This is a genomic window from Rhizobium sp. 01T444, from assembly GCF_056398305.1.
In genome coordinates, this window is the sequence record NZ_JBFTPD010000009.1 from 1 (window position 1) to 111,447 (window position 111,447).

At 59.6% G+C, this 111,447-nt stretch carries 112 protein-coding genes, 6 tRNA genes and 1 pseudogene; 77 read left to right on the forward strand and 42 right to left on the reverse strand.

All coding sequences use genetic code 11. The features are described from left to right. The first annotated feature begins 358 nt into the window (after positions 1–358). The 6 genes from AC1DTN_RS14515 to AC1DTN_RS14540 all read left to right on the forward strand — a co-directional run bounded on the left by AC1DTN_RS14515 (position 359) and on the right by AC1DTN_RS14540 (position 4,548). Positions 359–868 (forward strand): GNAT family N-acetyltransferase, encoded by a 510-nt coding sequence (locus AC1DTN_RS14515; protein ID WP_439014852.1) that lies wholly within the window; start codon positions 359–361, stop codon positions 866–868. 77 nt (positions 869–945) lie between these two features. Next, a complete protein-coding gene (gene gatB / locus AC1DTN_RS14520; protein ID WP_439014853.1) occupies positions 946–2,451 on the forward strand; it encodes an Asp-tRNA(Asn)/Glu-tRNA(Gln) amidotransferase subunit GatB in 1,506 nt (501 codons plus the stop codon). A 65-nt stretch (positions 2,452–2,516) separates the two neighbouring features. Next, on the forward strand, positions 2,517–3,023 hold the full coding sequence (locus AC1DTN_RS14525; RefSeq protein ID WP_439014854.1) for a GNAT family N-acetyltransferase: 507 nt from the start codon (positions 2,517–2,519) through the stop codon (positions 3,021–3,023). Between the two features lies 1 nt (position 3,024). Further along, on the forward strand, positions 3,025–3,492 hold the full coding sequence (locus tag AC1DTN_RS14530; RefSeq protein WP_477921513.1) for an N-acetyltransferase family protein: 468 nt from the start codon (positions 3,025–3,027) through the stop codon (positions 3,490–3,492). Positions 3,493–3,594: 102 nt separating this feature from the next. Beyond that, positions 3,595–3,990 carry an NADH:ubiquinone oxidoreductase subunit NDUFA12 gene (locus AC1DTN_RS14535; protein ID WP_113322402.1) on the forward strand — a complete coding sequence of 132 codons (396 nt, stop codon included), beginning with the start codon at positions 3,595–3,597 and terminating at the stop codon, positions 3,988–3,990. A 117-nt stretch (positions 3,991–4,107) separates the two neighbouring features. Continuing rightward, positions 4,108–4,548, forward strand: coding sequence for a DUF2155 domain-containing protein (locus AC1DTN_RS14540; RefSeq protein ID WP_037106339.1), 441 nt, complete (start codon positions 4,108–4,110; stop codon positions 4,546–4,548). A gap of 26 nt (positions 4,549–4,574) precedes the next feature. Here the strand turns inward: AC1DTN_RS14540 and aat are convergent, their stop codons facing one another. From aat to AC1DTN_RS14565, 5 genes are all read right to left on the reverse strand, one after another. After that, complete coding sequence (gene aat, locus AC1DTN_RS14545; RefSeq protein WP_310383232.1) at positions 4,575–5,192, reverse strand: leucyl/phenylalanyl-tRNA--protein transferase; 618 nt, start codon at positions 5,190–5,192, stop codon at positions 4,575–4,577. Between the two features lie 7 nt (positions 5,193–5,199). Next, complete coding sequence (accC, locus tag AC1DTN_RS14550; protein WP_310383234.1) at positions 5,200–6,552, reverse strand: acetyl-CoA carboxylase biotin carboxylase subunit; 1,353 nt, start codon at positions 6,550–6,552, stop codon at positions 5,200–5,202. A gap of 10 nt (positions 6,553–6,562) precedes the next feature. Continuing rightward, positions 6,563–7,033 carry an acetyl-CoA carboxylase biotin carboxyl carrier protein gene (gene accB, locus AC1DTN_RS14555; protein ID WP_439014855.1) on the reverse strand — a complete coding sequence of 157 codons (471 nt, stop codon included), beginning with the start codon at positions 7,031–7,033 and terminating at the stop codon, positions 6,563–6,565. Between the two features lie 21 nt (positions 7,034–7,054). Beyond that, positions 7,055–7,492: a type II 3-dehydroquinate dehydratase gene (gene aroQ / locus AC1DTN_RS14560; protein WP_113322398.1), complete on the reverse strand. Its 438-nt coding sequence runs from the start codon at positions 7,490–7,492 to the stop codon at positions 7,055–7,057. A gap of 244 nt (positions 7,493–7,736) precedes the next feature. After that, a complete protein-coding gene (locus AC1DTN_RS14565) occupies positions 7,737–8,495 on the reverse strand; it encodes a DsbA family protein (RefSeq protein WP_113322397.1) in 759 nt (252 codons plus the stop codon). Positions 8,496–8,701: 206 nt separating this feature from the next. On the opposite strand from AC1DTN_RS14565, the gene AC1DTN_RS14570 reads away from it, so the two are divergent. Next, positions 8,702–9,859, forward strand: coding sequence for a pyridoxal phosphate-dependent aminotransferase (locus AC1DTN_RS14570; RefSeq protein ID WP_113322396.1), 1,158 nt, complete (start codon positions 8,702–8,704; stop codon positions 9,857–9,859). A 7-nt stretch (positions 9,860–9,866) separates the two neighbouring features. Here the strand turns inward: AC1DTN_RS14570 and AC1DTN_RS14575 are convergent, their stop codons facing one another. Both AC1DTN_RS14575 and AC1DTN_RS14580 read right to left on the reverse strand, forming a co-directional pair. Then, the gene (locus AC1DTN_RS14575; RefSeq protein WP_113322395.1) at positions 9,867–10,658 is read right to left on the reverse strand and encodes an aldolase; all 792 of its coding nucleotides are present in this window, start codon (positions 10,656–10,658) and stop codon (positions 9,867–9,869) included. Between the two features lie 22 nt (positions 10,659–10,680). After that, on the reverse strand, positions 10,681–11,382 hold the full coding sequence (locus tag AC1DTN_RS14580; protein ID WP_477921517.1) for a haloacid dehalogenase type II: 702 nt from the start codon (positions 11,380–11,382) through the stop codon (positions 10,681–10,683). Positions 11,383–11,469: 87 nt separating this feature from the next. Here AC1DTN_RS14580 and AC1DTN_RS14585 point away from each other — a divergent pair, with 87 nt between their 5' ends. Further along, on the forward strand, positions 11,470–12,321 hold the full coding sequence (locus AC1DTN_RS14585) for a LysR substrate-binding domain-containing protein (RefSeq protein WP_477921518.1): 852 nt from the start codon (positions 11,470–11,472) through the stop codon (positions 12,319–12,321). A 12-nt stretch (positions 12,322–12,333) separates the two neighbouring features. Here AC1DTN_RS14585 and AC1DTN_RS14590 read toward each other — a convergent pair whose 3' ends face one another. From AC1DTN_RS14590 to phaC, 3 genes and pseudogenes are all read right to left on the reverse strand, one after another. Next, entirely contained in the window at positions 12,334–12,561 is a 228-nt protein-coding gene (locus AC1DTN_RS14590) for a hypothetical protein (protein WP_439014857.1), read from the reverse strand. 49 nt (positions 12,562–12,610) lie between these two features. Further along, positions 12,611–13,954, reverse strand: a complete 1,344-nt coding sequence (locus tag AC1DTN_RS14595) for a DUF2778 domain-containing protein (protein ID WP_439014858.1) — start codon at positions 13,952–13,954, stop codon at positions 12,611–12,613. Positions 13,955–14,246: 292 nt separating this feature from the next. Continuing rightward, positions 14,247–16,101 (reverse strand): annotated as a pseudogene (gene phaC / locus AC1DTN_RS14600) (class I poly(R)-hydroxyalkanoic acid synthase). A 126-nt stretch (positions 16,102–16,227) separates the two neighbouring features. Here phaC and AC1DTN_RS14605 point away from each other — a divergent pair. The 4 genes from AC1DTN_RS14605 (at position 16,228) to recJ (ending at position 21,720) form a co-directional block, all read left to right on the forward strand. Next, the gene (locus tag AC1DTN_RS14605; protein WP_113322389.1) at positions 16,228–16,650 is read left to right on the forward strand and encodes a hypothetical protein; all 423 of its coding nucleotides are present in this window, start codon (positions 16,228–16,230) and stop codon (positions 16,648–16,650) included. 224 nt (positions 16,651–16,874) lie between these two features. After that, positions 16,875–18,092 (forward strand): LL-diaminopimelate aminotransferase, encoded by a 1,218-nt coding sequence (locus AC1DTN_RS14610; RefSeq protein WP_007825161.1) that lies wholly within the window; start codon positions 16,875–16,877, stop codon positions 18,090–18,092. A 64-nt stretch (positions 18,093–18,156) separates the two neighbouring features. Next, positions 18,157–19,482, forward strand: coding sequence for a homoserine dehydrogenase (locus tag AC1DTN_RS14615; protein ID WP_007825159.1), 1,326 nt, complete (start codon positions 18,157–18,159; stop codon positions 19,480–19,482). A gap of 435 nt (positions 19,483–19,917) precedes the next feature. Continuing rightward, positions 19,918–21,720: a single-stranded-DNA-specific exonuclease RecJ gene (gene recJ / locus AC1DTN_RS14620; protein ID WP_310383255.1), complete on the forward strand. Its 1,803-nt coding sequence runs from the start codon at positions 19,918–19,920 to the stop codon at positions 21,718–21,720. 29 nt (positions 21,721–21,749) lie between these two features. On the opposite strand, the gene AC1DTN_RS14625 is transcribed toward recJ, so the two are convergent. The 6 genes from AC1DTN_RS14625 to gloA form a co-directional block, all read right to left on the reverse strand. Further along, the gene (locus tag AC1DTN_RS14625) at positions 21,750–22,919 is read right to left on the reverse strand and encodes a TMEM43 family protein (protein ID WP_439014859.1); all 1,170 of its coding nucleotides are present in this window, start codon (positions 22,917–22,919) and stop codon (positions 21,750–21,752) included. Between the two features lie 305 nt (positions 22,920–23,224). Continuing rightward, positions 23,225–23,299 (reverse strand) — tRNA-Glu (locus AC1DTN_RS14630). 232 nt (positions 23,300–23,531) lie between these two features. Beyond that, positions 23,532–23,606, reverse strand: a tRNA-Glu gene (locus AC1DTN_RS14635). Positions 23,607–23,680: 74 nt separating this feature from the next. Continuing rightward, positions 23,681–23,755 (reverse strand) — tRNA-Glu (locus tag AC1DTN_RS14640). A gap of 194 nt (positions 23,756–23,949) precedes the next feature. Next, positions 23,950–25,047, reverse strand: a complete 1,098-nt coding sequence (locus AC1DTN_RS14645; protein WP_439014860.1) for a YcbK family protein — start codon at positions 25,045–25,047, stop codon at positions 23,950–23,952. A gap of 96 nt (positions 25,048–25,143) precedes the next feature. Next, positions 25,144–25,584 (reverse strand): lactoylglutathione lyase, encoded by a 441-nt coding sequence (gene gloA / locus AC1DTN_RS14650; RefSeq protein ID WP_112545722.1) that lies wholly within the window; start codon positions 25,582–25,584, stop codon positions 25,144–25,146. A gap of 194 nt (positions 25,585–25,778) precedes the next feature. Here gloA and AC1DTN_RS14655 point away from each other — a divergent pair, with 194 nt between their 5' ends. From AC1DTN_RS14655 to AC1DTN_RS14675, 5 genes are all read left to right on the forward strand, one after another. After that, entirely contained in the window at positions 25,779–26,357 is a 579-nt protein-coding gene (locus AC1DTN_RS14655) for a cold-shock protein (RefSeq protein ID WP_007827433.1), read from the forward strand. Beyond that, the gene (locus AC1DTN_RS14660; protein ID WP_439014861.1) at positions 26,357–26,845 is read left to right on the forward strand and encodes a DUF192 domain-containing protein; all 489 of its coding nucleotides are present in this window, start codon (positions 26,357–26,359) and stop codon (positions 26,843–26,845) included. The genes AC1DTN_RS14655 and AC1DTN_RS14660 overlap by 1 nt, the downstream gene beginning before the upstream one ends. 83 nt (positions 26,846–26,928) lie before the next feature. Then, a tRNA-Pro gene (locus AC1DTN_RS14665) sits at positions 26,929–27,005 on the forward strand. Between the two features lie 618 nt (positions 27,006–27,623). After that, positions 27,624–27,929 carry an ETC complex I subunit gene (locus AC1DTN_RS14670; RefSeq protein WP_310383286.1) on the forward strand — a complete coding sequence of 102 codons (306 nt, stop codon included), beginning with the start codon at positions 27,624–27,626 and terminating at the stop codon, positions 27,927–27,929. Positions 27,930–27,986: 57 nt separating this feature from the next. Beyond that, positions 27,987–28,063 (forward strand) — tRNA-Arg (locus AC1DTN_RS14675). A gap of 148 nt (positions 28,064–28,211) precedes the next feature. Here AC1DTN_RS14675 and AC1DTN_RS14680 read toward each other — a convergent pair. Beyond that, the gene (locus AC1DTN_RS14680; RefSeq protein ID WP_439014862.1) at positions 28,212–28,736 is read right to left on the reverse strand and encodes a DUF992 domain-containing protein; all 525 of its coding nucleotides are present in this window, start codon (positions 28,734–28,736) and stop codon (positions 28,212–28,214) included. A gap of 188 nt (positions 28,737–28,924) precedes the next feature. Between AC1DTN_RS14680 and AC1DTN_RS14685 the strand changes: the two genes are divergently transcribed. After that, positions 28,925–29,098 (forward strand): hypothetical protein, encoded by a 174-nt coding sequence (locus AC1DTN_RS14685; protein WP_439014863.1) that lies wholly within the window; start codon positions 28,925–28,927, stop codon positions 29,096–29,098. A gap of 191 nt (positions 29,099–29,289) precedes the next feature. Continuing rightward, a complete protein-coding gene (locus AC1DTN_RS14690) occupies positions 29,290–29,628 on the forward strand; it encodes a hypothetical protein (protein ID WP_439014864.1) in 339 nt (112 codons plus the stop codon). A 59-nt stretch (positions 29,629–29,687) separates the two neighbouring features. Here the strand turns inward: AC1DTN_RS14690 and AC1DTN_RS14695 are convergent, their stop codons facing one another. The 4 genes from AC1DTN_RS14695 to AC1DTN_RS14710 all read right to left on the reverse strand — a co-directional run bounded on the left by AC1DTN_RS14695 (position 29,688) and on the right by AC1DTN_RS14710 (position 33,954). Continuing rightward, a complete protein-coding gene (locus AC1DTN_RS14695) occupies positions 29,688–30,461 on the reverse strand; it encodes an amino acid ABC transporter ATP-binding protein (RefSeq protein ID WP_007827421.1) in 774 nt (257 codons plus the stop codon). A gap of 15 nt (positions 30,462–30,476) precedes the next feature. Then, a complete protein-coding gene (locus AC1DTN_RS14700) occupies positions 30,477–31,622 on the reverse strand; it encodes an amino acid ABC transporter permease (protein ID WP_113322781.1) in 1,146 nt (381 codons plus the stop codon). Between the two features lies 1 nt (position 31,623). Beyond that, positions 31,624–32,826 (reverse strand): amino acid ABC transporter permease, encoded by a 1,203-nt coding sequence (locus AC1DTN_RS14705; protein ID WP_113322783.1) that lies wholly within the window; start codon positions 32,824–32,826, stop codon positions 31,624–31,626. 102 nt (positions 32,827–32,928) lie between these two features. Beyond that, positions 32,929–33,954: an amino acid ABC transporter substrate-binding protein gene (locus tag AC1DTN_RS14710; RefSeq protein WP_113322785.1), complete on the reverse strand. Its 1,026-nt coding sequence runs from the start codon at positions 33,952–33,954 to the stop codon at positions 32,929–32,931. Positions 33,955–34,332: 378 nt separating this feature from the next. Here AC1DTN_RS14710 and AC1DTN_RS14715 point away from each other — a divergent pair, with 378 nt between their 5' ends. Beyond that, the gene (locus AC1DTN_RS14715; RefSeq protein ID WP_439014865.1) at positions 34,333–35,523 is read left to right on the forward strand and encodes a cystathionine beta-lyase; all 1,191 of its coding nucleotides are present in this window, start codon (positions 34,333–34,335) and stop codon (positions 35,521–35,523) included. A gap of 15 nt (positions 35,524–35,538) precedes the next feature. On the opposite strand, the gene AC1DTN_RS14720 is transcribed toward AC1DTN_RS14715, so the two are convergent. Further along, positions 35,539–36,687: an FAD-dependent monooxygenase gene (locus tag AC1DTN_RS14720; RefSeq protein WP_439014866.1), complete on the reverse strand. Its 1,149-nt coding sequence runs from the start codon at positions 36,685–36,687 to the stop codon at positions 35,539–35,541. A 28-nt stretch (positions 36,688–36,715) separates the two neighbouring features. Then, positions 36,716–36,961, reverse strand: coding sequence for a zinc-finger domain-containing protein (locus tag AC1DTN_RS14725; protein ID WP_113322789.1), 246 nt, complete (start codon positions 36,959–36,961; stop codon positions 36,716–36,718). Between the two features lie 147 nt (positions 36,962–37,108). Here AC1DTN_RS14725 and AC1DTN_RS14730 point away from each other — a divergent pair, with 147 nt between their 5' ends. The 6 genes from AC1DTN_RS14730 to clpA all read left to right on the forward strand — a co-directional run bounded on the left by AC1DTN_RS14730 (position 37,109) and on the right by clpA (position 42,972). Further along, the gene (locus AC1DTN_RS14730; protein WP_439014867.1) at positions 37,109–37,894 is read left to right on the forward strand and encodes an alpha/beta fold hydrolase; all 786 of its coding nucleotides are present in this window, start codon (positions 37,109–37,111) and stop codon (positions 37,892–37,894) included. Positions 37,895–38,026: 132 nt separating this feature from the next. Next, a complete protein-coding gene (gene cysE, locus AC1DTN_RS14735; protein ID WP_007827405.1) occupies positions 38,027–38,860 on the forward strand; it encodes a serine O-acetyltransferase in 834 nt (277 codons plus the stop codon). A 138-nt stretch (positions 38,861–38,998) separates the two neighbouring features. Beyond that, positions 38,999–39,202: a DUF3126 family protein gene (locus AC1DTN_RS14740; RefSeq protein WP_007827403.1), complete on the forward strand. Its 204-nt coding sequence runs from the start codon at positions 38,999–39,001 to the stop codon at positions 39,200–39,202. A 284-nt stretch (positions 39,203–39,486) separates the two neighbouring features. Then, positions 39,487–39,855: a phasin family protein gene (locus AC1DTN_RS14745; protein ID WP_007827401.1), complete on the forward strand. Its 369-nt coding sequence runs from the start codon at positions 39,487–39,489 to the stop codon at positions 39,853–39,855. 263 nt (positions 39,856–40,118) lie between these two features. Continuing rightward, positions 40,119–40,469, forward strand: coding sequence for an ATP-dependent Clp protease adapter ClpS (clpS, locus tag AC1DTN_RS14750; protein ID WP_037072724.1), 351 nt, complete (start codon positions 40,119–40,121; stop codon positions 40,467–40,469). 10 nt (positions 40,470–40,479) lie between these two features. Then, positions 40,480–42,972 (forward strand): ATP-dependent Clp protease ATP-binding subunit ClpA, encoded by a 2,493-nt coding sequence (gene clpA / locus AC1DTN_RS14755; RefSeq protein WP_439014868.1) that lies wholly within the window; start codon positions 40,480–40,482, stop codon positions 42,970–42,972. Positions 42,973–43,118: 146 nt separating this feature from the next. Here the strand turns inward: clpA and AC1DTN_RS14760 are convergent, their stop codons facing one another. The 5 genes from AC1DTN_RS14760 to AC1DTN_RS14780 form a co-directional block, all read right to left on the reverse strand. Further along, positions 43,119–43,409 (reverse strand): Dabb family protein, encoded by a 291-nt coding sequence (locus tag AC1DTN_RS14760; RefSeq protein ID WP_439014869.1) that lies wholly within the window; start codon positions 43,407–43,409, stop codon positions 43,119–43,121. Positions 43,410–43,468: 59 nt separating this feature from the next. Continuing rightward, positions 43,469–43,897, reverse strand: a complete 429-nt coding sequence (locus tag AC1DTN_RS14765; protein ID WP_439014870.1) for an HIT family protein — start codon at positions 43,895–43,897, stop codon at positions 43,469–43,471. Positions 43,898–43,951: 54 nt separating this feature from the next. Next, the gene (locus AC1DTN_RS14770) at positions 43,952–45,154 is read right to left on the reverse strand and encodes a GNAT family N-acetyltransferase (RefSeq protein ID WP_113322795.1); all 1,203 of its coding nucleotides are present in this window, start codon (positions 45,152–45,154) and stop codon (positions 43,952–43,954) included. A gap of 77 nt (positions 45,155–45,231) precedes the next feature. Continuing rightward, complete coding sequence (locus AC1DTN_RS14775) at positions 45,232–45,951, reverse strand: glycerophosphodiester phosphodiesterase (protein ID WP_439014872.1); 720 nt, start codon at positions 45,949–45,951, stop codon at positions 45,232–45,234. Further along, the gene (locus tag AC1DTN_RS14780) at positions 45,951–46,418 is read right to left on the reverse strand and encodes a RidA family protein (protein WP_113322799.1); all 468 of its coding nucleotides are present in this window, start codon (positions 46,416–46,418) and stop codon (positions 45,951–45,953) included. The genes AC1DTN_RS14775 and AC1DTN_RS14780 overlap by 1 nt, the downstream gene beginning before the upstream one ends. Before the next feature lie 136 nt (positions 46,419–46,554). Here AC1DTN_RS14780 and AC1DTN_RS14785 point away from each other — a divergent pair, with 136 nt between their 5' ends. From AC1DTN_RS14785 to lpxB, 18 genes are all read left to right on the forward strand, one after another. Continuing rightward, the gene (locus tag AC1DTN_RS14785; RefSeq protein ID WP_310389484.1) at positions 46,555–47,394 is read left to right on the forward strand and encodes a cell envelope integrity EipB family protein; all 840 of its coding nucleotides are present in this window, start codon (positions 46,555–46,557) and stop codon (positions 47,392–47,394) included. A 207-nt stretch (positions 47,395–47,601) separates the two neighbouring features. Further along, positions 47,602–48,678, forward strand: coding sequence for a toxic anion resistance protein (locus tag AC1DTN_RS14790; protein WP_439014873.1), 1,077 nt, complete (start codon positions 47,602–47,604; stop codon positions 48,676–48,678). Positions 48,679–48,689: 11 nt separating this feature from the next. Beyond that, positions 48,690–50,261 carry a VWA domain-containing protein gene (locus AC1DTN_RS14795; RefSeq protein WP_477921604.1) on the forward strand — a complete coding sequence of 524 codons (1,572 nt, stop codon included), beginning with the start codon at positions 48,690–48,692 and terminating at the stop codon, positions 50,259–50,261. A gap of 7 nt (positions 50,262–50,268) precedes the next feature. Beyond that, complete coding sequence (locus AC1DTN_RS14800) at positions 50,269–50,886, forward strand: 5-bromo-4-chloroindolyl phosphate hydrolysis family protein (RefSeq protein WP_477921523.1); 618 nt, start codon at positions 50,269–50,271, stop codon at positions 50,884–50,886. Then, the gene (locus tag AC1DTN_RS14805; protein WP_439014875.1) at positions 50,886–51,989 is read left to right on the forward strand and encodes a type 2 periplasmic-binding domain-containing protein; all 1,104 of its coding nucleotides are present in this window, start codon (positions 50,886–50,888) and stop codon (positions 51,987–51,989) included. Before AC1DTN_RS14800 ends, AC1DTN_RS14805 begins: the two co-directional genes overlap by 1 nt. Positions 51,990–52,212: 223 nt before the next feature. Further along, the gene (gene rpsB / locus AC1DTN_RS14810) at positions 52,213–52,980 is read left to right on the forward strand and encodes a 30S ribosomal protein S2 (RefSeq protein ID WP_439014876.1); all 768 of its coding nucleotides are present in this window, start codon (positions 52,213–52,215) and stop codon (positions 52,978–52,980) included. A 239-nt stretch (positions 52,981–53,219) separates the two neighbouring features. Further along, positions 53,220–54,146 carry a translation elongation factor Ts gene (gene tsf, locus AC1DTN_RS14815; RefSeq protein ID WP_113322811.1) on the forward strand — a complete coding sequence of 309 codons (927 nt, stop codon included), beginning with the start codon at positions 53,220–53,222 and terminating at the stop codon, positions 54,144–54,146. Between the two features lie 95 nt (positions 54,147–54,241). After that, positions 54,242–54,964, forward strand: coding sequence for a UMP kinase (gene pyrH, locus AC1DTN_RS14820; RefSeq protein ID WP_007822401.1), 723 nt, complete (start codon positions 54,242–54,244; stop codon positions 54,962–54,964). 51 nt (positions 54,965–55,015) lie between these two features. Then, positions 55,016–55,576, forward strand: coding sequence for a ribosome recycling factor (gene frr / locus AC1DTN_RS14825; protein WP_113322813.1), 561 nt, complete (start codon positions 55,016–55,018; stop codon positions 55,574–55,576). Between the two features lie 37 nt (positions 55,577–55,613). Continuing rightward, positions 55,614–56,357: an isoprenyl transferase gene (locus AC1DTN_RS14830; RefSeq protein ID WP_029869054.1), complete on the forward strand. Its 744-nt coding sequence runs from the start codon at positions 55,614–55,616 to the stop codon at positions 56,355–56,357. Continuing rightward, entirely contained in the window at positions 56,357–57,187 is an 831-nt protein-coding gene (locus AC1DTN_RS14835; protein WP_439014877.1) for a phosphatidate cytidylyltransferase, read from the forward strand. Before AC1DTN_RS14830 ends, AC1DTN_RS14835 begins: the two co-directional genes overlap by 1 nt. 29 nt (positions 57,188–57,216) lie before the next feature. Next, positions 57,217–58,350 carry an RIP metalloprotease RseP gene (gene rseP, locus AC1DTN_RS14840; protein WP_439014878.1) on the forward strand — a complete coding sequence of 378 codons (1,134 nt, stop codon included), beginning with the start codon at positions 57,217–57,219 and terminating at the stop codon, positions 58,348–58,350. Positions 58,351–58,551: 201 nt separating this feature from the next. Then, positions 58,552–60,891, forward strand: a complete 2,340-nt coding sequence (bamA, locus tag AC1DTN_RS14845; protein WP_439017199.1) for an outer membrane protein assembly factor BamA — start codon at positions 58,552–58,554, stop codon at positions 60,889–60,891. Between the two features lie 50 nt (positions 60,892–60,941). Next, positions 60,942–62,003 carry a UDP-3-O-(3-hydroxymyristoyl)glucosamine N-acyltransferase gene (gene lpxD, locus AC1DTN_RS14850; protein WP_439014879.1) on the forward strand — a complete coding sequence of 354 codons (1,062 nt, stop codon included), beginning with the start codon at positions 60,942–60,944 and terminating at the stop codon, positions 62,001–62,003. Further along, positions 61,996–62,463: a 3-hydroxyacyl-ACP dehydratase FabZ gene (gene fabZ, locus AC1DTN_RS14855; protein ID WP_113322821.1), complete on the forward strand. Its 468-nt coding sequence runs from the start codon at positions 61,996–61,998 to the stop codon at positions 62,461–62,463. Before lpxD ends, fabZ begins: the two co-directional genes overlap by 8 nt. Further along, positions 62,460–63,278, forward strand: a complete 819-nt coding sequence (gene lpxA, locus AC1DTN_RS14860) for an acyl-ACP--UDP-N-acetylglucosamine O-acyltransferase (RefSeq protein WP_162748012.1) — start codon at positions 62,460–62,462, stop codon at positions 63,276–63,278. The genes fabZ and lpxA overlap by 4 nt, the downstream gene beginning before the upstream one ends. A gap of 3 nt (positions 63,279–63,281) precedes the next feature. Beyond that, a complete protein-coding gene (locus AC1DTN_RS14865) occupies positions 63,282–64,163 on the forward strand; it encodes an LpxI family protein (protein WP_113183093.1) in 882 nt (293 codons plus the stop codon). Further along, positions 64,160–65,329 carry a lipid-A-disaccharide synthase gene (gene lpxB, locus AC1DTN_RS14870; RefSeq protein ID WP_477921526.1) on the forward strand — a complete coding sequence of 390 codons (1,170 nt, stop codon included), beginning with the start codon at positions 64,160–64,162 and terminating at the stop codon, positions 65,327–65,329. Before AC1DTN_RS14865 ends, lpxB begins: the two co-directional genes overlap by 4 nt. Before the next feature lie 31 nt (positions 65,330–65,360). Here lpxB and gltA read toward each other — a convergent pair whose 3' ends face one another. After that, positions 65,361–66,650, reverse strand: a complete 1,290-nt coding sequence (gltA, locus tag AC1DTN_RS14875) for a citrate synthase (RefSeq protein WP_007822430.1) — start codon at positions 66,648–66,650, stop codon at positions 65,361–65,363. Positions 66,651–66,940: 290 nt separating this feature from the next. Between gltA and AC1DTN_RS14880 the strand changes: the two genes are divergently transcribed. After that, positions 66,941–69,367, forward strand: coding sequence for a ComEC/Rec2 family competence protein (locus tag AC1DTN_RS14880; protein ID WP_477921527.1), 2,427 nt, complete (start codon positions 66,941–66,943; stop codon positions 69,365–69,367). Here AC1DTN_RS14880 and lexA read toward each other — a convergent pair. Then, positions 69,348–70,073, reverse strand: a complete 726-nt coding sequence (gene lexA, locus AC1DTN_RS14885) for a transcriptional repressor LexA (protein WP_007822432.1) — start codon at positions 70,071–70,073, stop codon at positions 69,348–69,350. The genes AC1DTN_RS14880 and lexA overlap by 20 nt on opposite strands. A 195-nt stretch (positions 70,074–70,268) precedes the next feature. Between lexA and AC1DTN_RS14890 the strand changes: the two genes are divergently transcribed. Both AC1DTN_RS14890 and kdsA read left to right on the forward strand, forming a co-directional pair. Continuing rightward, positions 70,269–71,156, forward strand: coding sequence for a VOC family protein (locus AC1DTN_RS14890; RefSeq protein WP_477921528.1), 888 nt, complete (start codon positions 70,269–70,271; stop codon positions 71,154–71,156). Further along, entirely contained in the window at positions 71,153–72,001 is an 849-nt protein-coding gene (gene kdsA / locus AC1DTN_RS14895) for a 3-deoxy-8-phosphooctulonate synthase (RefSeq protein ID WP_477921530.1), read from the forward strand. The genes AC1DTN_RS14890 and kdsA overlap by 4 nt, the downstream gene beginning before the upstream one ends. 13 nt (positions 72,002–72,014) lie before the next feature. Here kdsA and AC1DTN_RS14900 read toward each other — a convergent pair whose 3' ends face one another. Continuing rightward, a complete protein-coding gene (locus AC1DTN_RS14900) occupies positions 72,015–73,826 on the reverse strand; it encodes a methyl-accepting chemotaxis protein (RefSeq protein ID WP_477921531.1) in 1,812 nt (603 codons plus the stop codon). Between the two features lie 473 nt (positions 73,827–74,299). On the opposite strand from AC1DTN_RS14900, the gene eno reads away from it, so the two are divergent. The 14 genes from eno to AC1DTN_RS14970 all read left to right on the forward strand — a co-directional run bounded on the left by eno (position 74,300) and on the right by AC1DTN_RS14970 (position 86,198). Then, entirely contained in the window at positions 74,300–75,574 is a 1,275-nt protein-coding gene (gene eno, locus AC1DTN_RS14905) for a phosphopyruvate hydratase (RefSeq protein WP_037106212.1), read from the forward strand. A gap of 145 nt (positions 75,575–75,719) precedes the next feature. After that, positions 75,720–76,040, forward strand: coding sequence for an FtsB family cell division protein (locus tag AC1DTN_RS14910; protein WP_007822443.1), 321 nt, complete (start codon positions 75,720–75,722; stop codon positions 76,038–76,040). A 146-nt stretch (positions 76,041–76,186) separates the two neighbouring features. Next, positions 76,187–77,233: a pyruvate dehydrogenase (acetyl-transferring) E1 component subunit alpha gene (gene pdhA / locus AC1DTN_RS14915; RefSeq protein ID WP_477921533.1), complete on the forward strand. Its 1,047-nt coding sequence runs from the start codon at positions 76,187–76,189 to the stop codon at positions 77,231–77,233. A 15-nt stretch (positions 77,234–77,248) separates the two neighbouring features. Further along, positions 77,249–78,637, forward strand: coding sequence for a pyruvate dehydrogenase complex E1 component subunit beta (locus AC1DTN_RS14920; protein ID WP_477921534.1), 1,389 nt, complete (start codon positions 77,249–77,251; stop codon positions 78,635–78,637). Between the two features lie 33 nt (positions 78,638–78,670). Beyond that, entirely contained in the window at positions 78,671–79,996 is a 1,326-nt protein-coding gene (locus tag AC1DTN_RS14925) for a pyruvate dehydrogenase complex dihydrolipoamide acetyltransferase (RefSeq protein ID WP_477921605.1), read from the forward strand. Positions 79,997–80,017: 21 nt separating this feature from the next. Continuing rightward, entirely contained in the window at positions 80,018–80,659 is a 642-nt protein-coding gene (locus AC1DTN_RS14930) for an SGNH/GDSL hydrolase family protein (protein ID WP_310389523.1), read from the forward strand. A gap of 2 nt (positions 80,660–80,661) precedes the next feature. Further along, positions 80,662–81,240, forward strand: a complete 579-nt coding sequence (locus AC1DTN_RS14935; protein WP_113325303.1) for a GNAT family N-acetyltransferase — start codon at positions 80,662–80,664, stop codon at positions 81,238–81,240. A gap of 16 nt (positions 81,241–81,256) precedes the next feature. Further along, positions 81,257–82,702 carry a dihydrolipoyl dehydrogenase gene (gene lpdA, locus AC1DTN_RS14940; RefSeq protein WP_477921535.1) on the forward strand — a complete coding sequence of 482 codons (1,446 nt, stop codon included), beginning with the start codon at positions 81,257–81,259 and terminating at the stop codon, positions 82,700–82,702. Positions 82,703–82,801: 99 nt separating this feature from the next. Further along, complete coding sequence (locus AC1DTN_RS14945) at positions 82,802–83,056, forward strand: GlsB/YeaQ/YmgE family stress response membrane protein (RefSeq protein ID WP_113325300.1); 255 nt, start codon at positions 82,802–82,804, stop codon at positions 83,054–83,056. Positions 83,057–83,070: 14 nt separating this feature from the next. Next, entirely contained in the window at positions 83,071–83,319 is a 249-nt protein-coding gene (locus tag AC1DTN_RS14950; protein ID WP_113325299.1) for a GlsB/YeaQ/YmgE family stress response membrane protein, read from the forward strand. A 92-nt stretch (positions 83,320–83,411) separates the two neighbouring features. Beyond that, positions 83,412–84,383, forward strand: a complete 972-nt coding sequence (gene lipA, locus AC1DTN_RS14955) for a lipoyl synthase (RefSeq protein WP_113325298.1) — start codon at positions 83,412–83,414, stop codon at positions 84,381–84,383. 161 nt (positions 84,384–84,544) lie between these two features. Next, a complete protein-coding gene (locus AC1DTN_RS14960) occupies positions 84,545–85,141 on the forward strand; it encodes an AAA family ATPase (protein WP_477921537.1) in 597 nt (198 codons plus the stop codon). Positions 85,142–85,154: 13 nt separating this feature from the next. After that, positions 85,155–85,742: a P-loop NTPase family protein gene (locus AC1DTN_RS14965; RefSeq protein ID WP_477921539.1), complete on the forward strand. Its 588-nt coding sequence runs from the start codon at positions 85,155–85,157 to the stop codon at positions 85,740–85,742. A 9-nt stretch (positions 85,743–85,751) separates the two neighbouring features. Next, positions 85,752–86,198, forward strand: coding sequence for a type II toxin-antitoxin system RatA family toxin (locus AC1DTN_RS14970; protein ID WP_439014892.1), 447 nt, complete (start codon positions 85,752–85,754; stop codon positions 86,196–86,198). Positions 86,199–86,201: 3 nt separating this feature from the next. On the opposite strand, the gene AC1DTN_RS14975 is transcribed toward AC1DTN_RS14970, so the two are convergent. From AC1DTN_RS14975 to AC1DTN_RS14985, 3 genes are all read right to left on the reverse strand, one after another. Then, a complete protein-coding gene (locus AC1DTN_RS14975; RefSeq protein WP_113325294.1) occupies positions 86,202–86,507 on the reverse strand; it encodes a hypothetical protein in 306 nt (101 codons plus the stop codon). A gap of 79 nt (positions 86,508–86,586) precedes the next feature. Beyond that, a complete protein-coding gene (locus AC1DTN_RS14980; protein WP_477921541.1) occupies positions 86,587–87,081 on the reverse strand; it encodes a CinA family protein in 495 nt (164 codons plus the stop codon). Next, positions 87,078–88,298: a bifunctional 2-C-methyl-D-erythritol 4-phosphate cytidylyltransferase/2-C-methyl-D-erythritol 2,4-cyclodiphosphate synthase gene (locus AC1DTN_RS14985; RefSeq protein WP_477921542.1), complete on the reverse strand. Its 1,221-nt coding sequence runs from the start codon at positions 88,296–88,298 to the stop codon at positions 87,078–87,080. The genes AC1DTN_RS14980 and AC1DTN_RS14985 overlap by 4 nt, the downstream gene beginning before the upstream one ends. 141 nt (positions 88,299–88,439) lie before the next feature. Here AC1DTN_RS14985 and dusB point away from each other — a divergent pair, with 141 nt between their 5' ends. The 8 genes from dusB to hflX all read left to right on the forward strand — a co-directional run bounded on the left by dusB (position 88,440) and on the right by hflX (position 98,546). After that, positions 88,440–89,459 (forward strand): tRNA dihydrouridine synthase DusB, encoded by a 1,020-nt coding sequence (dusB, locus tag AC1DTN_RS14990; protein WP_477921544.1) that lies wholly within the window; start codon positions 88,440–88,442, stop codon positions 89,457–89,459. Then, positions 89,456–90,610 carry a two-component system sensor histidine kinase NtrB gene (locus AC1DTN_RS14995; protein WP_113325290.1) on the forward strand — a complete coding sequence of 385 codons (1,155 nt, stop codon included), beginning with the start codon at positions 89,456–89,458 and terminating at the stop codon, positions 90,608–90,610. Before dusB ends, AC1DTN_RS14995 begins: the two co-directional genes overlap by 4 nt. Further along, entirely contained in the window at positions 90,607–92,058 is a 1,452-nt protein-coding gene (gene ntrC / locus AC1DTN_RS15000) for a nitrogen regulation protein NR(I) (RefSeq protein WP_007822475.1), read from the forward strand. The genes AC1DTN_RS14995 and ntrC overlap by 4 nt, the downstream gene beginning before the upstream one ends. Positions 92,059–92,241: 183 nt before the next feature. Next, a complete protein-coding gene (locus AC1DTN_RS15005) occupies positions 92,242–94,509 on the forward strand; it encodes a sensor histidine kinase NtrY-like (protein WP_477921546.1) in 2,268 nt (755 codons plus the stop codon). Further along, positions 94,499–95,863 carry a nitrogen assimilation response regulator NtrX gene (ntrX, locus tag AC1DTN_RS15010; protein WP_007822479.1) on the forward strand — a complete coding sequence of 455 codons (1,365 nt, stop codon included), beginning with the start codon at positions 94,499–94,501 and terminating at the stop codon, positions 95,861–95,863. The genes AC1DTN_RS15005 and ntrX overlap by 11 nt, the downstream gene beginning before the upstream one ends. Positions 95,864–95,925: 62 nt before the next feature. Continuing rightward, positions 95,926–96,789 (forward strand): D-amino-acid transaminase, encoded by an 864-nt coding sequence (locus tag AC1DTN_RS15015; protein ID WP_477921548.1) that lies wholly within the window; start codon positions 95,926–95,928, stop codon positions 96,787–96,789. Positions 96,790–96,899: 110 nt separating this feature from the next. Next, the gene (gene hfq / locus AC1DTN_RS15020) at positions 96,900–97,142 is read left to right on the forward strand and encodes an RNA chaperone Hfq (RefSeq protein WP_003539403.1); all 243 of its coding nucleotides are present in this window, start codon (positions 96,900–96,902) and stop codon (positions 97,140–97,142) included. Between the two features lie 78 nt (positions 97,143–97,220). Further along, complete coding sequence (gene hflX, locus AC1DTN_RS15025; RefSeq protein ID WP_113325287.1) at positions 97,221–98,546, forward strand: GTPase HflX; 1,326 nt, start codon at positions 97,221–97,223, stop codon at positions 98,544–98,546. Between the two features lie 18 nt (positions 98,547–98,564). On the opposite strand, the gene mazG is transcribed toward hflX, so the two are convergent. The 3 genes from mazG to AC1DTN_RS15040 all read right to left on the reverse strand — a co-directional run bounded on the left by mazG (position 98,565) and on the right by AC1DTN_RS15040 (position 100,235). Continuing rightward, positions 98,565–99,410 (reverse strand): nucleoside triphosphate pyrophosphohydrolase, encoded by an 846-nt coding sequence (gene mazG, locus AC1DTN_RS15030; protein ID WP_477921549.1) that lies wholly within the window; start codon positions 99,408–99,410, stop codon positions 98,565–98,567. Between the two features lie 6 nt (positions 99,411–99,416). Continuing rightward, entirely contained in the window at positions 99,417–100,004 is a 588-nt protein-coding gene (locus tag AC1DTN_RS15035) for a nucleoside deaminase (RefSeq protein WP_113325285.1), read from the reverse strand. A 93-nt stretch (positions 100,005–100,097) separates the two neighbouring features. Next, positions 100,098–100,235 carry a hypothetical protein gene (locus AC1DTN_RS15040; protein ID WP_162748161.1) on the reverse strand — a complete coding sequence of 46 codons (138 nt, stop codon included), beginning with the start codon at positions 100,233–100,235 and terminating at the stop codon, positions 100,098–100,100. A 49-nt stretch (positions 100,236–100,284) separates the two neighbouring features. Between AC1DTN_RS15040 and cysG the strand changes: the two genes are divergently transcribed. The 5 genes from cysG to AC1DTN_RS15065 are packed head-to-tail and all read left to right on the forward strand — an operon-like array spanning position 100,285 to position 105,492. Continuing rightward, entirely contained in the window at positions 100,285–101,721 is a 1,437-nt protein-coding gene (gene cysG, locus AC1DTN_RS15045; protein WP_477921551.1) for a siroheme synthase CysG, read from the forward strand. Between the two features lies 1 nt (position 101,722). After that, on the forward strand, positions 101,723–102,037 hold the full coding sequence (locus AC1DTN_RS15050; protein WP_477921552.1) for a DUF2849 domain-containing protein: 315 nt from the start codon (positions 101,723–101,725) through the stop codon (positions 102,035–102,037). Between the two features lie 8 nt (positions 102,038–102,045). Further along, positions 102,046–103,716 (forward strand): nitrite/sulfite reductase, encoded by a 1,671-nt coding sequence (locus tag AC1DTN_RS15055; protein WP_037106157.1) that lies wholly within the window; start codon positions 102,046–102,048, stop codon positions 103,714–103,716. Positions 103,717–103,726: 10 nt separating this feature from the next. Beyond that, on the forward strand, positions 103,727–104,239 hold the full coding sequence (locus tag AC1DTN_RS15060) for a DUF934 domain-containing protein (protein WP_007822494.1): 513 nt from the start codon (positions 103,727–103,729) through the stop codon (positions 104,237–104,239). 41 nt (positions 104,240–104,280) lie between these two features. Further along, positions 104,281–105,492 (forward strand): UbiH/UbiF family hydroxylase, encoded by a 1,212-nt coding sequence (locus AC1DTN_RS15065; protein WP_477921554.1) that lies wholly within the window; start codon positions 104,281–104,283, stop codon positions 105,490–105,492. A gap of 31 nt (positions 105,493–105,523) precedes the next feature. On the opposite strand, the gene AC1DTN_RS15070 is transcribed toward AC1DTN_RS15065, so the two are convergent. Next, complete coding sequence (locus AC1DTN_RS15070) at positions 105,524–106,273, reverse strand: cytochrome c biogenesis CcdA family protein (protein ID WP_007822496.1); 750 nt, start codon at positions 106,271–106,273, stop codon at positions 105,524–105,526. 538 nt (positions 106,274–106,811) lie between these two features. Here AC1DTN_RS15070 and AC1DTN_RS15075 point away from each other — a divergent pair. Further along, positions 106,812–106,991, forward strand: a complete 180-nt coding sequence (locus AC1DTN_RS15075; RefSeq protein WP_113183065.1) for a hypothetical protein — start codon at positions 106,812–106,814, stop codon at positions 106,989–106,991. Positions 106,992–107,122: 131 nt separating this feature from the next. Here AC1DTN_RS15075 and AC1DTN_RS15080 read toward each other — a convergent pair whose 3' ends face one another. From AC1DTN_RS15080 to AC1DTN_RS15095, 4 genes are all read right to left on the reverse strand, one after another. Beyond that, entirely contained in the window at positions 107,123–107,392 is a 270-nt protein-coding gene (locus tag AC1DTN_RS15080; RefSeq protein ID WP_007826745.1) for a hypothetical protein, read from the reverse strand. A 1-nt stretch (position 107,393) separates the two neighbouring features. Continuing rightward, positions 107,394–107,840, reverse strand: a complete 447-nt coding sequence (locus tag AC1DTN_RS15085; RefSeq protein WP_439014901.1) for a helix-turn-helix domain-containing protein — start codon at positions 107,838–107,840, stop codon at positions 107,394–107,396. Between the two features lie 80 nt (positions 107,841–107,920). Then, complete coding sequence (locus tag AC1DTN_RS15090; RefSeq protein ID WP_007826740.1) at positions 107,921–108,175, reverse strand: hypothetical protein; 255 nt, start codon at positions 108,173–108,175, stop codon at positions 107,921–107,923. Positions 108,176–108,594: 419 nt separating this feature from the next. After that, positions 108,595–108,670, reverse strand: a tRNA-Lys gene (locus AC1DTN_RS15095). Between the two features lie 306 nt (positions 108,671–108,976). On the opposite strand from AC1DTN_RS15095, the gene AC1DTN_RS15100 reads away from it, so the two are divergent. Continuing rightward, complete coding sequence (locus AC1DTN_RS15100; RefSeq protein WP_439014902.1) at positions 108,977–109,804, forward strand: DeoR/GlpR family DNA-binding transcription regulator; 828 nt, start codon at positions 108,977–108,979, stop codon at positions 109,802–109,804. Further along, the gene (locus AC1DTN_RS15105) at positions 109,791–111,338 is read left to right on the forward strand and encodes an alkaline phosphatase family protein (RefSeq protein ID WP_439014903.1); all 1,548 of its coding nucleotides are present in this window, start codon (positions 109,791–109,793) and stop codon (positions 111,336–111,338) included. Before AC1DTN_RS15100 ends, AC1DTN_RS15105 begins: the two co-directional genes overlap by 14 nt. Positions 111,339–111,447 lie beyond the last annotated feature (109 nt).

Below are 111,447 nucleotides of genomic sequence, written 5' to 3' on the forward strand. Positions count from 1 at the left end.
GTGCAGGATGCGCTGTTCTGCGCGCGAGATGTCCATTGCTGTTGATCCGGAAACGCGCCTTCAGGAAGGCGCACGAAAACGATCTGGCGTTCGGGTTTAGCCGATACGCCGCGGCTTCGTTTTTAGGGCCCATGCGCGCGAGGCTGTGCTTGCGGGCAGGGCCTTTACCGGGTCTCAGGCAGGTTAGACATAAAACACCTCTGACGGGCTTTTTATCAGCAACCACAATCCGGTCAATCAGCCGCAGCGGAACAAAAAAGCCGCCGATAATATTGCTTTCGCTTCTTCATCTCATTGCAGGGACTGGAAAATTGCCCGACTCAATGGTCTACTACTCTGTAGTAACGCGGAGGTGCCATTGATCCACATTCGCAATGCCCGCGAAGGCGACACGGCGCTCTTGAGCGAAATCGGCTTGCGAGCCTGGCAAAGAGCGATGGCATTGATCGGCGAATCGGACGCCATGACGGATGGAGCCCGCACCGCCTTCCGAACGTTCGTGGATAATAACTGGCTCACCATCACTGTCGTCGAACAGAACGGGCAGGTTGCCGGCTGGGCCGCGCGCGAAGGACTGGACGAGACCATCTCTGACTTCTGGATCGATCCGAGCTTCAATCGTCAGGGCCTCGGCACCGCGCTTCTGGAGCATATCGAGTCTGATATTTTCGAGCAGGGCTTCGAGGAGGCGGCGATGCAGACCCATTCTGGAAATACGGAGGCGATCTCCTTCTTCCAGAAGCACGGCTACACGATCCACTGGCTTTCGGTCGCTTATAATCCGAAGCTCGACCGCGACGTGCCATCAGTCGGTCTCAGCAAGCATCTCGGCCCGCAGGAGCCGGAAGGCTACGGCCCGGGTTTCTAGGCTGCCGAAAGCCTTGCACCGGCAGGCCATTTCCTTTACCTCACCTGTTGAAAAGAACAGCCTTCGAAGAGCATCTCATGACCATTGTCGACGTTCGCACGCCTGATCCGAAACGTTATATCCCCGGCGCCACCGGCGATTGGGAAGTCATCATCGGCTTGGAAGTCCATGCCCAGGTGCTTTCCAATTCCAAGCTTTTCTCCGGCGCTTCGACGGAGTTCGGCAAGCCGCAGAATTCGAACGTCTCGCTCGTCGATGCGGCCATGCCCGGCATGCTGCCCGTCATCAACGAGGAATGCGTCAAGCAGGCGGTGCGCACTGGTCTCGGCCTGAAGGCCGAGATCAACAAGCGTTCGGTCTTCGACCGCAAGAACTATTTCTATCCGGACCTGCCGCAGGGCTATCAGATCTCGCAGTACAAGGACCCGATCGTCGGCGAAGGCAAGATCGTCATCTCGCTCGGCCCGGATCGCCAGGGCCAGTTTGAGGACATCGAGATCGGCATCGAACGCCTGCACCTGGAACAGGACGCCGGCAAGTCGATGCACGACCAGCATCCGACCATGTCCTATGTGGACCTGAACCGTTCCGGCGTTGCGCTGATGGAAATCGTCTCCAAGCCGGATATGCGCACCTCTGACGAGGCCAAGGCCTATATGACGAAGCTGCGCTCCATCGTGCGCTACCTCGGCACCTGCGACGGCAACATGGACGAAGGCTCCATGCGCGCCGACGTCAACGTCTCCGTGCGCCGACCGGGCGAGCCCTTCGGCACGCGTTGCGAAATCAAGAACGTCAACTCCATCCGCTTCATCGGCCAGGCGATCGAATACGAAGCCCGCCGCCAGATCGGTATCCTGGAGGATGGCGGCACCATCGATCAGGAAACCCGTCTCTTCGACCCGAACAAGGGCGAGACGCGGTCCATGCGCACCAAGGAAGATGCGCATGACTATCGCTATTTCCCCGATCCGGATCTGCTGCCGCTCGAATTCGACGACGCCTTTGTCCGTGATCTTGCTCGGTATCTGCCGGAACTGCCCGACGACAAGAAAGAGCGTTTCGTCCGCGAGCTCGGTCTCTCTATCTACGATGCCTCCGTGCTCGTCTCGGAAAAGGCGATCGCCGATTATTTCGAAGCCGTTGCCGAAGGTCGTGACGGCAAGGCCGCCGCCAATTGGGTCATCAACGATCTGCTCGGCGCGCTCAACCGCACCGGCAAGGATATCGAGGAAACGCCGGTTTCCCCGGCTCAGCTCGGCGCCATCATCGACCTCATCAAGGCCGAGACCATCTCCGGCAAGATCGCCAAGGATGTTTTCGAGATCATCCTCAACGAAGGCGGCGATCCCGCCGAGATCGTCGAAAGCCGCGGCCTGAAGCAGGTGACGGATACCGGCGCGATCGAGAAGGCTGTCGATGAGATCATCGCCGCCAATCCGGACCAGGTCGCCAAGGTCAAGGCAAAGCCGACGCTTGCCGGCTGGTTTGTCGGTCAGGTCATGAAGGCGACCGGCGGCAAAGCCAATCCGCAGGCTGTTCAGGCCCTCGTCAAGGCCAAGCTCAGCATCGAGGAAGAATAAGCCAACGGCCTCGGCCAAACAGCGTGGAGCGGTGTTCGGAAGACCGATACCGTGAGGAGAAGGTCTTGGTTTATTTCGTCCGAACGGCTGGCGAGCGCGATCTGGAGAATGTCCGCGCCCTGCTGGTCGAGAGTTTCCATGCGGCCTATGATGCAAGCCATGGCGTTGCGAAGGTCAAAGAACTGATCGCTCATCTCTTTTCGCCGGCTGCGCTGAAGGCGCGGCTGACGAAGAAGAATGCCGAATTCCTCGTTGCCGATGACGGTCGGAATATTGGCGGCATGGGCTATGCGGCCATGTCATCCGAGATGACGAAGACTGTCATGCTGCATCTCCTCTATGTAAAGCCGGATCTGCAGCGCCAGGGCATCGGCCGCGATATCTTCGCGGAGCTTGAGACCTGTTTTCCGGATGCGGAAATCATGCGGCTGGAAGTCGAGGTTCAGAACCACGAAGCCATCTATTTCTACACCCGGCTCGGTTTCGTCGAAGCCGGACGCAATGAGAACAGTGGCCCCGGCCAGTCCGGCGTTCCGACGCTGGTTTTCGAGAAAGCGCTCGAGCTCCACTGATATGGCATCCGGCGACATTATCATCCGCGAAGCACGTGAAGCCGATCTGCCGGCGTTGATTGCCATGTTTGCTGCCGATCAGCTCGGCGGCCATGGGGATACGAGTGATCCGGAGGCCTATCCGGAGTACGCCCGCGCCTTTGCGGGGATCGCTGCGTCTCCCAACCAGACGCTGTATGTTGCCGAACGGGACGCTGACGTCGTCGGCACCTTTCAGACGATGATCACCACCTCGCTCAATGCACGCGGCTCATCCGCCATGATCATTGAGGCGGTGCAGACGCGCTCCGATATGCCCGGGCAGGGCATCGGTGCGCGGATGATCGAATTTGCCATTGCCGAGGCGAAAGGTCGCGGCGTACGGCTCGTCCAACTGACATCGAATGCGGTACGCAAGGATGCCCATCGTTTCTACGAAAGACTGGGCTTCAAGCCATCGCATCTCGGTTTCAAGATGGCTCTGAAATGACCGTAGTTTCGGCGGGAATCACTGGACAATTCGGCTTGGCGGCGGCATAAGCGAAAAAGCCTATCTGCTTTCGTCCGCGTCCTGCGGCCACGAGGAAAAGACATGATCAAGTTCCTGTTGCACACCTTCACCTGGTGGAACAATTACACTTTCGGCACGCTCTTCGCCCTTCGCGGCTTCAAGCGCGTTGGTGAAGACGAGTTGGGCAATGTCTATTACGAAGGCGGTCTTTCCTCCTACGGCCTGCCGAAGCGCTGGGTGATTTACAAGGGTTACGCCGAAGCTTCCGCCATTCCTCCGGGCTGGCACGGCTGGATGCATCACCGCACCGATGTTCCTCCGTCCAAGGAAACCTACGTCGCTAAGGAATGGCAGAAGCCGCACCGCGCCAACCCGACCGGTTCGCCGCAGGCTTACCGTCCGCCGGGCTCGCTCTCGGTTGCCGGCGAACGTCCGCGCGTGACCGGTGACTACGACGCCTGGACGCCGGGCAACTGAGCGTCAAGCATCTGATGGCGGGTTCTGCCCCGCGCTTTGGCCACAATTGACCTTTACCCGCAGGTTGGCCGCAATCGCTGCGGCCATGAACCTGATATGTGCTGGAGACGGGTAGATATGAAGCTTTCCCTGCGAAACACGGTCCTGCCGGCTGCGGGAGCTGTATCGCTATTGGCGCTTTCCGCCGGGCTTCTTTCCAATCAGGCACAGGCTGCCCGCATCGACAATCCGGTCGCCGTCTTCTCCGGCCTCGACAAGATCACCGGCCGTATCACCACTTTCGACGTCTATGTCAACGAAACGGTCCAGTTCGGCGCCCTGCAGGTGACGCCGAAGGCCTGTTATTCGCGCGATCAGTCGGAAGCCCAGAAGATCGATGGTTTCGTCGAAGTCGACGAGATCACGCTCGACCGCAAGATCCGCCGCATCTTCACCGGCTGGATGTTTGCCGACAGCCCCGGCCTCAACGCCGTCGAGCATCCGATCTATGACGTCTGGTTAAAAGACTGCAAGCAGAACTCCGACGTCCCGCCTCCGGACAGCGCCGGCGCGAAATAAGCTTTTTCTGACGGAATAATCGTTCCCTAGAACGCGAGATGCGGCGATTCCATTGCGGCGGCGAGCAGTAGCGCATAGTCCGCCTTAGGCACGTCAATGGCACCGAATGTCTTCAGATGCTCAGTCGTGAATTGCGTGTCGAGCAGGGTGAAATGTTTCTGGCGCAAATGCTCGACTAGATGCACGAGACAGATTTTCGAAGCATCGGTGCGCCGCGAGAACATGCTTTCCCCGAAGAAGGCGGAGCCAAGCGACACGCCGTAGAGCCCGCCGACCAATTCATCACCATCCCAGGCTTCGACGGAATGGGCGTGGCCCATGCGGTGCAGGGCGGAATAGAGTGTCCTGATGGTCTCGTTGATCCAGGTACTTGGGCGGTCGGATGTTTCCTGCGCGCAAGCGGTGATCACGGCATCGAAATCGCTGTTGAAGCGGATGTCGAAGGGCCTCTGCTTGATCGTCTTTCGAAGGCTTTTGGAAACGTGAAAACGATCGCCCAGCGGAAGGACACCGCGGACATCGGGTTCGACCCAGAAAATTTCCGGGTCGTCGGCGGATTCGGCCATGGGAAAGAGGCCGATCGAATAGGCGCGCAGGAGGATTTCCGGGGTAATACCTGGTGACTTCCTGCGCGCTCCTGCCATTCCTGTCCTACGCTGCCGGCTTGCTGTTGGCGAGATACTTTTCCAGCCAATGGATATCATAATCGCCATTGGCGATATCCTGGTTAGAAACGAGATCCTGGAACAGTGGCAGCGTCGTCTTGATTCCGTCAACGACAAATTCATCGAGCGCACGGCGCAGGCGCATCATGCATTCGACGCGTGTCCGGCCATGCACGATCAGCTTGCCGATGAGGCTGTCGTAATAGGGCGGGATCTTGTAGCCCTGATAGGCGCCGGAATCGATGCGCACACCAAGTCCACCCGGTGCATGGAAATGCGTAATCGTGCCGGGCGAGGGCACGAAGGTGCGTGCGTCCTCGGCATTGATGCGGCATTCGATGGCGTGGCCGTGGAAGTGTACTTCATCCTGCGTGACCGAGAGCCCGCCGCCGGAGGCAACGCGGATCTGTTCATGCACGAGGTCGATGCCGGTGATGGCCTCGGTGACCGGATGTTCCACCTGCAGACGGGTGTTCATTTCGATGAAATAGAACTCGCCGTTTTCGTAGAGGAATTCGATCGTGCCGGCGCCGCGATATTTCAGCTTCATCATGGCGTCTGCGCAGATCTGGCCAATCTTCATGCGCTGCTCGACATTGAGGGCAGGCGAGTTGGCTTCTTCCCAGACCTTCTGGTGACGGCGCTGCAGCGAGCAGTCGCGTTCGCCGAGATGGACCGCATTGCCTTCGCCGTCGCCGAACACCTGGATTTCGATGTGGCGCGGCTTTTCGAGATACTTTTCCATGTAGACGGCGTCATTGCCGAAGGCAGCGGCCGCTTCGGTGCGGGCCGTCGACCATGCCTCGATCAGGTCGGCCTCGGTCTTGGCAACCTTCATGCCGCGTCCGCCGCCGCCGGCCGTTGCCTTGATCAGTACCGGATAGCCGATTTCGGCTGCCGTCTTCAGTGCATCCTCTTCGGTCTTCACTTCGCCATCGGAGCCGGGAACGACCGGGATGCCGAGTTCCTGGGCCGTGGTCTTGGCGGTGATCTTGTCGCCCATGATGCGGATATGTTCCGCCGTCGGGCCGATAAAGGTAATGCCGTGCGCTTCGAGAATATCGGCGAACTTGGCATTTTCCGACAGGAAGCCATAACCCGGATGCACGGCGTCAGCGCCGGTGATTTCGCAGGCTGCGACGATCTGATGAATATTGAGATAGCTTTCGCGCGACGGCGGCGGGCCGATGCACACACTCTCATCGGCAAGGCGCACATGCATGGCGTCGGCATCGGCCGTCGAATGCACGGCAACACTTGCAATGCCGAGCTCCTTGCAGGCGCGCAGCACGCGAAGGGCGATCTCGCCACGATTGGCTATGAGGATCTTCGAAATCATTGGCAAAGCCTTATTCGACGACGACGAGCAGCTGGCCGTATTCGACGGGCGAACCGTCTTCGACAAGGATTTCCGTGACCTTGCCGGATTTCGGTGAGGGGATCTGGTTCATCGTCTTCATCGCTTCGATGATGAGGAGCGTCTGGCCTTCCTTGACGGTGGCGCCAACTTCGATGAACGCGCGCGCGCCCGGTGCCGGAGCCATATAGACCGTGCCGACCATTGGTGCGTTCACCGTATTGGCCGGGTTACGGCCGGCTGCTACCGGAGCGGCGGCGGCCGGGACTGCTGCGATCGCTGCAGGCGCCGCATAAGCAGGGCCTGCGATCGGTGCCTGGATGTACTGGGGCGTGCCTGCGCGCGAAACGCGGATACGCAGATCTTCCTGTTCGACTTCGATCTCGGTCAGATCCGTGTCCTTGAGGATGTTGGCGAGATCGCGGATCAGTGCCTGATCGATACCGGATTTCTTTTCAGCCATGAGTGTTGCCCTGTCTTCTTCTTATGCCGTGATGTTCTTCAGCGCGTGCAGCGCCAGGATGTAGCTATGAGGCCCGAAGCCGCAGATCACGCCCTTGCATGCGGGTGCGATCATCGACTTGTGGCGGAATTCTTCCCGCGCGTGCACGTTGGATATGTGGAGCTCGATGACGGGAATGGAAATGGCACGGATCGCATCATGCAGCGCGACCGACGTATGCGTATAGGCGCCTGCATTGATGGCAACGCCGATGGCCTTTTCATCCGCTTCGTGGAACCAGTCCACCAGCGTGCCTTCGTGATTGCTTTGGCGGAAATCGATGTCGAAGCCGAGTTCGCGGCCCGCAGCCTTGCAGTCCGCCTCTATGTCCTTGAGCGTCTTGCCGCCATAGATGCCAGGTTCTCGCTTGCCCAGCATATTCAGGTTGGGCCCGTTCAGGACAAAAATCGTTTGCGTCATCGAATGTTCCGTTTGGCGCACCGGCTCTTGATCCTCTCGGGATCAAGCGACCGCTACGCGGTTCACTGTATTCATCGCGTCCTGTGCCAGCCTATCGGCAGCAAAGGCACGGGAATGCGCGAGCGCCACCTATAGACTCCACGCGGGCTTATTGAAAGCCCTTACAGAATCGGCAAGGGACGTCGCGCCATGTTTGTCCACATGGCTGAAACGCTTCGATTTAGGCGATTTGATGAGCGCGGGTTCAGCAGCTCGTCTTGCCGCAGGCCCGCATGTTCTTCACCTTGGCTTCAAGATCGTCGATGCCGACGGCGCCGGGCACCATTTCGTTGCCGATCACATAGGACGGTGTACCGCTGATGCCGAGATTGGCGGCGAGCTGATAGGTCGCCTGCACGATGTCATCGTTCGGGCTCTTTTTCATCTCCGCGCGAATCTTGTCTTCGCTGACGCCGAGAGAGGAGGCGACCTGGATTGCGGTATCCTCGGAGGCGCGGCCGTCGCTGCCGAGTAGCGCGACGTGGAAATCGCTGTACTTTTCAGGCGCAAGCCGGCGGAAGGCATCTGCCACGCGATGTGCCGCGACCGAATCCGGTCCGAGAATCGGGAACTCCTTCAGCACGAAGCGGACATTCTTGTCCTTCTTCAGGAGCGCCTGCATGTCGGGCAGGGCGTGACGGCAATAGGTGCAGTTATAGTCGAAGAACTCGACGACGGTGACATCGCCCTTCGGGTTGCCGAGTGTCACGTCATTCTTGGAATCGAAGATGCCGTCGGTATTGTTCTCGATGGCCATGGTCGCCTTCACCTGCTGGGCCATCTGCTGCTTTTTCTGCAGCGCATCCTGCACCTCGAGCATGATCTCCGGATTTTCGATCAGATACTGCTTGATGAATTCACCCAGTTCCTTCTTCTGCTGGTCGTCGAATGCAAATGCCTGAGCCGGAAGGGCGATGGAGGCTGCAAGCACCAGCGCGGTGAGCGTTTTGGAGAAGAAGGCCATGGTATCCTCGTCGTCGACTGATGGGTTTTCGAACGAAAAATACCATCGCCGGGTTAATGGGCTTGGATGCGTCCGCATCAAATTACGGCGCGTCGGGCCGCCATCAAACAGGAATTTTCCTCCGATCCAAGCCCTCGCGGGATTGTGATGAGCCGATTATTGCGGCAATTGTCTGGCCTTTATCTGAAGCCAGGCAGGAAGTGATCGTGTTTTCCATATCGAAACGCAGCGAAGTCGAACCATTCCACGCCATGGATGTTCTGGCCGAAGCGACGAAGAGACGGGCAGGCGGTCACCCCGTCATTTCCATGGCTGTCGGCCAGCCCTCGCATCCAGCTCCCCAGGCAGCCCTTGAGGCCGCCCGCACAGCGCTTGCCGAGGGGCGGATCGGCTATACGGATGCGCTCGGCACAGCGCTGCTGAAACATGCGCTCGCCTGGCACTATCGCGATCGCCACGGCCTTGAGATCGATCCCGTCCGCATTGCCATCACAACCGGCTCGTCGGCGGCCTTCAATCTCGCCTTCCTGTCGCTTTTTGATGCCGGCGATGCGGTTGCCATTGCCCGGCCGGGCTATCCTGCCTATCGCAACATCCTCGGTGCCCTCGGCCTCAATGTGGTCGAAGTGCCCGTCACATCAGAAACGCATTTCACGCTGACGCCCGAAAGCCTCGAAGCGATCCAGAAGGAAAAGGGCGTGAAGCTGAAGGGCGTGCTGCTTGCAAGCCCTGCAAATCCGACCGGCACGGTGACCGGCCGCGAAGGCCTGAAGGCGCTTGCCGCCTATTGCGATGCCAATGACATCGCCTTCATCTCCGACGAGATTTATCACGGCCTCACCTTCGCAGGCGAAGAGACGAGCGCGCTGGAGCTGACGGACGAGGCGATCGTCATCAACTCCTTCTCTAAATACTATTGCATGACCGGCTGGCGCATCGGTTGGATGGTGCTGCCTGAGCGGCTGGTGCGCCCGATCGAGCGCGTCGCCCAGAGCCTCTATATTTCGCCGCCGGAGCTTTCGCAGATCGCAGCCACAGCAGCGCTCGGCGCCAGCGAGGAACTGGATCGCGTCAAGGCAAGTTATGCCGCCAATCGCGAACTGCTGCTCGACCGGCTGCCGAAGATCGGCCTTGCACCGGCGTCGCCCATGGATGGCGCCTTCTACGCCTATGTCGACGTATCGCGCTTCACCAATGACAGCATGGATTTCGCGCGCCGCATGTTGGCGGAAATCAACGTCGCCGCCACGCCCGGCCTCGATTTCGATCCGGTGGAAGGACCGCGTACGCTCCGCATGTCCTATGCCGGTTCAGAAGCCGAGATCGCCGAAGCGGTAGAGCGCATCGGCGTATGGCTGAAATAGGCGAGGCCTAGGTCCGATATTCGGGCGCCTGCCGGTCGAGAACGCGCCTGACGCTTTCGAGATGCAGGCGGGCACTTTCCGGATCGCCTTCACGCATCTGCTTTGCCGCCTGTTCAGCAATCTCTTCTGATACCGGCACCAGCCGGCGTCCGGTGCTCATCGCCTTGAGTTGAACCTCTGCGGCGCGCTCCAGATAATAGAGATCGTCCCAGGCTTCGGCGATGTTTGGCGCGCAGACCATGACGCCATGGTTCTTCATGAACAGGATGTCCTTGTCGCCGAGCACGGCTGCGATCCTGTCGCCCTCACGTTCATCGAGCGCCAGTCCACTATAGTTCTCGTCGACGGCGACGCGGCCATAGAACTTCAGTGACGTCTGTCCAGCCCAGATGAAGGGATCGCCCTCGACCATGCTGAGCGCTGTCGCATTCGGCATATGCGTGTGGAAGGCCGCACCGACGCGCGGCGACATCTTGTGCAGGCGGGCATGGATGAAGAAGGCTGTTGCCTCTGGCACGCCGTCGCCGGCAATGACGTTGCCTTCAAAATCGCAGATCAGCAGCGATGAAGCCGTTGCCTCCTGAAAGGCCCAGCCGAGCCTGTTGACGAGAAAGAGATCGGGATGGCCGGGCACGACTGCCGAGAAATGGTTGCAGATGCCTTCCTCAAGCCCGAGCCGCGCCGCCATTCGAAGGCACGCTGCGAGATCGACACGCGCCTGCCAGATCTCGTCGGTATCGAGCGGCAGATTGCGCAATATCGCCGGCTGTCCCTTCGCCAGGTTCAGTTCATGGGCCATGTCTTGTCTCCTATCGCGTCAATTACATCCAGCCGTGTGCGGCAAAAAGACCGGGTACCTTGTCGAGCGTGGGCACGATCTCGTTGGGGCGGTAGTCGCTGAGCGGTTTCCGTCCCGTGCCACGATCAACCCAGATCGCACGAAAACCGAGTTCTCGCGCGGCGGCAAGGTCAAGATGCGGGCTGGCGCAGATATGTACGAGATCATCCATGCCGATGCCGAGCGTTTTCCAGGCGTGCCGGAAGATTTGCGGCGAGGGCTTATAGGCTTCCGCCTGCTCCGCGGTGATCACCCGGTCGACGAAACCGCCGAGCTGCGCGACATTGCCGGCAATGATCGCGTCGTCCGTATTGGAAATAATGGCAAGCCGGAAACCGGCAGCTTTCAGCCTGCCGAGCGTTTCTACCACTTCCGGGAACGGCGGCATCCGGCCGATAGAGGATGTCAGCAGATGGGCATCAGCGGTGTGGAATGGCAGGCCGAACTCCTTCATGGCAAGTTCCAATGCGAGAGCCGTGACTTGGCTGAAGGATCGGTGCGGCTTTTGCTGTTCCAGTTCATGCTCGTAGCGGTCATAGACGGCAATGAAGGCGGCCTGGTCGATATCGCGGCCTTTGGCTGACAGGATCGCGCCCATGGCAGCAAGCAGGCCTTCATCCCATTGAATCAGCGTGCCGTAGCACTCGAAGGTCAGCCAGGTTGGTCGGATTCCGGGAAGGGTCATCTCTCATCTCCATGATTTGCTTCATGTTGACAAAGAACAGCGTCATTGAGAAATTAAATGTGATAATTACGGACAGTGGAAAACCGAATGAGCTTCGCCTTTGACCTCGATCTTCTCCGGACCTTCGCAGCGGTCGTTGATGCCGGCGGCTTCACGCGGGCGGCTGAGCGTGTTCACCTGACCCAGTCCACCGTCAGCCAGCAGATCAAGAAGCTCGAGGCCAATATCGGCCACACCCTGCTTCTGCGCGACAAATCGACGGGTGGTATCCAGACGACGGAGGAGGGCGAAATTCTCTTGAGTTATGCCCGACGTCTGTTGGCGACGGCAGAAGAGGCAATGGACGTCATGCGCAAGCCCGCTGCGCCCAAGACCGTCAGGCTCGGCGTTCCCGAGGATTTTGCCGGTCGCAGGCTCATCGATCTTCTCTCCGGTTTTTCCGCTGCCTCACCGCATATTAGGCTCGACACCGTCAGCGGCTGGAGCGTCGAGCTTCGCCGCCTTCTCGATACGGGTGAAATCGATCTGGCACTGATCAAGCGGGAACCCGGTGATGGTGCCTGTCTGGCGAGTTGGAAGGAGGAACTGATCTGGGTCGAGAGCACGCGCCGGTCGGTGAGGAATGAGCCGGTCCCGCTTGCTGTTTTTCCTGTCGGCTGCATCTACCGTGAACGGGCGATCCGCTTCATCGAGCGCAGCGGATGGCGCTGGCGCATCGCCTATACGAGCCAGGGTTTGATGGGCGTTCAGGCGGCGGTCGCCTCAGGCCTCGGCATCAGCCTGCTGCCGTCGGATGCCGTCCTGCCTGAACATCGCCGGCTTGGAGCAGCAGACGGGTTCGATCCGCAGCCGGCATCCGAACTCGCACTCGTCAGGGGAAAGATGCGCCTCACGGCGGAGAGCCGGTCGCTCGCCGATTTCCTCGCGGCCAATCTTTAGAGCCTTTCTCGGTCAGATCGCAGCATTCTGCCGGAGCAGGTTTTCGTCAGGGCAAAGGCGATGGGCGAAGGGCATACCCCTAGGTACGTCCGAGCCGATCGCCTTTGATCCTGGCGGAAAGATGCCCGGCCCTAGCTGGTTTGCAAGCAAACCACCGGGGTTGGCTGAAACGGGTCGCCTGATCGATCGGCCGGCTTGGCCGTAGATCTGGGCTACGACGCGCGCCGGCCGGTCGACCATCCGACTCCGTTTGAGCCAACAGAATGCTGCAATCTGACCAGGAAAGGCTCTAGGTGCGTGAGGAGAAGAGCGAGGCGAGTGTCGAAGCCGGCTTGTTGTTCATCCGCGGCACCACGACGAGCTGCCGGATGTCTCCACGCTTGTAGGCAGCCAGGAAGCGCTTGTAATCCCTAAAGGAAACGCAGCCGTTGGAGTCGCCGTTCCTGCCGAGCATATAGGTGTGTGCCAGCAGACCGACACGGTTGAAGATCGCGTCCGAACCCTGCACCGGCGTCAGGCGAATGGCCGCCACGCCATGGAACAGGGCTTCGCGCATCGTTAGGTTATAGGTGTGCGGCGGCGTCGGTCCGCGCATTTTCTGATCAATATAACGCGGGTTGTCGCGCATCTTGCCGAGACCGGAATGGGCCTCCAGCCGCTCGCCGTTCGGCAGGTAGACGGTAGCGTTTTCAATGTCGTAGATCGCCACACCAGCGCGCAAGCGCGGCGTAAAGACCGGCTTGTCATAGCGCGGCACCGCATCGTCTTCGTCATCTTCGATCGGCGAGTTCGGCTTGGCATAGGCAAGCACAGGCTCGGCAGTCCGCTGCGAACCCTTGGAGACAGGCGCCGGCTTGCCGACGAGGCCATCGGGCCGCGCCATCGGGAGCGGTACGGAATCCTCATCGGGGGTGAGAACCAGATCGAAAGGCCGCGCACCATCGTCTGCCTCGGCAACCTCCATCTCGGCCGGCTTGTTGGCGGCGAGAGCAGCGGGGATCGCCGGCAGCAGTTCGACGGGAGCGGGCATGACGCGTGGGCCGGCGTCGGCTAGAGCGAGCATAGCCGGCATTTCGGCCGCAGCGACTGCATCCTTCGACGGGATGATGATCCGGTCGGCGCCATCCTCGGCAGGAGTGGCGGCAGCGGTTTGGACGACGGCTGCCACCGCCTTGACAGTGTCTTCCTTGTTGAAGCGCGGATTGTCGGAGACGGCCACCGGCTGAAGTTCCGCGACGGCAACGGGGAGGCGATTGGTCTTGGCGAGCGCGAGCTTTGCGCTCGATGCCGCCGAGGTCTTCTCGGCGTGAGACTGGATAATCTGAGCCGTTAACGGCATGACCGGCTTGGCATTGAATGCTGCAAGCCGCGAAGCCTTATTGACATGGATAAGCCGCTCATGCGTGACGGCAACAGGCGTTGGCCTTGGTGCTGCTGTGACCGGAGCGATCTCCTTCGGTGAGGAGAAGGGCATCGATACGGATTGCATTGTGGCAATCGTGCCGATAAGCCACGTGGAGGTCAAAAGTCCGGCTATTGCGATGCCGGTGAGTAAACCGCGAGATCTGCCTGAATGAACAGCGGATCCGCCAAAAGGGGCGACGTTATTGAACGTCCCTACCGCAAACGCCATACTCTACTCGTCTTCCAAAACGCGCTACGCAGGCCGGCAGCACTGACTTACGGATCTTTGCCGGAGCCGCTAACTGCCCAAAAAGGCCGAATTTTGGCCCATTCGCGACAAGCGACCGTTTCTTAAGGATGACGAACTATGGTTTCCAATTAGTTTACAGGTGCAGGGTTCCGTTTCGATTGTCGCGAAAAGAGACGTAATATCTTAGAAAAAGCTATTTTTCAAAGGTTTGCCGCGATCGGTATGTCACTGCTCGGTGAGGGCGACCAGGCGGCGGGAAATTTTTGTGCTTTCAGCTGCGCGCCATCACATAGCTGCCCGGAGCTTCCTCGATCGCATTGAGTGCTGCTCCACCCACCTTGCGGGCAGCCACGCGCTCGCCGGTTTGCGATTCGATCCACGCGTGCCAGTGCGGCCACCAGGAACCCCTCGTCTCCTTTGCCTTGGCAAGCCATGCATCATAGTCGCCCTTGGCCGGGCCGCCGGTCCAGAACTGATACTTATGCTTGTCCGGCGGATTGACGACGCCGGCAATATGACCGGAGCCTGCAACAACGAACTGCACCTTGCCGCCAAAGAACTGGCTGCCGACGAAGACGGAATTTGCCGGCGCGATGTGATCCTCGCGGGTCGCGAGATTGTAGATGGGTATCTTGATGTCCTTCAGCGACAAGGTCTTGCCGTCGAGGACCATCTCATCCTTGGTCAGCGCATTCCTGAGATAGCAGTTGCGCAGGTAGAAGGCATGATTGGCCGCAGCCATGCGGGTCGAATCGGCATTCCAGAACAGCAGGTCGAAGGGCAGGGGCTCCTGGCCCTTCAGGTAGTTGTTGACGAAATAGGGCCAGATGAGCTCGCTCGCCCTGAGCATGTTGAAGGCTGTCGACATGCGCGAGCCGTCGAGATAGCCGAGCGCCTGCATATGCGCTTCCAGCGCCTGAAGCTGCTCCTCGTCGACAAAGACCTTCAGGTCGCCGGCATGGGTAAAATCGACCTGGGTGGTGAAGAGCGTTGCACTCTTGATGCGCTTGTTCTTTTCCTTGGCGTGCAGGGCAAGGGTTGCGGCAAGCAGCGTGCCGCCGACGCAATAGCCGATGGCGTTGACTTCCTTCTCACCGGTTGCCTTCTCGACCGTTTCCAGTGCGAAATCGACGCCTTCCCTTGCGTAAGCCGTCCAGTCCTTCAGCGCATGGCGGCTATCCGGGTTGACCCAGGAGATGACGAAGACCGTATGTCCCTGGTCCACGCACCACTTGATGAAGGATTTCTGCGGGTTGAGATCGAGGATGTAGAATTTGTTGATCCACGGCGGGCAAATCAGCAGTGGCCGCTTGAGCACGGTTTCCGTCGATGGCTCGTATTGGATGATTTGGCAGATTTCGTTCTGCGCGATCACCTTGCCCGGTGTCAGCGCCATGTCGCGGCCGACGGCGAATTTGGTCATGTCGGTCTGGCGCATGCGGAGTTCGCCGCGACCGGCAATGATATCCTCGGTCAGCATCCTCATGCCGCGCACGAGGTTTTCGCCGCTCGTTGCGATCGTCTCACGGTAGACCTGCGGATTGGTGACCACAAAATTGGTGGGCGAGAGCGCTGCCGTAATCTGCTTCACATAGAAGCCGGCCTTGTGCTTGGTGTGCTCGTCCAGCCCTTCGGTCTCGGCAACCAGCTTTTCGGCCCAGTTGGCGGTCACGAAATAGACCTGCTTTAAAAATTCGAAGAAGGGATTCTTCTGCCAGTCTTCGTCGGCGAAACGCTTATCCACCCGTGCGATCGGTTCCGCTCCCAGCGGGCTGCCCTGCATCCTCTGCACGGAGTTCATCCATATGCCGAAGAACGAGCTCATCAGCTGCGTCTGCGCCTCGAAGGTTCGGCGCGGATCGGAAATCCAGTAGTCCGTCACCTTGGAGAGCGTCTTCACCATATCGGTGACGGGTTCGACGACCGTGTCGGAGATTTCGCCGCGCTCACGCGGGCCGAGCCACGCCGAAGCTGCCCTGCCGAGGTTTTCGAGCGCACGGGCGAAGTTCATCGCCATGGCCTCGGGATCCTTCAGGAGATAGGGATCGAGATCCTTGGCGTCGAAATCCACCTTTGCACCATTCTCCCGCTTGCTGTCGGTCACGCACTTCCTCCGGCGGCAGCATCCACTGTTCATTCGTTGTACATCTGCGGCGATGAAGAAAACAAGTTCCGCGCGCCCGCTCTCATGCTATTGCTTTGTCGCTGCGACGAATTTAACAGTCGAAGCAGGCAGGATTGGATCATCAGGCATGACGACGACAGGCATTGGGCATATCGCGACCTTCACCCGCACCGCAGCAATCTGCGCGGCGGCCGCGGCCATGGCCATTGCGCTTGCCGGATGCAACAAGACCGCTGAGGAGAAGAAGGCTTTTGCCCAGCGCATGGCAGCGCCGACGGCAGTCGTGATGCCGGCCTCCAAGGGCGAACCCGTTGAAGGCGGCCTTACCAAAAGCCCGGACGGCTACCCGTCGTTCGGTGCGCCGCTGACGGCCGCCAATGTGCAGATGAGCGACGAACAGGCGGCCGAGCTTCAGCACCAGCTGACGGCCCTGACCGCCAAGCGGCAGTCGGGCGCAATCTCGGAAGCGGAGTACCAGCGTCGCGTCGCCGAGATGCGCGCGCTTGCCGCCGACCACGGGGCCGCGACGCTCTCCGAAATCACCAAATAAGCCTTGCCTTTAAGGCGATTTGGACGCAAAGCCTTCCGGATGGATCGGAAGACGCAATTTTCCCGATAATGCGCTTCGTGCGCGGCTTCTCCGTCAAAGATTTGCCGCGCAGTTAAGTTGAAGAGGAATACGGCGCTGCGAGTCTGAAGCTCGTATCGCAGATGCCGGGAGACGGAACGAGCTTCGACAGCGGTCAGGTTGGCCGCATTTCCATGGGGAAAGAGATGGAAGAGTTTCACAAAGTCCGGCGTTTGCCGCCTTACGTTTTCGAACAGGTCAACCGTTTGAAAGCGAGCGCGCGAGCGGGCGGGGCCGATATCATCGATCTCGGCATGGGAAACCCTGATCTTCCGACCCCTCAGGCGATCGTCGACAAGCTCTGCGAGGTCGTTCAGGACCCGCGCACCCATCGTTATTCGTCCTCCAAGGGCATTCCCGGTCTGCGGCGCGCGCAGGCTGCCTATTATGCGCGCCGATTCGGCGTGAAGCTCAATCCGGATACGCAGGTGGTCGCTACCCTTGGCTCCAAGGAAGGCTTCGCCAACATGGCGCAGGCCATCACCGCACCGGGCGACGTCATCCTCTGCCCGAACCCGACCTATCCGATCCATGCCTTCGGCTTCCTGATGGCTGGCGGTGTGATCCGCTCCATGTCGGTCGAGCCGGACGAGAGCTTCTTCCCGCCGCTGGAACGCGCCGTTCGCCACTCGATCCCGAAGCCGCTGGCGCTGATCCTGAATTACCCGTCGAACCCGACGGCCTTCGTGGCGACCCTCGACTTCTACAAGGACGTCATCGCCTTCGCCAAGAAGCATGACATCATCGTGCTGTCGGACCTTGCCTATTCGGAAATCTATTTCGATGGCGAGCCGCCACCGTCGGTTCTGCAGGTGCCGGGCGCAATGGATGTGACGGTTGAATTCACCTCCATGTCCAAGACCTTTTCCATGCCCGGCTGGCGCATGGGCTTTGCGGTCGGCAACGAGCGGCTGATCGCAGCACTGACGCGTGTGAAGTCCTACCTCGATTACGGTGCCTTCACGCCGATCCAGGTTGCCGCAACCCATGCCCTGAATGGCGACGGTTCCGACATTGCGGAAGTCCGCAACGTCTACAAGCGCCGCCGCGATGTCATGGTCGAGAGCTTCGGCAAGGCCGGCTTCGAAGTGCCGCCGCCCGCTGCCACCATGTTCGCCTGGGCGAAGATCCCGGAAAAGTTCCGTCATCTCGGCTCGCTGGAATTCTCGAAGCTTCTGGTCGAGAAGGCCGACGTCGCCGTTGCCCCGGGTATCGGTTTCGGCGAACAGGGTGACGATTACGTTCGTCTGGCGCTTGTCGAGAACGAACACCGCATCCGCCAGGCTGCGCGCAACATCAAGAAGTTCATGTCGACGGCGGACGAGACGATGCACAACGTTATCTCGCTCAACGCCCACCGTTAATTCCAACCTCGAAGACAGCCGCAGATTTGCGGCTGTCTCTCACTAGACATTTCAGGATCGATCCATGGCAGATGCCCTCAAAATCGGCATTGCGGGCTTGGGCACCGTTGGCGCCTCGCTTGTTCGCATCATCAGGCAGAAAAGCAATGAACTTGCAGTCACCTGCGGACGCCCGATTACGATTACGGCAGTTTCGGCGCGTGATCGTTCGAAGGACCGTGGCATCGATCTGACTGGCATCACCTGGTACGAGCGTCCGGAAGAACTGGCCGAAAAGGCCGATATCGACGTGTTCGTCGAGCTGATCGGCGGCGCTGAAGGGGCTGCAAACGTAGCTGTTCGCGCCGCTCTTTCCCGCGGTCTCCATGTGGTGACCGCCAACAAGGCGCTGCTTGCCTATCACGGCGTCGAGCTTGCGACGATCGCCGAAGAAAAGGGCTCGCTCCTGAACTTCGAAGCGGCCGTTGCCGGCGGCATCCCTGTTATCAAGGCGCTGCGTGAATCGCTGACGGGCAACACGATCTCGCGCGTCTACGGCATCATGAACGGCACCTGCAACTACATCCTCACCAAGATGGAGAAGGAAGGCCTGTCCTTTGCCGATTGCCTGAAGGAAGCTCAGCGCCTCGGTTATGCCGAAGCCGATCCGGCTTTCGACATCGAAGGCAATGACACCGCCCACAAGCTTTCGATCCTGACGACGCTTGCCTTTGGCAACAGGATCGCCGCCGACGATATCTATCTCGAAGGCATCACCAATATCTCGATCGACGATATCCACGCCGCCGCCGACCTTGGCTACCGCATCAAGCTGCTCGGCGTCGCCCAACGCACGGATACCGGCATCGAACAGCGCGTGCATCCGACCATGGTGCCGGTCGATTCCGTCATCGCCCAGGTCGATGGCGTTACCAATGCGGTCGCAATCGAATCCGATATCCTCGGCGAATTGCTGATGGTCGGCCCCGGCGCCGGCGGCAACGCCACGGCCTCTTCGGTGCTCGGCGATATCGCCGACATCGCCAAGAGCCAGCCGGGCGCCCAGCGCGTTCCCGTTCTCGGCCATCCTGCCAAGTCGCTTGAGACTTACCGCAAGGCGCAGATCCAGAGCCATGAGGGCGGCTATTTCATCCGCCTGACCGTTCTCGACCGCACCGGCGTTTTTGCCAGCGTCGCCACGCGCATGGCGGAAAACCAAATTTCGCTGGAATCGATCGTCCAGCGTTCCAAGCAGCATCTGGCGCCCTCGCACCACCAGACGATCATCCTCGTCACCCATGCGACCATGGAGGATTCGGTGCGCAAGGCGGTCGCTGCAATCAAGGAAGAAGGCTACCTCGTCGGAGAACCACAGGTCATCCGCATCGAGCGTCCCAAGGAAGAATCCTGACGCTTTGTTCCAATTTGGAACGGTTCAACCCGTCCGAGGTCGCTCGGACGGGTTTTCTGTTATTAATCAAAGCATTTCGCCGAATTTATATTAACAGATATGTAGATATAGATATAATCAACCTGGGAGCCGTTGGAGTCGCGGGTTGAGGAATATCGAGCATACGCATGATCATGTTCGGACGGAGATCGAAAACCCTCAGGCGGGCTTGCAGAAATCTGACCCTACGGCGCCTGGAGCTGCCTTCGAGCGCGAGGCGCCGCGAGGGCGGAATTGGGCCACGCTCCTGATCCTGCTTTCGATCCTCTTCGTCCAGCTGCTTGTTATCGGCTTGGTTATCTGGGCAATTTTCTGGTAATCCACAGGCTTGAAATCACCGCTTTGCTATCTGCCCTGCATCTGTAAAAAGGGCAGATGATGAAAGCGGAGTTTGGCATGGCAGATCAGGTCGATCCGGTACCGCGTGCCTTCCTGGGCGTCGAAAAATCGGTTCTCGACAATCGCTGGGTTTCACGCCTCGATCAGGCGGGGCAGAACCGCGCGCTCGCCATGTCGCAGATGCACGGCCTGCCGGATCTGATCGCACGTGTGCTTGCCGGCCGCGGCGTGACGGTGGATGAGGCAGTCGAATTCCTCGATCCCACCATCCGCAGCCTCATGCCAGACCCCTACAAGCTGACGGACTGCGAGAAGGCCGCCAAGCGCCTTGCCGCTGCGATCCGTGACGGCGAGCCCGTCGCGATCTTCGGTGACTACGATGTCGATGGTGCAGCCTCCTCCGCGCTCATGTATCGCTTCCTGACCCATTTCGGCGTCAAGGCGCATATCTATATTCCCGATCGCATCTTCGAAGGTTACGGGCCTAACCCGACGGCCATCAATCAGTTGATCGACAACGGCGCTAGCCTCATCGTCACGGTCGATTGCGGCTCCACCAGTCATGAGGCGCTGGCGGCTGCCGCGGACCGCAACATCGATGTCGTCGTCATCGATCACCACCAGGTGACACACGAGCTGCCGCCTTGCCACTCCCTCGTCAACCCAAACCGCGAAGACGATCTTTCCGGGCTAGGGCATCTTTGTGCGGCCGGTGTCGTCTTCATGGTGCTGGTTGCAACGCTGCGCCTGCTGCGCGAGGCTGGAGACAAGCGCATTCTCGCGATCGATCTCCTGCAGTGGCTGGATATAGTGGCGCTCGCGACCGTCTGCGATGTCGTGCCCCTCAAGGGCCTCAACCGCGCCTATGTGGTCAAGGGGTTGGTCGCGGCGCGCCACCAGAGCAATGCCGGTCTTGCGGCACTATTCCGCAAGGCGGGCCTGGCAGGTCCTGTTACGCCCTATCATTTCGGCTTCCTGATCGGCCCGCGCATCAATGCCGGCGGGCGAATCGGTGATGCTGCGCTGGGAAGCCGCCTGCTGACGCTGGACGATGCCGTAGAAGCCGAAGCCATCGCTCAGCGGCTGGACGAGCTCAACCGCGAGCGGCAAGCCATGGAAGCGATCATGCTGCAGGAGGCCGAGGCCGAAGCGCTGGCCGAGTATGGAGACGGCGAGGGGGCTTCCGTTATCGTCACCGCGCATGAGAAATGGCACCCCGGTATTGTCGGCCTCATTGCCGCGCGCCTGAAGGAGAGGTTCAAGCGACCCGCCTTCGCCATCGCCTTCGATCCCTCAGGCAGGGGCACCGGTTCGGGGCGTTCGATCAACGGCTTCGACATGGGCAGGATGGTGCGTGCAGCGGTCGACGAGGGACTGCTTGTGAAAGGCGGTGGTCACGCCATGGCTGCCGGCTTGACCGTCGAGCGCGGCAAGCTTGGCCTGCTGAGAGCCTTCTTCATCGAGAAAGCACAGAAGACGGTATCGGCTCTTGTTGCCAATGAAACGCTGAAGATCGATGGTGCTATCGCTGCAAGCGGCGCAACGATCGAGCTTATCGACCGTCTGGAAACGGCGGGGCCTTATGGCTCGGGACATTCCCAGCCAGTCTTTGCCATACCGGCGCATCGTGTGCGTGATTCCCGCCTGGTCGGCGAGCGGCATGTGAAGGTGACGCTGGAAGCCATGGACGGTGCGCGCCTCGACGGCATAGCCTTCAGGGCTGCCGAGACCCCGCTCGGCAACCTGCTTCTCAACTCTCGCGGCGCCAACCTGCATGTCGCAGGCTCGCTCGGTGCCGAACACTATCAGGGCTCGCGCAGAATCCAGCTGCGTATCAGCGACGGCGCACCGGCCAAGTGACTGGCTGAAGGGCTAGGCTTGGAAAGAGATCAGGCCGGCTGCGGCTGAGAAAGCGGTGCTTTTCTGCGAAGGCGAGTGACGATCACGGCAAGCAATATGCCGCCCGCAATGATTCCGACGGACAACAGCGGCCTGTAGGCGAACCAGCCTATGGCGATGACAACAGGGCCGACGAGCAGTGTCAACACGCAGGCCACGATGCTCGTGCCGAAGCCGATGACCGAGCCGAGAAACGGAATCAGGTCGGCGAGGATGGGCAGGAGCGCAAACATCAGCTTGAAACTGACGAACAAGCCGATGAGGCCGCAGGCGCGCACAAGCCAGGTGATAATGCTGTTTTCGCTCTCTGCCGTTTTGAACATCTGGCCGGCATCCACATGGCCATCAGCGGTAAGGAAAATATCGCGGTGGTTGGTCGTCTCGTAGGGAACGAGCGCGCTGTGACTCTGCTTGCCGACGATGCTTGCCGTTTCCACGTCGATTCTCTGGTAGGTGATCCTGAGATCGCCGACGTCGGGCAGGTTTTCGTTCAGACCGATATAGGCACCCTCGGAATTGCGCTTTGCCGGCCGGCTGGCGCCAACCTGCACCGCTATGCGCTGCACGTCGCTGTCGGTGAGCGCGAGTCGCGAATAGTCGCCGATCCCCGCCACATCCTTGCCTGGTACCGAGAAGGCGCCGACATGCGCCGTTTTTGCCGTGAAGGTGGCGCCGTCAGGCATGCTGGTTGGATTTTGATGATCATCAGATTGCTTGAAGCGGCTCGAATCGACGATGTCCGAGCGCCATTCCTTGGTGTAGGAATAGGTCGTCGTCGTTTCTTCGCCGCCACCCAATGTCTTTTTGGTCTGGCTCTCGCTCTTTTCCACCCACTGATACATCGCGACGCTACGGGAAAGGCCGACGGCCCGATCGGCGATGACGCCGAATTGGCTATCCTGCGGGATCTGATCGGATTTCACCGCGCCACTGATATGGACCAACTTGCCTTCATTGGCCGAATCGATAGCCGCACCATCGACCGAAATCACCTGTGACGCGCCTTCGGACAGAGCGCGATAGGTCTGGATCGCACGTCCTTCGTTCCATATCAGCAGCCAGATACATCCGATAAGCAGAACAAGGCCGACCAATGCGCCGATCAGCGCGCTTTTGATGCGCTCAAACCACGAGGTATAGGTCGTTTCCGTATGGCTCATATCCGAAAATCCCTTGTCGCTCAGGAGTATGTTGGAGTGCCGTGTCAGCAGAAATGCCTTGATGATCTTAGACGCCGCCCGCTAATCCCCGGTAAATACCGAAAACCATTTTTGGGCTGATCATATCGTTGAAAAGAATGAGTTTTCCGAAGATTGCGGAGCGAGTTCACGAGCCGAGCTTCGTTCTGCAGACGGCAGCGTATGATGCGTGATGTCATTGCATTTGCCCCATCAACTCGCGCGACAAGCACAGTTGGATCCGCGAACGGAACTCTATGAAAAGACAGGGAAATGATGAAGGAGAGTGGCACGCCCTAGGGGAGTCGAACCCCTCTTTACAGAATGAAAATCTGTCGTCCTAACCGATAGACGAAGGGCGCGTGCTCTGTGGTGGCGCCCTTATAGTCAGCACCTTTCTGCGCCGCAAGCGGCAAAATGAGAATTTTTCGCCGGATTATGCAGATTTTTTCTGGGCTTGTGGAAAAGTGGAAAGCGGACGGGAATGATTGTCTTCGCCAGACCTTGTCGCTGCGTGAATTGTTGGCCTGCAGCGGTGGGTCACCATATGACAGGACAAATTTAGTTCTTCGTGAAATTTCGGTCGGTGGCTTTTGGTACGCCCTAGGGGAGTCGAACCCCTCTTTACAGAATGAGAATCTGTCGTCCTAACCGATAGACGAAGGGCGCAGGCTTTCAGCTCAAATAGGAAAGCGCAATGCGTTCCGCAAGCGGTAAGTATAATGTCGAATTGGAAGAAGAAGTGGCACGCCCTAGGGGAGTCGAACCCCTCTTTACAGAATGAAAATCTGTCGTCCTAACCGATAGACGAAGGGCGCGTGCTGTGGTGGCGCCCTTATAGTCAGGCACTTCCGATCCCGCAAGCGGCAAATTCGAAATTTTTCAAAAAAATGACAAGCCGTTTCCGCTTGTGGAAAATGAAGATTATTGCAGCTGAATCAAAGAGCTGCAGTGGCGGCTGGAAATCGGGGTCCGGCCGCTTTCCCTACGTCACTCTTTCAGAGGGGGAAGGTCAGATCGCCCTTGCCGAAGCGATCGGCGCGCTCTTGCGGCCGCAGCCCCAGTTCCAGTCTCGGGCATTGCCGGTGTCCAGATGGACCGAATCCGTGTGGCAATAGGTGCCGACACCGCCGCGGTTCGGGAGCGAGCGGATATATTGGGCGATATCCCATTTGCTGATGCCGTCGATCTGGATATCGGCGGCCTCGCAGCTCTTGTGCATCGACTCCTCGGCGCCGCCGACTTCACGATTGTGCTGCGGATCGCGATAGCCCGATGTAATAACGACGGGCTTGCCGAAATGAGTCTCGACCGTCTTGATGACCCGCATGAGATCGGGCTTGAAGCAGCCGACCTGGACGCTGTCGTTCTGCACATGCAGGCCGTTCGGCGCCACACGCGTCATGCCGGGCAGCGATGCCTTCTGCAGCAGCCCGGAAAGGCTGCTGAGCAGGTTCTGCTTCGGCGCGCTGTAGAGCGCATTCATCGTCGATCCCGGAATGCTTCCGCCGGCAAGCGAAGCCGTCTGATCAGGCGCAAGCTTCGTGCTGGTATTCTGTGACGACTGCTGCGGCAGCATCTCGCCTTGCTGTGGCTCGGGCGGCGCGCTGAACACGCTCGATCTTGGGCCAGCGTTCTCAGGTGCGTAGGCGTTCACGCCCTGCCGCTGGATGACCGTCGAGGTCGAATTGTTCTGCGGCAGCGGCTGATGATCGGAAAAGATGCTCATCGCCTGCGCATTGATTCGCGTCGACTGCATGACGAGACCGCCGATATTGGCCGGCTGCTGCTGTTGCATAGACGGATCGACGGGCGGCGCGGCCGTTGCCGCATTCGGATCTTGCACTGCTGCCTGCGGATTGACACCGGAGACATTGGTCAGCATCGGATCGCGATAGAGCTGTTTCGACGCGGGGGACGATGCGGCGGGCATTGCTGCTGCAAGCCTCGGCGCCGGCTGTCCCCCCACAGCCGGTGTGGCGACGGCGGCCGAATCAAGCGCCTTCTTGTCGGAGACGCAGCCGGAAAGCGCCAGGATAGAGCTGGCGATCAGCAAAGCACCGACAGCCTGCCGGCTCGGAGGGGCAATCCGCTTGTTGTTTCTGGGCAACCGAGAAATCTCCGGTGAATGCGGAAGGCGCCCGAAAGCGCGCTTCCGTTACGATAGAACCGGAGAATGCCTCGTGAAGCTTGCCTGCAGCTTGGCTTACCAGGCGCCGGTATTGCCCATGGACAGCCAGGGTTCGGCCGGGGCCAGTTTTTCGCCCTTCTGCAGGATCTCTATCGAGATGCCGTCGGGCGAGCGTACGAAGGCCATGTTACCATCACGCGGGGGGCGGTTAATCGTAATACCATTGTCCATCAATTTCTGGCAGATCGCGTAGATGTCATCCACCTCATAGGCGAGGTGACCGAAATTGCGTCCTCCGGTATAATCTTCCGTGTCCCAGTTATAAGTGAGCTCCAGGCAGGGAGCTTTTTCGCTGCGGGCACGGTCGAGATCATCGCGAGCGGCCAGGAAAACGAGCGTGAAGCGGCCCTTCTCGTTCTCATGGCGGCGGATTTCCTCGAGTCCGAAGAGTGTGGTGTAAAAATGGAGGGAAGCGTCGAGGTCTTTGACGCGAACCATGGTGTGGAGATAACGCATTGTGTTTCCTCTCTCTATTTAGGCTAGCCCATCTGGAGTAACAGACGCCAGTTTCGGGCAAGTCATCGCTATAAAATGTACAGTTGGGAATAACCGAAAACTAGGACTTGCGCTTATCCGTTACCAAGATGTTAATCTTGATTTCAAGAATCAGTTAACCGTAACAGTGTGACGCGTATTGAGGGGCTGGCGACATGGCTGACAGGATTTCATCGAATGGCTTTACCGACCTTGAGGAGTTGTCGGGGGAACCGGTTGACCTCGTTGAAATCACCGGCGTGGTGAAATGGTTCGACGTGGCCAAGGGCTTTGGCTTCATCGTTCCCGACAATGGCATGCAGGATGTGCTGCTGCACGTAACCTGCCTCCGACGCGACGGCTACCAGACCATTCTTGAGGGCACCCGAATCGTCGCGCTTATCCAGCGTCGCGAGCGTGGCTTCCAGGCCTTCAAGATCCTCTCCATGGATCAATCGACTGCGATCCATCCCTCGCAGATGCCTCCGGTTCGCACCCATGTGCAGGTCACGGCAACCAGTGGCCTCGAGCGCGCCCTGGTCAAGTGGTTCAACCGCACCAAGGGTTTCGGCTTCCTGACGCGCGGTGAGGGCACGGAAGACATATTCGTTCACATGGAAACGCTCCGCCGCTTCGGCCTCACCGAACTGCGCCCCGGCCAGGTGGTGCTGGTGCGCTTCGGCGACGGCGAGAAGGGCCTGATGGCTGCCGAGATCCATCCTGACGTTCCGAGCCCGGTTGGCCGGTCTCACTGATGCGCAGCCTTTTCTCCGTTGAGATGATGAGAAGCGCCTCCATGGCGCTTTTTTTCATGGTCGCCCTGCCGGCATTTGCACAGCAGGACATGCACTTCGATAGAGAACCGCTGATCATCCAGACGGCTGCGGGCAAAATGCTGCACTTCACCGTAGAGATCGCTGCCACCGGCGACCAACGCGCCTACGGCCTGATGTTCCGCAAGACGATGGCCGAGAACGTCGGCATGATCTTTGATTTCGGCGTATCGCGGCGTGTCACCATGTGGATGGAAAATACCGTCCTGCCGCTCGACATGCTCTTTGCGGACGACAGGGGCGTGATCACCCATATCAAGGAAGACGCCACGCCCTATTCCCGCGACATCATCGATTCGATGGGTGAGGTCCGATATGTGGTCGAGATAAACGCCGGCATCGCCCGCAAGCTCAATATCCGCCCCGGCGATCGTATCGTCAGCGCCACGACAACGAAAAAGGCGAAGTAAGCCTGTGAAATCTGCCGGCCTAGGTGGATTTATGGGGTTGCTAGGACAGGGGGAAGCGTGTATTCCCGCTGCCAACAACGGCTCGGAGTGTAGCGCAGTCTGGTAGCGCATCTGGTTTGGGACCAGAGGGTCGGGAGTTCGAATCTCTCCACTCCGACCATGTTTTTCCCTATATCCCTAGTGATTTGAGATTGGCGCCACAATTTGTTGCGTTGCCGTCACAAGGCGGATTTTGGCATCGGGAACATGCGACAATATCATTCACGTCGCTAAAGCACGCCTGTCTATGCGTGCCGTGATTCAGCCCTGAGCAAGCAGGCCGACATATTGGGCATAACTGATCGCCGCGTAAAAAAACGCAGTGATGCTGGCTCCAATCATGATGGCGTGGAATTCTGCAGAGGTTCTCATAGTTCTCACCCGTGTCACAACGGTTGGTAGGCACCCTAGTCGCCTATGCCGGCCATAACAATTAGAAAGCGATCAAAACATGCAACAATCCGAAACATTTCGGATTGTGTAACAGGATTGCCCGCTTATCCACACCCGGCTGCAAAGAGGGCTGCGCCTTGGGCGCTCCGTATTAGAAACGCACGGAGCGGCAATCGGTTTCGCTCACCTGTCCATGCTGTGATAACGGCGCTTTTCCCTTGAAAAGACGAGGATTCGCGGATAATCAAAATTCACTTCTTGCTGCCATACTGGGATATGCAAGCGAGCCTGATCAGGGTTGATTTATGAAAGGCGGGCGCCGCCCGCATATCGGAGGCACTGCAGCATGTCTGCTAAGATCTATCGTCCGGCCAAGACCGCAATGCAGTCCGGTAAGGCAAAGACCCATCTCTGGGTGCTGGAATTCGATCAGGAGCAGCCGCGCAAGATCGATCCGATCATGGGCTACACCTCGTCAGGCGACATGCGCCAGCAGGTCAAGCTGACCTTCGAAACGCAGGAACTCGCAGAAGCCTATGCCAAGCGCAGCGGCATCGAATACCGCGTGATTGCTCCGAAGGATCCCATCCGTCAGGTCGTCGCTTATCCGGATAATTTCCGCTATACCCGCACCCAGCCCTGGACGCATTGATCCGTACGCGGTTCAAGACAAATATGCCGCATGTCGCGGGATCGCGACATGCGAGACGGCCCCTTAGCTCAACTGGATAGAGCAGCTGCCTTCTAAGCAGCAGGTCGCAGGTTCGAGTCCTGCAGGGGTCGCCACTTTTTCAGAATTTTCTAGATATCGCGACATGACTATGAACTCTGTTCGTGGCCAAGGGCAGCATTAGAATCGGTAACAACAACAAGCCGGCGGCGCATCGGATATGACGACGCGCCGCCGGCCTTTGTTTTATTGGCTCTTGCTGCCTTAACCCTCGGGCGACAGCGTCATGGACGTGCCTGTCGCGGCAACATTGAGGCCAAGCTGGCCCGTGACGCTGATCGTCTGAAGATGGATCGAACCGGAAGTGCCGCCAAAGAGGACGTTGGTGCCGAGGCCGCCGACAAGCGTGGCTTCAGCGGTCGCACCCTGGTAGAGGCCGGCCAGCGAGCCGCGGTGATAGCCGGCTGTCGGCGCGAAGACGGCCCAAAGCAGACGACCACGCGTGGTGAAGCCGAGATCCACGCCGAACTTGCGCAAAGCACCGCTGTAATGTTCAGGCGATTCGCCACGGCTCGTCGGCTGGAAGACACAATCGATCTGCTTGGAAGAACCAAGCACATAGCCGACACCACCGCCGATATCGCAATCGAGATAGCCGATCTTCACGCCCCCGCTTACATCGGGAGCCACCGGCGGCTCCGTCCGTACCAGGTCCGCCGCACTGGCGCTCATGGCAAAAGCCTGGAGCAACGAGGCTGCGGCGATTGTGGTCGCGAGTATCTTTTTCATTTTCGTCTCCTTTGGATATCGCAGGAAGGATATAACGTCGGCTTTGTCATAACCAAGGCAGGAAAGTCTTTGCGGTCATTTTGGTTCCGACAGTCATCTGTGCCAAGCTGCCGCACCCATCTTTTATGGAACTCTATCGGCCTGCATCGGTTGTCCAGATATCCATTTTTCAAACAATGGAGATCAGAATGAGCAAGACCAATGCAGACGAAATCCGCAAGAAAACAGAGCGGCAGGTAGAGAACACCAGTGCCGGAGGACATCTTGGCGGGACTTATTTCGGCCAGCAGCCCGATGGCAAGACGGCCTCTTCCAGCAGTTCCGAGGCACGAAAGTCACGGCCGAACGACGGCCGCAACTGACGTGAGGACGATTGCAACGGGCATTTGCGACTGGCCCGAGAGGTCAGTCGCCTCATCCAAAGGTGGTATTTGTCCCAAGTTGAAACGCACGAATCTAGTAAATTTTAGGGTATTTTAACCATGATTTTCTCTCGGCAGCTTCCCTGAAACATTTGGAACCTGACCGCGTTTAATTCGCACGGGCTAATCCAATGAGCGTCGCCCTCGGCAATTCGGGCAGCGGCATAAACGTCAATGCCAGCATCGGCGGTGGTGATGGAACAGGCCCTGCGCTTTTCGGGCCGAATGGCTTGAATCTCGGCCTTGGTCTCGGAGCCGCTAGCACAGGTGGAGGCGCGAGTTCCGGCGACGGTACCGGGGTAGGGTCCGGCAGCCTCACGCCGACAGTGGTGCTCCAGCGCTTCCGGGAAATGTCCGTCAATGACCAGAAGAAGATGCTTGTTCGCTGTCGGGATATATCCGTTTCCAGCGGGTATGATTCTGGCCTCGCAGGGCTGTTCGGTCTGCTGCGCTCTACGGCTTCCCGTTAGAACGCATGAAAAACCCGCCGGTAATCAGCCGGCGGGTTTTGAATGTTATATCTGCCTGATCAGTGCAGGATCTGGCTGAGGAACAGCTTGGTGCGCTCATGCTGCGGATTATCGAAGAATTCGGCCGGCGAATTCTGCTCGACGATCTGGCCCTGGTCCATGAAGATCACGCGGTTCGCGACCTGGCGGGCAAAGCCCATTTCGTGGGTGACGCAGAGCATGGTCATGCCTTCTTCGGCAAGGCCCACCATCGTATCCAGCACTTCCTTGATCATTTCCGGATCGAGCGCCGAGGTCGGCTCGTCGAACAGCATGATCTTCGGGTTCATGCAGAGCGAACGGGCAATCGCCACACGCTGCTGCTGGCCGCCCGACAACTGGCCTGGATATTTGTTGGCCTGTTCGGGGATCTTGACGCGCTTCAAGAAATGCATGGCCACTTCTTCGGCCTGCTTTTTCGGCATTTTGCGCACCCAGATCGGCGCCAGCGTGCAGTTCTCCAGAATCGTCAGATGCGGGAAAAGGTTGAAATGCTGGAACACCATGCCGACTTCGCGGCGCACTTCGTCGATCTTCTTCAGGTCGTTGGTCAGTTCCGTGCCGTCAACCACGATCCGGCCCTTCTGGTGCTCTTCCAGACGGTTGATGCAGCGGATCATCGTCGACTTGCCTGAACCCGAAGGGCCGGCGATGACGATGCGCTCGCCGCGCATGACCTTGAGGTTGATGTCGCGAAGAACGTGGAAGTCGCCGTACCACTTGTTCATGTTGATGATCTCGACGGCCACATCGGTCGCCGACACGGTCAATTTCTTGGTGAGAGGCTCTGCCATTGCGGGTTCCTATTCTTATCGTTTGTGGCCGGTGTCGAGATGGCGTTCCATGAATGCTGAATAGCGCGACATGCCGAAGCAGAAAAGCCAGAAGGTGAAGCCGGCGAAAATCAGCCCGGACAGCGGCGTCACAGCCGTTGCCCAATTGGCATCGGTGAAGTTGAGGCGAACGATACCAAGCAGGTCGAACATGCTGATGATCGATACCAGTGACGTGTCCTTGAACATCCCGATGAAGGTGTTGACGATGCCGGGGATCACGAGCTTGATCGCTTGCGGCATGATGATCAGCCGCATCTTCTGCCAGTAGCCGAGGCCAAGCGAATCCGCACCCTCGAACTGGCCCTTTGGAATGGCCTGCAGGCCGCCGCGAATGACCTCAGCCATATAGGCGGAGGCAAAGATCGATACACCCACGATCGCTCGCAGCAGTTTGTCCACCGTCCAGCCGGCCGGCAGGAAAAGCGGCAGCACTACGCTTGCCATGAAGAGAACCGTGATCAGCGGCACGCCACGCACGACCTCGATGAAAATGATGCTCACCATGCGGATGACAGGCATATGCGAGCGTCTGCCGAGCGCTAGAAGAATACCGACCGGGAAGGAGACGACGATGCCGACGAAAGAGAGCACCAGCGTCACCATCAGCCCGCCCCAGAGCGGCGTGTCGACGATTTCGAGGCCGAAGCCACCATAAAGCAGGACGAAAGAGACGATCGGCAGCACGACGAAGAGCAGGATCGCATTCAGCCCCTTGCGCGGCACAGATGGGATGAGCATCGGCACGAGCAGGAGTACGAAGAGAATGCCGACCAGTGTCGGCCGCCAGCGCTCGTCGAGTGGATAGCGTCCGTAGATGAATTGGTCGAACTTGGCATTGACGAAGGCCCAGCAGGCACCACTCCAGCCATCCGGCTGAATGCCGCCCTGGACTGTCGTGGCGCAGAAGGTGCGGTCCGGACCTGTCCAGACCGCCTGCACGAACAGCCAGTTAACGGCATGCGGTAGAGCCCAGGCGAGGAAGGTCGCTGCCAGAAGAGTGAGGATGATATCCTTGGGTGTCGCAAGCAGGTTGCGGCGTATCCAGGCTGCCGCACCCTTTTCTCCAGCCGGAGGCGGCTCCGGTGCGAGTATGGTGGTTCTGACGAAACTGTCGCTCATCTTATCTCTCCACCAGCGCCATCTTGGCATTGAACCAGTTCATGAGCAGAGAGGTCACGATGCTGAGGCTGAGGTAGATGACCGCCCAGATCAGGATCACCTCGACGGACTGGCCCGTCTGGTTCAGCGTCGTGCTGCCGACAGCAACGAGATCGGCAAAGCCGATCGCGATCGCCAGCGACGAGTTCTTGGTGAGGTTCAGATACTGGCTGCTCAGCGGCGGGATGATGATGCGGAAAGCCTGCGGAATGACGACCAGCCGGGTGATTGCCGAAGGATGCAGGCCGAGTGCCGCTGCCGCCTCCGTCTGTCCCTTGGGCACGCCGCGGATACCTGAGCGCACGATCTCGGCGATGAAGGCCGCCGTGTAGAAGGAAAGCGCCAGGAAAAGCGACATGAATTCCGGGCCGACCACGGAACCGCCGGTCAGATTGAACTTGCCGGCGACCGGGAAATCAAAAGACAGGGGTGCGCCTGCGAGCAGGAATGCAATGAGCGGCAGGCCGACGATGAGGCCGATCGAAACCCAGATCGTGTGGAACGGCTGACCTGTCGCGGCCTGCCGACGATGCGCCCACCGTGCGGTGATAATAGTGGCGATGATCGCGACAGCGAAGGCAACGCCGACCAGCCAGAAACCGTCGCCGAAGATCGGCTTGGGGAAGGCGAGGCCGCGATTGTTCAGATATGATCCGAGAGGCAGATGCAGCGAGTCACGGGCATTGGGCAGAATCGCCAGAACACCCGAATACCAGAAGAAGATCACCAGCAGCGGCGGGATGTTGCGGAAGACTTCCACATAGACCGTGCAGAGCTTGGCAATCAGCCAGTTCCGCGACAGACGGCCGATACCGACAACGAAGCCGATAATCGTTGCAGTGATGATGCCGGTAACGGCGATCAGGATAGTATTCAGAAGGCCGACGAGCAGCGCACGGCCATAGGTCGAATCACTCGAATACGGGATCAGCGACTGGCCGACTTCGAAGCCGGCGCGTCCGTTCAGAAAGCCGAAACCCGATGCAATGTTGGCGCGCGCCAAATTGACTGCCGTATTGTGAGCAATCGACCAGATCAGCGCGACCAGCAAGACAATGGTAAGGACTTGGAAGAAGATGCCCCGAACTGTCGGGTCATAGAGGGCAGACTGGAAGCTCCAGCCGCTCCTGGGCAAAGATGTTGAATCCGCAACCTGATGCGTCATGCCTGGCCAATTCCCCACGTTATGCGCTCCTTTTCGGAGCTTTTTTATAGGAGGAGGGAAAGGCGGTTATCCGCCTTTCCGGCTTTTCATGCGTAGTGCCGATTAACGAACCGGCGGAGCGTACTGAATGCCGCCCTTGTTCCAGAGAGCGTTGAGGCCGCGCGAGATCTTCAGCGGGCTCCCCTGGCCGATGTTCTTTTCGAAGACTTCGCCATAATTGCCGACGGTCTTGATGATGTTGTAGGCCCAGTCATTGGTCAGGCCGAGATCGGTACCGATCTTCGTGTCGGCTTCAACGCCGAGGAAGCGCTTGATATCCGGGTTCGGCGAATTCTTCATGTCGTCGACATTGGCCTGCGTGATACCGAATTCTTCGGCGTTGATCATCGCGTAGCCGACCCAGCTGACGACATCGAACCACTGGTCGTCACCCTGGCGAACGGCCGGGGCGAGAGGCTCCTTGGAAATGATTTCCGGCAGGATCATGTGCTCGTCCGGGTTCTTCAGCGTCAGACGCAGCGAGTAGAGGCCCGATTGGTCAGTCGTGTAGACGTCGCAACGGCCGGAGTCATAAGCGGCGTTGACCTCATCCAGTTTCTCGAAGACGACCGGATTGTACTGGAGGTTGTTGGCCTTGAAGTAGTCGGCGAGATTGAGCTCGGTGGTGGTGCCGGACTGCACGCAGACGGATGCGCCGGAGAGTTCCAGAGCCGACTTCACGTTCAGGCTCTTGCGAACCATGAAGCCCTGGCCGTCATAGTAGTTGACGAAGCGGAAGTTCAGGCCGAGAGCCGTATCACGGTTGATCGTCCAGGTCGTGTTGCGGGCCAGAACGTCGACTTCGCCGGACTGCAGGGCCGGGAAGCGGTTCGCGGCGCTAAGCGGCGTGAACTTCACTTTGGTCGGATCGCCGAAGACCGCAGCGGAAACCGCGCGGCAGAAGTCGACGTCGAAGCCCGACCAGTTGCCGGACGCATCAGGTGCAGCAAAGCCGGCAAGACCGGTGTTGACGCCGCACTGGACAAAACCTTTTGCCTTTACGTCTCCGAGAGTAGTGGCCGAAGCGGCCGAAGCGCCAAGAGCGAAAACTGCTGCGCCGGCTGCTGCGGACAGGAGCTTGTACTTCATTTTTCCCAACCTTTTTCCGTTGTCTTATCTTTATCTTTTCGGGGAGTGGCCGGATTGAACTAGCCCATGTACCTCCCCATTTCCCGCAACCCTCCCGGCGCGAGTGGGTCTATCACAGTCGCAAATGTCACTATGGTCAAGTGTCGCGGCCAATAATTGCGGCAAAATTCAGCATTTTGGTGGATTGCGCTGCGTCTCTAGGCACTTGGCTAGAAATTGGGCTCTAGCTTGAGGAAAAAAATAGCGCTGAAATCGCGAAGTAAAGGCCGGCGGCTTCGCGGGCGAGGCTATCACGTCAAGTTGTAGGGGTTGACCCTGATGGCGACGGGGTTCAAGAGTTCGGCCTTTGCATACCCTCGCCAGAAGGCCATTTCCAACATGAAAGATCTAGACAGTCTCCTGCCGGGCGCCGGCATAAATACCCGTCTTTCCCATATCGGCTATGACCCCGCGGATTATCACGGTTTCGTCAATCCGCCGGTGGTGCGCGCGTCCACGGTGCTCTTTCCCGACGCCAAGTCCATGGAGACGCGCAACAAGAAATACACATACGGCACCCGCGGCACGCCGACGACCGACGCCCTTGCCGAGGCGATCAATGCGCTCGAAGGCTCGGCCGGCACTGTGCTGGTGCCCTCCGGCCTCGCTGCCGTCACGGTCGCCATCCTGGCCTATGTTGCGGCAGGCGATCACGTGCTGGTCGTCGATTCCGTCTACGGTCCAACGCGCCATTTCTGTGACACGGTCCTGAAGCGCATGGGTGTCGAGGTCGACTATTTCGATCCGGCGATCGACGCGGCCATCGAGACGCTCTTCAAGCCGAACACCACGGTCGTGCTGACCGAAGCCCCAGGCTCCAATACTTTCGAGATGCAGGATATCCCGGCCATCGCGGCTGTGGCGCACAAACACGGCGCCGTCGTGCTGATGGACAACACCTGGGCCACACCTCTCTATTTCCGGCCGCTGGACTTTGGCGTCGACGTGTCCATCCATGCCTCGACCAAATATCCATCGGGCCATTCCGACATTCTGATGGGAACCATTTCCGCCAATGCCGAGCACTGGCCGCGGCTGATCGAAACGCATGGCACACTCGGCCTTTGTGGCGCGCCTGATGATTCCTACCAGATCCTGCGTGGCCTGCGCACCATGGGGATCCGGCTGGAGCGCCACTACGAAAGCGCGCTGGCAATCGCCACGTGGCTCGAAAACCGCGAAGAGGTTGCCCGCGTCCTGCATCCGGCCCTGCCGAGCTTCCCGTCGCACCATATATGGAAGCGCGACTTCAAGGGTGCCAGCGGCATCTTCTCCTTCGTGCTGAAGGTTGACGATCCGCAAAAGGTCAAGCCGAAGGCACATGCCTTCCTCGATGCGCTCTCTTATTTCGGACTGGGCTATTCCTGGGGCGGCTACGAAAGCCTTGCCATACTGGTCAATCTTTCGGACCGAGAGATCGCCAGGGCCCCGGCCGAAGGTCCGGTCATTCGCCTGCAGATCGGTCTGGAAGATGTCGTTGATCTCAAGGCTGATATCGAGCGCGGCTTTGCTGCAGCAAACGCCGTCTGATCAGCCACCATTTGATCAGCCGACTGGGCGATAGCCGTAAATCCAGTCGAGATCCGCGGCGAGGCTTTGCGGCGGTTTCAGCGACAGCACGATATCCCGGCCGAGACGGATCGGTCCGCTCGCATGATAGGCAAAACGGTTAAAAGCGCCGCGCTGGCGGAGCTTGGCGATGCGCGGCATGCGATGCCGTTCAAAGAGCGAGATGGCTTCGGAAACCGGGCGGGTGGCGAGGAAGGCTGCAAGCTCGAATGCATCCTCGATCGCCATCGCGGCCCCCTGTGCCGCAAAGGGCATCATGGCATGTGCCGCATCGCCGATCAGCACGATCTTGTCACCGTCCTGCCATTTGCCCGGCGTTGCCTCGAAAAGCGGCCAGAAGGTGATGTCGCTGCGCCGCCCGAGCAAACCGGCAATAACAGGATGCCAGCGACGGAAGCGTGACTGCAGAAGCTCCTGCTGAGCCTGTGTCGGCTCGCCTTGCCAGGCCTGCGGCGCGATATTGCCGGCGGTAATCGCCACCATGTTGAAGCCGCCGGTTTCCTTCAGCGGATAGCAGACCATATGCGCCGAGGAGCCGAGCAGGGCCGAGACGCTGGTGCGGTCCAGAAAGCCCGGCGCCTCTGCTTCTGCGATGGTAAAACGGAAGGCGACGTTTCCGGAGAATTGTGGGGCAGGGGCGCCCGGTATTGTCTGCCTCAGCCTGGACCAGACGCCATCGGCGCCGATGATGACATCGGCCGGGCGCCGGCCCTGTGGCAAGTCTGATTCGAAACGTGTTCCGAGATGGAGCGCGCAGAGCGGATTGGCGCTGACGGCATCCAGCAGGGCCTTCTGAAGCGTCTTGCGATGCAGGACGCCGTAGGGCGCTCCCCAGCGGTTCCTGGCAAAACTTCCGGCCGGGACAGCTGCAAGTTCGCGCAGCGAACTGCCCGAGATCAGCCGGATGGATTGCGGCTCGAGCCAGAGGCTGGTCAGCCGATCGAGCACACCGAGTTCGGCAAGCACGCGCGATGCATTGGGAGAGATCTGCAGGCCGGCACCCACCTCGGCAAGCTCGGGCGCCTGTTCGAAAATATCCGAACTGATGCCACGTCTTGAGAGTGCCAGAGCAGCCGTCAGTCCGGCAATTCCGGCACCGATAATGGCGGCATGTTCGACCGGCATGGGATATCCGATCTAAAGAGGGGGGAAATTACGCCGCCTTGACGAGGAAGACGCAGCCGGGCGGGTTTGTCTGGTTGGACTTCAGCGAAGCATTGTAGCGGTAGAGGGTCGAGCAGTAGGAGCAGACCTTCTCATTGTCTTCGCCCATATCGATGAAGATATGCGGATGATCGAAGGGAGCGGATGCGCCGGTGCACATGAATTCCTTGACGCCGACTTCGATAACGCGGTGACCGCCGTCGTTCTGGAAGTGGGGAATGCTGTGGCCGGCCATGTCTGTCTCCGAATGCTTTGAAATTCTGCGCGGACTTTATAGGCCTTCGAAGCAAAAGTGTAGTGCCAAAGCATGGCTCCATTGCGAGTTTTTGGCTTCACGCTGAAAGGCCGCTCGACTATGGTCTCGCCAAATAAGGACGGCCCGATGAACCTGAATACGCCTGCATTTTCAAGCTTCACCCATGATGGACTGAAACTCGCTTTCTTCGATGAGGGTGAACCCTCCGGCCCGCCGGTGCTGCTGATCCATGGCTTTGCTTCGTCGGCGAGCGTCAACTGGGTTCATCCGGGCTGGCTGAAGACCCTAGGGGATGCCGGTTACCGTGTCATTGCCATCGACAACAGAGGGCATGGCGCCAGCGACAAGCCGCGCGATGCCGAAGCTTACAGGCCATGGTTCATGGCTGGTGACGCGATCGCGCTGCTTGATCATCTCGGTATTTCCGAGGCCAATCTGATGGGCTACTCCATGGGCGCCCGCATCTCCGTCTTTGCGGCGCTTGCCCATCCACACCGCGTCCGCTCGCTGGTGCTCGGCGGCCTCGGTATCGGGATGACGGATGGGGTGGGCGATTGGGACCCGATCGCCGATGCGCTGCTTGCACCGTCGCTTGCCGACGTCATCCATCAGCGCGGCCAGATGTTCCGCGCCTTTGCCGAGCAGACGAAGAGTGACCGCGAAGCCCTTGCCGCCTGTATCAAGGGTTCGCGCGATCTGGTTGCCCGCGCTGACATGGGCAAGATCGATGCGCCCACCCTGATCGGAGTTGGGACGAAGGACGATATTGCCGGTTCTCCCCAGGAGCTTGCAGCGCTGATGCCTCACGCCGAAGCACTCGATATTCCCGGCCGCGACCACATGCTCGCCGTGGGTGATCGGGTGTTCAAGAAGGCCGTCCTGGAATTCTACGCAAAGGTCGCTGCCGGCTGACGTCCCCGGCAGGTGACATAAACGTGATTTCAAAGAAAAACATGCTGAACCGGTGTGCCGCGGGCACCCATTTATGTTATCGGCGTTTTCCTCTATATAATCGCATTCCAACGGGAAATGAGGAGGCCGGAAATGGTCGCTAAGACGGATATCCGCACGCTGGAGGGAGCCCATCCGCTGAAGGTGATGGACCCTATCTGGGACAGCCTGCGAGAAGAAGCGCGCCTCGCTGCGGAAAGCGATCCGGTGCTGGCGGCCTTCCTTTATTCGACGGTCATCAACCATCGCTCGCTCGAAGAATGCGTCATTCACCGCATCTGCGAGCGCCTCGACCATCCCGACATGCAGGCAAACCTGCTGCGCCAGACCTTTGAGGAAATGCTCGAGGACTGGCCGGAATGGAGCTCGATCCTGCGCGTGGATATCCAGGCAGTCTATGATCGTGACCCCGCTTGCCTGCGCTTCATGGAAGCCGTTCTGTACTTCAAGGGCTTCCACGCGCTGCAGACGCACCGGCTGGCGCATTGGCTGCTGAACCGCGGCCGGCGCGACTTCGCGCTTTACTTGCAGAGCCGCTCCTCCAGCGTCTTCCAGACGGACATCAATCCGGCCGCTCGCATCGGTAAGGGTATCTTCCTCGACCACGCGACCGGCCTCGTCGTCGGCGAAACGGCTGTTATCGGCGATAACGTCTCCATCCTGCATGGTGTGACGCTCGGCGGCACCGGCAAGGAGGGGGCCGATCGTCACCCGAAGATCGGCACGGGCGTCATGATCGGCGCAGGCGCAAAGATCCTCGGCAATATCGAGATCGGCTTCTGTTCGCGCGTCGCTGCCGGCTCCGTCGTCCTGAAGGCGGTGCCGCCAAAGACCACGGTGGCAGGCGTGCCCGCCAAGGTCGTCGGTGAAGCGGGCTGTTCCGAGCCTGCCCGGGTGATGGATCAGGTTATCGGCGCCGATATCTGAGCCTTCATTGGAAAAATGCGTAAAAGCGCCTAGATCCCGGTGGAGACAGTCACTGCTAACACGAGCTCGCGACCTTTACAGCGCAGCTTTACCTGTGCAAGAAGCGGCCAACCGAGATCGCTTACGGAGATCAAAAGAGTGAAGCCTGAAGAAATCAAGAAGCTCGACGCCTATTTCAAACGCACGCTGAACCCGCAGATCGTGGTGAAGGCGCGTCCGCGCAAGAACGACTCCGCGGAAGTCTACATTGGCGAAGAATTTCTGGGTGTCATCTACATCGATGACGAGGACGGCGACCGTTCCTACAATTTCTCGATGGCAATTCTCGACGTCGATCTCTGATCGCCGTCACATCGATCAAAAGCCGTGGATCGCCAGGCGATACACGGCTTTTTTGTTTGCGCCGATCGCCAAATACGCTGGTTCACTAAAATTTCTGCTAACCCTGTGGTTGCAGTCGCCTGATATATTTTAGCAAAATCAATAAAAGACGAACGTGCCCAAAAATCCGGTCTTTAGCGCTGACAGCGGGTGCAACCATTGGGTGTTTTGCGATGCACAAGACTACTTGACTCTTTGTGCGTTGCAGCTACCCTCTGCTTGCAACTGCCAATTGGAGGATGGTCATGTTCAATTTCGACGATACAAACCGGAAGAGCAAGGAAGCCGTAGATTCGATGCTCAAGAGCTATTCCGATACTGCCAAGGGTTTCCAGGCGATTGCCTCCGAGGCGGCCGAATATTCAAAGAAGTCCTTCCAGGATGCCGTCACCCATTTCGAGACGCTGTCAGGCCTAAAGAGCTTCGAGGCGGCCTTCGAATTGCAGACCAATTATGCGAAGTCTTCCTATGAGGCTTTTGTTTCCGAAGCGACCAAGCTCGGCGAAATGTATGCCGACCTCGCCAAAAATGCTTACAAGCCCTACGAAGCACCGATGGCCGCCGCTGCCGCCAAGGTCTCGAAAGCCACTCCGGTAGCCCCCGCCGCCGCATAAATCTTGTGGCGCGTTGCGCGCCGCCTATTGAAAATCAAAGACCGGCACCGCATTTGCGGCCGGTCTTTTTTGTTTCCCGAAGCGCGCCCTGGTTTTTACGCAGACTTTTTTGGCCTTTGCGTCAAGTCCTGCGGAATTGTGATTGCAGTCGGAAACAAGGGGCTTAAAATCGCTCTATTATGAACTACCTTAGGGTTTCAGATATTCGTCGGGAAAGCACCCCTCCCATGCTGCCTGCCGGATTGATTGAGGAATGAATGACAATGATCGCCAGACCGATCCGGATGCAAAACGACAGCGAAAGGAACGGGGATAACGGAAATCGAACCTCGGTCATCACGCGCACCAAGCCGAAGACCAAGAAGCCTAATCTCTATCGCGTACTGCTTTTGAATGACGACTACACCCCAATGGAATTCGTCATCCATATCCTGGAGCGTTTTTTTCAGAAGGATCGGGAAAGTGCCACCCGCATCATGCTGCATGTCCATAACCACGGCGTCGGCGAATGCGGAATATTCACATACGAGGTAGCGGAAACCAAGGTGAGCCAGGTGATGGACTTTGCCCGGCAGCACCAGCATCCGCTGCAATGCGTCATGGAAAAGAAGTGAGGAACTGAACGTGCCAACATTTTCGCCTAGTCTTGAGAAGGCGCTCCATCAGGCACTGACCTTTGCCAACGAGCGGCACCATGAATATGCGACGCTCGAGCATCTGCTGCTCGCCCTGATCGACGATGCCGATGCGGCCGCGGTCATGGGTGCCTGCAATGTCGACCTCGACGCGCTTCGTAAAACGCTCCTGGAATATGTCGATAACGAACTCTCCAACCTGGTCACCGGTTATGACGAAGACTCCAAGCCGACGTCAGGTTTCCAGCGCGTCATCCAGCGCGCGGTGATCCATGTCCAGTCTTCCGGCCGCGAGGAAGTGACCGGCGCCAACGTGCTCGTTGCGATCTTCGCCGAGCGCGAAAGCCATGCTGCCTATTTCCTGCAGGAACAGGAAATGACCCGCTACGACGCCGTCAACTATATCTCCCACGGCATCGGCAAGCGCCCCGGCGTTTCCGAAAGCCGGCCGCCGCGCGGCGCTGAGGACGAGTCCGAATCCAAGCCGACCGCACGCGGCGGCAACGAGGAAGAAAGCGGGCCGAAGAAGCAGCAGGATGCGCTGAAGGCCTACTGCGTAAACCTCAACGAGAAGGCCAAGGGCGGCAAGATCGACCCGCTGATCGGCCGTCACGCCGAGGTGAACCGGACCATCCAGATCCTGTGCCGCCGCTCCAAGAACAACCCGCTCTACGTCGGTGATCCCGGCGTCGGCAAGACCGCTATCGCTGAAGGCCTTGCCAAGCGCATCGTCGAAGGCAAGGTTCCGGAAGCTCTGGCCGATGCCACGATCTTCTCGCTCGATATGGGCACGCTGCTTGCCGGCACCCGCTATCGCGGTGACTTCGAAGAGCGCCTGAAGCAGGTCGTCAAGGAACTGGAAGAATATCCGGGCGCCGTGCTCTTCATCGACGAAATCCACACCGTCATCGGTGCTGGTGCAACGTCGGGCGGAGCCATGGATGCATCGAACCTCCTGAAGCCGGCTCTGTCTTCGGGCGCGATCCGCTGCATCGGTTCGACCACCTACAAGGAATACCGCCAGTTCTTCGAGAAGGACCGAGCTCTGGTCCGCCGCTTCCAGAAGATCGACGTCAATGAGCCGTCGATCGATGATGCGATCGAGATCATGAAGGGTCTGAAGCCCTATTTCGAAGAGTACCACCATCTGCGCTACTCGAACGAGGCGATCAAGCAGGCCGTCGAGCTGTCGGCCCGTTACATTTCGGACCGCAAGCTGCCCGATAAGGCGATCGACGTCATCGACGAGACCGGTGCCGCCCAGATGCTCTTGCCGCCGTCCAAGCGCCGCAAGCTGATCACCGAAAAGGAGATCGAAGCGACGATTGCGACGATGGCCCGCATCCCGGCAAAAACCGTCTCGAAGGACGACGAAGCCGTTCTTGCCAATCTTGAGCAGGAACTGCGCTCGGTCGTCTATGGTCAGGATGTGGCAATCGAAGCCCTGTCCACCGCGATCAAACTGGCACGCGCGGGCCTCCGCGAGCCGAACAAGCCGATCGGTGCCTATGTCTTCTCCGGTCCCACCGGCGTCGGCAAGACGGAAGTCGCCAAGCAGCTTGCCGCCTCGCTGGGCGTCGAGATTCTGCGCTTCGATATGTCGGAATACATGGAGCGGCATACGGTTTCCCGTCTGCTCGGTGCACCTCCCGGCTATGTCGGCTTCGACCAGGGCGGCCTCTTGACCGATGGCGTCGACCAGCATCCGCATTGCGTGGTCCTGCTCGACGAAATCGAAAAGGCGCATCCGGATATCTACAATATCCTGCTGCAGGTCATGGACCACGGTACGCTGACTGACCATAACGGCAAGAAGATCGACTTCCGCAACGTCATCTTGATCATGACGACCAATGCGGGCGCTTCGGAAATGGCCAAGGCCGCCATCGGCTTCGGTTCGTCCAAGCGCACCGGCGAAGACGAAGAGGCTCTGACCCGCCTGTTCACGCCGGAGTTCCGCAACCGTCTCGACGCGATCATCCCGTTCGCGGCGCTGCCGACGGCCGTTATCCACAAGGTCGTGCAGAAGTTCATTATGCAGCTGGAAGCTCAGCTCTCCGAACGCAACGTCACCTTCGACCTGCACGAGGATGCGATCGCCTGGCTGTCAGAAAAGGGTTACGACGAGAAGATGGGTGCCCGCCCGCTGTCCCGCGTGATCCAGGAAAACATCAAGAAGCCGCTGGCGAACGAAATCCTCTTCGGCAAGCTGAAGAAGGGCGGCGTCGTCAACGTCACCGTCGGCCCGAAGGAAGATGGCAAGCCGGGCCTCATTCTGGAAGCCATTCCGGAAACAGCACCTATCAAGCCGAAGCCGGAAGCCGAACTGGTTCATCCGGGAGCGGTCAATGAGGATGATGGCGAGCTAAAGACCAAGCCGGTCAAGAAGACGAAGGCCAAGACCGTGCCGCAGCCTGAACCGGAAGTCCGCGATGCTCCCAAGAAGGGCTCGACGGTTCCGAAGGTTCCGCGCAAGAAGTAAGTTTTGCAACAGACAATGAAAAAAGGCGGCTGCGAAGCGGCCTTTTTGTTTGCTCCAAAGCATGTCGCGCGAAAGCGTGTAGTGGTTTGCGATAACGATATGGGCAAGAAAAGACCTAAAGCGTGGCAGCGACACGCTTCAGGATGTCAGAGCTTCGCGTAGTCGATCTCGAGGAAGTCTGCGACCTCGGGTATCCAACGGTCGCGCACGAAGGCGACATGCAGCGGGTGGACATTATAGGCGTCGTAACCGGCCTGGTCGTCGAACTCCATCGAGAAGCCGAAGGTGAAATCGTTCTTTGGGCTCGTCTGGCGAAGTTGCTCGAAATTTCTGACGCTCGGGATCTGCTTGAGCGTCAGCGCCTCATCGAGAAAAGCCTTTTCTTCGGCAGAGCCTGCAGCCTGCTTCAGGCGGAATGCAACGGTGTGGCGGATCATGATTTCCTCCTAAATCGATGAAGCAATTTAGTATTCCGAAAAATAAGGCGGCGCTTCCGTTACGCGAGTTCCGACTTGATTTTCTCCGCGTTTGCGGCGAGCACCGCGCCGTCCTCCATCTTGCCGGAATGCGGCTTGAGTGCCACGCCCTCATGCCGCGGGATGACATGGAAATGCAGGTGGAAAACGGTCTGACCTGCTGCCGGCTCGTTGAACTGGGCGATGAACACACCATCTGCGTCGAAGGCTTCCTTGACGGCATTCGCGACTTTCTGGACGACGGTGATCGTATGGGAAAGGGAAGCCGGATCAGCATCGAAGATATTGCGGGAAGGTGCCTTCGGCAGGACCAGAACATGGCCCGGCGCTTGCGGCATCACATCCATGAAGACAACGGTCTTGTCGTCCTCGTAGACGCGATGCGACGGGATCTCGCCGCGCAGGATCTTGGCGAAGATGTTGTTGTCGTCATAGGCAGCGCTGGTCATGGCGAAATCTCCTCGTGTTTCCCTTGATCGCGTAGCGCGGCGGAACCAAGCGCGTCAATCCTCCTGCAGCCTTTCGCCTTTGCGGAAGGGAGTGTGTTCGGCAAGCATCTCATTCATATATTCGACATCCTCCCGCTCGCGCTCGAGATAGTCGGCAACGGCGCGCCGCAATCCCGCATGGGCGATATAGTGGGCGGAATGCGTTGTCACCGGCAGGTAGCCGCGGGCAAGTTTATGTTCGCCCTGGGCACCGGCCTCCACCTTCTTGAGGCCCTTTTCCAGCGCAAAATCGATGGCCTGATGGTAGCAGACCTCGAAATGCAGGAAGGGGTGTTCTTCGATGCAACCCCAGTGCCGCCCGTAGAGCGTATCACCGCCGATGAAATTGATGGCGCCTGCCACATAGCGGCCGTCGCGTTTGGCCATGACGAGCAGGATGTCGTCGGCCATGCGCTCGCCGATCAGCGAATAGAATTTGCGCGTCAAATAAGGCCGGCCCCATTTGCGGCCGCCGGTATCCATGTAGAAGGCGAAGAACTGGTCCCAGATTTTTTCGGTCAGGTCCTTGCCGGTCAGCCAGTCGATGGTGATGCCGTTCTCAACCGCCGTTCGACGCTCCTTGCGCAGTGCCTTGCGCTTGCGGGAGGCAAGCGTTTCCAGGAACGCGTCGTGATTGGCATAGCCTTCATTGATGAAGTGGAACTGTTTGTCCGTGCGATGCAAATAGCCGTCGGTCTCGAAGACAGGCATCTCGTCCTCGGGCACAAAAGTGATATGGGCCGAGGAAATATCGAGGCGTCGGACGACCTCCTTGAGGCTTTCCGCCATGGCATTCTGAATTGGCAGGCGGGCAAGGCCTTCGGTCACAAGCAGGCGCGGGCCGGTGGCGGGCGTGAAGGGGATCGAGCACTGCAGCTTCGGATAATAGCTGCCGCCGGCCCGTTCAAAAGCGTCGGCCCAGCCATGATCGAAGACATATTCGCCCTGACTGTGGTTCTTGAGATAGCCGGGCAAGGCGCCGACCAGTTCACCCTTGTCCGTCTCCAGAAGCATGTGATGGCCAAGCCAGCCGGTCTGCGCAGTGGCAGAGCCGGATTCTTCCAGCGACGAGAGAAAGGCATGCGAGACGAAGGGATTATAGGCGACGCTGTCGCACGTCTTCGATGCTCCCGAAAGCCTGGACCAGCGGTCGGGGGAAATTGCGGTGAATGATCGCTCGATGCGGATGGAAAGTTCGTCTGACGATTCGTCTGTCATGAAGCAAATGCGAAGCCGTTGGGGGAGGGAGTTGGCTCCCTCCCAGTCTGCGCACGATCTTGTCGAAAAAGCGAGCGTCAAACTGCCGCGCGCGGATCGAAGCCTTCGAAAGTCATTTGATCGGCATTCTCGAAAGTCTGCTTGCGAGCCTGTTCATCACGCACCGTCCAGGTGATGACCGGAACGCCCTTGTCGCGCTGGTCGGTGATGAACGGGTTCGGCAGGTCGGCATAATAGTAGGAAATGAAATCGAGGCCGATCTCCATCGCCTTCTCATGCCCTGCATATTCCTCCGGCGTATTGCCGTTGGCCGTCAGCCCGATCGGGTAGGGCGCGTTGAGCTCCTTGAGATCCTTCAGCAGCCAATGGTCGAAGCTCATCAGCGCAACCTTGCCCTCATAGCCCTCGAGTACGTCGAGAACGGATTCGGCAAAGCCCTCGTCGTCGGCTTCGCGGCCCTTGAGTTCCAGCACAAGCGGCACCTTGCCCTGCACGAGCGCGAGAAGCTGCTTCAGCGTCGGCACCTTGTCCTTCGTGCCGCCGACGGCGATCAGCCCGAGTTCCTGGGAGGTCCGTTCCCGCACATCGCCCTTGAGGTTGCAGAGGCGTTCCAGATCTTCATCATGGAAGATGACCGGCACGGCATCCGAGGCGTAGTGCAGGTCGCATTCGATGGCGAAGCCCGCTTCGACGGCCCGTGAAAAAGCCGAGAGCGTGTTTTCCCAGACGACATTGTTGAGGTCGTGGTAGCCGCGGTGCGCAACCGGCAGCTCTTTGATCCAGGCGGCATTCGTCATTATGCGATTTCCATGATAGCATCTATTTCGACTGCTGCACTGAGCGGCAAGGCTGCCATGCCGACGGCAGCGCGGGCATGTTTGCCGGCTTCGCCGAGCACGCCGGCGATCAGGTTCGAGGCGCCGTTGATAACGAGGTGCTGCTCGACAAAATCAGGCGCCGACGCGACGAAGCCGTTGAGCTTGATGACGCGGCGGATGCGGCCGAGATTGCCGCCGAGCGCTGCCTTTGCCTGAGCAAGAATGTTGATGGCGCAAAGCTCTGCGGCACGCTGGCCAGTGGCAACATCGACAGTCTTGCCGAGGTGGCCGGAGACGGCAACCTTACCGCCTTCGAGCGGCAGCTGGCCGGAAATATAGAGAAGGTTGCCGCTGATGACATAGGGGACATAATTGGCGGCGGGTGCTGCTGCCTCGGGCAGGGTTATCCCCATTTCCGACAGGCGCGTTGCGATTACATCGGACATTTTCGTCTCCGCTTTTGTTGTCAATTCTTCAAAAAGAATGCATCAAGACTAGAATCTTTAATGTGACAGTTTCGAGCCTCGATTTGGCCGAAAGCGTTCTTATAACATCGCGGACGAGTCCAACAGGAGTTAATGAATGTTCCGATCGTCACTTGCCGCTCTTCTTCTCGCAAGCGTTTCCGCCAATGCCTGGGCGGCCGCGCCGGCGACGAGCGCTGCGATCGCAACCGGGCTCGTCGCTCACCGCGCCATCTACGACCTGGAACTGAAGGACGCTTCGGAACGCTCCGGCATCTCCTCCATGTATGGCCGCATGGTCTATGAGTTCGACGGCAATTACTGCGAAGGCTTCACCACGAATTTCCGCTTCGTCACCCAGATCGACACCGGCGACAACGTGCGTGTCAGCGACCAGCAGACCAAGACCTTCGAGAGCCTGAAGGATGGCAAGTTCACCTTCGATACCAAGTCTTTCACCGACGATCAGCTCGACAAGGAAGTCAACGGCGCGGCTCAGGATAAGCCGGAAGGCGTGAAGGTCGACCTCACGCAGCCGGCAAGCCGTGAGCTGCAACTCGAGGAAAGCCGCTTTCCGACCGAGCACATGCTCGACGTCATTCAGAACGCCAAGGATGGCAAGCGCTTCTTCGAGGCTCGCGTCTTCGACGGCTCCGACGATGGCGACAAATCCCTGGTGACAACGACGATCGTGGGTAAGCAGGAGACTCCGGTCACGAATGAGGCTGATGCAGGCAATGCCGGCGAGTTCGCCAAGGCCGCCTTCTGGCCCGTGACGATCTCCTATTTCAACGAGAATGCCAAATCCGACACCCTGCCGGTCTACCGCATGTCGTTCAAGCTCTATGAGAACGGCATTACGCGGGATCTGACGATGGATTACGGCGATTTCGTCCTGACCGGCAAGCTTGCCAAGCTCGAGCTTCTCGACAAGAAGGCCGCGCCGGTCTGCCAGTGAGGCCGCGTCTGCGACAAGCTTAAGCATCTGTCATAAAATATTATTTCTAGTACAGCTAAACTGTCGTCCCGCAGATGAGTCATCGCGGGCCGGTCTTTGTGGAAGTCTGCCTTTTCCGACCCTACATAGTGGATGGCCCAGTTGCTCAGATAATGGGTTTACAATTCGTAAGACCAATTGCGCCGCAAGCCGAGAAAGACGACCCGAATGGCCGATACCGATCTCGCAACTGTTCAGACTGCTTCCCTGCCGGCCATTGCCGCCGATCCTGCGGAAGTCGCCCGCATTACAGACACCATCAGTATTACAGACCGCGCCGGAATTTCCGTTTACGGCGATCGCGCCCAGCAGGCCGTCAGTGACTATGCCGACAGGATCCTGCGCGAGGTGCGCAACAAGGATCTCGACGATGTCGGCAAGCTTTTGACCGATATCATTCTGAAATCCAAGAGCCTCGATCCCGCGTCCCTCAAGGACAAGGGTTTCCTGAGCCGTATGTTCCTCTCCGCCAAGGCGCGCCTCGAGCGCTTCAAGGAGGAGTTCGAGGATGTTGCAGGCCAGATCGACCGCATCGGCCTGGAGCTCGACCGCCACAAGGATACGCTGCGTCGCGACATCGCCCTGCTCGACGATCTGCATGAAGAGACGAAACAGTCGATCGTAAAGCTCGATGCCTATGTGCAAGCAGGCAAGAACTTCGCCGAGCATTTCCGCTCGGTCGAGCTGCCGAAATTGAAGAGCGCAGCCGACGCTGCAGTCTCCGGCCCCGGTGGCGGCATGCTGGAAGCGCAGACCTATCAGGACAGCCTCCAGGCGCTCGACCGGCTGGAAAAGCGCATCTTCTATCTGCAGCAGGCCCGCCAGCTCGGCATCCAGCAGCTTCCGCAGATCCGCATCGTCCAGGCCGGCGATGAAACACTGATCGAGAATCTGCAGGCAACCTCGGCGCTGACTGTGCCTGCCTGGAAGCAGAAGATGGTCATCCTCCTCGGGCTCACGCAGCAGAAATCGGCCCTCGACCTGCAGAAGTCGGTGACCGACGCCACCAATGACATGATCCGCCAGGCCTCGGAAATGATGAAGGATCAGGCGATCGCCATCGAGCAGCAGTCGCAGCGCGGCATCGTCGATATGGAGACGCTTGCCAAGGCCAATCAGGATCTGATCGACACCGTCACCGGCGTGCTGCGCGTGCAGGAAGAGGGCCGCAAGAAGCGGGCCCAGGCCGAGCAGCAGATGGAACAGCTGACGATCGATCTCAAGAAGGCGATGACCCAGGCGTGACCGGCAAAACCATGATCCGCTCATTCCTCTGCGCACTGGCGCTATCTGGTCTCGCGGCGTTGGCAGGCTGCGATGCTTTCAGCAGCGGGCCAAATTTCTCGATCGTTTCCGGCTCGGAAAACACCGTCCTGCAGCCGATCGTCGAGGAGTTCTGCAAGGAGAAGCACGCGACCTGCTCCTTCAAATATGAAGGCACGCTCGATATCGGCCTTGCGCTGCAAAGCGATCAGGGTGTCGAGCAGGATGCCGTCTGGCCGGCCTCCAGCGTCTGGGTCGACATGTTCGATACCAAACGCAGGGTCAAGGACCTGACGTCGGTGGCGCAGACGCCCGTCATCCTCGGCGTGCGCAAGTCGAAGGCCGAGCAGCTCGGCTGGGTCGGCAAGGATGTCTTCATGAAGGATATCCTGGCAGCGGTGAACAGCGGCTCACTGAAGTTCCTGATGACATCGGCTACCCAATCGAATTCCGGTGCCAGCGCCTATCTCGCCATGCTCTCCAGTGCGCTCGGCAACAAGCCAGTGATCGAGCCCGGCGATCTCGACGACAAGACGGTTCAGGACACCGTTCGAAGCCTGCTTGCCGGTGTTGCGCGCTCCTCCGGCTCTTCGGGCTGGCTCGCCGACCTCTATACGGATTCCGCCAGCAAGGGCACGATCTACGATGCCATGTGGAATTATGAGGCGGTCATCAAGGAAACCAACGACAAGCTCACGGGTATGGGCAAGGAGCCGCTTTACGCCATCTATCCTGCCGATGGCGTAGCGATGGCGGATTCGCCGCTCGGTTTCGTCGATCATGGCCGCGGTCCCCAGGTTCAGACCTTCTTCAAGGACCTGCTCGCCTATCTGCGCTCGCCCGATGTTCAGAAGAAGATCGCCGAAACCGGTCGCCGCCTGCCGCTCGGCAGCGTCGCCGCTGAGCCGCAGCCGAGCTGGAATTTCGATCCGGCCAAACTGGTGACCGCGATCCGTATGCCGGAACCGACAGTGATCCGCCAGGCGCTTACGCTCTATCAGGCGGCACTGCGCAAACCGTCACTGACGGCGCTCTGCCTCGATTTCTCCGGCTCGATGCAGGGGGACGGCGAGAACAGTCTGCAGCAGGCGATGCGTTTCCTGTTCACGCCCGAGGAGGCCAGCAAGGTGCTGGTGCAGTGGTCGCCGGCCGACCGTATCTTCGTCATTCCTTTCGATGCCAATGTCCGCGATATCTTCTCGGCTTCGGGTGACACGATGGAGCAGCAGGGGCTTCTCAACGCAGTTTCTGGTCAGCATGCCGGCGGCGGCACCAATATGTATGCCTGCGCCGACAGGGCGCTCCAGCAGATGGCGAAAACCGCGGACCTGTCCAATTATCTGCCGGCGATCATCATCATGACCGACGGCAGATCCGATGACCAGAGTGCGGCCTTCATGAGCGATTGGAACGCGATGGAACCACGCGTGCCGATCTTCGGCATTACTTTCGGCGATGCGGACAAGACCCAGCTGGACAGTCTGGCGACAGCGACGGCGGCACGCGTCTTCGACGGACGCTCGGACCTTGCGGCAGCGTTCCGCACCGCACGCGGTTATAACTAGGACCGGCATGGGTAACTGGCTCGGCAATGATGGCAACTGGATCGTGGCGGGAGTGGTGACGGCCATTCTCGTCCCCATTCTGACTTTTGCTGCCGGCATGCCGTTCTGGATTGCCGCTGTCATCGGCCTCCTAGTTTTTGCCGGCCTCGTTTTCCTGCTGGCGCCACGCAGGCTTTTCGAAGGTCTCGATATCAAGGTGATCGGCCGCGGTCGCGTTGCCTTCGCGAGAGAATTGCTGGAAGGGGCTGTGCCCGCCGCACAAAGGCTGGAGACGGCCGCGGACGATATTACCGACAAGCAGACGGCGGCGCGCGTACGCCACCTGGCGGAAATCGCCGCCGATGTCTTCCGCGAGGTGGAGGCGAGGCCGGAAAGTGCCAATTCCGTACGCCGTTTCCTCAGCTACTATCTGCCGCGTGCGGCCGAAGTTGCCGAGGGCTTTGCGGTAATCGAGGCGAAACGCGCGCCTGACGTCAAGCAGTTGGAGGATGTCCGCGCCGTGCTGGTGAAGCTCGAGGATGCCTTCGTTCATTATGCCGACAGCCTTGTCGATGCTGAGCTTGGCACGCTCGATACCGACCTGCGCCTCATCCAGGCATCGCTCAAAGAGGATCTCGGACGCTGATGGCCCTTTCCCGCCGCGCCTTTGGAGTTGGACTGCTCGCCACCGGTATTGCCGGCACGGGCGGCTATTTCGCCGTCCGCGACAGGCCGGAACTGCAGGGCCTGCTGGGTACGCGCACAAAGCTGTTCGGCTTCATCGGCGGCGAAAAGGAGGCTTTCCTTGCCGATCCCGATGTCGTTGACGCTATCAAGGGCTACGGCCTTTCGATCGACAGTCGCGTCGCCGGCTCGGTCGAAATGGTGCGCGAGCGGGCCTTGCTTTCGCAGAACCCGCAATTTCTTTGGCCGTCCTCCTCCATCATGGTGGATATCGCCCGTCAGAGCGGCGTGAAGATCCGCGATGACAGGGTCATGCTGAACACGCCTGTCGTCGTCTACACGTGGCAGCCGGTCGTGGACGGGCTGATCAAATCGGGCCTCGTGACGGTAATCAACGGCCATCACCAGCTCGACCTGAAGGCGCTGCTTGATGCCATCCTTGCCGGGACGGATTGGTCGAAACTTGGCGTCAATGCACTCTACGGCCGGGCGCGCATCGTCTCCACCGATCCGAACCGGTCGAATTCGGGCTTCATGTTCTCGGGCCTCGCGCTCAGCCTCTTCAGCGGCAATGTCGCGACATCAGACGATCTCGCCCAATACGGCGGCAAGGTGCAGTCGATCTTCCGCAATATGGGTTTCAAGTCGCCATCGTCAGGCAAGCTGTTTGACCAGTATCTGGCAGGCGGCCTCGGTGGCGAACCGATGATTGTCGGTTATGAGAATCAACTCGTCGAATGGGCGCTCGCCGATGCCGACCGATGGAGCCGCATCCAGTCGGGGCCGGGCGCCAAGCCCGTCGTCCTCTATCCGCGCCCGACGGTCTATTCGGCCCATCCGCTGATCGTCGTCGACGAAACGGCCGAACGCCTGATCGAGGCGCTGACGAGCGCCCGCCTGCAGGAGCTCGCCTGGACCAAACACGGCTTTCGCGGGCCGCTCGGCATGGCGACCGGTGATACCAAAGGGCCGATTGCCGGCCAGTTGCCGGCCGAGATCGATGCCGTGCTGCCGATCCCGGACGCCGGCGTGATGCTGTCGCTGCTGAACATGCTGGCAAGCTGAGCCGGCAACGCGTATATATTGCAGGCGCGGCTCATTCGTCCGTTCTCGTCAGATTTTTTGGCGCAAGCCTTGCTTTTGCAGGAAATCGAATGTAAGGCCACGCGCATTCCACACGTAAGGCATGGGATCGTCCGGGAGAAATCCGGCTTTTCCGCCCGGTGGCATCTTCGAAGAGGATGCTGTTCGCCTTGCGGAGGTTCAACCGGAAAAGGAGTAACAAGGCATGGCATTGCCTGATTTTTCTATGCGCCAGCTTCTGGAAGCCGGCGTCCACTTCGGTCACCAGACTCACCGCTGGAACCCGAAGATGAAGCCGTACATTTTCGGCGATCGCAACAACATCCACATCATCGACCTGGCCCAGACCGTTCCGCTGCTGTCGCGCGCCCTGCAGGTCGTGTCCGACACCGTTGCTCGTGGCGGCCGCGTTCTCTTCGTCGGCACCAAGCGTCAGGCTTCCGAGCTGATCGCTGACTCGGCCAAGCGTTCTGCCCAGTACTACGTCAACTCGCGTTGGCTCGGCGGCATGATGACGAACTGGAAGACGATCTCCAACTCGATCCAGCGCCTGCGCAAGCTCGACGAAATCCTGTCGTCCGAGCAGTCTGGCTACTCCAAGAAGGAGCGCCTGACCCTCGAGCGCGAGCGCGAAAAGCTCGATAAGGCCCTTGGCGGTATCAAGGACATGGGCGGCACGCCGGACCTGATGTTCATCATCGACACCAACAAGGAAAAGATCGCGATCGACGAAGCCAAGCGCCTCGGCATCCCGGTCGTCGCCATCATCGACTCGAACTGCGATCCGGACCTGATCGACTATCCGATCCCGGGCAACGACGACGCTTCGCGCGCCATCGCTCTCTACTGCGACCTGATCGCCCGCGCTGCCATCGACGGTATTGCCCGTCAGCAGAGCGGATCGGGCCGCGACCTCGGCGCTTCTGCGGAAGCTCCGTTCGAGCCGGCGCTCGATGAGGCGACCGAAGCCTGATAAAAGCAGGCGGAGCAAAGCTCCGTCAAAGCTTGCAAAGATTGGGAAAGGCCGCTCGCGACTCTTTGAAGTTCGGCGGCCTTGCCCTTTTCAGGCGGAAGCTGTGACTGCTTTTGCCTCAATGAATTCTGTTGTGACGCGTCTTCATAACGCTGTCATACATACAGGTACATTTCGTGCCTCAATCCGGTGCCGCGCCGCAAACTGCGGGCACCGCTTGAACCGACAAGAGGAAACTTATGACCGAGATTACGGCTGCACTGGTGAAGGAACTGCGCGAAAAGTCCGGCGCAGGCATGATGGACTGCAAGAAGGCGCTGACCGAGACCAACGGCGACATCGAAGCCGCGATCGACTGGCTGCGCGCCAAGGGCATCTCCAAGGCCGACAAGAAGTCGGGCCGCGCCGCTGCTGAAGGTCTGGTCGCCATCGCCGGCGCCGGTCACAAGGCCGTTGTCATCGAACTCAATTCCGAAACCGACTTCGTTGCCCGTAACGATGCCTTCCAGGATCTCGCACGCGGCATCGCCGAAGTTGCGCTGTCCACGGACGGTACGGTTGAAGCCATTTCGGCTGCGACCTATCCGGCATCCGGCAAGCCGGTCGCCGACACCGTCAAGGAAGCAATCGCGACCATCGGCGAGAACATGACGCTTCGTCGTGCGGCCAAGCTGGAAGTCGAGCACGGCGTTGTCGCGACCTACATCCACAACGCTGCCGGCGACGGCATCGGCAAGCTCGGCGTTCTCGTTGCTCTGAAGTCGGTCGGCGACAAGGCCGTTCTGACGTCGATCGGCCGCCAGGTTGCCATGCATATTGCTGCTACCAACCCGCTGGCGATCCGCGCCGAAGAAGTCGATGCCGCAGTCGCCGAGCGCGAACGCAACGTCTTCATCGAGCAGTCCCGCGAATCCGGCAAGCCGGAAGCCATCATCGAGAAGATGGTCGAAGGCCGCATGCGCAAGTTCTTCGAGGAAGTGGCTCTTCTCTCGCAGTCTTTCGTTATCAACCCGGACCTGACGGTCGGCGCTGCGATCAAAGCAGCCGAAAAGGAAGCCGGCGCCCCGATCGAAGTCGTCGGTATGGCTCGTCTGCTCCTCGGCGAAGGTGTCGAGAAGGAAGAAACTGACTTTGCAGCCGAAGTCGCCGCTGTCGCCAAGGGCTGATCTTGCTGCCGTATTTGGGAAAACCGAAGGGCATCGCGTGACAACGCGGTGCCCTTCGTGTATCGGGCAATTGCGGCAATATACGAGGAGCCAACATGACGTCGGAACCAATCTATAAACGTGTTCTACTCAAGGCTTCCGGGGAAGCCATGATGGGAAGCCAAGGCTTCGGGATCGACGTTGCGGTGGCGGACCGCATCGCGTCCGACATTGCCGATGCACGGCAGATGGGCGTCGAGGTCGGCGTCGTCATTGGCGGCGGTAACATTTTCCGCGGCGTGGCGGTTGCGTCCAAGGGCGGCGACCGCGTCACCGGCGACCACATGGGTATGCTCGGCACCGTCATCAATGCGCTCGCACTCGCGACCTCGCTGCGCAAGCTCAACATTGACACGGTGGTTCTGTCGGCCATTTCCATGCCGGAAATCTGCGAAAGTTTCTCTCAGCGCGCCACGCTGTATCACCTGTCGCTCGGCAGGGTGGTGATCTTTGCCGGCGGAACCGGCAATCCCTTCTTCACCACCGATTCTGCTGCAGCGCTGCGCGCTGCCGAAATGGGTGCCCAGGCGATCTTCAAGGGTACACAGGTAGACGGCATCTATACCGCCGATCCGAAGAAAGATCCGGAGGCGACGCGTTTCGACCATCTGACCCACAAGGAGGTTCTCGACCGGGGCCTCGCCGTTATGGACGTCGCCGCTGTTGCGCTCGCACGCGAGAATTCCATTCCGATCGTTGTTTTCTCGATCCACGAGAAGGGACGTTTCGCTGAAATCTTGACGGGTGGTGGTCTCAAGACCATCGTATCCGACAACTGATAGGGAGCTGCGCGGTTGCCGGCGCAAATCTTCTGATACGGGAGCATAGACATGAGTGAAGGTATCGATATCAAGGAACTGAAGCGCCGCATGGATGGTGCCATTTCCGCGTTCAAGAGCGACATTGCATCGCTGCGTACGGGCCGCGCTTCGGCCAACATTCTCGACCCGGTGACGGTTGAAGCCTATGGTTCGCGCATGCCGCTGAACCAGGTCGCCAACATCACTGTTCCGGAGCCGCGCATGTTGACGGTATCCGTCTGGGACAAGAGCATGGTCGGCGCCGTGGATCGTTCGATTCGCGAATCGAATCTCGGCCTGAACCCGATCGTCGACGGCCAGAACCTTCGCATTCCGCTGCCGGAACTCAACGAAGAGCGCCGCAAGTCTCTCGTCAAGGTCGCTCATGACTATGCCGAAAAGAGCAAGGTTGCGATTCGCCATGTTCGCCGAGACGGCATGGACGGCCTTAAGAAAGCCGAAAAGGATGGCGTAATCGGCCAGGACGAAAGTCGGGCACAGTCGGAACGCGTTCAGAAAATGACGGACGAGACGATTTTGGAAATCGACCGCTTGCTTGGCGAGAAAGAAAAGGAAATCATGCAGGTCTAGTATACTTGCGTCCTTGCCAAGAAAGACCGGACGGAAAATGTCGGAAACCTCATTTTTGACTGCGCCAGAACATGTTGCCATCATCATGGATGGCAACGGTCGTTGGGCAAAGCAGCGCGGCCTGCCGCGGACGATGGGACACCGCAGGGCGGTCGAGACCGTTCGCCAGACCGTGCGCACTGCCGGCGATCTTGGCATCAAATACCTGACGCTCTTTGCCTTCTCCTCGGAGAACTGGCGTCGCCCGGAGGCTGAGGTCACTGACCTTCTCGGCCTGCTGAAGGCCTTCATCCGCAGTGACCTGGCCGAGCTTCATCGGCAGAATGTGCGCATCAGGGTGATCGGCGACCGCGTCAACTTGCGCAGCGATATCCTCAAGCTTCTGCTGGAAGCCGAGGAGACGACCAAGGCCAATACGGCGCTGACACTCGTCATCGCCTTCAACTATGGTTCTCGCGATGAGATCGCCCGCGCCATGATGAGCCTCGCCAAGGATGTGGAGGAGGGGCGCCTCAGATCGCAGGATATCACCCCTGCGCTGATCGACGCCCGGCTCGATACAGCCGGCATCCCCGACCCTGATCTCATCATCCGCACCAGCGGTGAAGAGCGGCTGTCCAATTTCCTGTTGTGGCAGGCCGCCTATTCGGAATTTGTCTTCCTGCCGGAATACTGGCCGGATTTCAGCCGCGAGCTTTTCCTGTCGGCACTCGAGAAGTTTGCCTCGCGCGATCGCCGCTTCGGCGGTCTTTCCGCGCAGGCTGCTGCAGTGAACACCTGATGAAGCAGGAACTGAAGCTCCGCATTGTTTCAGGCCTGATTCTCGCAATCATCGTTCTTGCCGCCACGTGGTATGGCGGCTTTATCTTCCGCGCCGTGGCGGCGGCGATCGCGCTTCTGATCTATTACGAATGGTCGACGATCACAGGGATCGTGCGCGACCCGGTGACCAACGTGCTCGGCTGGGTGGGCGAGGTGCTGGTTGCCCTGCTCGTTCTGGCGGGTGCGTTCGAATATGCGTTCGGAATGCTGATTGCCCTGACTGCGGTCGGCATTGCCATGATCTTCCTGCATCGTGCCAGCCGCTGGTTCGCTCCGGGGCTTTTATATGCCGGCGGCACCGGATTGGCGCTTGCGGCGATCCGCGGCGATGAAACGCTTGGCCTCTACGCGATGCTCTTCATCTTCGCCGTGGTCTGGGCGACCGATATTCTCGCCTATTTCGTTGGGCGCGCGCTTGGCGGTCCAAAGCTTGCTCCGCGCATATCGCCCGGCAAGACCTGGTCGGGCGCAGTCGGTGGCGCCATTTCAGCCGTCATCGCCGGAGCCGTCATTGTCCATTTTTTGATTCCGGAAGCCCTGGATCGTGCCGCGGTGATCGCGCTCGTCCTGTCCGTCTTCAGCCAGTCAGGCGATCTTTTCGAAAGCTTCATCAAGCGAAAATTCGGCGTGAAGGACTCCAGCCGTCTCATTCCGGGGCATGGCGGCGTCATGGATCGTGTCGATGGACTGATTTTTGCCTGTTTTTCAGCGTTCTTGCTTGCTGGCCTTTTTTCGCTGATAAAGGGCGGCGGAACGCCGTCGCTCGGTGCGGCATTGTTCGGCCTTTGATCATTACGGCCAGATAGAAGAAGGAAGTCATGGAAGCGGTGACCGGCATATTCGGTTTTTTGACGGGCTATATCGTCCCCTTCGTCATCGTCCTGTCGCTGCTCGTCTTCGTGCATGAGATGGGCCACTATCTCGTCGGGCGCTGGAGCGGCATCCGTATCCTCGCCTTCTCCGTCGGCTTTGGCCCGGAGATTGTCGGTTTCACCGATCGCCACGGAACGCGCTGGAAGATATCGGCGATCCCGCTCGGCGGCTATGTTCGCTTCTTCGGCGATGAGGATGCGTCCAGCAAGCCGGATACGGACAGGCTCGCCGCGATGACGGATGAGGAGCGCGAACGTTCCTTCGCCGGTGCAAAGCTTTGGAAGCGCGCCGCAACCGTTGCAGCCGGCCCGATCGCCAATTTCATCCTTGCTATTGCCATCTTCACGGTCCTTTTCGCGGTCTACGGCCGTACAGTGTCCGATCCCGTCGTCGCCGAAGTGAAGGCGGATAGCGCTGCTGCGGCAGCCGGCGTCCTGCCGGGCGACCTGCTCGTCTCAATCGATGGCACCAAGGTTCAGACCTTCGACGACGTGCGGCGTTATGTCAGCATCCGTCCGAACCAGAACATCGTCGTGACCATCGAGCGCAACGGCGAGAAGATGGACCTGCCGATGGTGCCGCAGCGCACCGATATCACCGACCAGTTCGGCAACAAGATCGAGGTTGGCCTGATCGGGATCGTCACGAACGAAGAGGTTGGCCACTTCCGTCTGCAGACCTATACGCCGCTTCAGGCGCTGAATGAAGGTGTGACGCAGACGTGGCACATCGTGACCGGCACCTTCAAATATATCGGCAATTTGCTCAATGGATCGATGAAAGCCGACCAATTGGGTGGGCCGATCCGCGTGGCGCAAGCTTCGGGCCAGATGGCTACGCTTGGAATAGGCGCGTTGCTGCAGCTTGCTGCGGTTTTGTCAGTTTCGATTGGATTGCTGAATTTGATGCCGGTTCCGGTACTTGATGGCGGCCACCTGATGTTCTATGCGGTGGAAGCGGTTAGGGGAAGGCCGCTGGGTTCTTCGGCTCAGGAAATTGCGTTTCGCATTGGCTTGGCCATGGTGCTTACATTAATGGTTTTTGCCACCTGGAATGACATTAGCGCGCTCATCGGCTAGCGCGTAAAAAGATAGGGAAAATTACTGTTTATTTACGATGTTTCAAAGCTGTAGTGGCGAATGGGTCACGCTTCGAAATGAAGTAAACAGAAATTAACGAGCTCCCTTGCTTGTATGTCAAAAGCGGGTAAAACGACACACGTGGCCGGAATCGGGGGGTCCCCTGGGGCCGGAGACGAGGGAAAAAAGGTAATGGGTGAAATGAAGGCTGGTTCAAGGTTTTTGAACGCAGTATCGGCGATTGCGCTGTCTGCTAGTGTTGTTGCTTCTGGCGCAGGTGCTTTGACTTTCGTTTCGGCTACGGCTGCGGAAGCTGCCGTCATTCAGCGGATCGATGTACACGGTGCAAGCCGCGTCGGTGCTGAGGCCGTCCGGTCGAACATCACCATTACTCCCGGCAAGAGCTTCTCCAACACCGATATCGACGACTCCGTAAAGCAGCTTTACGGCACCGGTTACTTCTCCGACGTCAAGATTTCGGTTTCCGGCAGCACCCTCGTCGTCAATGTTCAGGAAGCGCAGCTCGTCAACCAGGTCGTCTTCAACGGCAACCGCAAGGTCAAGGACGACAAGCTGGCAGCTGTCGTCAAGACGCATGCCGCTGGTCCTTATAGCGATGCGCAGATCCAGTCCGATATCGCGGCGATCAAGGAAGCCTATGCCGCTACCGGCCGCAGCGAAGTCGAAGTGACCACGCAGGTTGTTCCGCTCGGCGAAGGCCGTGTCAACCTCGCTTTCGTCATCAATGAAGGCGACCGCACCAAGATCGACGCCATCAATTTCGTTGGCAACCAGGCCTACAGTGCCGGACGTCTCGCCGCAGTCATCCAGACCAAGCGTTCGAACTTTCTCTCGTTCCTGACCCGCAAGGACGTCTACAACGAAGACAAGCTGCACGCTGATGAAGACGCGCTGCGCCAGTTCTATTACAATCGCGGTTATGCCGACATGCGCATCGTTTCTTCCGATGCCGCTTTCGACGAAGCGACGAACAAGTACACGCTGACCTTCAACATCGAAGAAGGCCCGCGTTATGATTTCGGCGCGGTCAGCGTTCAGTCGACCGTTGAAGGTGTTGATGCCCAGCAGCTACAGGGGCTGGTCAGGACCCGCGAAGGCCAGGTCTACAACGCCAAGGAAGTCCAGAAGTCCATCGAGGCGATTTCGGATCAGGTTGCTTCGGCCGGTTATCCCTTCGCGCGCGTCACGCCGCGCGGCAACCGCGACCTGAACAACAATACGATCGGCGTCGAATACCTCGTCGACCAGGGCGAGCGCGCCTATGTCGAGCGTATCGAAATCCGCGGCAACAGCCGCACGCGCGATTACGTTATTCGCCGCGAGTTCGATCTCAGCGAAGGCGACGCCTTCAATCAACAGATGATCACCCGCGCGAAGCGCCGTCTTGAGGCGCTCGGCTACTTCTCCTCAGTCAACATTTCGACCCAGCCGGGCAGTTCGCCTGATCGCGTCGTCATCGTTGTCGATGTGCAGGATCAGTCGACCGGTTCGTTCGGTATCGGTGCCGGTTATGCGGCCGGCGGTGACGGCCTGTTGCTCGAAGCTTCGATCGAAGAAAAGAACTTCCTCGGCCGCGGCCAGTATATCCGCATTTCGGCTGGTGGTGGTCAGGAAGGCTCGCGCGCTTACGGTCTTAACTTCACCGAGCCCTACTTCCTCGGCTATCGCCTTGCCGCCGGTTTTGACGTCAATCACAGCGAGACGTCGAGCAACGACAACTACGATTACGAGGAAACCAGCGGTGTTCTGCGCGTAACGGCGCCGATCACTGAAGATCTGGCAACGACGTTCCGCTATAATTACAAACAGATGAAGTACGATTCCAGCGGAAGCAGTCTGGCCGATTTGTCTGCTACCTATCAAAACCTGGTCAACGAGAGCCCGTGGACGCGGTCCTCCATATCGCAGACGCTGACCTACAATACGCTCGACGATACCGTCTTGCCGCGTGAAGGTATCTACGCTACTGCGACGCAGGAAATCGCCGGCCTCGGCGGCGACTCCCAGTATTACAAGATCTACGGTAAGGCCCGTTACTACCATCTGCTCGCTGACGATGCCGATATCATCGGTTCGCTCTCGGCTTCAGCTGGTTATGTTGTCGGCTTCGGTGATCACCTGAACGTCTTCGACCAGTTCACGCTGACCAATTCCGATATTCGCGGCTTCGAGAACAAGGGTATCGGCCCGCGCATCACCAACCCGGACGATCCGCTCGGTGGTACGACTTACTTTACCGCTTCTGCCGAAGCGACATTCCCGATGCCGGGCTTCCCGCGTGACTTCAACCTGCGCGGCGCGGTCTTCGCAGATGCCGGCACGCTGTTCGGCAACGATGTCGAGCTTCTCGGTTCGGATACTGCAGAAGGTGACGGTTCCTCGTTGCGTGCTTCGGTGGGTGTCGGTCTGATCTGGCAGTCGCCCTTCGGTGCGCTCCGCGTCGACTACGCGATCCCGGTCGTGAAGGAAGACTTCGACAAGACTCAGCGCTTCAAGTTTGGCATTAACAACCAATTCTGATATCGGCAGTCCGGAACTGTAAATTTCAATTCCGTTCTGGAGTTTTGCCGATGGAGCAAAATACTTTTTTTCTGCCCCATGAAGGCGTGAGACTTGCTGAGTTAGCGCAATTTCTTGGGGCAGAGCTTGGCAATTCCGATCATGGCGATGTCATTATCCGCTCTGTCTCTCCTATAGCCAGGGCGCAGGCGGGAGATATCTGTTATATCCTCTCCCGCCGTAACCGTGACGAGTTCCTGACCTGCGAGGCTTCAGCCGTGATTTGCGACAAGGCACTGGCTCAGCTGGTGCCGCCGCATATTCCTGTGGTGATTTCCTCCAATCCGCATGCTGCCTTCGCGATGGCCGGTGGATTTCTCTATCCCGCAGCGCTCAAGCCGGTGACGTTTTCATCCGGTGAGACGGAGATCGCGCCGAGCGCTATCATTGATCCGACCGCCCGGCTTGAGAAGGGCGTGATTGTCGAGCCGATGGCGATTATCGGCCCTGGCGCGGAGATCGGCGAAGGCACGCGCATCGGCGCTCAGACGATCATCGGTCCCAATGTCAAAATCGGCCGCAATTGCTCCATCGCAACTGGTGTGAGCATTCTGTGTGCACTCCTCGGCAATGGCGTCATCATTCATAACGGCGCTCGTATCGGTCAGGATGGCTTCGGTTACGCGCCCGGTCCGCGCGGGATGATCAAGATCGTGCAGATCGGCCGGGTGATCATTCAGGACAACGTGGAGATCGGCGCCAACACCACGATCGATCGCGGTGCCATGGACGACACTGTCATCGGCGAGGGAACCAAGATCGACAATCAGGTGCAGATCGGCCACAACGTCCGTATCGGTCGCCATTGCGCCGTCGTTTCGCAGGTCGGCATGGCCGGCAGCACCATCATCGGCGATGGTGTGCAGATCGGTGGGCAGGTTGGCCTCAAGGGACATATCACCATTGGCGATGGCGCGCAGATCGCTGCAAAAAGTGGTGTCATGACCGATCTTGCCGCGGGCGGCCGCTATGGCGGAATACCTGCACGTCCTCTAAATGACTATCTGAAATATGTTGCACAGCTCATGACAAAATCAGGGGCTCGCGGAAAAAAGGGAGGCAAGAATGACTGAAGCAACAGCCGCCACGCTTTCTTCGGCAGACATCATGGAAATCATGAAGCTGCTGCCGCACCGCTATCCGTTCTTGATGGTCGACAAGATCGTCAATATCGATGGCGACAATGCCGCCGTGGGCATCAAGAATGTAACGGTCAACGAGCCGCATTTTACCGGCCACTTCCCGGAAGCACCGATCATGCCGGGTGTATTGCTCGTCGAAGGCATGGCACAGACGGCAGGCGCGATCTGCGCCAAGAAGGAAGGCCAGACCGGCAACCTCGTCTACTTCATGACGATCGACAATGCCCGCTTCCGCAAGCCGGTCGTGCCGGGCGACCGCGTTGAATATCACGTGCAGAAAATCAAGCAGCGCGGCAATATCTGGAAATTCCATTGCGACGCAAAGGTCGACGGTGCACTCGTCGCTGAGGCCGATATCGGCGCGATGATCGTACGTAAGGACAACGCATGAGTATGATCGCCGAAAGCGCCAGAATCCATCCGATGGCCGTGGTCGAGGATGGCGCCACGATCGGCGAAGGCGTGGTGGTCGGCCCATTTTGCCATGTTGGCCCCAAGGTCACGCTTCACGATAATGTCGAACTGATCAGCCATGTGGTTGTTCTCGGCATGACGACCGTCGGCGCCGGTACGCGTATATTTCCTTCGGCCGTCATCGGCGGCGACTCTCAAAGCGCCCGTCACAGCGCCGTCGATACGTCGCTGATCATCGGCCGCAACTGCACTATTCGCGAGGGCGTTACGATGAACACCGGCACCGTCGAACATGGCGGTTCGACGGTAATTGGCGACAACAGCCTCTTCCTGGCCTACTCGCATGTCGCCCATGATTGCCGGGTCGGCAACCATGTCATCATGTCGAACAATGTCATGCTGGCTGGCCATGTTTTCGTTGGCGATCACGCGATCATCAGCGGCGGCGCCGCAGTGCACCAGTTCACCCGGGTCGGCAAATATGCCTTTGTCGGCGGCCTCTCGGCCGTCAGCTACGATGTGATTCCCTATGGTATGCTGAACGGCAATCCCGGCATTCTGAGCGGTCTCAACGTCGTCGGCATGACGCGCGCCGGCGTTGATCGTGCTGTCATTCACACCGTTCGACGTGCCTACAAGTCGATCTTCGAGGGTGCCGGTTCGATCCGCGAGAATGCCGCCCAAATTCGCGACGAATATGCCGATTGCGAGCAGGTGATCGAGATCCTCGATTTCATCGCGGCCGAAAGCGATCGCGCGCTGTCTTCGCCGAGCCGGGGACAGAAGGGCTGATCTGTGGCTTCCGACGGCGACACTGCTGAAGGCCGGCTGGCGATCATTGCTGGTGGCGGCCTTCTGCCGTCCTATGTCGCCGAAGCTGCACGTTCGGCCGGCGAAAATCCAGTTATCGTTATACTGAAGGATGAGGGCGACCGTCGTTGGGACGGTTTCGACCACGCTACGATCGGTATCGGTGATTTCGCTTCGCTCGATCGGCTTTTCAAGCGGTATGGAGTGAGCCGTGTCGTCATGTCGGGCAGCGTCCGTCGGCGACCGGAATGGCGCGAGGTGCGGCCGACGCTGCGTATTCTGACCAAGGTACCCGCAGCCATCCGTACGCTGCTTTCGGGGGGCGACGATACCGTTCTGAAGATGGTCATCAAGCTGATAGAAGGGCGAGGTCTGCGTGTTGTCGGCGCCCATGAGATTGCACCGGATCTGCTGGCAACCGCAGGTCCGCTGGGCGCTGTTTCGCCCAATGAAGAGGATCGTCGTGACATAGAGCGCGCAGGCAAGGCGGCGGATGTGCTTGGCAGTCTGGATATCGGGCAGGGCGCCGTCTCGATCGGCGGACGCGTCGTCGCTGTTGAGGGCGTTGAGGGCACGGACGGCATGCTTGACCGCGTGGCGAACCTCAGAGCAGCAGGCCGCATATCGCCGCGCCGGCGCGGTGTGCTGGTCAAGCTCAGTAAGCCGCAGCAGGATATTCGCGCCGACCTGCCGGCGATTGGTGTGTCCACCGTGCTCAACGCCAAAGCCGCTGGGCTTGCAGGAGTGGCCGTCGAAGCCGGCCGGGCGCTGGTGCTTGATCGCGACGCACTCATTAAAGCGGCAGACGAAAACGGTCTTTTTGTCTGCGGTATCGACAAGGGCTTGCCGGGATGGGGGCTTCAATGAGCGACAGACCGCTGAAGATTGCCGTCATAGCCGGCGAAGTCTCCGGCGATCTCTTAGGTGCCGATCTCATTGCCGCGCTAAAGAGGATCCATTCCGGGCCGATCGAACTCGTCGGCGTCGGCGGTGAGGGGTTGCAGAGCCAGGGATTGAAATCGCTCTTCGATTTCTCCGAGCTTTCCATCATGGGCATTACCCAGGTGCTGGCGAAGCTGCCGAAGCTCTGGTCTCTCATCCGGCAGACGGTAGCGGCGATCATCGCGGCGAAACCCGATATCCTGCTCATCATCGACAGCCCGGACTTTACCCATCGCGTCGCCAAGCGCGTGCGCAAGGCGCTGCCGGACCTCCCAGTCGTCAACTATGTCTGTCCCAGTGTCTGGGCCTGGAAGGAATATCGCGCCCAGCGCATGCTCGCCTATGTCGACCATGTGCTGGCCGTACTTCCTTTCGAGCCGGCGGTGATGCAGCGTCTCAACGGGCCGGCGACAACCTATGTGGGTCACCGTCTGGTTGCGGACGCAGCGCTCCTGGAGACCCGGCGCCTGCGCGCTGGCCGGCAGCCCGGCAACGGTGCGATCCTGCTTCTTCCCGGCTCGCGCTCCTCCGAGATCAAGAAGCTTCTGCCTTATTTCGAAGCCGCCGCCAATGAGCTCGTCGCCCGCAATGGACCGATACGCTTCATGCTGCCGACTGTGCCGCACAAGGAAGCGTTTGTGCGCGAAATGACGGCGGGATGGAAGATAAAGCCGGAAATCGTTGTGGGTGCCAAAGCGAAATGGAAGGCCTTCGCCGAAGCCGATGCGGCCATGGCAGCGTCCGGCACGGTTATCCTGGAACTGGCGCTGGCTGATGTACCCGTCGTTTCCGCTTACAAGGTCGACTGGATCATGCGCATGCTAACGTCAGACATCAAGACCTGGAGCGGCGCACTGCCCAATCTGATCGCCGACTACGCGGTCGTGCCAGAATATCTGAACGATATCGTTCGCGGCGCAAGCCTCGCGCGCTGGATGGAGAGGCTGTCAGCCGACACCTACCAGCTCAAGGCGATGAAGGAAGGCTACGAGCTCATCTGGCAGCGCATGCAGACAGAAAAGCCGCCTGGAGAGCATGCAGCACAGATATTGCTCGATGTTCTAACCAGCAAAAAACCCGGCCATTCCTGACCGGGTTTTCTTTTTGCTTCGAAGTCAGCGCTCAGCGCTTGGAAACCGGTACGTAGTCGCGCTTAGGTTCGCCGATATAGAGCTGGCGCGGACGGCCGATGCGCTGTTCCGGATCCTCGATCATTTCGTTCCACTGTGCGATCCAGCCGACGGTACGAGCCAGAGCGAAGAGCACGGTGAACATGGTCGTGGGGAAGCCCAGGGCCTTCAGCGTGATGCCGGAGTAGAAGTCGATGTTCGGGTAGAGCTTCTTCTCTATGAAGTATGAGTCGGTCAGAGCGATGCGCTCCAGCTCCATCGCGACTTCGAGAAGCGGATCGTCCTTGATGCCGAGTTCGCCGAGAACTTCATGCGTGGTCTTCTGCATGATCTTGGCGCGCGGATCGTAGTTCTTGTAGACGCGGTGACCAAAGCCCATCAGGCGGAACGGATCGTTCTTGTCTTTGGCGCGGGCGATATATTCCGGAATGCGATCGACAGTGCCGATTTCCGTCAGCATGTTGAGGGCTGCTTCGTTGGCGCCGCCGTGAGCGGGCCCCCAGAGGCAGGCGATGCCGGCGGCGATGCAGGCGAACGGGTTCGCACCCGAGGAGCCCGCGAGACGGACCGTCGAGGTCGAGGCATTCTGCTCGTGATCGGCATGGAGGATGAAGATACGGTCCATGGCGCGTGCGAGCACCGGATTGACGACATATTCCTCGCAGGGAACGGCAAAGCACATGCGCAGGAAGTTGGACGCGTAATCCAGATCGTTCTTCGGGTAAACGAAGGGCTGGCCGATATGGTACTTATAGGCCATCGCTGCGAGCGTCGGCATCTTGGCGATCATGCGCAGGCTGGCTACCATGCGCTGGTGCGGATCGGTGATATCGGTGGAGTCGTGATAGAAGGCCGAAAGCGCGCCGACGCAGCCGCACATGACGGCCATCGGATGGGCGTCGCGACGGAAGCCGGTGAAGAAGCGGCTCATCTGCTCATGCACCATGGTGTGGTGCGTGACACGATAGTCGAAGTCCTTCTTCTGGGCGGCGGTCGGCAATTCGCCGTAGAGCAGCAGGTAGCAGGCTTCCAGGAAGTCGCCATGCTCGGCAAGCTGCTCGATCGGGTAGCCGCGATGCAGCAGAACGCCTTCGTCGCCGTCGATATAGGTGATCTTCGATTCACAGGATGCAGTCGACGTAAACCCGGGATCGTAGGTGAAGGAAGCCGTGTTCTTGTAGAGGGCACCGATGTCGATGACGTCGGGTCCAACCGTGCCTTTTCGCACGGCGAGATCGACTGATTTGTCACCGATTTTGATTGTAGCGCTTTGATCCGTCATGCTGATCCTCCGGGGTGGCGGTGGCGCCGCAAAAGCGCCATAAGGGTTAAGCGTCCTAAGCGATAGCTATATGATCGCGAAGCTAATGCCAAGTTACCGTGATGCCATTTTGTGCATCGCGGCATCATCTTTTAGGCAGTGCAGCGATGAGCTAAATGCATATCAGAACACCATGATTTGACTGGATTTTTTGCTCCCGCGAATTTTCCTCTTATTTCAATCGATTATTGTTTGCTCGTTTTGATTTCAGGTTGCATTCTGCCGGTATCCGGGGGCGGGTCCAGGCGATTATGGCGGGGTTAGAGACAAGAGAACGACAAGAGCAATCCATTGATGAAAAGATGGATTTTGCTGGCATTGCCCCGCGCGCCATTGTGACGCAATCGGCTCGGACCCAGGTTGCGATCCCATTTCGATGGCGATTGGTGACTGTTGCGAAACGATACGTCGGGTCGTCGATGCGTATGGCCACCGAAGAGGCCGGCCACGGTCGCCTCATCCTCTTCTCTCCGGTCTTCCTTGGTGCAGGTGCCGCGACCTGGTTTCTGGCGGCCTCGGACTTTCCGGCCGTGTCGCTCGGTCTCTTCCTGCTTGTTCTCCTTATTGCCGTTGCGCTCTGCGGTTATGCCCGGACGAAACTGCAGGCGACGCTGCTTGCTCTACTTCTTTTTGCCGGTGGAATGCTCTCCGCGCAGATCGAAACATGGCGGGCAAAGACCCTGATCCTCGATTCAGCCGTAACGACAACGGTGACCGGCCGGATCGAACGCCGAGAAGGCGATGACCAAGGGCGCTGGCGTTATATTCTTGACGTCACCGGTACGGATGCTCCTGAGATCAAGCGTCCGCCCGAACGCATCTCCGTGCTGGTCCGCGGAGCCACCCAGCCGTTCGAACTCGGCGACGTCATCGAGGGCAGGGCACGTCTCACGCCTCCGGCGGGACCGGCGCTCCCCCACCTCAATGATTTTGCCTTCAGCGCCTATTTTGACGGCATCGGTGCCAACGGCTTCTTCTATGGAGTACCCAAGAGGGTTGCGGAACAGCCGGAGCGATCGAACTCGGTCGGTGAGGCAATTCTGGAGTCGCTCTACCGCCTGAGAAGCGGCATCGGCGATCGGATTCGCTCCACACTACCCGGCGACACCGGGGCTTTTGCCGCCTCCCTTGTCACGGACGAGAGACGGGCGATCTCGGATGAAACGACAGAGGCGCTGCGGCAGTCCGGCCTTGCGCATATCATCGCGATCTCCGGCCTCAACATGGCGCTCTCCGCCGGCATCTTCTTTGTCGGCCTGCGCGTCATTCTCAGTCTTGTTCCCGGCATTGCCCAGGCATGGCCAACCAAGAAGATCGCGGCGGCCGGTGCGCTCGCTGCGGTGACGGCCTACTATCTGATCTCGGGTTTTGCCGTCTCCGCCGAACGCGCCTTCATCATGATGGCGATTATGCTGGTTGCGGTCTTCTTCGACCGGCCGTCGATCAGTCTCAGAAACGTGGCGCTATCCGCTCTCGTGATCCTCGCGGTCTCGCCATCGGAGGTGCTGGGGCCGAGTTTCCAGATGTCCTTTGCCGCAACGCTTGCACTGGTCGCCGGCTACGACCTCTGGAAGGGGCGGCCGATGCGGGAGAATGCCTTTGCCAAGCTGCCGATCATGAAGCCCTTCTTCATGGTTGGTGGCTTCTTCGGTGGCGTTTTCCTGACGTCGCTGATCGGTGGTTTCTCGACGGCGCTGTTTTCGATCGAGCATTTCCACCGGCTGACTGCCTATGGCCTGCCGGCAAATCTCGCGGCCATGCCGGTCATCACCTTCATCGTCATGCCGGCCGGGATGCTGGCAATGCTGCTGATGCCGTTTGGTCTGGACGGCTGGCTATGGCCGGTGGCAGGCTTCGGGCTTGATCTGGTGATCACCATCGCAAAGGCAGTAGCGGGGTGGGGCGGCAACATAGATGTAGGCCGCTTGCCCGGCTGGTATTTCCCGACCGCCGTTTTCGGATTTCTGCTGCTGACCCTGCTCAGAACCCGGCTGCGGCACATGGGAACGGCAATTGTCGCGGTCTCGACGCTCGCTGTTGTCCTTCTTCCATCGGAGGCGATGCCCGATATCGCTATCTCCGAAGATGGCGGCCTGGTCGCTATAGTCGATGGAGAGGCGATGGCTTCGAACCGTGAAAAGCCGCCCGCCTTCATCTTCGAACAATGGCAGAGGGCCCTTGCCGTCGAAGAGCATCAGAAGCCAGTTATGCTTCAAGCTGCCAAGGCGCCCACTGCGCCTGATGGTCAAAGACTGCAACTGTCACCCGACCAACAGAATGAAGCCAGAGAGGCAATGAGACAGGCAGTCGCCATTAGCCCGCCGTCACGCTTCTCCTGCCTGAAGGGCGCCTGGTGCACCACTTTGCTCGTCAATGGAAAGAAACTGACCGTCATCGACAATGCTGCCTATCTCGGACCAGCCTGCGATACGGCTGATATTGTGGTGACCCCTGTCCGATTGCGCTTCGACCGCTGTCGTTCCGGCGCGCTGCTCTTTACCGGCGAGACGCTGCGCAAGACAGGTTCTGTCGAACTTCGATTCACCGATAAGGGAATTGAGGTCGCAACCGCATTCGACACATTGGGGCGACCCTGGATGCGCCACCGCGCCTATGATTGGCGCAGTAACACATTCGCAGACGCCAATCTGTCACCGGTCAGTGATAGCGGCGAATGAGGCCGACGAGCTTGCCCTGGACCTTGACGCGATCCGGCGGAAAGATGCGGGTCTCGTAAGCAGGGTTTGCTGCCTCGAGCGCAATCGATGCGCCCTTGCGGCGGAAACGCTTGAGCGTTGCTTCCTCGTCATCGACGAGCGCGACGACGATATCACCCGGATTGGCTGTGCTGCCATTGCGGATGATGACCGTGTCGCCATCGAAGATGCCGGCTTCGATCATCGAGTCGCCGCGAACTTCCAGCGCATAATGTTCACCGGAGCCAAGCATATCGGCGGGAACGGTGATGTCATGCGTATTGTTCTGGATTGCCGAGATCGGAACACCGGCGGCGATGCGGCCCATGACGGGAACGGAGACCGCATTGCCGTTATCGGCAGCGGGTGCTGGCTTCGCCGAGGCAGGAGGCGCCACGGGCTGGGGCTTGCCGAGGCTGCCCTCGATGACGCTCGGTGAAAAGCCGCGCCGAGGCTGCAGGCTCGGGCTGTAGGCTTCCGGCAGTTTGATGACTTCGAGCGCGCGCGCCCGGTTCGGAAGCCGGCGAATGAAGCCGCGTTCTTCGAGCGCCGTGATCAGCCGGTGAATACCGGATTTCGAGGCCAGATCCAGTGCGTCCTTCATCTCGTCGAAAGACGGTGGAACGCCTGACTCCTTCATCCTTTCATGAATGAAAAGAAGGAGTTCCTGTTGTTTGCGCGTGAGCATGGCGTCTCCCCAGTCTTGAAACAAATCCAGAACGGACACTATATGTTCCATATGTGTTCCGCAAGTAGCTAAATTTTCGTAAAACTTCTGTTCAATCTGTCGAGAATTTGATTTTTATCGCCCTTAGGCCTGTCTGGCCTTGTTTCACGAGACCTGCTGAAGCACATCTCCTTGTCACTGCTGGGAGAAGAACCGATGAGCCAAGACACGCTTCCGATCGATCATCTCGTTTTGCCGGTTACCGATATCGACCTTGCCCGCGAAAGGCTGGGCAAGCTGGGCTTTACCGTCGCGCCCGATGCCCGCCATCCCTTCGGCACGGAGAATGCCTGTGTTTTCTTTGCCGACAAAACCTATATCGAGCCGCTCGGTGTCGCGAGCGTCGAGGAGAGCGAGGTGACGGCACGTGAGGGCAATGTCTTCACGGCTCGCGATCAGGCTTTCCGTTTCCGCTGCGGCAGCGAGGGACTGTCCGCCATCGCCTTCGCCACCGCGGATGCAAAGCACGAACATGCTCGATTCGTGGAGGGCAGCATCAGTGCCGGTTCTGTGCTGCAGTTCGAACGCCCTGTGAAAATGCCGGATGGCACGGAGAGCATTGCCGGCTTCCGGCTCGCCTTCGCTGCCGACCTCCGGGCACCGGATTTCTTTCTCTTCGCTGTCGAGCGCATCAACCCGCTTCCTGCCGACCGCAACGTGCTGGAGACCCACGCCAATGGCGTGACAGGCATTGCCGAGATCGCGCTCGCAGCCCCCGAGCCGACAGCCTTCGGCGCCTTCGTTCGCTCGGCGGCAAAAGCCGCTTCTGCTGGCGATACGAGTTTCGGGCTGGAGGTGCTTACCGGAAACGCAAAGATCAGCCTGATGACCCCGCAGGGGCTGGAGGCCTATTTCGATCTGGCGACGCCGGATATCGATCGCGGCCTGCGCGGCCGGGCAATCCTCTTTGCGGTTGGCGATCTGGCCGTGACAGAAGCGCATTTGGCTGCTAACGGGGTGACCTATACACGCAAGGGCAACCGTATTCTGGTGAAGCCCGCGCCCGGTCAGGGCGTGCTCTTCGCTTTCGAGGAAACATCATGAGCTCTACTACGAACTCCGTTGTGACGGTCGGCGAAGGCGCCGGCAAGGTCACCTTCTCCAATGCTGCACGTCTGTCGCTGATTGCCGGCGCTTGCGAAATGGAAAGCCGCGACCATGCGTTCATGGTTGCCGGCACGTTGAAGGAACTGTGCGCCAAGCTCGGTATCGGGCTCGTTTACAAGACGTCTTTCGACAAGGCGAACCGCTCTTCCTTGTCGAGCAAACGCGGTGTCGGCCTTGAAAAGGGCCTGGAGGTTTTTGCCGATCTCAAGAAGGAACTCGGCATTCCGGTTCTGACCGACATCCACACTGAAGAACAATGCGCCGAAGTGGGCAAGGTCGTCGACATCCTGCAGATACCGGCCTTCCTGTCTCGTCAGACGGATCTCCTGGTGGCTGCGGCAAAGACCGGCCGCGTTATCAACGTCAAGAAGGGCCAGTTCCTGGCGCCTTGGGATATGAAGAACGTGCTCGGCAAGCTGAACCAGAGCGGCAATCCGAACATCTTGCTGTGCGAACGCGGTGCTTCCTTCGGTTACAATACGCTGGTCTCCGACATGCGTTCCCTGCCGATCATGGCAGCAACCGGCGCCCCCGTTATTTTCGACGCCACGCATTCAGTCCAGCAGCCCGGCGGACAGGGGGAAACCTCCGGCGGAGAGCGGCAGTTCGTGGAGACGCTGGCGCGTGCTGCCGTGGCCGTCGGCGTCGCCGGGGTCTTTATCGAAACCCATCAGGATCCGGATAACGCGCCCTGCGACGGGCCGAACATGGTCTATCTCAAGGACATGCCGCGGCTTCTGGAGAAGCTTCTCGCCTTCGACGCGATCGCCAAGGCCGCCTGAACGACAGGCAGCATCAGGCTGCCGCGCGGGACGGGCGCCTTTCCTCCAGTGCGAAGCGGGAGAGCATGCGCCCGAGATGGGACGCCTCGTTGCCGAGCTCCTGGCAGGCGGCGTTTGTCTCCTCGGCCATCGCCGCATTCTGCTGTGTCACCTGATCCATACGGTTGACGGCAGCGTTGACCTCGACGAGCGCGACCGACTGTTCTGAAGACGAGCGCACGATCGCTTCGGTCAGCGCCGTCACCTGCAGCACCTGGCGGTCGATATCGCCGAGTGCCTCGCCGGTGCGGCTGACAAGTGCCACGCCCGCGGAGACCTGCCGCGACGACGTCTCGACGAGAAGCTTGATCTCCTTGGCGAGATTGGCGGAGCGGCCGGCAAGCTCGCGGACTTCCTGAGCTACGACGGCAAAGCCTTTCCCTGCGTCTCCGGCGCGTGCTGCCTCGACGCCCGCGTTGAGCGCCAAAAGATTGGTCTGAAAGGCGATCTCATCGATGGCGTTGATAATATCGCCGATCCTGACCGCTGATTCCTCGATCTTCTCCATGGCGGTAACCGCTTCGCGAACGATCTCGGCGGAATGCGCCGCACTCTCCTTCGTGGCCAACATCATCGCATTGGCTTCCTGGGCCCGCTCCGAGGAGTTTTTCACCGTAACCGTGATCTGATCCAGCGCCGAAGCCGCCTGTTCGAGTGAGGCAGCCTGACTCTCGGTACGCTGTGCCAGATCAGTGGTGCTAAGTGCGATTTCGCGCGAACTGTCGCCGACCGTATTCGTGGCGGCATAAATGTCCTTCATGGCATCGGAAAGAATGATGATGCTGGTATTGAAGGTCTCGCGAAGCTTCTCATAAGTGTTGGCGAACTGCTCGTCGAGACGCACGGTCAGGTCGCCGCGTGAAAGCCGCTCCAGGCCGGCGCTCAGGCTTTCGATGACGCGCTGGCGCGTGGCATTCTCCACGCTCTTCGATGCGTCGAGTTCTGCATCGCGGCGCATCTGTGCCTGCCGTTCCTCGTCCTGGTGCGCGCGGATGGCGTTCCGTTCTTCCGCCGATTCGCGAAAGACCGTGACTGCGCGCGCCATTTCTCCGATTTCGTCGGATCGTCTGACATAGGGAACTTCGCGGGAATAGTCGCCGCTCGCGAGGACCGCCATGTAGTCGCGCATCGCCGATAGCGGCACGATCGCGCGCCTGCGGAACATGTAGAGCCCGGCAACGATGAGCACGAAGGAAAGCGCGGCGGCGGATAGCGTAACGGCGGAGAGCAGTTCCGTCTGTTCGGCAGCCTGCTTTTCGGCATCCGCCTGGAAGGCGTTCGCCATCGCCACGAGTTCGTTCACGGCCTTTTCGTGAACATGAAAATTCGTCGCAAGCTTGAGGAGCGCCGGTTCGACGGCGGCCTTGTCGCCCTTGAGTATAGCAGGCACCGCCTCCTCATCCATGACTTGCCAGAAGGCGTCGCCCCTGACGAGAACGTCATCGAGAAGCTTGCGCTTGAGATCGGCGCTGAGCGGCGTTTCTGACCAATATTTGCGGCGGTCTTCATAAGCCGGCTTCAGAACCGTTCGGATGCGTTCGATATTGGCCGTTGCCGAGGCCGGCTGCTCGACGGCTTCGAGCGCTAGCATGTAGGGTTCGATGACATAGAGCGGCGGCGGGAGAATATCGGCGACGAGATCCTTGCCATAGATGATCTGCTTATACATCAGTCCGTTCACGCGAAGCATGTTGAATGCGTAATTCTGCAAGCCGATGGAGGTCACCAGTCCGAGGATGACAACGGCACCGAAAATGGCAAGGCTGCGTGCAATATTGAGTTTCATCTGTGCCTCATATGAAATGCCGCCAAGAGAGTCGATAAAATCCCGTACTGGTTGTTTTTGGAGGGGCGCAGCTGTTCATTCCAGCCGTTCCGTATTTGCCTGAGTGGCCGGAACGACCGACTTTTGAGGGCCTCTCCCAAGCTTTCAAAATTAAACCGGGATGGTTACCGAAGGCTGAAATCAAAGGGCGGGAAGCCGTCCAAAATTGGGGCTGTTGCAGGAATTTTCAGCCGTGGGTTGCTGCCAACGATGGTGGCTTGCCAACATTCCGCCCGGATAAACAGTTTATCGTCTTTCGATGGATGGGATATGCTGGCCGGCGACTGCCGTTCCCTTCAAAACCCTGACATGATTGTGCTATAGGCCACGTCTGATGCGCTGCCCGAACGTGCAAAATTGCGGCATTGTAATTTGCGCACCTTCGATTAAGACGGTTTCAAACGATTTATCCACCCACCGAGCAGGAAAAAACCATGACTGCAATTACCGATATCATCGCCCGCGAGATTCTCGATAGCCGTGGTAACCCCACCGTCGAAGTCGATGTCTATCTCGAAGACGGCAGCATGGGCCGCGCGGCTGTTCCCTCGGGTGCCTCGACCGGCGCGCATGAAGCCGTCGAACTACGTGACGGCGGGAAGCGCTACCTCGGCAAGGGTGTCGAAAAGGCCGTCGAAGCCGCCAACACCGAGATCTTCGACGCCATCGGCGGCATCGACGCTGAAAACCAGATCCAGATCGACAAGATCATGATCGAGCTCGACGGTACGCCGAACAAGTCGCGCCTCGGGGCCAACGCCATCCTCGGCGTTTCGCTCGCTGTTGCCAAGGCCGCCGCGGAGGCTTCCGGCCTGCCGCTCTACCGTTATGTTGGTGGCGCTTCGGCCAGCCTGCTACCGGTTCCTATGATGAACATCATCAACGGTGGCGCACATGCCGACAACCCGATCGATTTCCAGGAATTCATGATCCTGCCGGTTGGCGCAGACTCGATCCGTGAAGCTGTCCGCATGGGCTCGGAAGTCTTCCATACGCTGCGCAAGGAACTCGCCGCCCAGGGCCACAACACCAATGTCGGCGACGAAGGTGGTTTTGCCCCGGGCCTGAAGAGCGCTCCGGAAGCCCTCGACTTCATCATGAAGTCGGTTGAGAAAGCCGGCTACAAGCCGGGCGAGGACATCTATCTCGGCCTCGATTGCGCCTCGACGGAATTCTTCAAGGACGGCAAGTATGTGATGGAAGGCGAAGGCCGCACGCTCGAACCGGGCGCAATGGCCGAATACCTCGCTGAACTCGTCGGCAAGTACCCGATCATTTCCGTCGAAGACGGCATGGCAGAAGACGATTGGGAAGGCTGGAAGACGCTGACCGATCTCGTCGGCAAAAAGTGCCAGCTCGTCGGCGATGACCTGTTCGTCACCAACTCGGCTCGCCTGCGTGACGGTATCCGCATGGGCGTCGCCAACTCGATCCTCGTCAAGGTCAACCAGATCGGTTCGCTGACGGAAACGCTCGACGCCGTCAACACCGCGCACAAGGCAGCCTACACTGCCGTGATGTCGCACCGTTCGGGCGAAACCGAAGACTCCACGATCGCCGATCTCGCAGTTGCCACCAACTGCGGCCAGATCAAGACCGGCTCGCTGTCGCGCTCGGATCGCCTTGCCAAGTACAACCAGCTGATCCGCATCGAAGAAGGTCTCGGCCCGCAGGCTCAGTATGCCGGCCGCTCCATCATCCGCGGCTAATACGAACTGATAAATCAGTCATTTGGAACCCGCGCTCCGGCGCGGGTTTTTTGTTGAGTCTGCCCGTGATGGGCTTTGAGTCAACGAACGGTTAATCTCTGCGCGGTAAATTGAAACGATTGGTAATGCGTTAGAGCATGCGTGTATGTGGACAAAGCATCATAAGAAGAGAAAGACTGGCCGCTTCGTCATTCCGGCCATGACGGTCGCCTTCCTTTCCTATTTCGGTTATCATTGCATTCACGGTGACTATGGTCTGCGTGCGACGGAGGCGTTCGAGCGCCAGCGTGTCGCGCGTGAGAAGGAATTGGCTGTGCTGAAGGTCAAGCGTGAGCATCTGGAGGCGCAGGTAGCGCTCCTGAGTGACGGCTCGCTGGACAAGGATATGCTCGACGAAAAGGCGCGATATCAGCTCAACATGTCGCGCGCGGATGAGATCGTCATTTACAATCACTACCGCAATTAACCGAATTTAGGTTAATCAAAAATTCCTGTTATTTATCAATAATTTACCTGCGAATATGAGCCATGCAATTATGGCATTGCTGTGGTCATTTTTCTTCCCTATGGTACGCGCCACCTGAGAACCGATAAACCCATAGGGAGGGTTGAATGGCGTTGCGCAAAACCGCGACCGTTTCCAGCCGCAAAAACAGTGCGAAATCCGCAGCCAAGGCATCGAACGGTGGTCCTATCGCCGATTTCGATCGCGACGAGGAGCTGAAGGCCTATCGCGAGATGCTGCTCATCCGCCGTTTCGAGGAAAAGGCGGGCCAGCTTTACGGCATGGGCTTCATCGGTGGTTTCTGTCACCTTTACATCGGTCAGGAAGCTGTCGTCGTCGGCATGCAGATGGCGCAGAAGGAAGGCGATCAGGTCATCACCGCCTATCGCGACCACGGTCATATGCTGGCTACCGGCATGGAAGCACGCGGCGTCATGGCCGAACTGACCGGGCGTCGCAACGGCTATTCCCACGGGAAGGGCGGTTCGATGCACATGTTCTCCAAGGAGAAGCATTTTTACGGCGGCCACGGTATCGTCGGTGCCCAGGTTTCGCTCGGAACCGGCCTTGCCTTTGCAAACCGCTACCGGGGCAACGACAGCGTTTCGATCGCCTATTTCGGTGACGGCGCTGCCAACCAGGGTCAGGTCTACGAGAGCTTCAACATGGCTGCTCTCTGGAAGCTACCGATCATCTACATCGTCGAAAACAACCGTTATGCCATGGGCACGTCGACGGCTCGCGCGACGGCTCAGTCGAACTATTCGCTTCGCGGTTCCGGCTTCGGTATCCCGGGCGTCCAGGTTGACGGCATGGACGTTCGCGCCGTCAAAGCTGCTGCCGATGAGGCGCTCGAGCACTGCCGCTCGGGCAAGGGCCCGATCATCCTTGAAATGCTGACCTATCGCTACCGCGGCCACTCCATGTCGGACCCGGCGAAGTATCGTAGCAAGGAAGAAGTGCAGAAGATGCGCTCCGAGCAGGACCCGATCGAGCAGGTTCGCCTGCGCGTGATGGAAAAGGGTTGGGCGACCGAAGACGATCTGAAGGCGATCGACAAGGAAGTCCGCGACATCGTCGCCGACAGTGCCGATTTCGCCCAGGCCGATCCGGAGCCGGATGCATCCGAGCTCTACACCGACATTCTGCTCTAATCGGGGAGGGAACCCATGCCTATCGATATCCTTATGCCCGCCCTCTCTCCGACGATGGAAGAAGGCACGCTGTCCAAGTGGCTCAAGAATGAAGGCGACAAGGTCACGTCCGGTGACGTGATTGCCGAAATCGAAACCGACAAGGCGACGATGGAAGTCGAAGCCGTCGATGAAGGCGTCATCGGCAAGCTGCTGGTTCCGGCAGGCACCGAAAACGTCAAGGTGAATGCCAAGATCGCCATCCTGCTGCAGGATGGCGAATCCGCCGACGCGATTTCCGCCGCTCCGGCTGCCGCTCAGCCGGCTCCGGCCGCCGCGGCGCCTGCTGCCCAGGAAGAAAAGCCGGCTGCAGCTGCTGCTCCGGTTCCGGCCGAGCCCAAGGCTTTCGTGCCGAACGACCCGGAAATTCCTGCCGGTACCGAGATGGTGTCGATGACGGTGCGCGAAGCCCTTCGTGACGCCATGGCCGAAGAAATGCGCGCTGACGAAAACGTCTTCGTCATGGGCGAAGAAGTTGCCGAATACCAGGGCGCCTACAAGGTCACCCAGGGTCTTCTGCAGGAATTCGGCGCTCGCCGCGTTATCGACACGCCGATCACCGAACACGGCTTCGCCGGCGTTGGCGTCGGTGCTGCCATGGCCGGCCTGAAGCCGATCGTCGAGTTCATGACCTTCAACTTCGCCATGCAGGCGATCGACCAGATCATCAACTCGGCTGCCAAGACGCTCTATATGTCGGGCGGCCAGATGGGTGCCCCGATCGTTTTCCGCGGCCCGAACGGTGCTGCTGCCCGCGTCGGCGCCCAGCACAGCCAGGATTACGCCGCCTGGTATAGCGCGATCCCCGGCCTGAAGGTTGTCATGCCCTACACGGCATCCGACGCCAAGGGTCTGCTCAAGGCCGCGATCCGTGACCCGAATCCGGTCGTCTTCCTCGAAAACGAAATTCTCTACGGTCAGCATTTCGATGTACCGAAGCTCGATAATTTCGTTCTGCCGATCGGCAAGGCCCGCATCCACCGCCCGGGCAAGGATGTCACCGTCGTCTCCTTCGGCATCGGCATGACCTATGCGACGAAGGCGGTTGCTGAACTCGAAAAGCTCGGCATCGATGTCGAACTGATCGATCTGCGCACGCTTCGCCCGATGGATCTTCCGACAGTGATCGAATCGGTCAAGAAGACCGGCCGTCTGGTCACCGTCGAAGAAGGTTATCCGCAGAACTCCGTCGGCACCGAAATCGCCACCCGCGTCATGCAGCAGGCCTTCGATTACCTCGATGCGCCGATCCTGACGATCGCCGGCAAGGACGTTCCGATGCCTTACGCCGCCAATCTCGAGAAGCTCGCGCTTCCGAATGTCGGCGAAGTGGTCGATGCGGTGAAAGCCGTTTGCTACAAATAAGGGGAGGGCCTTTCGATGCCGATCAATATCACGATGCCCGCCCTCTCTCCGACCATGGAAGAAGGCAATCTGGCCAAGTGGCTGGTCAAGGAAGGCGATAAGGTCAAGTCCGGCGATGTGATCGCCGAGATCGAGACCGACAAGGCGACGATGGAAGTCGAAGCCATCGACGAAGGCACCGTTGCCAAGCTCGTCGTTCCGGCCGGCAGCGAAGGCGTGAAGGTCAACGCCCTGATCGCCGTTCTCGCCGCCGATGGCGAAGATGTCGCCGCCGCCGCAAGCGGTGCCGGCTCCGCCGCTCCGGCGCCGAAGGCTGCAGTTGCTCCGGCACCAGCCGAAGCACCGAAGGCTGAGACAGCACCCGCACCGGCAGCTCCGGCCGCTGCCCCGGCTGCCGCCTCCTCGGCTGGCGCTCGCACCTTCTCTTCGCCGCTTGCTCGCCGTCTCGCCAAGGAAGCCGGTATCGATATTTCCGCCGTTGCCGGCACCGGTCCGCATGGCCGTGTCGTCAAGAGTGATGTCGAAGCTGCTGCTGCCGGTGGTGGCGCCAAGGCTGCTCCGGCTGCTGTTGCTGCCCCGCAGGCTGCTGCACCGGCTCCGGCCGCTGCCGCTCCGAAGGGCGCTTCGGATGAAGCCGTGCTCAAGCTCTTCGAGCCGGGCTCCTACGAGCTCGTGCCGCATGACGGCATGCGCAAGACGATTGCCCGTCGCCTCGTCGAATCCAAGCAGACCGTTCCGCACTTCTACGTTTCGGTTGATTGCGAACTCGACGCGCTGATGGCGCTGCGTGCCCAGCTGAACGACGCCGCTCCCCGCAAGGACGGCGCTCCGGCCTACAAGCTTTCGGTCAACGACATGGTCATCAAGGCCATGGCTTTGGCACTGCGCGACATTCCGGATGCCAACGTCTCCTGGACCGAAAATGCCATGGTCAAGCACAAGCATGCCGATGTCGGCGTGGCTGTCTCGATCCCTGGCGGCCTGATCACCCCGATCGTCCGCAAGGCTGAGGAGAAGACGCTGTCGACCATCTCCAACGAGATGCGCGATCTCGGCAAGCGTGCCAAGGACCGCAAGCTGAAGCCTGAGGAATATCAGGGCGGCACGACCTCGGTCTCCAACATGGGAATGATGGGCGTGAAGAACTTCGCAGCCGTCATAAACCCGCCGCATGCGACCATCCTCGCAGTCGGCGCGGGGGAGCAGCGTGTCATCGTCAAGAACGGCGAAATGGCGATTGCTACGGTCATGACCGTGACGCTCTCGACTGACCATCGTTGCGTTGACGGTGCTCTCGGTGCTGAGTTGCTGCAGGCCTTCAAGGGCTACATCGAAAATCCGATGGGCATGCTGGTCTAAGCAGGACGCGGGAGGGCGGACATGACGAAGACTGTTCTTTGCTATGGTGACTCGCTGACTTGGGGCTATGACGCCGTCACGATCGGCCGTCATGCCTACGAAAACCGCTGGCCGAGCGTGCTTCAGGCAACGCTCGGAAGCGGAGTTCGCGTCATCGCGGAAGGCCTGAACGGCCGCACCACCGCCTTTGACGACCATCTTGCCGATTGCGATCGCAACGGCGCACGCATTCTGCCGACTGTTCTGCAGACGCATGCGCCGCTCGATCTCGTTATCCTGCTGCTCGGCACCAACGACATGAAGCCGGTCGTTGCCGGCTCGGCGTTTGCCGCGTGCCAGGGCATCGGCCGTCTGGTGCGGCTGATCCGCAATCATGCCTGGCCCTTCGAATTCGATGGGCCGGAGATCCTGATCGTGGCGCCGCCGGCAATCTGCGCGACGGGCAATGTGCCCTTCGCGGCATCCTTCCCCGGTGGCATCGAGGAATCGGCAAAGCTTCCGACGCTTTACCGTGATCTCGCTGATGAACTCGGCTGCGGCTTCTTCGACGGCAATTCCGTCGCCAAGACGACGCCGATCGACGGTATTCACCTCGATGCGGAGAATACGCGTGCGCTCGGTCGCGGCCTTGAGCCCATCGTGCGGATGATGCTGGGCCTCTGAGGATGACTGCCTTTCTCGCTCTCCGACAGGCCTCCCGCCGGGATGCTTCGGAACTGGCGATACTGGCGGATATTGCTTCTCACGGCTTTGCCTCATGGCTCTGGTTTGCCGATGTCGCAAGCGGCATGAGCGATACACCGCTGGAGCGGGGCCGGCTGAAGATGAGCGACGAGGCGCTCGGCGGCTGGAAGAACGCCGTCATCGGCGAGGCCTATGATGAGATCGCCGGAATGGCGATCGGTTACGAAGTGGATGAAGGCATACGTGATCTCGAAGCGCGGCATCCGGCCATAGAGCCGATGCTGGCGATGCAGAGATCGGTGATCGGACACTGGTTCATTGGCAGTCTCGCGGTCTATCGCCATATGCGCGGTATCGGCATCGGCAAGAGGCTGCTGGAAGATCAGCTCGCAAGGGCAGACGTGCTGCCGGTCAGCCTGATCACGTCGGATAGTAACGAAGCGGCTCTGTCGCTTTACGGAAGAAACGGATTTTCGGAAGCGGCGCGCATGAATGCCGTGCCGCTCTTCGATAACAGCAAAAAGCACGCATGGGTTCTCATGACCCGCGCGCGAGCGTAACAAAGGCAGGAAAGCAATGGCTCAATCCTACGACGTCATCGTCATCGGTTCCGGTCCCGGCGGCTATATCGCCGCCATCCGCGCCGCGCAGCTCGGCCTCAAGGTCGCCTGCGTCGAGCGCGAACATCTCGCCGGCATTTGCTCCAACTGGGGCTGCATTCCGACCAAGGCGCTGCTGCGCTCGGCTGACGTCCTGCATACCGCCCAGCACGGCAAGGATTACGGCCTGGTGCTGGAAGGCACGATCAAGCCCGATATCAAGGCGATCGTCACCCGTTCGCGCGGTATTGCGCATCGCATGAATAACGGCGTCGGCTTCCTGTTCAAGAAGAACAAGGTCGATGTCATCTGGGGTGAGGCAAAGATCACCAAGCCCGGCGAGATTGTCGTTTCCAAGACGACGAAGAAGCCGATGGAGCCGATGGGTCCGGTGCCGAAGAACGCGCTCGGCGAAGGCACCTATACGGCCAAGCACATCATCGTTGCGACCGGCGCGCGTCCGCGCGCACTGCCGGGCATCGAGCCGGATGGTAAGCTGATCTGGACCTATTTTGAAGCAATGAAGGCGGACGAACTGCCGAAGTCCCTGCTTGTCATGGGATCGGGCGCGATCGGTATCGAATTCGCAAGCTTCTACCGCACGATGGGCGTCGACGTCACCGTCGTCGAGATCATGAGCCAGGTGATGCCGGTCGAGGATGTGGAAATCTCCGCCCTTGCCAAGAAGCAGTTCGAGCGTCAGGGCATGAAGATCCATCTGGAGGCCAAGGTCGCCAAGGTTGAGAAGGGCGCAAATTCGATCACTGCCACCATCGAGAAGAAAGACGGAACGACGGAAACGATCACTGCAGACCGCATGATTTCAGCCGTCGGCGTGCAGGCCAATGTCGAAGGCATCGGCCTCGAGGCTGTCGGCGTGAAGACCGATCGTGGCTTCATCGTCATCGACGGCTATGGCAGGACCAATGTGCCTGGCATCTACGCGATCGGCGACGTTGCCGGCCCGCCGCTGCTGGCCCACAAGGCCGAGCATGAAGGCGTCGTCTGTGTCGAGAAGATTGCCGGCCTGCCGAACGTTCATCCGATGGACAAGCTCAAGATCCCGGGCTGCACCTACTGCAACCCGCAGGTCGCATCTGTCGGTCTCACCGAAGCAAAGGCCAAGGAGTTGGGCCGCGATATCCGCGTTGGCCGCTTCCCCTTCAGCGCCAATGGCAAGGCCGTCGCGCTCGGCGAAGACCAGGGTCTGGTCAAGACGATCTTCGACAAGAAGACCGGCGAACTGCTCGGCGCCCACATGGTCGGCGCCGAAGTCACCGAGCTCATCCAGGGCTTCGTGGTCGCCATGAACCTGGAGACGACGGAAGAAGAACTGATACACACGATCTTCCCGCATCCGACCATTTCGGAGACGATGAAGGAAAGCGTGCTCGATGCTTACGGCCGCGTTCTGAACGCTTGATAATTTTCTTGTGCGCCCTCTATCCCGTGGCGGAACGCCATTGCCCGGGATGGAAAATCCATTCGCTCCCCGGGGTGGAAAAAACGAAAGGAAATCATCATGTCTATGAGCACGCAGTCGCTTCTCGTCTTTCTGCTGATCGGTCTGGTCGCGGGCTTCCTTGCGAGCCTGGTCGTCGGTGGTGGTGGGTTGATACGGTGCCTGCTCAGCGGCATCATCGGCGCGTTCGTGGGCGGGTTTTTGTTCAATGCATTGGGGATTTCTCTGGGCATTGAAAATGCACTGGTGGTTCAGATCATCCACGCCACTGTCGGCGCCATTGTCGTGGTGCTGATCGCAAGGGCGATAGCGTAGGGCAGAAACACGGGATGGAAGGCGTCGGCTGGATTTCGGCAATCATTATCGGTGGACTTGCGGGCTGGCTCGCGGGCAAGTTGATGGAAGCGCGTTACGGCATATTGCTGAACATCGTGCTCGGCATTGTCGGCTCGGTCGTCGCCACCGCCATCCTGGCGCAGTTCCATATCGAAGTTGCCGGTGGACGGTTCGGCTATTTCGTGACGGGCTTCATCGGCGCCTGCCTGCTGATATTCTTCGCACGACTGGTGCGAAGGTAGAGCGCATCCCTTCAGATCGAAAGATTTGAATAAACGAACGATGCGCAATATGACAATCCGGGCCGCATGGGGCGGCGGAAAGTTGAACTGACATGGTCACCATTCTCGACACGATCAATCCAGACGCAAAGCGTGTGCGGCATCCGGAAAAGGCGCATCGCCCGGATACGGAAGTCCTGCGCAAGCCGGACTGGATTCGTGTGAAGGCGCCGACCTCGAAAGGCTACGCCGAAACCCGCTCGATCGTGAAGGAGCACAAGCTCGTCACCGTCTGCGAAGAGGCGGGCTGCCCGAATATCGGCGAGTGCTGGGACAAGAAGCACGCCACCTTCATGATCATGGGCGAGATCTGTACGCGCGCCTGCGCCTTCTGCAACGTCGCGACCGGCAAGCCGAATGCGCTCGACATGGCCGAGCCGGAAAACGTCGCCAAGGCCGTCAAGCAGATGGGCCTGAGCCACGTTGTCATCACCTCCGTCGATCGTGACGATCTGGAAGATGGCGGTGCCGAGCATTTCGAAAAGGTCATCTGGGCAATCCGCGCCGCTTCGCCGATGACGACGATCGAAATCCTGACGCCCGACTTCCTGAAGAAGCCTGGCGCGCTGGAACGCGTCGTCGCTGCCAAGCCCGACGTCTTCAACCACAATATGGAAACAGTTGCCGGCAACTATCTGACGGTTCGCCCGGGCGCCCGCTACTTCCATTCCATCCGCCTGCTGCAGCGCGTGAAGGAGCTCGATCCCACCATGTTCACCAAATCCGGTATCATGGTCGGCCTCGGTGAGGAGCGGAACGAGGTTCTCCAGCTCATGGACGATCTGCGCACCGCCGATGTCGACTTCCTGACGATCGGCCAGTACCTGCAGCCGACCCGCAAGCACCACAAGGTCGAGAGCTTCGTCACTCCGGAAGAGTTCAAGTCCTACGAGACGGTCGCTTACACTAAGGGCTTCCTGATGGTCGCTTCCAGCCCGCTGACGCGCTCCTCGCATCACGCTGGCGACGACTTCGCCCGCCTGAAGGCTGCGCGTGAGAAGAAGCTGCTGATGGCTGCCGAGTAAGAGCTTGCCACATGTGTTTAATAGCACCGCGGTGATTTTCGCCGCGGTTTTTCTTTGTTCGCTTCATTGTCATCATCAGGTCACGCGAAGCAGCTAGCCAGCACGCCGCTCTTCGCAACAGATCGGTCCGCGAAGGCGATCCTGTCGAAAGCGAGTTTGCCATGCATCAAGTGACGACGTCGCCTGAATCCGTGCGTGCAGTCTCCATTGCCGAAGCTGCCACCATTATTCCCCGTGCCGAGCGCATCCTGGTCTTCGGCTGCTCCGGCACCGGCAAGTCGACGCTTGCCCAGGCGCTCGCACGGCGATTCGGACTGACTTACGTCTCTATGGACCGCGACATCTTCTGGCTGCCCGGCTGGAAGCTGCGTCCGCGGGAGGAATCCGTTCAGCGTATCCGCGATGCCGTTGCCGGCGAACGCTGGATCATGGACGGCAACAACCCAAGCACATTGCCGATCCGTCTGGCGCGCGCCGATATGGTGCTCTGGCGCCGCCCGGCGCGCAGCGTTTCCGTGCGCAGCGTGCTCGGGCGTTGGTGGAAATATCGCGGTCGGACCCGGCCGGACATGGCACCGGGATGCCCTGAGCGGATCGACTTGCAATTCCTGAAATACATCTGGACGTTCGAAAAGCGGGAAGCGCCGAAATTCGCGGCGATGCTGGCAAGCCATGGCCGCGACATCCCGGTTCTGACGCTCAAGTCCTTCCAAGAGAGCGACGAATTGCTCTCCAAACTGCCGGCTGTGAACGAGTAAGAAGGAACTCGCAATGGAACGGCAATCGGACGAGGCAATTAACTATGTCGACGACGCCTTTGCCGCCGGGCAGATTCGCGACGCGAGACGCATCTTGGTCATCGGCTGCTCGGGCGGCGGCAAGTCGACGCTTGCTCAGAAACTGGCGAACCATTTCGACCTGACCTATCTCTCGATCGACCGCGATATCCTCTGGCTGCCGGGCTGGGTGGAACGCAGCAGGCAGGAACAGCGCCAGCGGATCGTCGAAAGGATTGCCGGCGAGCGCTGGATCATGGATGGCACCAATCCGTCCACTTTCGATATCCGCCTGCCGCGCACCGATATCGTCATCTGGGTGCGGATGCCGCGCCTGCTTTGCGTCTGGGGAGTTGTGACCCGCTGGCTGAAGCACATTGGCCGCACACGCCCGGAAATGGCACCCGGCTGCATCGAGAAGGTCGATTGGCAGTTTCTGGAATTCATCTGGACCTTCGAGAAGAAATTCACGCCGCGCGTGACATCAGCCATTGCTGCGCACGGACCGCATGTGCCCGTTTTGCAGGTGAAATCCCGCCGCCAGATGCGAGCGCTTCTTGATCTTCTCGATGTCCCGGCTTAACTGCGCTTCATGCCGCAATTCGAAACGCATCGCCCTGTCCCGCACACGCCCGACCAGATGTTCAACCTGGTGTCTGATGTCGAACGTTATCCGGAATTTCTGCCGCTCTGCGAAGCTCTGTCGGTGAAGAACCGCAAGGAGCGTGACGGCAAGGAACTGCTGATCGCCGACATGACGGTCGGCTACAAAGCGATCCGCGAAACCTTCACGACCCAGGTCCTGCTCAACAGAGCCGAGCGCGTCATCGACGTCAAATATATCGACGGCCCGTTCCGCTACCTCGACAACCGCTGGCGGTTCGTCGAGGCGGAAGGCGGCGGCTGTACGGTCGATTTTTTCATCGACTATGAGTTCAAGAGCCGCATTCTCGGCGCGCTCATGGGGTCAATGTTCGACAGGGCTTTCCGCATGTTCACGGACGCCTTCGAAAAACGGGCGGCAACGATCTACGGCTGACAGTCAGCGATCGAAGAAATGGTCGAAGATCTGCGTCGCGGGATAAGCGTAGGAGCCACGGTCGATGAAGCTGTAGCGATAGAGGCAGCCTCTGAGTGCTGCGTTGTAGAGCAGGCTGGTGGTATCAGGCGATCCGCGATAGCCCAGCGCTTCCGGTTGGCAGCGGCGGAGCGCATGGTCGTATTTGCGCAGAAGAACGGGGTCGGAATCCACCCGCACGCCACCATTAACCTGATAGTTGGATGGTGCTTCAGCCGCCGAAACGCAGGCGAGGCTCAAGACGACACCGATGCATGCCAAGTATCTCATTTGACCGTTCCTTCAAAACTAGTTCTTGCCTACACGCGGCAAAAACTGAAATTCCTGCGTTTTGTTCCTTCACTCAATATCACGCAATTTCAATAACCATTTGAAGTGCCGTCCGGATTGTTGCCAGGCGGATTTCCGTGCGGCCAATGTCGCCGTAAAGCATCTTACGATGGACAAGCTTACCCGAACGTGATTTCGCCGCAAGATGCACCAGCCCGACTGGCTTTTCCGGCGATCCGCCGCCAGGCCCGGCGATGCCCGTCACAGCGACCGCAAGGTCGGCGCGCGAGCGGAAGAGGGCACCATGCACCATCTGCCGGGCCGTCTCCTCTGAAACCGCGCCGAAACGGATGAGCGTCTCTTCCTGCACGCCGAGCATCTGCATCTTGGCCACGTTCGTATAGGTCACGAAGCCACGGTCGACGACAGCGGACGATCCCGAGATTTCCGTGAGCGCGCCGGCAATCAGTCCGCCGGTGCAGGACTCTGCCGTCGATACCATCAGACCCGCAGCCGTGAAATTGCGGATGATGTTTTCCGCCATCGAAGTGATATCTGCGGGAAACAGGCTCATCGCTTCCTGCCTCCATAGACGACGGTTGCCGTTGCAATCGCGGCGATCCCCTCGCGGCGGCCGACGAAACCGATCGTCTCGTTGGTGGTGGCTTTCACCGAGCAGCGCTCGATGTCGATGCCGAGGAATTCCGAAAGATTGGCGCGCATGGCTTCGCGATGCGGCCCGACCTTCGGCGCCTCTGCAATCAGCGAGACGTCCGCATTGGTGATGGTGCCGCCATGATCGCGCACGATCTTTGCTGCATGTTCGATGAAGATGCGGGAAGGGGCACCCTTCCATTGCTGGTCGGATGGCGGGAAATGATCGCCGATATCTCCGGCGCCGCAGGTGGCAAGCAGCGCATCCGTCAAGGCATGCAACGCCACATCGGCATCCGAATGGCCCTTGAGCTTCTGATCATGCGGAATGAAGACGCCACAGAGTGTAACACCGTCGCCGGGCTCGAGCTGATGCACGTCATAACCGTTGCCGGTGCGCACATCCGGGACACGGGCGTTTGAGAGCTTATCGTCGGCCATGGCTATATCGCTTCTGACTGTCAGCTTGACGTTGGTCGGTGCGCCTTCGACGATGGTTACAGGAATACCGAGCCACTCGGCGATTGATGCATCGTCGGTGAAATCCGTCCTGCCGCTGGCGGCTGCCTTCTCATGCGCCTCGAGAATGGTGGCGAAATCGAAGGATTGCGGCGTCTGGGCCGCATAGAGCTGGTCGCGCGGAATGGTCTTGACTACGATCCCGTCGCTGCCGGCCTGCTTCAGCGTATCAGCGACCGGCGTTGCCGGAAGAACCGCGGGCGCGCCGGCCGAAAGCGTATCGGCGATCCGGTCGAGAAGCTGGTGATCGACGAAGGGGCGCACCGCGTCGTGGATCAGCACGTGGCTGATGCCCTTATCCCTAAGGTGTCGCAGGCCGGCCAGCACCGACTGCTGTCGGGTCGCGCCGCCATGAACCGTCTCGATCGGCGTTGCGGAGATGACGTGCCGGGACGCTCTGGCAAAAAGCGCTTCGTCATCGGGGTGGATGACAACGACGATGTGCGTTGCCGCTTCCCATGTCATGAAATTTTCAAGCGTGTGAACGATAACCGGCTTGCCGCCGACCATCCGATACTGCTTGGGGCCTTCCTCGTGTGATCCGGCGCGTTCACCGCGGCCCGCCGCAACGACGACAATTCCAGCCGATATCGGTTGCTTAGTATGCATTTGCAGCATAAATCCCTGAAATATGCGGAATGGATGTCAGTTGCTCTATCGTCTTGCTCGGACCTTTTCCAGCATTTGCCCAAAAAATATCAATTCGGTCTCGACCCTCTTGGCAAGCCGCAGAACTATGGCTAAAAATAATGCAGTTACATGGTGTGCCTGAAAGATAATCATTTGATTTCCAAGGACCTCGCAGCGCCTTTCCGAATCGGACCCGTGTCCGTGCGGAACCGCGTTGTGCTTGCGCCGATGTCGGGTGTCACGGATATGCCGTTCCGCGAACTTGCCTGGCGCCATGGCGCGGGCCTCGTTGTCACCGAAATGGTAGCAAGCCGGGAACTGGTGAATGATACCGCCGAATCCTGGGTGCGCCTGCGGGCTGCCGGTTTCCGTCCGCATATGGTGCAGCTCGCCGGCCGTGAAGCGCGCTGGATGGCCGAAGCCGCCAAGATCGCGGCCGATCATGGCGCCGATATCATCGACATCAACATGGGCTGCCCGGCCAAGAAGGTCATCGGTGGTTATTCCGGTTCGGCGCTGATGCGCGATCCGGATCATGCGCTGGAGCTGATCGAGGCGACCGTCAAGGCAGTCGATATCCCCGTCACGCTGAAGATGCGCCTCGGCTGGGACGAGAATTCCATCAACGCACCACATATTGCCAAGCGCGCCGAAGAGACTGGCGTCCAGCTCATCACCATCCACGGCCGCACCCGCATGCAGTTTTATGAGGGCAGGGCGGACTGGGATGCCATCCGTCCCGTGCGCGATGTCATTTCCGTGCCGCTGATCGCCAATGGCGATGTTGAAACGGCTGAGGATGCGCAGGAGATCCTGCGCCGCTCGGGCGCCGATGCTGTCATGATCGGCCGCGGCAGCCAGGGCAGGCCGTGGCATGCCGGTGTTTTGGCAGGTGCCCGTGAACCAGCGCGCGAAGAGATCGCGGCCATTGCCGTCGAGCACTATCGCATGATGCTGGAATTTTATGGCGAGACCGTTGCCGTCAGGCACGCCCGCAAACATCTCGGATGGTATCTGGAGCGCTTCGCGCCGGATCTTCCGGGCGAGCAAAAGGCTGCGATCATGACGTCGCGTGATCCTGATGATGTGATTGCCCGCTTCGGCGACGCGATAGCGGCAGGTGCGGTAGAGCGGCGGGAGGCGGCATGAGCACGGACGGCACAGCTTCTTCCGAGAATCCGGTCAACGCTATGGCAATGGCGGTGCTGAACGCCATCCAGAACCCCGTCGTCATGGTGGATGAGGGCGGCTTCATCGTTTTTGCGAACTGGGAAGCCGAGGCCTTCTTTGGTGCCAGCGCTGCGCATCTCTCCCGCTACCGCATCTCGACCTTTATTCCCTTCGGCAGCCCGCTTCTGGCGCTGATCGATCAGGTGCGCGAACGCAAGGCGCCGGTCAACGAATACCGCGTCGATTTGAGCTCGCCGCGCCTCGGTCAGGACAAGCTCGTCGATCTTTATGTTGCGCCTGTCATTGCGGAGCCGGGCTCGGTCGTTGTCGTCTTCCAGGAACGGTCGATGGCAGACAAGATCGACCGGCAGCTGACACATCGCGCGGCTGCCCGCTCGGTCACGGGTCTTGCCTCCATGCTCGCCCATGAGATCAAGAACCCGCTCTCCGGTATCCGTGGCGCTGCCCAGCTTCTCGAACAGTCCGTCATTGATGACGACCGCGCCCTGACGCGCCTGATCTGCGACGAGACGGATCGCATCGTCTCGCTGGTCGATCGCATGGAAGTCTTTTCCGACGAGCGCCCGGTCGACCGTGTGCCGGTCAATATCCATTCCGTGCTCGATCATGTGAAGGCCGTTGCCAAGGCAGGTTTCGCCCGCAATATCCGCGTGACCGAGAATTACGACCCGTCGCTGCCGGCCGTCTACGCCAATCGCGACCAGCTCGTGCAGGTTTTCCTCAATCTGGTGAAGAACGCTGCCGAAGCCGTCGGTGACCGGCCGGATGGCGAGATCATCCTGACGACGGCCTATCGTCCGGGCATCCGTCTTTCGGTCGCCGGCACGCGCGAGAAAATCTCGCTGCCGCTGGAATTCTGCGTCATCGACAATGGTCCCGGCGTGCCGACGGACCTCTTGCCGCATCTCTTCGATCCCTTCATCACCACCAAGCCGAATGGCAGCGGTCTCGGCCTCGCCCTGGTTGCCAAGATCATCGGCGATCATGGCGGCATCATCGAATGCGACACCCAGAACAACCGCACGATTTTCCGCGTCCTCATGCCGGCCTCAAAGGATGCCTCGCTTGATGACGCCGCTATTGCAAGCTCGACAGGACCCAATCGATGACAGCCACGATCCTCGTTGCCGATGATGATGCGGCCATCCGCACGGTGCTCAATCAGGCCTTGAGCCGCGCCGGTTATGATGTGCGCATTACTTCCAATGCCGCGACGCTGTGGCGCTGGGTATCGGCCGGCGAGGGCGATCTCGTCGTGACCGACGTCGTCATGCCGGATGAGAATGCCTTCGACCTTCTGCCCCGCATCAAGAAGGCGCGGCCGGACCTGCCCGTTCTCGTCATGAGCGCGCAGAACACCTTCATGACGGCGATCAAGGCGTCGGAAAAGGGCGCTTATGACTACCTGCCGAAGCCCTTCGACCTGACGGAGCTGATCGGTATCATCAGCCGGGCGCTCGCCGAACCGAAGAGAAAACCGGCCAAGCTCGACGACGACACACAGGACGGCATGCCGCTCGTCGGCCGCTCGGCGGCAATGCAGGAAATCTACCGCGTTCTCGCTCGTCTCATGCTGACGGACCTGACGCTGATGATCACCGGCGAATCCGGCACCGGCAAGGAGCTCGTCGCCCGCGCGCTGCATGATTACGGCAAGCGCCGCAACGGCCCATTCGTCGCCATCAACATGGCGGCCATCCCGCGTGACCTTATCGAGTCCGAGCTCTTTGGCCACGAGAAGGGCGCCTTCACCGGCGCACAGACCCGCTCTACGGGTCGTTTCGAACAGGCCGAAGGCGGTACGCTTTTCCTCGATGAAATCGGCGACATGCCGATGGATGCCCAGACGCGTCTTCTGCGCGTTCTGCAGCAGGGCGAATATACGACCGTCGGCGGCCGCACGCCGATCCGCACCGATGTGCGAATCGTTGCCGCGACCAACAAGGATCTGAAGCAGGCGATCAATCAGGGCCTCTTCCGTGAAGACCTCTACTATCGCCTCAATGTCGTGCCGCTGCGCCTGCCGCCGCTGCGCGACCGTGCGGAGGATATTCCCGATCTCGTCCGCCATTTCGTCCAGCAGGCCGAAAAGGAAGGCCTCGGCTCCAAGCGTTTCGATCAGGAAGCGCTGGAACTGATGAAGGCCTATGCCTGGCCGGGCAACGTGCGCGAGCTGGAAAACCTCATCCGCCGCCTGATGGCGCTTTATCCACAGGATGTCATCACCCGCGAAATCATCGACGCCGAGCTTCGCTCCGATGTTCCCGATAGCCCGATCGACAAGGGTCCGATCCGCAGCGGTTCGATGACGATTGCCCAGGCGGTCGAAGAGAATATGCGTAGCTATTTCGCCAGTTTCGGCGAAAACTTGCCACCGCCCGGCCTGTACGACCGCGTGCTGACGGAAATGGAATATCCGTTAATACTTGCGGCATTGACGGCTACCCGTGGCAACCAGATCAAGGCTGCCGATTTGCTGGGTCTGAACCGCAATACGCTGCGCAAAAAGATCCGCGAACTCGGCGTTTCCGTCTACAGAAGCTCGCGTACAGCCTGACCTTCGACCTTGACATTGTGGCAATGTGCGTTGCATTTTCGCCACAATGCGTTGCTTAAAGGTCACGCATAGGGTTTGGACATTCGCCCACGATCGAGTCGTTGGAACGCCGGTTTTTCGTAAACCGGCGTTGGTTGGGCTTCTCGTTGGGCGCGACGGCACTGCCGTTCGAAGAGAGGCTGAATGGACGAAGAAGGGGTATCGCCGGAAACGGCGAACGAGGCGGTGACAACGGTGACCGATCGTCGTGCCCTGTTTGCCGTACCCGGTCTTGTGCTTGCCGGCGGCGCGTTGGTCTGCGCAACCGTCACGCTCTTCGTGCTGCTCGGCGTGACGCCGATTGCCCCGACCTCTCACGTCGTCATCGGCTCCGTCGTCATCAATTCCTTTTTCGTCCTCGGCCTGATCGCGCTGATCGGTCGCGAAGTTGCGCGGCTTTTCAAGGCCCGCACGCGCGGCCGCGCCGCTGCACGCCTGCACATCCGGATCGTCGTGCTCTTCTCGATCGTCGCGATCACGCCGGCGATCCTTGTTGCGATCTTTGCCAGTATCACGCTGAACGCCGGCCTCGACCGCTGGTTTGCTCTCCGAACCCAGGCGATCGTCAGTTCGTCCCGCAATATCGGCCAGGCCTACATGCTGGAAAACGCCAGCTATCTGCAGGGCCAGACGGTTTCGATGGCAAACGATCTCGAGCGTAACCGCGCGCTCTACAGCCTTGACAAGACCGGCTTCGGTGAGCTGATGACCCGTCAGGCAAGGGGCCGCGGCCTGCTTGGCGCCTTCCTTGTCGAGCGCGACGGCTCGGTCATCGTCCAGGCAGACATCGCCACGGAAAAACCGCTGCCCGCCATCCCGCAGGATGCGCTGGAAAAGGCGGCCGCCGGCCAGCCGACGCTGATCCCGCCCGGTGTGACCAACCTTGTCGGCGCCATCATCAGGCTCGAGTCGATCCCCGGAACCTTCCTCTACACGGTGCGCGCAGTCGACCCCAAGGTCATGAATGCCATGCGCATGATGGAGGAGAACGCCACCGAATACCGTTCGATGGAAGCCGGCCGCGTCTCGCTGCAGATCGCCTTTGCAGTGCTCTACATCGGCTTTGCTCTGATCGTGCTGCTCGCGGCGATCTGGACCGCGATTGCGGTGGCCGACCGTATCGTGCGGCCGATCCGCCTGCTGATTACTGCTGCCGATAGCGTCGCATCCGGCAACATGGATATCGTCGTGCCCGTTCACGCTGTCGATGGCGACGTTGCCAGCCTGTCGCGCACCTTCAACAAGATGATCTCGGAAATCCGCACGCAGCGCGACGAGATCCTCGAGGCGAAGGACGAGGTGGACGATCGCCGCCGCTTCATCGAAGCCGTGCTCTCGGGTGTCACCGCCGCCGTCATCGGCGTTGAGCAGGACCGGCGCATCACCATCGTCAACAGTTCAGCCGAGGCGCTGATGGCGCTGCATGCCGACGAAATGCTCGGAAAGCAGCTGTCGGAAATCGCCCCCGAAGTGGAACAGGTACTGACGGAAGCCGCCTCTCGCTACCGCGGCGATTTCCGCAAGCAGATCGCGCTGGTGCGTGGTGGCACGGTGCGCACGCTGAGCGTCCAGGTGACGCGCGAAGAAGTGCGCGATCTGAGTGAATCCTACGTCATCACGCTCGATGACATCACCGATCTCGTCATTGCGCAACGCTCCACCGCCTGGGGCGATGTCGCCCGCCGCATCGCTCACGAAATCAAAAATCCGCTGACGCCGATCCAGCTGTCGGCCGAGCGTATCCAACGTCGTTACGGCAAGCAGATCGACGAGAACGATCGCGCCGTTTTCGACCAGTGCACGGACACGATCATCCGCCAGGTCGGCGATATCGGTCGCATGGTCGATGAATTCTCCGCCTTTGCCCGCATGCCGAAGCCGACGAAGGAACCGAGCGATCTGCGCGCTATCCTTCACGACGCAATCTTCCTGCGCGAGATGGGCAACAACCATATCGCCTTCCAGCAGGAACTCGGCGAGGAGCGGCTGGAAGGCATGTTCGACAGCCGCATGCTGGGTCAGGCCTTCGGTAATCTCATCAAGAACGCTGTGGAAGCAATCGAGGCCGTGCCGAGCGAGGAACGCGAAGCGCGCAAGATCCTCGTCCGCGCCTCTCTGGATGAGGCGCGCGACCGCTTTACCGTCGATGTCGTCGACAATGGCCGCGGCCTGCCTGTCGAGAACCGCCACAGCATTCTGGAACCCTATATGACGATGCGCGAGAAGGGCACCGGCCTCGGCCTCGCCATTGTCAAGAAGATCATCGAAGAACATGGCGGGCAGCTCGAACTGCACGATGCACCCGCAGATTTTGACCAGGGAAGAGGGGCCATGATCCGCGTGCATCTGCCACGCCGGGATGTGGCCGCTGCCCCGTCAGCCAGTGACAAGGAAAGCGTTTATGGCCTCTGATATTCTCGTCGTCGACGATGAGCATGACATTCGCGAGATCGTTGCCGGTATCCTGTCGGATGAAGGCCACGAAACCCGCATGGCGCATGACAGTGACAGCGCGCTGGCGGCAATTTCCGATCGCGTGCCGCGTCTCGTCTTCCTCGATATCTGGATGCAGGGCAGCAAGCTCGACGGTCTCTCGCTTCTCGACGAGATCAGGACGCGCCATCCCGAGCTTCCCGTGGTGATGATTTCCGGCCACGGTAATATCGAGACGGCTGTTTCCGCCATCAAGCGCGGCGCCTTCGACTTCATCGAAAAGCCGTTCAAGGCCGACCGCCTGATCCTGATCGCCGAGCGCGCGCTGGAAAATTCCAAGCTGAAGCGCGAAAACGTCGAGCTGAAGCGCCGCGCCGGTGATGCGCTGGAGCTGATCGGCACCTCGGTCGCCGTTTCGCAGCTGCGCCAGACGATCGAAAAGGTCGCGCCAACCAATAGCCGCATCATGATCTTCGGCGCATCCGGCTCCGGCAAGGAGCTGGTGGCGCGTATGATCCATAAGAAGTCGACGCGCGCCAACGGCCCCTTCGTGGCGCTCAATGCCGCCAACATCACGCCTGACCGCATGGAAGTGGCGCTGTTCGGCACCGAAGGCGCACCGGGGCAGGCGCGCAAGATCGGCGCGCTGGAAGAGGCCCATCGCGGCATCCTCTATCTCGACGAAGTCGGCGAAATGCCGCGTGAGACGCAGAACAAGATCCTGCGCGTGCTGGTCGATCAGCAGTTCGAGCGTGTCGGCGGCTCCAAGCGGGTGAAGGTCGATGTGCGCATCATTTCCTCGACCGCCTACAATCTGGAAAGCCGCATCGCCGAGGGCTGGTTCCGCGAGGATCTCTATCATCGCCTGGCGGTGGTGCCAGTGCGCGTGCCGCAGCTTGCCGAGCGCCGTGAGGACATTCCATTCCTCGTCGACCAGCTCATGCGCCAGATTTCCGAACAGGCGGGCATCCGGCCGCGCCGCATCGGCGATGACGCCATGGCTGTGCTGCAGGCCCATGACTGGCCGGGCAACATCCGCCAACTCCGCAACAATATCGAGCGGCTGATGATCCTTGCCCGTACTGACGGTCCGGATGCGCCGATCACCGCAGACATGCTGCCGACCGATCTCGGTGACATGCTGCCGAAGGTCTCAGCCAAAAACGACTACCACATCATGACACTGCCACTGCGCGAAGCCCGTGAGATGTTCGAGAAGGATTACCTGATCGCCCAGATCAACCGCTTCGGCGGCAACATCTCGCGCACGGCCGAATTCGTCGGCATGGAGCGCTCGGCGTTGCATCGCAAGCTGAAGTCGCTCGGCGTCTGATTTTCTCCGGCGCGGGCTCAAGTCGCGCCGGCTCCCTTCTTTTTGCCCTAAACAGGTTTTCAATGCCAAGAATTGCCTATGTGAATGGACGCTACGTGCCGCATTCCAACGCCATGGTGCATGTAGAGGATCGTGGCTATCAGTTCGCCGATGGCGTCTATGAAGTCTGCGAAGTCCGTCACGGCCTGATCGTTGACCTGACCCGGCATCTGAATCGTCTTGATCGTTCGCTCAGTGAACTGCGCATCGCCTGGCCGATGAGCCGTGCGGCGCTGACGCAGGTGATTCGCGAGACGCTGCGCCGCAACCACGTCCGCAACGGCCTTTTCTACCTGCAGGTGACGCGCGGCGTTGCCCGCCGAGATCATGTATTCCCCGCCGAAGGCACGCCGCCATCGATTGTCGTCACTGCCAAAAGCACGGATCCATCTGTTATCGCCAAAAAGAATACGACCGGTATCAAGGCGATCACCGTTCCCGACAACCGATGGGACCGGGTCGACATCAAGACGGTCGGGCTGCTGTCGAACGCTCTCGCCCGTCAGCAGGCGAAGGAAGCCGGTGCCCAGGAAGCGATTTACGTCGATGCCGATGGCATGGTGAAGGAAGGGGCTGCGACCAATGTCTGGATCGTCGATGCCGACGGTACACTGGTAACGCGGCCCGCCGAACATGGCATCCTGCGCGGCATCACCCGCACGACTCTGATCGATGTCGCGGCCAAATTGGGGGTTAAAATCGTCGAGCGAAAGTTCTCCGTTTCGGAGATGATGGCCGCTCGCGAGGTCTTCATTACCGCAGCCACAAGCATTTGTTTTCCAGTGGTTTCCATTGATGGACACGCAATCGCGAATGGTCATCCCGGAAGCCTCTCGCAGAATATTCGGGAAGCCTTTTTCGACGTTGCGGAAAAGATTATGATTTGATACCAAGATTTGCTGGACAGGTGGAATGAGGGTGCCACCTGCCTTGCTGGTGAGGTTGATTGATATTCTACCGGCTTGATCAGGTCGGCAATAAAGAAAGAAGCGGCGCGATGGCGGAACGTTCTCAGAATCTGCAGGACTTATTTCTCAATACTGTACGCAAGCAAAAGATTTCCCTGACAATCTTTCTCATTAACGGCGTCAAACTCACGGGCGTTGTCACTTCCTTTGACAATTTCTGTGTTTTGCTTCGTCGTGACGGCCATTCGCAGCTCGTGTATAAGCACGCGATCTCGACTATCATGCCTGGTCAGCCAATGCAGATGTTCGAGAGCGAAGAAGCAGCGTCCTAACCAAGGCCAGCCGTCATTTCGACACGCGATACAAAGAACGATTCCATCATCCCTGAGGCAGCTAAGCACAGGGATGATATGCGCGCGACCGTCGTCGTCCCCGTGCTGAAGTCGCGCTCGCGCGGTGGGCAGACCGAATCGGCATCGACCCGCACTCCCGAAAGCCGTCTCGACGAAGCGACGGGCCTGGCTCAGGCGATCGACCTCGACGTCGTCAACGCTTCCATCGTGTCGGTCAACGATCCGCGCCCGGCAACCTTGCTCGGCACCGGCAAGATCGAAGAGATCAAGAACCAGCTCGATGAGCGTGATTCCGGCCTCGTCATCGTCGACCATCCGCTGACGCCGGTACAGCAGCGCAATCTGGAAAAGGAATGGAACGCCAAGGTCATCGACCGGACGGGCCTGATCCTCGAAATCTTCGGCCGCCGCGCTTCCACCAAGGAAGGCACGCTGCAGGTCGATCTTGCGCATCTGAACTATCAGAAGGGCCGGCTGGTCCGAAGCTGGACCCACCTTGAACGCCAGCGCGGCGGTGGCGGCTTCATGGGCGGTCCGGGTGAAACCCAGATCGAAGCCGACCGACGCCTGCTGCAGGACCGCATCATCAAGCTCGAACGCGAGCTTGAGCAGGTGGTGCGCACACGCCAGCTGCACCGCGCCAAGCGCAGGAAGGTGCCGCATCCGATCGTGGCGCTCGTCGGCTATACCAACGCCGGCAAATCGACGCTGTTCAATCGCATTACCGGGGCAGGGGTTCTCGCCGAAGACATGCTCTTCGCCACCCTCGATCCGACATTGCGCCGTATGAAGCTGCCGCATGGCCGCACCGTCATCCTGTCCGATACCGTGGGTTTCATCTCCGACCTGCCGACCCATCTGGTCGCCGCTTTCCGCGCGACCTTGGAAGAGGTGCTGGAAGCCGATCTTGTCCTGCATGTCCGCGACATGTCTGATGTGGACAATCAGGCCCAGAGCGCTGATGTTCTGCGCATCCTGAATGACCTCGGCATCGACGAGGCCGAAGGCGAGCGCCGCATTCTCGAAGTCTGGAACAAGATCGACCGGCTGGAACCCGAAGCCCATGACGCCATGGTGCAGAAGTCTTCCGGCATGAAGAATGTCATTGCCGTTTCCGCTATCAGCGGTGAGGGCGTGGACAGGCTGATGGATGAAATCAGCCGTCGTTTGTCCGGTGTCATGACGGAAACGACTGTCACGTTGCCGGTCGACAAGCTCGCGCTGCTGCCCTGGCTTTACGACCACGCTATCGTCGATAGCCGCGAGGACAATGAGGATGGCTCCGTGACATTGGACCTGCGTCTATCTGAGACGGAGGCTACCGAGCTCGAGCGCCGGATCGGCAATGGTCCGAAGCCTGCAAAGGAAGACTGGGAGCGGTAATCCCGTTCGAGCGGAGTTTCACTCCGCCCCGGCTACGACAGCCCGCTCGATCGCCTTGGCCGCCTGCCAGATCTCTTCCATCCGTTCCAGACTAGCCGCCTCCAGGCTCTCACCTTCTGCATCAAGAACCGTCTCGATGTGATTGAATCGGCGCCGGAATTTCGTATTTGTACCACGAAGCGCCTGTTCCGGATCGGCCTTTACATGCCTGCCGATATTGACGACGGCGAAGATGAGGTCGCCGAGTTCGTCGCTGACCTTTGACTTATCGCCCTCACGCAGCGCAACGCGCAGCTCATCGACCTCCTCCTCGATCTTGTCGAGGATGGGCTCAGGTGCCGACCAGTCGAAACCAACCTTGGCGGCACGTTCCTGAAGCTTCAACGCTTCCGTCAGCGCCGGAAAGCTGCGTTGCACCGAGCCGAGGAAGCCCGTCTTGAAATCTTCCGTGATGCCACGTAGCGCTCGGCGCTCCGTGCGCTCGCGCTTCTCTGCCTGCTTGATCTCGTCCCACTGCTTCTTCACGGCGTCGGGCGTATCCGCATCCGAACGGGCAAAAACATGTGGGTGGCGACGGATCATCTTGCGGGTAATGGCTTCCACCACATCGCCGAAGGAAAACTCGCCGCCTTCTTCGGCCATGCGCGCATGAAAGACCACCTGCAGCAGCAGGTCGCCGAGTTCGTCGCAGAGATCGTCCATATCCTTGCGCTCGATCGCGTCGGCAACCTCGTAGGCTTCCTCGATCGTATAGGGCTTAATGGTCTCGAAATTCTGCACAATGTCCCACGGGCAGCCGGTCTCGGGATCGCGAAGCGCGGCCATGATCTCGATCAGGCGCGAAATGTCTTTCGAAGGTTCCATGGTCTCTCAGCTCAGCGGAATGTCGTTGGCGCTCTTGGTGGCCTGATAGGTGTCGGAGAGCGCGGCGTAGCGCGATTTGATCCGCTCTGTCTGCGCCTTGAGTTCGGCCTTCAGCGCAGCATCCTCGGTCTCGACGAGATCGGCGATCGCAAAGCTCTTCCAGAAAGCGTTTTGCCGCCTGTAGCCGCCCGGCTCGAGCCCGAAGACTTCCTTCAGGATCTTGAGATCGTGCGGGATGGCAAAGCTGTCGCGCGAATCCTCGTGGCTGAAGAAATAATAGAAATTATCGAAGCCGGCCCAGGTGATCGCCGACATGCACATGGTGCAGGGTTCGTGCGTGGAGAGAAAGATCAGGTCTTTCGTCGCCGGCTTGTCGTTGAGCTCGTAAAAGCGCTTTAGCGTATGCACTTCGCCGTGCCAGAGCGGATTTTCGAGCTCGTTATTGGTCTCAGTGACGACGAGCGCAAGATCGGATTTGCGCAGGATCGCTGCCCCGAACACCTTGTTGCCGGAAGCGACCCCAAGTTCCGTCATCGGCAGGATGTTATCCTCCATGACCTGCAGAAGGCGGGAGGCGATTGTCTTTTCCGGCATGAAAATCTCCTGTTTGGCTCATCCTATCGCCCCGCGGAATGAAGCGGAATGCATAAGTCCAGCGCCGGGGACTTTGCCACAGGCTTTATCGCTTCATCCTTTGGGCGAAAAGCTGCGCGAACCGCTCAAGATATGTGGTTTTTGCGCCGCACGGGTCAGTTTTCTCAAATCATTGATCAAGCGGGTAAAAGAATACGCGACTGGCCGGCCTTTGGAATTCTGTTTCTTCATTCGCCTGTCCGGAGAATGCATATTCGGAGAACTTCGAAGTGGATTGAGAATGCCTCCCAGGACTGAACAGCTTTCGGTATTTCCCGCCTTCTTTCGCGTGGAAGGTCGGACTGCGGCCGTTTTCGGCAATGGCGACGAAGCTTTCGCCAAGGTCCGCCTGCTCTTGAACACGCAGGCGCGCATTGTCGCGCATGCGGATCGCCCTGAAGCCGACTACCATGCTTTTCTGATTGCCAACCGCATCGAGACTGTCCGCGGAGCTTTTGCGCCCGAACAGGTCGAGGGTGCCGTATTGGTGTTTGCGGCAACCGGTGACGCGGATCAGGATCGCCGTATCGTCGATGCCGCACGCGCCGCGAAGATACCGGCCAATGCCGTCGACCAGCCCGATTATTGCGATTTCTACACGCCCGCTCTCGTTAATCGTGCGCCTGTTGCCGTTGCGATCGGTACCGAAGGGGCAGGGCCGGTGCTGGCGCAGATGATCCGAGCCCAGATCGATCAGCTCCTATCGCCCTCGCTCGGCCGTCTCGCCGCTCTTGCGACCAGCTATCGCAAGGTCGTCGAACACCTCGTTCCCCGTGGCGTTTCCCGCCGCATCTTCTGGCGTCGTTTCTTTGCAGGCCCGGTCGCCGATGCTGTCGCTAACGGCAACCTGCCGCAGGCCCGCCGCGCCGCCAATGGTCTGTTGCGCTCGCTGGATCGCGTTGAAGGCCATGTTTGGCTGGTCGGCGCCGGTCCCGGTGCCGAAGATCTCCTGACCTTGCGCGCCCAGCGCGTGATGATGGAGGCCGATGTTATCGTCTATGACGCGCTCGTGCCGCAGGCGATCGTCGATATGGGCCGCCGCGATGTCGAGCGTCTTTCGGTCGGCAAGCGCAAGGGCTGCCATTCGAAGTCTCAGGAGGAGATCAACGATCTCTTGGTCGATCTCGGTCGCCAGGGAAAACGCGTTGTGCGCCTGAAGAGCGGCGATCCGCTGGTCTATGGCCGGGCAGGGGAAGAGATGGCAGCGCTACGCGCGGCCGGCATCTGCTATGAGATCGTGCCCGGCATCACCTCCGCCTTTGCCGCTGCCGCCGATTTCGAGCTGCCTCTGACGCTGCGCGGCGTTGCCTCTTCGCTGGTCTTTACGACCGGACATGATCTGACCGGCGACGTTTTGCCGGATTGGGCGAGCCTTGCCGTGTCGGGCGCCACGATCGCTGTCTATATGGGCCGCACTGTCGCGGCCTCTGTTGCCGAACGTCTTATGCAGGCCGGCATTCCCTCGGAAACCACAGTCGCTGTCATCGAAAATGCCAGCCGTCCGGATCGCCGCCTGTTGCACGGAATCCTGCGCGATCTTCCCGACCTGCAGCACCGTGACGAGTTGACGGGACCGGTCATGGTCATTATCGGCGATGCGGTCGCAGGCGCCAATTTCGAACTGTCCGAACCGCTGGTGCGTGAACGCATCCGGTTCGATGAACTTGCAAGGAGCTGACATGGTAGACAAGGTTCTGACCGCCAACCGCCTGACGGACGGCGTTGCCGTCTGGCTGAACGCCAATGGCGAATGGGTGACCTCGTTGCAGGAGGCGCTCGTCGCCCGCCATGCCGAAGCCGTCGCTGCCCTTGAGGAGATCGGCAAGAAATCCTATGCGGACAACAAGGTCGTTGACGTTGCTGTCGTCGAAGTTCAGGAAACCAACGGCCAGCTCTGGCCGCTGCGTCTGCGCGAGCGCATTCGCGCCCAAGGTCCGACCATGGAATATGCGGCTGGCTACAAGCCGGCCGATCCAGAATTCATTGCAGTCTGAGGAAGACGATGTACCGTTACGACGAATTTGACCACGCCTTTGTCGCCGAGCGCGTCGAGCAGTTTCGCGATCAGGTTCAGCGCCGCCTTTCCGGCGAGCTGGCCGAGGACGCATTTAAGCCGCTGCGCCTGATGAATGGTGTTTATCTCCAGCTTCATGCCTACATGCTTCGCATCGCCATTCCCTATGGCACGCTGAGCTCGCGCCAGCTGCGCATGCTCGCCCATATCGCGCGCACCTATGACCGCGGCTATGGCCACTTCACCACGCGCCAGAACCTGCAGTTCAACTGGCCGAAGCTGTCGGACATGCCTGATGTGCTGGCCGAGCTCGCGACGGTCGAAATGCACGCCATGCAGACCTCGGGCAACTGCATTCGCAATGTGACGGCAGACCATTTCGCCGGTGCCGCCGCCGATGAAGTCGCTGATCCGCGCCCCTATGCCGAGATCCTGCGCCAGTGGTCTTCCGTTCATCCGGAATTCTCCTTCCTGCCGCGCAAGTTCAAGATCGCCGTCACCGGTGCCGAGCGCGACCGCGCTGCCATCCAGGTCCACGACATCGGTCTGCATCTGAAGAAGAACGACAAGGGCGAAATCGGCTTTGCCGTTTATGTCGGTGGCGGTCAGGGCCGCACGCCGATGGTTGCCAAGCTGATCCGCGACTTCCTGCCGGAAGAGGATCTCTTGTCCTACACGACCGCAGTCATGCGCGTTTATAACCTGCATGGCCGCCGCGACAACAAGTACAAGGCCCGCATCAAGATCCTCGTTCACGAGACCGGCGCTGAAGAGCTTGCCCGTCAGGTCGAAGTCGAATTCGCACAGCTGAAGGATTCCGAGCTGAAGCTGCCGGAACAGGACGTGCAGGCCATCACCGCTTATTTCGCGCCGCCGGCTTTGCCGCAACGTGCCGAGGGTTGGGAAAACCTCGCCCGCTGGAAGAAGGCCGATCCGGCTTTCGCCCGCTGGGTTCAGCAGAATGTCCAGCCGCACAAGAACCCCGATTACGGCATGGTGACGATCTCGCTGAAGCCGATCGGCGGCATTCCGGGTGATGCGTCGGACTCACAGATGGATGCGATCGCCGATATTGCCGAAGAATATGCCTTCGACGAGATCCGCGTCAGCCACGAGCAGAACCTCATCCTGCCGCATGTCGCTCTCGCCGACCTCGAAGCCGTCTATCGCGGCCTCGTCGCGATCAATCTCGCTGAAGCCAATGCCGGCCTGATCACCGATATCATCGCCTGTCCGGGGCTCGACTATTGCGCGCTCGCCAATGCGCGCTCCATTCCGCTCGCCCAGGAAATCTCCCGCCGCTTCGGCGATGCGGCCCGTCAGGCCGAGATCGGCGAGCTGAAGATCAAGATCTCCGGCTGCATCAATGCCTGCGGCCACCACCATGTCGGCCATATCGGCCTTCTGGGCGTGGAAAAGAAGGGTGCCGAACTCTACCAGATCACGCTGGGCGGTTCCGGCGACGAGCACACCTCGATCGGCGAAATCATCGGCCGCGGCTTCGAGCCGGACAAGGTGACGGATGCGATCGAAACGATCGTCGATACCTATCTCCGCCTGCGTCTCGATCCCTCGGAAATCTTCCTCGCCGCCTACCGCCGTGTCGGCCCGCAGCCTTTCAAGGAAGCGCTCTACGGCTCGGCAGCGGAAGCGGCATAAGGAGGGGATGATGACGAAGATCTGGAGAGAAACCGGTTTTATCGAGAACGATCCCTGGGTGATCGAGACCGACGAGGTGAAGGCGACGGGCGATCAGAAGCCGCTGCTGACGCTCGACGAGCTGATCGCCAAGGCTGACGAGAGCAATGATGTCGGCTTGGGCGTGGTCATCAGGCCGGCGGACGATGTCTTGAAGCTCGAGCCCTATCTCTATCGCCTGGAGATCGTGGCTGTCGCATTCCCGGCCTTCAACGATGGCCGAGCCTTTAGCCATGCTTCGCTGCTGCGCCAGCGCCTCGGTTACACTAACGAGCTGCGCGCCGTCGGCGACGTGCTGATCGACCAGGTGCCGCTGATGCTGCGCGTCGGCATCGATAGTTTCGCCGTTACCAACGAGACGGCGATCCGCCGCCTGTCGGAAAAGCGCCTGCCGTCCATTCCGCATCATTATCAGCCGGCGGTGCGTGACGCCGAAGCCGGCAAGGGCTATAGTTGGCGCCGTCAGGCAAAGCCGGCCGCCTGAGGCTGCCGGTTCTGCCGTCTTTTTGATGACGGAACGATAGCATGAGCAAATTCGAAGTGGCGGTGATCGGCGGCGGTCTCGCCGGCATGATCGCCGCAGTCGCCCTGGCGCGCGGCGGTCGCAACGTGGCGCTGGTCGCCCCTCCATCCCCCAAGGAAGATCGCCGCACCACGGCGTTGATGGACCAGTCGATTCGCTTTCTGGATCGCCTGACACTCTGGGAAAAGCTTCGCCCGGCAGCCGCACCACTCACCAGCATGCGCATCATCGACGGCACCAACCGTCTGCTGCGTGCGCCGACGACGACCTTCCGCTCCGCCGAAGTCGGGCTGGATGCCTTCGGCTATAATTTCCCGAACAAGGCATTGATGGATGTGCTCGAAGCTGCGGTGGCCGCTGAGGGCAATATCAGCCGTTTCAGCGACATGGCCGAGACGATCGGGATCGCTCCGGAATCTGTAACGATCACGCTCGCAGGCGGAGAAGAGATCAGTGCCGATTTTGCTATCGGTGCTGATGGCCGCAAATCGAAGCTGCGGGAGACGGTCGGCATCGATGTGCGCACTTGGTCTTACCCACAATCGGCCATGGTGCTGAACTTCGTGCACACGCTGCCGCACCAGAACATCTCCACAGAGTTCCACACAGAGCACGGCCCCTTCACCCAGGTACCGCTGCCGGGCAACCGCTCCAGCCTTGTCTGGGTACAGAATCCCTCGGATGCCGCAGCCCGCGTCGAGCTGTCGCTCGCCGAACTCGGCAATGTCGTGGAAGAGCGCATGCAGTCCCTGCTCGGCAAAGTCACTGTCGAGGAGGGCGTGCAGATCTGGCCGCTGTCGGGCATGATGGCGCATCGTTTTGGCAAAAGCCGGATCGCACTGATCGGCGAGGCCGCACACGTCTTCCCGCCGATCGGCGCCCAGGGCCTGAATCTCAGCCTTCGCGATATCATGGCGCTGACCGATCTTCTCTGCGCGCGCGCGGAATTGCCTGTCGCCGCCGATGCCGGCACAAGCTTCGACCGTAAACGCCGTGCCGATATCATGACGCGCACCGCAAGCGTCGATCTTCTGAATCGTTCGCTGCTCTCCGATTTCTTGCCGGTACAGGTTCTGCGCGCCGCAGGCCTGCATGTCCTCTCAGCCATTCCGCCGCTGCGCAATATCGTCATGCGCGAAGGCATCGAACCGGGGCGCGGCCTCCGCGATATTCCTGATGCGATCAAGGAACGGCTGAGCCGGAAGAAAGCCTGATTTGTTGCAATATACCGGCTGAGCTTGGCGCTCAGCCGATTTGCATAAGGATCGGAAAGGTCTGCTGGAACCAGATCGCGACATTGCTGACCCAGCCAAGCAGGAAGGCAAGCCCCGTCAGCACAAGGAAGACGCCCATGATCTTCTCCACCGTGCCGAGATGCCGGCGGAAGCGCGACAGGAAGCGCATGAAGGCCCCGGAAAAGCCGGCAGCGATCCAGAAGGGCACGGCAAGGCCGAGCGAATAGACGGCAAGCAAACCCGCACCTGAGCCGACCGTTTCACGCGATGCGGCAACGCCGAGGATTGCCCCGAGCACGGGCCCGATGCAGGGCGTCCAGCCGAACGCGAAGGCAAGTCCCATGATATAGGCGCCTGTCAGCGTCGCCGGCTTGCCATTGCCCTGGAAACGGGCTTCCCGCGCCAAGAGGCCGATTCGGAAAAGCCCGAGAAAATTCAGCCCCATGACGATGATGATCAGGCCGCCGATCTTGGAAAGCAGATCGAGGTGCTGGCGCAGCACCATGCCGATGGTCGAGGCGCCGGCGCCGAGCGCCACGAAGACGGTCGCAAAGCCGAGCGTGAAGAAAAGCGCCGAAAAGAGCACGCCGCGCCGCACATCCGGTGCCGCAGCAACCGTGCCGCCGCCGCGGAACTGCTCGACCGAAATGCCCGCCATATAGCAGAGATAAGGCGGAACGAGTGGAAGCACGCAAGGCGACAGGAAGGAAAGCGCTCCGGCAAGCAGCGCGCTCCAAAGGGAAATATCGGCAATCGACACGCATTCTCTCCGGCAGCAGTCTGAGCGATGTTCCTAGCGCCGCAAAGGGGTGATTGCCAATCACCTTTTTGCGCTGAGCGCAGCCGGGCGGATCTCCAAATTGCCGCAGGCCTTGAGGCAGCTCTGTCCATCCCAACACGGGACAGGGCATGTGGATATTAACCGCGCGCAAACCATCTTTGGCTCTGTGAATGGATCGACTCGGGCATGACCGGTGGTATTGCCCGGCATTTGCAGGCACCCCACTGCGAATGCCGGGAGGTCCGGCCGGCGGACATACGAGGCCGACGCCGGATCTCTCGCTACTCTATCCGGCCTGTTGGCTACGGCGGCCAAGAGCAAGCTTGTGATGTCGTTTAGTTGCGATGACTGTTTGGTGCTGGTATGCGCTACAGCATCGGCCCGAAAATCGGAATCGATTTTCGGAAAGCCGATGCGTAGATTCAAAGAGTTAGAGCGTCCTTTGTGCATCCGAATGAACGCAGGGCGCTCTAGCGTGAGAGATTGACGCTGGAACATCCACCGAGGAGAAACATTGATGAGCAGATTTCGGGCATTGGTAGCAGCCGGAGCGCTGATCGGCATCTCGCTGCTCACCGCGTGCGCAACTCCCCCGAATTCATACGGCTCCGCTTCGGGCTACGTGCCGGGAGATTCGATGAATCGCGCCTGTGCAGATGGCTTCAGGCCCAGGGATGGTCGCTCCTGCAGCTACTGACGGTGAGCATCGCGAATTCGCGTTGAGAAACTCGCTTCCGGCACCAGTGCCGGAAGCTTAAAGGTCTCCTCAATGTGGCAGTGCACGGATTGGTAGGCCGCGAGGAGAGGCCAGGGAACGGGTCGATCCCATCAATGCACCAGCGGCTCATCCTCATCGAGAAAGCTTCGCACGCCATCTCGTTCTGCGGTGGCCAGGAACTCTTCCCAAGCTTCCAGATCCGTGGCGAATGCATCTTCCCAGGTCGTCACGACCTCGGTTTGCGAAATGACCTCGAGAGTCCAATCGCCATTGGTGCCCGCCGGCCGATGTATATCGACGAGCACGGTTACGCCGTCGTCTTCGAACTCGCCGGAGAAATCGGAATGCTCGAGCTTTGGTTCTTTGGGTGTTTTCGCCATTTTAACCTCCAGCACCAGGAGGTGCATCATTCTCATAAAACTCGCGATACTGAATGGTCTCGCGCTCTTTGACGTCGATCGACGCGCCGGAAGGCTGCGTCAGGCGTACACCTGGGCCGCCTGAACCGGAATAGTTCCCATCAAGAAAGGTGACGCCGGCGGCTTGCAATACCGCAATGACTGAAGCGACGTTATTGCGCATGCCCTCGACAGCGCCCTCGCTGGCTTCCATGCGTCGCAGGGTCGGTGCTGATACATTTGACCTGCTGGCCAGCTCAACCTGACCAATCCCCAGTAAAACGCGGGCGGCCGCCAACTGTCGGCCGGTTAAATGATCAAAATCGCTCATTATGAAAATATCGCCCGATACGCTCTGTCGATGGGATTTATTATCATTGTGAGCGAAATTAATCAATGAAAACGCCTCGCAGTGAGGAGATGGGATCATTGGGCTTGTGCCCCTGGCAGCCCTTACAACCCGGCCGGTATATGCGCAGTACGGTTCCGATTTGCAACTGATCGACCTGGCTACCGCTTTTCCCGGGCGTCACCTGGCAAAGCATCAATTAGCTGATGCACCTTTCCGGTGGCGAAGACGATGTCTTCGCGCGGCAGATGGACCGTTATCTCAATCTCCTCCCATCTGCCGCCATGGTCTTTTGCGAACCTGACAGCGGCTTCCAGAGAGGTGAATTGCACGGCCGGTGCGTTGGCGGTCCAGAACTGCACGCTGCAGTCCGCCGCACTGTAATCTGTAAATGCCTTCTGAGGATCTAGGGCCATGGCACGTGCTTTACACCGACGCCGCTTGATTGGCCAGCGAATGCCCGCCTTGTATGCGAACGTCAAGAAAACCTGAGCGACCCCCCAGCCTCAGAGAAGAGCGAGTCGTTCATCAACTGGGCGTGCCTGTGCCGCGTTGCCAGAGAGAAGGACATGACCAAACTTTCAGAGAAATCACAGGAGTTAGCGGCCGATGGCCAAGGCGTGAACATGACACAGAGGGCGGCAGTGTCGCAGATTCCTCGCGATTCGACTGGAAGGCGGCCGGCCCATCGCTTTGCTAACTCGGCAAATTCCCGATGTGGCTTGCGCCAGTCGTGTTCCGCAAATGCTCGCCATGTGCCGTAAAGGCTGGGCAATAGGCGTCAACAATCTGCGCCGGTTGTTATCTCTACGGATTTGATTTCATTAGGAAATTATGGTGAGAGCGTCGGGGTTCGAACCCGAGACCTACTGATTAAAAGTCAGTTGCTCTACCGGCTGAGCTACGCTCTCACTCTCCGCGGTGCGAAGCACCCCGGCCGGAAGTGCGCGGAACATATGCAGGTGACCTATCGCGGTCAACTGAAAAAATCCTCCTATTTACGCGTTTGGCGCATTTCTTGCGGACGTGCCATTTTTCGGAAACTGCCCACCCACCGATCATTTGATCTCGTCACAGCGAGCGACAAAGGCGCATAGCGCGAAAATGTGGAGCTTTGTGCGACTTTGAGGGCATAAACAAAAACATCAAAAAACTGTCACGGCATTGAAACATGACCGGCCTAGAAATGCCACGTCATCAAGGCGAGCAGTTGTTTCATGTCCAAGCTTCCCGCAGCCAGCCGTCACCAGACCATCATCCGTCTCATCAATGGCGGCAGCGGCATGTCGATTAGCGCGATTGCCGAGACCTTCGGTGTTTCGACAGAAACCATCCGGCGCGATCTCGTGACGCTGGAGCGGGGCGGCTCGCTGCAGCGTGTTTACGGCGGCGCGATTCCATCAGGCCGCGAGGCGGCGCTCGACGAGCGCGTCAACATGGAGCGGGCTGAAAAGCAGGCGATCGGCAATCTCGTCGCCGCGATGATCCAGCCCGATCAATGGATATTCATGACGGGCGGAAGCTCGGTGCTTGCTGTCGCCCAGGCGATGCGCAATGGCCCGCCGGTAACGGTCATGACCAACATGCCAGCTATCGGCGAGGCGCTGCAGGCGGGCCTGCGTCACAAGGTGATCCTGACCGGCGGCGAATATGATTATAACGGCAAGACGCTGCTGGGCGACGAAGTATTCGACGCGATCCGCGACTGCAGCTTCGACCTGTCGATCATCGGCGTCTACGGCCTCGATGCCGAATACGGGCTGGTCGAGCGCACCAAGCACTACATGCAGCTCAAGACACGGCTCGCCGCACAGAGCCGTTCCAATGTCTATGTGGCCGACCACACCAAGATTGGCGCCGTCGGCCGCTACCGCAGTATTCCATTCTCCGAAATCGAGACCTTCGTGACCGACCAGCCGCTGGAGGAGCCATTCGTGCGCCTGCTGACGGAGGCCGGCGCCAGTGTCCTCTATCCCCAAAGCGTCAATGACAATGCCGGTCCGACCGGCACGACAATAGAAGAGAAGGTGAATGAAGATGACTGATGTCCGCCATGTCATCGTGCTCGGTGTCGACGGCCTGCGGCCGGATATGATCGACGCGACGACCATGCCCAATCTCGCGGCGCTGAAGACGTCCGGTGTTACGAGCCGCGATCACCGCACGGTTTTCCCGAGCGAGACGCGCGGCGCGCTGACGGCGCTTGCAAGCGGTGCACGCCCCGAAACGACGGGCGTTCTCGGCAACGAGTTCTACTCGCGCGATGGCTCCGGCCGGCTGACCGGCACCGACACGATCCACGACTGGCGGGCCGGCGACCGGCGCCTCGTCGGCGGCATGGCGACCGCGACCAATCTGTCGGAAACGCTTGCCAAGCATGGGCTCTCCTTCGCGACCGTCACGTCGAGCGGGCAGGGCTCCTTCACCGCGCTGAACTGGAAGGGCGCCGACTGGGGGCAGGCGGGTTTTAATGTTCGCCATCCGGCAATCGCCTTCCCGCCGGAGCTTGCCGTCGAGATTGCCGAACGGCATTCCGTTCCGCCGACCGGCTTCAACCGCGGCGCCGAGCGGCGAGCGGTCTCTGTCTTCACCGATAGCGTCTGGCCTGCCAGGAAACCGTCGGCGGCGATCATCTGGCTGACCGAGGTCGACAGCGCCTCGCATGTCCACGGCCTCGGCGCCGAAGGCATGCTCGCCTCGATGCGCGATTGCGATGCGGCGATCGGTGACCTCATGGAGTGGCGCGAACGCCAGCCGGAGCGGCATGCAATTGCGATATTCGTGACCTCGGATCACGGCCATTCCACCTCGGCGAAATTCATTTCCGTCGGCGAAGCGTTGAGAGACGCGGGCATTTCGGCGGACCACCACTTCGATAATGACGCCGACATCCTTTACCGCGGCGGCCGCGCCCCTGGTCTCTGGCTGCGCAAGTTCGACCGCGGTCTGCTGCAGGCAGCCTTCGATGTGCTGGCCGCACAGGAATGGTACGGCGCGACCTTCACGCGGGCGATCGCACCGGGCGCAAGTGAGGGCATCATCGCCGGCACGCTGGCGCTAGGGTTGTCGGGCGCGGCACATCGCCGTGCGCCGGATCTCTATATCAACCTGAAGGGCGATAACGACAGCAACGCCCATGGCATTCCCGGCACCTCTTACTGCGATGCTGCAAACTACAACATTCCGGTTGGGGGCGGCACGCATGGCGGCCTGCATGCGACCGAGCTTGCTGCCGTGCTCGTCGGTGGCGGCGCCGGCATCCGCAGCGGCGGCGAGGTGATCGCCTCGCGCACCGGTATCTACGACATTGCCCCGACCGTGCTGCATCTTCTCGGTGTCGAGCCGGCCGCCACGATGACTGGCCGCGTCATGCACGAATTGCTGGAAGGCGGCCAGCCAGTTTCGGCACCTGTCGTCACCCACTTTACCGCATCTGCCGGCGACAAGGTCTCCCGCATCGCGATCGCCCGCGTCGGGACCCATCACTATATCGACGAAGCCGATCTCGTCCTCGAAGGCAGGCCGGCCGCCGAGCCGATGCGGCGCGAGGAACTGAAGGTCGAATTGCAGACCGCATAAGCATGACGCGCAAAAACGCGCAGCGGTTTTGCGATAACGGCATACGCAAAACAAAAAACTAAAGCGTGGCAGACGCATCTGAAAGATCGCGGCACGCTTTAAGCATTTT

Coding starts and splice junctions, on each gene's coding strand:
- gatB (WP_439014853.1), top strand. CDS start 946: ATGACCATTGTCGACGTTCGCACGCCTGATCCGAAACGTTATATCCCC.
- AC1DTN_RS14530 (WP_477921513.1), top strand. CDS start 3,025: ATGGCATCCGGCGACATTATCATCCGCGAAGCACGTGAAGCCGATCTG.
- AC1DTN_RS14535 (WP_113322402.1), top strand. CDS start 3,595: ATGATCAAGTTCCTGTTGCACACCTTCACCTGGTGGAACAATTACACT.
- AC1DTN_RS14540 (WP_037106339.1), top strand. CDS start 4,108: ATGAAGCTTTCCCTGCGAAACACGGTCCTGCCGGCTGCGGGAGCTGTA.
- aat (WP_310383232.1), bottom strand. CDS start 5,192: ATGGCAGGAGCGCGCAGGAAGTCACCAGGTATTACCCCGGAAATCCTC.
- accC (WP_310383234.1), bottom strand. CDS start 6,552: ATGATTTCGAAGATCCTCATAGCCAATCGTGGCGAGATCGCCCTTCGC.
- accB (WP_439014855.1), bottom strand. CDS start 7,033: ATGGCTGAAAAGAAATCCGGTATCGATCAGGCACTGATCCGCGATCTC.
- aroQ (WP_113322398.1), bottom strand. CDS start 7,492: ATGACGCAAACGATTTTTGTCCTGAACGGGCCCAACCTGAATATGCTG.
- AC1DTN_RS14565 (WP_113322397.1), bottom strand. CDS start 8,495: ATGGCCTTCTTCTCCAAAACGCTCACCGCGCTGGTGCTTGCAGCCTCC.
- AC1DTN_RS14575 (WP_113322395.1), bottom strand. CDS start 10,658: ATGGCCCATGAACTGAACCTGGCGAAGGGACAGCCGGCGATATTGCGC.
- AC1DTN_RS14580 (WP_477921517.1), bottom strand. CDS start 11,382: ATGACCCTTCCCGGAATCCGACCAACCTGGCTGACCTTCGAGTGCTAC.
- AC1DTN_RS14585 (WP_477921518.1), top strand. CDS start 11,470: ATGAGCTTCGCCTTTGACCTCGATCTTCTCCGGACCTTCGCAGCGGTC.
- AC1DTN_RS14590 (WP_439014857.1), bottom strand. CDS start 12,561: ATGGTCGACCGGCCGGCGCGCGTCGTAGCCCAGATCTACGGCCAAGCC.
- AC1DTN_RS14595 (WP_439014858.1), bottom strand. CDS start 13,954: ATGGCGTTTGCGGTAGGGACGTTCAATAACGTCGCCCCTTTTGGCGGA.
- AC1DTN_RS14605 (WP_113322389.1), top strand. CDS start 16,228: ATGACGACGACAGGCATTGGGCATATCGCGACCTTCACCCGCACCGCA.
- AC1DTN_RS14610 (WP_007825161.1), top strand. CDS start 16,875: ATGGAAGAGTTTCACAAAGTCCGGCGTTTGCCGCCTTACGTTTTCGAA.
- AC1DTN_RS14615 (WP_007825159.1), top strand. CDS start 18,157: ATGGCAGATGCCCTCAAAATCGGCATTGCGGGCTTGGGCACCGTTGGC.
- recJ (WP_310383255.1), top strand. CDS start 19,918: ATGGCAGATCAGGTCGATCCGGTACCGCGTGCCTTCCTGGGCGTCGAA.
- AC1DTN_RS14625 (WP_439014859.1), bottom strand. CDS start 22,919: ATGAGCCATACGGAAACGACCTATACCTCGTGGTTTGAGCGCATCAAA.
- gloA (WP_112545722.1), bottom strand. CDS start 25,584: ATGCGTTATCTCCACACCATGGTTCGCGTCAAAGACCTCGACGCTTCC.
- AC1DTN_RS14655 (WP_007827433.1), top strand. CDS start 25,779: ATGGCTGACAGGATTTCATCGAATGGCTTTACCGACCTTGAGGAGTTG.
- AC1DTN_RS14660 (WP_439014861.1), top strand. CDS start 26,357: ATGCGCAGCCTTTTCTCCGTTGAGATGATGAGAAGCGCCTCCATGGCG.
- AC1DTN_RS14670 (WP_310383286.1), top strand. CDS start 27,624: ATGTCTGCTAAGATCTATCGTCCGGCCAAGACCGCAATGCAGTCCGGT.
- AC1DTN_RS14680 (WP_439014862.1), bottom strand. CDS start 28,736: ATGAAAAAGATACTCGCGACCACAATCGCCGCAGCCTCGTTGCTCCAG.
- AC1DTN_RS14685 (WP_439014863.1), top strand. CDS start 28,925: ATGAGCAAGACCAATGCAGACGAAATCCGCAAGAAAACAGAGCGGCAG.
- AC1DTN_RS14690 (WP_439014864.1), top strand. CDS start 29,290: ATGAGCGTCGCCCTCGGCAATTCGGGCAGCGGCATAAACGTCAATGCC.
- AC1DTN_RS14695 (WP_007827421.1), bottom strand. CDS start 30,461: ATGGCAGAGCCTCTCACCAAGAAATTGACCGTGTCGGCGACCGATGTG.
- AC1DTN_RS14700 (WP_113322781.1), bottom strand. CDS start 31,622: ATGAGCGACAGTTTCGTCAGAACCACCATACTCGCACCGGAGCCGCCT.
- AC1DTN_RS14705 (WP_113322783.1), bottom strand. CDS start 32,826: ATGACGCATCAGGTTGCGGATTCAACATCTTTGCCCAGGAGCGGCTGG.
- AC1DTN_RS14710 (WP_113322785.1), bottom strand. CDS start 33,954: ATGAAGTACAAGCTCCTGTCCGCAGCAGCCGGCGCAGCAGTTTTCGCT.
- AC1DTN_RS14715 (WP_439014865.1), top strand. CDS start 34,333: ATGAAAGATCTAGACAGTCTCCTGCCGGGCGCCGGCATAAATACCCGT.
- AC1DTN_RS14720 (WP_439014866.1), bottom strand. CDS start 36,687: ATGCCGGTCGAACATGCCGCCATTATCGGTGCCGGAATTGCCGGACTG.
- AC1DTN_RS14725 (WP_113322789.1), bottom strand. CDS start 36,961: ATGGCCGGCCACAGCATTCCCCACTTCCAGAACGACGGCGGTCACCGC.
- AC1DTN_RS14730 (WP_439014867.1), top strand. CDS start 37,109: ATGAACCTGAATACGCCTGCATTTTCAAGCTTCACCCATGATGGACTG.
- cysE (WP_007827405.1), top strand. CDS start 38,027: ATGGTCGCTAAGACGGATATCCGCACGCTGGAGGGAGCCCATCCGCTG.
- AC1DTN_RS14745 (WP_007827401.1), top strand. CDS start 39,487: ATGTTCAATTTCGACGATACAAACCGGAAGAGCAAGGAAGCCGTAGAT.
- clpS (WP_037072724.1), top strand. CDS start 40,119: ATGATCGCCAGACCGATCCGGATGCAAAACGACAGCGAAAGGAACGGG.
- AC1DTN_RS14760 (WP_439014869.1), bottom strand. CDS start 43,409: ATGATCCGCCACACCGTTGCATTCCGCCTGAAGCAGGCTGCAGGCTCT.
- AC1DTN_RS14765 (WP_439014870.1), bottom strand. CDS start 43,897: ATGACCAGCGCTGCCTATGACGACAACAACATCTTCGCCAAGATCCTG.
- AC1DTN_RS14770 (WP_113322795.1), bottom strand. CDS start 45,154: ATGACAGACGAATCGTCAGACGAACTTTCCATCCGCATCGAGCGATCA.
- AC1DTN_RS14775 (WP_439014872.1), bottom strand. CDS start 45,951: ATGACGAATGCCGCCTGGATCAAAGAGCTGCCGGTTGCGCACCGCGGC.
- AC1DTN_RS14780 (WP_113322799.1), bottom strand. CDS start 46,418: ATGTCCGATGTAATCGCAACGCGCCTGTCGGAAATGGGGATAACCCTG.
- AC1DTN_RS14785 (WP_310389484.1), top strand. CDS start 46,555: ATGTTCCGATCGTCACTTGCCGCTCTTCTTCTCGCAAGCGTTTCCGCC.
- AC1DTN_RS14790 (WP_439014873.1), top strand. CDS start 47,602: ATGGCCGATACCGATCTCGCAACTGTTCAGACTGCTTCCCTGCCGGCC.
- AC1DTN_RS14795 (WP_477921604.1), top strand. CDS start 48,690: ATGATCCGCTCATTCCTCTGCGCACTGGCGCTATCTGGTCTCGCGGCG.
- AC1DTN_RS14800 (WP_477921523.1), top strand. CDS start 50,269: ATGGGTAACTGGCTCGGCAATGATGGCAACTGGATCGTGGCGGGAGTG.
- AC1DTN_RS14805 (WP_439014875.1), top strand. CDS start 50,886: ATGGCCCTTTCCCGCCGCGCCTTTGGAGTTGGACTGCTCGCCACCGGT.
- rpsB (WP_439014876.1), top strand. CDS start 52,213: ATGGCATTGCCTGATTTTTCTATGCGCCAGCTTCTGGAAGCCGGCGTC.
- tsf (WP_113322811.1), top strand. CDS start 53,220: ATGACCGAGATTACGGCTGCACTGGTGAAGGAACTGCGCGAAAAGTCC.
- pyrH (WP_007822401.1), top strand. CDS start 54,242: ATGACGTCGGAACCAATCTATAAACGTGTTCTACTCAAGGCTTCCGGG.
- frr (WP_113322813.1), top strand. CDS start 55,016: ATGAGTGAAGGTATCGATATCAAGGAACTGAAGCGCCGCATGGATGGT.
- AC1DTN_RS14830 (WP_029869054.1), top strand. CDS start 55,614: ATGTCGGAAACCTCATTTTTGACTGCGCCAGAACATGTTGCCATCATC.
- AC1DTN_RS14835 (WP_439014877.1), top strand. CDS start 56,357: ATGAAGCAGGAACTGAAGCTCCGCATTGTTTCAGGCCTGATTCTCGCA.
- rseP (WP_439014878.1), top strand. CDS start 57,217: ATGGAAGCGGTGACCGGCATATTCGGTTTTTTGACGGGCTATATCGTC.
- bamA (WP_439017199.1), top strand. CDS start 58,552: ATGAAGGCTGGTTCAAGGTTTTTGAACGCAGTATCGGCGATTGCGCTG.
- lpxD (WP_439014879.1), top strand. CDS start 60,942: ATGGAGCAAAATACTTTTTTTCTGCCCCATGAAGGCGTGAGACTTGCT.
- fabZ (WP_113322821.1), top strand. CDS start 61,996: ATGACTGAAGCAACAGCCGCCACGCTTTCTTCGGCAGACATCATGGAA.
- lpxA (WP_162748012.1), top strand. CDS start 62,460: ATGAGTATGATCGCCGAAAGCGCCAGAATCCATCCGATGGCCGTGGTC.
- lpxB (WP_477921526.1), top strand. CDS start 64,160: ATGAGCGACAGACCGCTGAAGATTGCCGTCATAGCCGGCGAAGTCTCC.
- gltA (WP_007822430.1), bottom strand. CDS start 66,650: ATGACGGATCAAAGCGCTACAATCAAAATCGGTGACAAATCAGTCGAT.
- AC1DTN_RS14880 (WP_477921527.1), top strand. CDS start 66,941: ATGGCGGGGTTAGAGACAAGAGAACGACAAGAGCAATCCATTGATGAA.
- lexA (WP_007822432.1), bottom strand. CDS start 70,073: ATGCTCACGCGCAAACAACAGGAACTCCTTCTTTTCATTCATGAAAGG.
- AC1DTN_RS14890 (WP_477921528.1), top strand. CDS start 70,269: ATGAGCCAAGACACGCTTCCGATCGATCATCTCGTTTTGCCGGTTACC.
- kdsA (WP_477921530.1), top strand. CDS start 71,153: ATGAGCTCTACTACGAACTCCGTTGTGACGGTCGGCGAAGGCGCCGGC.
- AC1DTN_RS14900 (WP_477921531.1), bottom strand. CDS start 73,826: ATGAAACTCAATATTGCACGCAGCCTTGCCATTTTCGGTGCCGTTGTC.
- eno (WP_037106212.1), top strand. CDS start 74,300: ATGACTGCAATTACCGATATCATCGCCCGCGAGATTCTCGATAGCCGT.
- AC1DTN_RS14910 (WP_007822443.1), top strand. CDS start 75,720: ATGTGGACAAAGCATCATAAGAAGAGAAAGACTGGCCGCTTCGTCATT.
- pdhA (WP_477921533.1), top strand. CDS start 76,187: ATGGCGTTGCGCAAAACCGCGACCGTTTCCAGCCGCAAAAACAGTGCG.
- AC1DTN_RS14920 (WP_477921534.1), top strand. CDS start 77,249: ATGCCTATCGATATCCTTATGCCCGCCCTCTCTCCGACGATGGAAGAA.
- AC1DTN_RS14925 (WP_477921605.1), top strand. CDS start 78,671: ATGCCCGCCCTCTCTCCGACCATGGAAGAAGGCAATCTGGCCAAGTGG.
- AC1DTN_RS14930 (WP_310389523.1), top strand. CDS start 80,018: ATGACGAAGACTGTTCTTTGCTATGGTGACTCGCTGACTTGGGGCTAT.
- AC1DTN_RS14935 (WP_113325303.1), top strand. CDS start 80,662: ATGACTGCCTTTCTCGCTCTCCGACAGGCCTCCCGCCGGGATGCTTCG.
- lpdA (WP_477921535.1), top strand. CDS start 81,257: ATGGCTCAATCCTACGACGTCATCGTCATCGGTTCCGGTCCCGGCGGC.
- AC1DTN_RS14945 (WP_113325300.1), top strand. CDS start 82,802: ATGTCTATGAGCACGCAGTCGCTTCTCGTCTTTCTGCTGATCGGTCTG.
- AC1DTN_RS14950 (WP_113325299.1), top strand. CDS start 83,071: ATGGAAGGCGTCGGCTGGATTTCGGCAATCATTATCGGTGGACTTGCG.
- lipA (WP_113325298.1), top strand. CDS start 83,412: ATGGTCACCATTCTCGACACGATCAATCCAGACGCAAAGCGTGTGCGG.
- AC1DTN_RS14960 (WP_477921537.1), top strand. CDS start 84,545: ATGCATCAAGTGACGACGTCGCCTGAATCCGTGCGTGCAGTCTCCATT.
- AC1DTN_RS14965 (WP_477921539.1), top strand. CDS start 85,155: ATGGAACGGCAATCGGACGAGGCAATTAACTATGTCGACGACGCCTTT.
- AC1DTN_RS14970 (WP_439014892.1), top strand. CDS start 85,752: ATGCCGCAATTCGAAACGCATCGCCCTGTCCCGCACACGCCCGACCAG.
- AC1DTN_RS14975 (WP_113325294.1), bottom strand. CDS start 86,507: ATGAGATACTTGGCATGCATCGGTGTCGTCTTGAGCCTCGCCTGCGTT.
- AC1DTN_RS14980 (WP_477921541.1), bottom strand. CDS start 87,081: ATGAGCCTGTTTCCCGCAGATATCACTTCGATGGCGGAAAACATCATC.
- AC1DTN_RS14985 (WP_477921542.1), bottom strand. CDS start 88,298: ATGCTGCAAATGCATACTAAGCAACCGATATCGGCTGGAATTGTCGTC.
- dusB (WP_477921544.1), top strand. CDS start 88,440: ATGGTGTGCCTGAAAGATAATCATTTGATTTCCAAGGACCTCGCAGCG.
- AC1DTN_RS14995 (WP_113325290.1), top strand. CDS start 89,456: ATGAGCACGGACGGCACAGCTTCTTCCGAGAATCCGGTCAACGCTATG.
- ntrC (WP_007822475.1), top strand. CDS start 90,607: ATGACAGCCACGATCCTCGTTGCCGATGATGATGCGGCCATCCGCACG.
- AC1DTN_RS15005 (WP_477921546.1), top strand. CDS start 92,242: ATGGACGAAGAAGGGGTATCGCCGGAAACGGCGAACGAGGCGGTGACA.
- ntrX (WP_007822479.1), top strand. CDS start 94,499: ATGGCCTCTGATATTCTCGTCGTCGACGATGAGCATGACATTCGCGAG.
- AC1DTN_RS15015 (WP_477921548.1), top strand. CDS start 95,926: ATGCCAAGAATTGCCTATGTGAATGGACGCTACGTGCCGCATTCCAAC.
- hfq (WP_003539403.1), top strand. CDS start 96,900: ATGGCGGAACGTTCTCAGAATCTGCAGGACTTATTTCTCAATACTGTA.
- hflX (WP_113325287.1), top strand. CDS start 97,221: ATGCGCGCGACCGTCGTCGTCCCCGTGCTGAAGTCGCGCTCGCGCGGT.
- mazG (WP_477921549.1), bottom strand. CDS start 99,410: ATGGAACCTTCGAAAGACATTTCGCGCCTGATCGAGATCATGGCCGCG.
- AC1DTN_RS15035 (WP_113325285.1), bottom strand. CDS start 100,004: ATGCCGGAAAAGACAATCGCCTCCCGCCTTCTGCAGGTCATGGAGGAT.
- AC1DTN_RS15040 (WP_162748161.1), bottom strand. CDS start 100,235: ATGAAGAAACAGAATTCCAAAGGCCGGCCAGTCGCGTATTCTTTTACC.
- cysG (WP_477921551.1), top strand. CDS start 100,285: ATGCCTCCCAGGACTGAACAGCTTTCGGTATTTCCCGCCTTCTTTCGC.
- AC1DTN_RS15050 (WP_477921552.1), top strand. CDS start 101,723: ATGGTAGACAAGGTTCTGACCGCCAACCGCCTGACGGACGGCGTTGCC.
- AC1DTN_RS15055 (WP_037106157.1), top strand. CDS start 102,046: ATGTACCGTTACGACGAATTTGACCACGCCTTTGTCGCCGAGCGCGTC.
- AC1DTN_RS15060 (WP_007822494.1), top strand. CDS start 103,727: ATGACGAAGATCTGGAGAGAAACCGGTTTTATCGAGAACGATCCCTGG.
- AC1DTN_RS15065 (WP_477921554.1), top strand. CDS start 104,281: ATGAGCAAATTCGAAGTGGCGGTGATCGGCGGCGGTCTCGCCGGCATG.
- AC1DTN_RS15075 (WP_113183065.1), top strand. CDS start 106,812: ATGAGCAGATTTCGGGCATTGGTAGCAGCCGGAGCGCTGATCGGCATC.
- AC1DTN_RS15080 (WP_007826745.1), bottom strand. CDS start 107,392: ATGGCGAAAACACCCAAAGAACCAAAGCTCGAGCATTCCGATTTCTCC.
- AC1DTN_RS15085 (WP_439014901.1), bottom strand. CDS start 107,840: ATGATCCCATCTCCTCACTGCGAGGCGTTTTCATTGATTAATTTCGCT.
- AC1DTN_RS15090 (WP_007826740.1), bottom strand. CDS start 108,175: ATGGCCCTAGATCCTCAGAAGGCATTTACAGATTACAGTGCGGCGGAC.
- AC1DTN_RS15100 (WP_439014902.1), top strand. CDS start 108,977: ATGTCCAAGCTTCCCGCAGCCAGCCGTCACCAGACCATCATCCGTCTC.
- AC1DTN_RS15105 (WP_439014903.1), top strand. CDS start 109,791: ATGAAGATGACTGATGTCCGCCATGTCATCGTGCTCGGTGTCGACGGC.